This window comes from Sorangium sp. So ce145, assembly GCF_051525985.1.
In the GTDB taxonomy this organism is placed as follows: domain Bacteria; phylum Myxococcota_A; class Polyangia; order Polyangiales; family Polyangiaceae; genus Sorangium; species Sorangium cellulosum_B.
In genome coordinates, this window is the sequence record NZ_CP150315.1 from 5,280,643 (window position 1) to 5,395,985 (window position 115,343).

88 protein-coding genes, 1 tRNA gene and 1 pseudogene (2 of these 90 only partly in view) are annotated in these 115,343 nt (G+C 71.7%); 43 read left to right on the forward strand and 47 right to left on the reverse strand.

What is annotated here, in order from left to right; translation table 11 throughout:
• Both WMF34_RS19595 and WMF34_RS19600 read left to right on the forward strand, forming a co-directional pair.
• Positions 1 to 691, forward strand: the 3' portion of a protein-coding gene (locus WMF34_RS19595) for a hypothetical protein (RefSeq protein WP_437994173.1). Its footprint begins 677 nt before the window's first position; 691 of the gene's 1,368 nt are visible here — the last part of the coding sequence; its start codon lies off the left edge, out of view; it ends in the stop codon at positions 689 to 691.
• A gap of 162 nt (positions 692 to 853) precedes the next feature.
• A complete protein-coding gene (locus WMF34_RS19600; RefSeq protein WP_437994174.1) occupies positions 854 to 1,714 on the forward strand; it encodes a hypothetical protein in 861 nt (286 codons plus the stop codon).
• 132 nt (positions 1,715 to 1,846) lie between these two features.
• On the opposite strand, the gene WMF34_RS19605 is transcribed toward WMF34_RS19600, so the two are convergent.
• Positions 1,847 to 2,752 carry a hypothetical protein gene (locus tag WMF34_RS19605; protein ID WP_437994175.1) on the reverse strand — a complete coding sequence of 302 codons (906 nt, stop codon included), beginning with the start codon at positions 2,750 to 2,752 and terminating at the stop codon, positions 1,847 to 1,849.
• A 641-nt stretch (positions 2,753 to 3,393) separates the two neighbouring features.
• On the opposite strand from WMF34_RS19605, the gene WMF34_RS19610 reads away from it, so the two are divergent.
• The 3 genes from WMF34_RS19610 to WMF34_RS19620 are packed head-to-tail and all read left to right on the forward strand — an operon-like array spanning position 3,394 to position 11,551.
• The gene (locus WMF34_RS19610) at positions 3,394 to 5,085 is read left to right on the forward strand and encodes a serine/threonine protein kinase (protein ID WP_437994176.1); all 1,692 of its coding nucleotides are present in this window, start codon (positions 3,394 to 3,396) and stop codon (positions 5,083 to 5,085) included.
• An 18-nt stretch (positions 5,086 to 5,103) separates the two neighbouring features.
• Positions 5,104 to 6,912, forward strand: coding sequence for a PEGA domain-containing protein (locus WMF34_RS19615; RefSeq protein WP_437994177.1), 1,809 nt, complete (start codon positions 5,104 to 5,106; stop codon positions 6,910 to 6,912).
• 25 nt (positions 6,913 to 6,937) lie between these two features.
• Positions 6,938 to 11,551, forward strand: a complete 4,614-nt coding sequence (locus WMF34_RS19620; protein WP_437994178.1) for a Kelch repeat-containing protein — start codon at positions 6,938 to 6,940, stop codon at positions 11,549 to 11,551.
• 330 nt (positions 11,552 to 11,881) lie between these two features.
• On the opposite strand, the gene WMF34_RS19625 is transcribed toward WMF34_RS19620, so the two are convergent.
• A complete protein-coding gene (locus WMF34_RS19625; protein ID WP_437994179.1) occupies positions 11,882 to 13,333 on the reverse strand; it encodes a sigma 54-interacting transcriptional regulator in 1,452 nt (483 codons plus the stop codon).
• Positions 13,334 to 13,509: 176 nt separating this feature from the next.
• Between WMF34_RS19625 and WMF34_RS19630 the strand changes: the two genes are divergently transcribed.
• Both WMF34_RS19630 and WMF34_RS19635 read left to right on the forward strand, forming a co-directional pair.
• Positions 13,510 to 14,265: a hypothetical protein gene (locus WMF34_RS19630; protein WP_437994180.1), complete on the forward strand. Its 756-nt coding sequence runs from the start codon at positions 13,510 to 13,512 to the stop codon at positions 14,263 to 14,265.
• Positions 14,266 to 14,318: 53 nt separating this feature from the next.
• Positions 14,319 to 15,554 (forward strand): Stp1/IreP family PP2C-type Ser/Thr phosphatase, encoded by a 1,236-nt coding sequence (locus WMF34_RS19635; protein ID WP_012236425.1) that lies wholly within the window; start codon positions 14,319 to 14,321, stop codon positions 15,552 to 15,554.
• 114 nt (positions 15,555 to 15,668) lie between these two features.
• On the opposite strand, the gene WMF34_RS19640 is transcribed toward WMF34_RS19635, so the two are convergent.
• Both WMF34_RS19640 and WMF34_RS19645 read right to left on the reverse strand, forming a co-directional pair.
• Positions 15,669 to 15,998, reverse strand: a complete 330-nt coding sequence (locus WMF34_RS19640) for an FKBP-type peptidyl-prolyl cis-trans isomerase (protein ID WP_012236426.1) — start codon at positions 15,996 to 15,998, stop codon at positions 15,669 to 15,671.
• 115 nt (positions 15,999 to 16,113) lie between these two features.
• The gene (locus WMF34_RS19645; protein ID WP_437994181.1) at positions 16,114 to 17,211 is read right to left on the reverse strand and encodes a M48 family metalloprotease; all 1,098 of its coding nucleotides are present in this window, start codon (positions 17,209 to 17,211) and stop codon (positions 16,114 to 16,116) included.
• A gap of 144 nt (positions 17,212 to 17,355) precedes the next feature.
• Here WMF34_RS19645 and WMF34_RS19650 point away from each other — a divergent pair, with 144 nt between their 5' ends.
• A complete protein-coding gene (locus WMF34_RS19650) occupies positions 17,356 to 17,931 on the forward strand; it encodes a hypothetical protein (RefSeq protein WP_437994182.1) in 576 nt (191 codons plus the stop codon).
• A gap of 117 nt (positions 17,932 to 18,048) precedes the next feature.
• Here the strand turns inward: WMF34_RS19650 and WMF34_RS19655 are convergent, their stop codons facing one another.
• Positions 18,049 to 19,104, reverse strand: coding sequence for a hypothetical protein (locus WMF34_RS19655; protein WP_044965278.1), 1,056 nt, complete (start codon positions 19,102 to 19,104; stop codon positions 18,049 to 18,051).
• A gap of 179 nt (positions 19,105 to 19,283) precedes the next feature.
• Here WMF34_RS19655 and WMF34_RS19660 point away from each other — a divergent pair, with 179 nt between their 5' ends.
• From WMF34_RS19660 to WMF34_RS19675, 4 genes are all read left to right on the forward strand, one after another.
• Complete coding sequence (locus WMF34_RS19660) at positions 19,284 to 20,735, forward strand: protein kinase domain-containing protein (RefSeq protein WP_437994183.1); 1,452 nt, start codon at positions 19,284 to 19,286, stop codon at positions 20,733 to 20,735.
• A 200-nt stretch (positions 20,736 to 20,935) separates the two neighbouring features.
• The gene (gene pdhA / locus WMF34_RS19665) at positions 20,936 to 21,913 is read left to right on the forward strand and encodes a pyruvate dehydrogenase (acetyl-transferring) E1 component subunit alpha (protein ID WP_012236430.1); all 978 of its coding nucleotides are present in this window, start codon (positions 20,936 to 20,938) and stop codon (positions 21,911 to 21,913) included.
• Positions 21,910 to 22,893 (forward strand): pyruvate dehydrogenase complex E1 component subunit beta, encoded by a 984-nt coding sequence (locus tag WMF34_RS19670; RefSeq protein WP_437994184.1) that lies wholly within the window; start codon positions 21,910 to 21,912, stop codon positions 22,891 to 22,893. Before pdhA ends, WMF34_RS19670 begins: the two co-directional genes overlap by 4 nt.
• A gap of 39 nt (positions 22,894 to 22,932) precedes the next feature.
• Positions 22,933 to 24,249, forward strand: a complete 1,317-nt coding sequence (locus tag WMF34_RS19675; RefSeq protein ID WP_437994185.1) for a pyruvate dehydrogenase complex dihydrolipoamide acetyltransferase — start codon at positions 22,933 to 22,935, stop codon at positions 24,247 to 24,249.
• 1 nt (position 24,250) lies between these two features.
• On the opposite strand, the gene fxsT is transcribed toward WMF34_RS19675, so the two are convergent.
• From fxsT to WMF34_RS19690, 3 genes are all read right to left on the reverse strand, one after another.
• Positions 24,251 to 27,121: an FxSxx-COOH system tetratricopeptide repeat protein gene (gene fxsT, locus WMF34_RS19680; protein ID WP_012236433.1), complete on the reverse strand. Its 2,871-nt coding sequence runs from the start codon at positions 27,119 to 27,121 to the stop codon at positions 24,251 to 24,253.
• Between the two features lie 147 nt (positions 27,122 to 27,268).
• On the reverse strand, positions 27,269 to 28,345 hold the full coding sequence (locus WMF34_RS19685; RefSeq protein WP_437994186.1) for an ATP/GTP-binding protein: 1,077 nt from the start codon (positions 28,343 to 28,345) through the stop codon (positions 27,269 to 27,271).
• A gap of 26 nt (positions 28,346 to 28,371) precedes the next feature.
• Complete coding sequence (locus WMF34_RS19690) at positions 28,372 to 29,871, reverse strand: SIR2 family protein (RefSeq protein ID WP_437994187.1); 1,500 nt, start codon at positions 29,869 to 29,871, stop codon at positions 28,372 to 28,374.
• Between the two features lie 214 nt (positions 29,872 to 30,085).
• Here WMF34_RS19690 and WMF34_RS19695 point away from each other — a divergent pair, with 214 nt between their 5' ends.
• Together WMF34_RS19695 and WMF34_RS19700 are read left to right on the forward strand one after the other, a co-directional pair.
• The gene (locus WMF34_RS19695; RefSeq protein ID WP_437994188.1) at positions 30,086 to 31,039 is read left to right on the forward strand and encodes a formylglycine-generating enzyme family protein; all 954 of its coding nucleotides are present in this window, start codon (positions 30,086 to 30,088) and stop codon (positions 31,037 to 31,039) included.
• A 116-nt stretch (positions 31,040 to 31,155) separates the two neighbouring features.
• Positions 31,156 to 32,100, forward strand: coding sequence for a metallophosphoesterase family protein (locus WMF34_RS19700; RefSeq protein ID WP_012236437.1), 945 nt, complete (start codon positions 31,156 to 31,158; stop codon positions 32,098 to 32,100).
• Positions 32,101 to 32,276: 176 nt separating this feature from the next.
• On the opposite strand, the gene WMF34_RS19705 is transcribed toward WMF34_RS19700, so the two are convergent.
• The gene (locus WMF34_RS19705; protein WP_012236438.1) at positions 32,277 to 32,483 is read right to left on the reverse strand and encodes a cold-shock protein; all 207 of its coding nucleotides are present in this window, start codon (positions 32,481 to 32,483) and stop codon (positions 32,277 to 32,279) included.
• Positions 32,484 to 33,481: 998 nt separating this feature from the next.
• Between WMF34_RS19705 and WMF34_RS19710 the strand changes: the two genes are divergently transcribed.
• Positions 33,482 to 35,614 (forward strand): ATPase, T2SS/T4P/T4SS family, encoded by a 2,133-nt coding sequence (locus tag WMF34_RS19710; RefSeq protein ID WP_437994189.1) that lies wholly within the window; start codon positions 33,482 to 33,484, stop codon positions 35,612 to 35,614.
• 125 nt (positions 35,615 to 35,739) lie between these two features.
• The gene (gene def / locus WMF34_RS19715) at positions 35,740 to 36,252 is read left to right on the forward strand and encodes a peptide deformylase (protein WP_012236440.1); all 513 of its coding nucleotides are present in this window, start codon (positions 35,740 to 35,742) and stop codon (positions 36,250 to 36,252) included.
• A gap of 18 nt (positions 36,253 to 36,270) precedes the next feature.
• Here the strand turns inward: def and ribD are convergent, their stop codons facing one another.
• The 9 genes from ribD to WMF34_RS19760 form a co-directional block, all read right to left on the reverse strand.
• On the reverse strand, positions 36,271 to 37,416 hold the full coding sequence (ribD, locus tag WMF34_RS19720) for a bifunctional diaminohydroxyphosphoribosylaminopyrimidine deaminase/5-amino-6-(5-phosphoribosylamino)uracil reductase RibD (RefSeq protein WP_012236441.1): 1,146 nt from the start codon (positions 37,414 to 37,416) through the stop codon (positions 36,271 to 36,273).
• A 16-nt stretch (positions 37,417 to 37,432) separates the two neighbouring features.
• Positions 37,433 to 37,894, reverse strand: coding sequence for a transcriptional regulator NrdR (nrdR, locus tag WMF34_RS19725; RefSeq protein WP_012236442.1), 462 nt, complete (start codon positions 37,892 to 37,894; stop codon positions 37,433 to 37,435).
• Between the two features lie 24 nt (positions 37,895 to 37,918).
• Complete coding sequence (gene fabF / locus WMF34_RS19730; RefSeq protein WP_012236443.1) at positions 37,919 to 39,163, reverse strand: beta-ketoacyl-ACP synthase II; 1,245 nt, start codon at positions 39,161 to 39,163, stop codon at positions 37,919 to 37,921.
• 127 nt (positions 39,164 to 39,290) lie between these two features.
• On the reverse strand, positions 39,291 to 39,545 hold the full coding sequence (gene acpP / locus WMF34_RS19735) for an acyl carrier protein (RefSeq protein WP_012236444.1): 255 nt from the start codon (positions 39,543 to 39,545) through the stop codon (positions 39,291 to 39,293).
• Positions 39,546 to 39,691: 146 nt separating this feature from the next.
• A complete protein-coding gene (locus WMF34_RS19740; protein ID WP_012236445.1) occupies positions 39,692 to 40,438 on the reverse strand; it encodes a 3-oxoacyl-ACP reductase family protein in 747 nt (248 codons plus the stop codon).
• A gap of 6 nt (positions 40,439 to 40,444) precedes the next feature.
• Positions 40,445 to 41,386, reverse strand: coding sequence for an ACP S-malonyltransferase (gene fabD / locus WMF34_RS19745; protein WP_012236446.1), 942 nt, complete (start codon positions 41,384 to 41,386; stop codon positions 40,445 to 40,447).
• 159 nt (positions 41,387 to 41,545) lie between these two features.
• On the reverse strand, positions 41,546 to 42,541 hold the full coding sequence (locus WMF34_RS19750; RefSeq protein WP_012236447.1) for a beta-ketoacyl-ACP synthase III: 996 nt from the start codon (positions 42,539 to 42,541) through the stop codon (positions 41,546 to 41,548).
• A gap of 88 nt (positions 42,542 to 42,629) precedes the next feature.
• Positions 42,630 to 42,824, reverse strand: a complete 195-nt coding sequence (gene rpmF, locus WMF34_RS19755; RefSeq protein ID WP_012236448.1) for a 50S ribosomal protein L32 — start codon at positions 42,822 to 42,824, stop codon at positions 42,630 to 42,632.
• A gap of 4 nt (positions 42,825 to 42,828) precedes the next feature.
• A complete protein-coding gene (locus WMF34_RS19760) occupies positions 42,829 to 43,560 on the reverse strand; it encodes a YceD family protein (protein ID WP_437994190.1) in 732 nt (243 codons plus the stop codon).
• A gap of 106 nt (positions 43,561 to 43,666) precedes the next feature.
• Between WMF34_RS19760 and WMF34_RS19765 the strand changes: the two genes are divergently transcribed.
• From WMF34_RS19765 to asnB, 7 genes are all read left to right on the forward strand, one after another.
• Complete coding sequence (locus WMF34_RS19765) at positions 43,667 to 45,001, forward strand: hypothetical protein (RefSeq protein WP_012236450.1); 1,335 nt, start codon at positions 43,667 to 43,669, stop codon at positions 44,999 to 45,001.
• 165 nt (positions 45,002 to 45,166) lie between these two features.
• The gene (gene pyrR, locus WMF34_RS19770; protein WP_012236451.1) at positions 45,167 to 45,730 is read left to right on the forward strand and encodes a bifunctional pyr operon transcriptional regulator/uracil phosphoribosyltransferase PyrR; all 564 of its coding nucleotides are present in this window, start codon (positions 45,167 to 45,169) and stop codon (positions 45,728 to 45,730) included.
• Between the two features lie 8 nt (positions 45,731 to 45,738).
• On the forward strand, positions 45,739 to 46,704 hold the full coding sequence (locus WMF34_RS19775) for an aspartate carbamoyltransferase catalytic subunit (protein WP_012236452.1): 966 nt from the start codon (positions 45,739 to 45,741) through the stop codon (positions 46,702 to 46,704).
• 197 nt (positions 46,705 to 46,901) lie between these two features.
• A complete protein-coding gene (gene nadE, locus WMF34_RS19780; RefSeq protein WP_012236453.1) occupies positions 46,902 to 47,876 on the forward strand; it encodes an NAD(+) synthase in 975 nt (324 codons plus the stop codon).
• A 375-nt stretch (positions 47,877 to 48,251) separates the two neighbouring features.
• A complete protein-coding gene (locus tag WMF34_RS19785; protein ID WP_012236454.1) occupies positions 48,252 to 48,512 on the forward strand; it encodes an acyl carrier protein in 261 nt (86 codons plus the stop codon).
• A gap of 19 nt (positions 48,513 to 48,531) precedes the next feature.
• Positions 48,532 to 50,121 carry a class I adenylate-forming enzyme family protein gene (locus tag WMF34_RS19790; RefSeq protein ID WP_012236455.1) on the forward strand — a complete coding sequence of 530 codons (1,590 nt, stop codon included), beginning with the start codon at positions 48,532 to 48,534 and terminating at the stop codon, positions 50,119 to 50,121.
• Between the two features lies 1 nt (position 50,122).
• On the forward strand, positions 50,123 to 52,135 hold the full coding sequence (gene asnB, locus WMF34_RS19795; protein WP_012236456.1) for an asparagine synthase (glutamine-hydrolyzing): 2,013 nt from the start codon (positions 50,123 to 50,125) through the stop codon (positions 52,133 to 52,135).
• 64 nt (positions 52,136 to 52,199) lie between these two features.
• Here the strand turns inward: asnB and WMF34_RS19800 are convergent, their stop codons facing one another.
• The 11 genes from WMF34_RS19800 to WMF34_RS19850 all read right to left on the reverse strand — a co-directional run bounded on the left by WMF34_RS19800 (position 52,200) and on the right by WMF34_RS19850 (position 65,430).
• Positions 52,200 to 53,405, reverse strand: a complete 1,206-nt coding sequence (locus tag WMF34_RS19800; RefSeq protein ID WP_437994191.1) for a lipoprotein receptor — start codon at positions 53,403 to 53,405, stop codon at positions 52,200 to 52,202.
• Positions 53,405 to 54,367: a hypothetical protein gene (locus WMF34_RS19805; protein ID WP_437994192.1), complete on the reverse strand. Its 963-nt coding sequence runs from the start codon at positions 54,365 to 54,367 to the stop codon at positions 53,405 to 53,407. Before WMF34_RS19805 ends, WMF34_RS19800 begins: the two co-directional genes overlap by 1 nt.
• A gap of 63 nt (positions 54,368 to 54,430) precedes the next feature.
• Positions 54,431 to 55,996 (reverse strand): serine/threonine-protein kinase, encoded by a 1,566-nt coding sequence (locus WMF34_RS19810; protein ID WP_012236459.1) that lies wholly within the window; start codon positions 55,994 to 55,996, stop codon positions 54,431 to 54,433.
• 194 nt (positions 55,997 to 56,190) lie between these two features.
• On the reverse strand, positions 56,191 to 57,582 hold the full coding sequence (locus tag WMF34_RS19815) for a tetratricopeptide repeat protein (RefSeq protein ID WP_437994193.1): 1,392 nt from the start codon (positions 57,580 to 57,582) through the stop codon (positions 56,191 to 56,193).
• A 100-nt stretch (positions 57,583 to 57,682) separates the two neighbouring features.
• Positions 57,683 to 58,207: a hypothetical protein gene (locus WMF34_RS19820; protein WP_012236461.1), complete on the reverse strand. Its 525-nt coding sequence runs from the start codon at positions 58,205 to 58,207 to the stop codon at positions 57,683 to 57,685.
• Positions 58,208 to 58,272: 65 nt separating this feature from the next.
• Entirely contained in the window at positions 58,273 to 59,268 is a 996-nt protein-coding gene (locus WMF34_RS19825) for a hypothetical protein (protein ID WP_012236462.1), read from the reverse strand.
• A 334-nt stretch (positions 59,269 to 59,602) separates the two neighbouring features.
• Complete coding sequence (locus tag WMF34_RS19830; RefSeq protein ID WP_012236463.1) at positions 59,603 to 60,967, reverse strand: M16 family metallopeptidase; 1,365 nt, start codon at positions 60,965 to 60,967, stop codon at positions 59,603 to 59,605.
• Entirely contained in the window at positions 60,964 to 62,406 is a 1,443-nt protein-coding gene (locus WMF34_RS19835; RefSeq protein ID WP_012236464.1) for a M16 family metallopeptidase, read from the reverse strand. The genes WMF34_RS19830 and WMF34_RS19835 overlap by 4 nt, the downstream gene beginning before the upstream one ends.
• Before the next feature lie 23 nt (positions 62,407 to 62,429).
• Entirely contained in the window at positions 62,430 to 63,077 is a 648-nt protein-coding gene (locus WMF34_RS19840; protein ID WP_157906780.1) for a hypothetical protein, read from the reverse strand.
• An 80-nt stretch (positions 63,078 to 63,157) separates the two neighbouring features.
• Positions 63,158 to 64,960 (reverse strand): translation elongation factor 4, encoded by a 1,803-nt coding sequence (lepA, locus tag WMF34_RS19845; protein WP_437994194.1) that lies wholly within the window; start codon positions 64,958 to 64,960, stop codon positions 63,158 to 63,160.
• A gap of 260 nt (positions 64,961 to 65,220) precedes the next feature.
• Entirely contained in the window at positions 65,221 to 65,430 is a 210-nt protein-coding gene (locus WMF34_RS19850; RefSeq protein WP_012236467.1) for a ribbon-helix-helix domain-containing protein, read from the reverse strand.
• Positions 65,431 to 65,819: 389 nt separating this feature from the next.
• Between WMF34_RS19850 and WMF34_RS19855 the strand changes: the two genes are divergently transcribed.
• The 3 genes from WMF34_RS19855 (at position 65,820) to WMF34_RS19865 (ending at position 68,786) form a co-directional block, all read left to right on the forward strand.
• On the forward strand, positions 65,820 to 66,638 hold the full coding sequence (locus WMF34_RS19855; protein WP_437994195.1) for a hypothetical protein: 819 nt from the start codon (positions 65,820 to 65,822) through the stop codon (positions 66,636 to 66,638).
• A 1-nt stretch (position 66,639) separates the two neighbouring features.
• Positions 66,640 to 67,419, forward strand: a complete 780-nt coding sequence (locus WMF34_RS19860; protein WP_437994196.1) for a hypothetical protein — start codon at positions 66,640 to 66,642, stop codon at positions 67,417 to 67,419.
• A 227-nt stretch (positions 67,420 to 67,646) separates the two neighbouring features.
• Positions 67,647 to 68,786, forward strand: coding sequence for a pseudouridine synthase (locus WMF34_RS19865; RefSeq protein WP_437994197.1), 1,140 nt, complete (start codon positions 67,647 to 67,649; stop codon positions 68,784 to 68,786).
• Here the strand turns inward: WMF34_RS19865 and WMF34_RS19870 are convergent.
• Together WMF34_RS19870 and WMF34_RS19875 are read right to left on the reverse strand one after the other, a co-directional pair.
• Positions 68,698 to 69,861, reverse strand: coding sequence for an AAA family ATPase (locus WMF34_RS19870; protein WP_012236471.1), 1,164 nt, complete (start codon positions 69,859 to 69,861; stop codon positions 68,698 to 68,700). The genes WMF34_RS19865 and WMF34_RS19870 overlap by 89 nt on opposite strands.
• 187 nt (positions 69,862 to 70,048) lie before the next feature.
• Positions 70,049 to 70,123, reverse strand: a tRNA-Gly gene (locus tag WMF34_RS19875).
• 412 nt (positions 70,124 to 70,535) lie between these two features.
• Here WMF34_RS19875 and WMF34_RS19880 point away from each other — a divergent pair.
• Positions 70,536 to 71,765, forward strand: coding sequence for an FHA domain-containing protein (locus tag WMF34_RS19880; RefSeq protein ID WP_157907708.1), 1,230 nt, complete (start codon positions 70,536 to 70,538; stop codon positions 71,763 to 71,765).
• Between the two features lie 111 nt (positions 71,766 to 71,876).
• Here the strand turns inward: WMF34_RS19880 and amrB are convergent, their stop codons facing one another.
• Positions 71,877 to 73,145, reverse strand: coding sequence for an AmmeMemoRadiSam system protein B (amrB, locus tag WMF34_RS19885; RefSeq protein WP_012236473.1), 1,269 nt, complete (start codon positions 73,143 to 73,145; stop codon positions 71,877 to 71,879).
• Between the two features lie 300 nt (positions 73,146 to 73,445).
• On the opposite strand from amrB, the gene WMF34_RS19890 reads away from it, so the two are divergent.
• Positions 73,446 to 74,048 (forward strand): YkgJ family cysteine cluster protein, encoded by a 603-nt coding sequence (locus WMF34_RS19890; protein WP_049876297.1) that lies wholly within the window; start codon positions 73,446 to 73,448, stop codon positions 74,046 to 74,048.
• Positions 74,049 to 74,058: 10 nt separating this feature from the next.
• Here WMF34_RS19890 and WMF34_RS19895 read toward each other — a convergent pair whose 3' ends face one another.
• Positions 74,059 to 76,233 (reverse strand): RelA/SpoT family protein, encoded by a 2,175-nt coding sequence (locus WMF34_RS19895; protein ID WP_012236475.1) that lies wholly within the window; start codon positions 76,231 to 76,233, stop codon positions 74,059 to 74,061.
• 281 nt (positions 76,234 to 76,514) lie between these two features.
• On the opposite strand from WMF34_RS19895, the gene hemW reads away from it, so the two are divergent.
• The gene (gene hemW / locus WMF34_RS19900) at positions 76,515 to 77,762 is read left to right on the forward strand and encodes a radical SAM family heme chaperone HemW (protein WP_012236476.1); all 1,248 of its coding nucleotides are present in this window, start codon (positions 76,515 to 76,517) and stop codon (positions 77,760 to 77,762) included.
• A gap of 81 nt (positions 77,763 to 77,843) precedes the next feature.
• Positions 77,844 to 78,785, forward strand: coding sequence for a pyridoxal-phosphate dependent enzyme (locus tag WMF34_RS19905; protein ID WP_437994198.1), 942 nt, complete (start codon positions 77,844 to 77,846; stop codon positions 78,783 to 78,785).
• A 10-nt stretch (positions 78,786 to 78,795) separates the two neighbouring features.
• On the opposite strand, the gene WMF34_RS19910 is transcribed toward WMF34_RS19905, so the two are convergent.
• Both WMF34_RS19910 and WMF34_RS19915 read right to left on the reverse strand, forming a co-directional pair.
• Complete coding sequence (locus WMF34_RS19910) at positions 78,796 to 79,566, reverse strand: carbon-nitrogen hydrolase family protein (RefSeq protein ID WP_437994651.1); 771 nt, start codon at positions 79,564 to 79,566, stop codon at positions 78,796 to 78,798.
• A gap of 103 nt (positions 79,567 to 79,669) precedes the next feature.
• On the reverse strand, positions 79,670 to 80,116 hold the full coding sequence (locus tag WMF34_RS19915; RefSeq protein WP_012236479.1) for a response regulator: 447 nt from the start codon (positions 80,114 to 80,116) through the stop codon (positions 79,670 to 79,672).
• A 258-nt stretch (positions 80,117 to 80,374) separates the two neighbouring features.
• On the opposite strand from WMF34_RS19915, the gene WMF34_RS19920 reads away from it, so the two are divergent.
• Positions 80,375 to 84,847: a protein kinase domain-containing protein gene (locus tag WMF34_RS19920; RefSeq protein ID WP_437994199.1), complete on the forward strand. Its 4,473-nt coding sequence runs from the start codon at positions 80,375 to 80,377 to the stop codon at positions 84,845 to 84,847.
• Positions 84,848 to 84,860: 13 nt separating this feature from the next.
• Here the strand turns inward: WMF34_RS19920 and WMF34_RS19925 are convergent, their stop codons facing one another.
• Positions 84,861 to 86,234: a hypothetical protein gene (locus WMF34_RS19925; RefSeq protein WP_437994200.1), complete on the reverse strand. Its 1,374-nt coding sequence runs from the start codon at positions 86,232 to 86,234 to the stop codon at positions 84,861 to 84,863.
• A 197-nt stretch (positions 86,235 to 86,431) separates the two neighbouring features.
• The gene (locus tag WMF34_RS19930; RefSeq protein WP_437994201.1) at positions 86,432 to 89,170 is read right to left on the reverse strand and encodes a transglycosylase SLT domain-containing protein; all 2,739 of its coding nucleotides are present in this window, start codon (positions 89,168 to 89,170) and stop codon (positions 86,432 to 86,434) included.
• Positions 89,171 to 89,444: 274 nt separating this feature from the next.
• On the opposite strand from WMF34_RS19930, the gene WMF34_RS19935 reads away from it, so the two are divergent.
• The 3 genes and pseudogenes from WMF34_RS19935 to WMF34_RS19945 all read left to right on the forward strand — a co-directional run.
• Positions 89,445 to 89,927 carry a MarR family winged helix-turn-helix transcriptional regulator gene (locus tag WMF34_RS19935; RefSeq protein WP_012236483.1) on the forward strand — a complete coding sequence of 161 codons (483 nt, stop codon included), beginning with the start codon at positions 89,445 to 89,447 and terminating at the stop codon, positions 89,925 to 89,927.
• Positions 89,928 to 90,283: 356 nt separating this feature from the next.
• Entirely contained in the window at positions 90,284 to 91,450 is a 1,167-nt protein-coding gene (locus WMF34_RS19940; RefSeq protein ID WP_437994202.1) for a hypothetical protein, read from the forward strand.
• 434 nt (positions 91,451 to 91,884) lie between these two features.
• Positions 91,885 to 92,331 (forward strand): annotated as a pseudogene (locus tag WMF34_RS19945) (CDP-alcohol phosphatidyltransferase family protein); the annotation flags it as partial.
• Between the two features lie 332 nt (positions 92,332 to 92,663).
• Here the strand turns inward: WMF34_RS19945 and WMF34_RS19950 are convergent.
• The gene (locus WMF34_RS19950) at positions 92,664 to 93,377 is read right to left on the reverse strand and encodes a cob(I)yrinic acid a,c-diamide adenosyltransferase (protein ID WP_437994203.1); all 714 of its coding nucleotides are present in this window, start codon (positions 93,375 to 93,377) and stop codon (positions 92,664 to 92,666) included.
• A 97-nt stretch (positions 93,378 to 93,474) separates the two neighbouring features.
• Between WMF34_RS19950 and WMF34_RS19955 the strand changes: the two genes are divergently transcribed.
• Together WMF34_RS19955 and moeB are read left to right on the forward strand one after the other, a co-directional pair.
• Entirely contained in the window at positions 93,475 to 95,025 is a 1,551-nt protein-coding gene (locus tag WMF34_RS19955; protein WP_437994204.1) for a hypothetical protein, read from the forward strand.
• A 202-nt stretch (positions 95,026 to 95,227) separates the two neighbouring features.
• Positions 95,228 to 96,391, forward strand: coding sequence for a molybdopterin-synthase adenylyltransferase MoeB (gene moeB / locus WMF34_RS19960; RefSeq protein ID WP_012236488.1), 1,164 nt, complete (start codon positions 95,228 to 95,230; stop codon positions 96,389 to 96,391).
• A gap of 124 nt (positions 96,392 to 96,515) precedes the next feature.
• Here moeB and WMF34_RS19965 read toward each other — a convergent pair whose 3' ends face one another.
• The gene (locus WMF34_RS19965) at positions 96,516 to 96,848 is read right to left on the reverse strand and encodes a hypothetical protein (RefSeq protein ID WP_012236489.1); all 333 of its coding nucleotides are present in this window, start codon (positions 96,846 to 96,848) and stop codon (positions 96,516 to 96,518) included.
• A 183-nt stretch (positions 96,849 to 97,031) separates the two neighbouring features.
• Here WMF34_RS19965 and WMF34_RS19970 point away from each other — a divergent pair, with 183 nt between their 5' ends.
• The 4 genes from WMF34_RS19970 (at position 97,032) to WMF34_RS19985 (ending at position 100,529) form a co-directional block, all read left to right on the forward strand.
• Positions 97,032 to 97,484, forward strand: a complete 453-nt coding sequence (locus WMF34_RS19970; protein ID WP_437994205.1) for a hypothetical protein — start codon at positions 97,032 to 97,034, stop codon at positions 97,482 to 97,484.
• A 163-nt stretch (positions 97,485 to 97,647) separates the two neighbouring features.
• Positions 97,648 to 98,664 (forward strand): tetratricopeptide repeat protein, encoded by a 1,017-nt coding sequence (locus tag WMF34_RS19975; RefSeq protein WP_437994206.1) that lies wholly within the window; start codon positions 97,648 to 97,650, stop codon positions 98,662 to 98,664.
• Positions 98,665 to 98,782: 118 nt separating this feature from the next.
• The gene (locus tag WMF34_RS19980) at positions 98,783 to 98,998 is read left to right on the forward strand and encodes a hypothetical protein (protein WP_012236492.1); all 216 of its coding nucleotides are present in this window, start codon (positions 98,783 to 98,785) and stop codon (positions 98,996 to 98,998) included.
• Between the two features lie 64 nt (positions 98,999 to 99,062).
• The gene (locus WMF34_RS19985; protein ID WP_437994207.1) at positions 99,063 to 100,529 is read left to right on the forward strand and encodes a hypothetical protein; all 1,467 of its coding nucleotides are present in this window, start codon (positions 99,063 to 99,065) and stop codon (positions 100,527 to 100,529) included.
• Positions 100,530 to 100,535: 6 nt separating this feature from the next.
• Here the strand turns inward: WMF34_RS19985 and WMF34_RS19990 are convergent, their stop codons facing one another.
• The 8 genes from WMF34_RS19990 to WMF34_RS20025 all read right to left on the reverse strand — a co-directional run bounded on the left by WMF34_RS19990 (position 100,536) and on the right by WMF34_RS20025 (position 112,646).
• Entirely contained in the window at positions 100,536 to 102,362 is a 1,827-nt protein-coding gene (locus WMF34_RS19990) for an ArnT family glycosyltransferase (RefSeq protein ID WP_437994208.1), read from the reverse strand.
• A complete protein-coding gene (locus WMF34_RS19995; RefSeq protein WP_437994209.1) occupies positions 102,359 to 103,345 on the reverse strand; it encodes a hypothetical protein in 987 nt (328 codons plus the stop codon). Before WMF34_RS19995 ends, WMF34_RS19990 begins: the two co-directional genes overlap by 4 nt.
• Positions 103,346 to 103,353: 8 nt before the next feature.
• Positions 103,354 to 105,429: a hypothetical protein gene (locus tag WMF34_RS20000; protein ID WP_437994210.1), complete on the reverse strand. Its 2,076-nt coding sequence runs from the start codon at positions 105,427 to 105,429 to the stop codon at positions 103,354 to 103,356.
• 239 nt (positions 105,430 to 105,668) lie between these two features.
• The gene (locus WMF34_RS20005; protein WP_437994211.1) at positions 105,669 to 107,177 is read right to left on the reverse strand and encodes a metallophosphoesterase; all 1,509 of its coding nucleotides are present in this window, start codon (positions 107,175 to 107,177) and stop codon (positions 105,669 to 105,671) included.
• Between the two features lie 186 nt (positions 107,178 to 107,363).
• Positions 107,364 to 108,773, reverse strand: coding sequence for a serine hydrolase domain-containing protein (locus tag WMF34_RS20010; protein ID WP_437994212.1), 1,410 nt, complete (start codon positions 108,771 to 108,773; stop codon positions 107,364 to 107,366).
• Positions 108,774 to 109,060: 287 nt separating this feature from the next.
• Positions 109,061 to 110,389 (reverse strand): serine hydrolase domain-containing protein, encoded by a 1,329-nt coding sequence (locus WMF34_RS20015; RefSeq protein WP_437994213.1) that lies wholly within the window; start codon positions 110,387 to 110,389, stop codon positions 109,061 to 109,063.
• A gap of 461 nt (positions 110,390 to 110,850) precedes the next feature.
• Complete coding sequence (locus WMF34_RS20020) at positions 110,851 to 111,738, reverse strand: hypothetical protein (protein ID WP_437994214.1); 888 nt, start codon at positions 111,736 to 111,738, stop codon at positions 110,851 to 110,853.
• Between the two features lie 314 nt (positions 111,739 to 112,052).
• Positions 112,053 to 112,646, reverse strand: a complete 594-nt coding sequence (locus tag WMF34_RS20025; RefSeq protein WP_437994215.1) for a Uma2 family endonuclease — start codon at positions 112,644 to 112,646, stop codon at positions 112,053 to 112,055.
• Between the two features lie 442 nt (positions 112,647 to 113,088).
• Between WMF34_RS20025 and WMF34_RS20030 the strand changes: the two genes are divergently transcribed.
• The 3 genes from WMF34_RS20030 to WMF34_RS20040 form a co-directional block, all read left to right on the forward strand.
• Complete coding sequence (locus WMF34_RS20030; protein ID WP_437994216.1) at positions 113,089 to 113,694, forward strand: hypothetical protein; 606 nt, start codon at positions 113,089 to 113,091, stop codon at positions 113,692 to 113,694.
• Positions 113,691 to 114,809, forward strand: coding sequence for a hypothetical protein (locus tag WMF34_RS20035; RefSeq protein WP_437994217.1), 1,119 nt, complete (start codon positions 113,691 to 113,693; stop codon positions 114,807 to 114,809). Before WMF34_RS20030 ends, WMF34_RS20035 begins: the two co-directional genes overlap by 4 nt.
• 141 nt (positions 114,810 to 114,950) lie before the next feature.
• On the forward strand, positions 114,951 to 115,343 hold the 5' portion of the coding sequence (locus tag WMF34_RS20040) for a type II toxin-antitoxin system RatA family toxin (RefSeq protein WP_437994218.1). Its footprint extends 99 nt past the window's final position; only the first 393 of its 492 coding nucleotides appear in the window; the start codon lies at positions 114,951 to 114,953; its stop codon lies off the right edge, out of view.

Below are 115,343 nucleotides of genomic sequence, written 5' to 3' on the forward strand. Positions count from 1 at the left end.
CCCGGGCGCCGCGCCGCCACCGCCGGCACAGCCTCCGGCGACGAACATCGCGCCGCCGGCGCCGGGCGCGGCCGCTCCCGGCGCGACGGCTCCGGGCGCAGCCGCGCCGGGCCCCTCACCGTCACCAGCAGCGCCGACGGGCACCGGCGGCTTCAGCGTCTCGACGAGCAGCACGATGGGCTCGATGAGCCCGGCGCAGGCCTCCGGCGGACGCGAGCCGTTCTTCCACTGGTACGCTCGCAAGCCGCTCGCCTGGGCAGGGACCGGCGTCGCCGGGGTCGGCCTGGTCATGGGGATCGTCGGCTCGGCCATCACGGTGGACTCGCGCAGCAGCGCCGACGACATCGGGCAGAAGATCGAGGAGTACGTCGCGGGTCACCAGAGCGAGATCCCCGCGAACCGCAGGTCTCAGCCCTGTGGCGCGCGCGAAGACCCGTCGGGCGACCTCCCCGACTTCAGGAAGGCGTGCGGAAAGCTCCGCGAGAAGCTCGACCGCTTCGATGGCGCGGTCCCCTGGGCGATCACGGGGTGGGTCCTCTTCGGCGTCGGGGTCGTCGGCACCGCGACCTACGCCATGATCGATTGGTACCCGCAGAAGCAGCAGACCGCGGCCGACGGGCCGCGCATCACCGCGATCGCGCCGTTCGTGGCGCCAGGTCAAGCCACGCTCAGCGTCGCGGGAACCTTCTAGATCACCGATCACGTCGTTCGAGCGAGAGATGAACCGCCGAGACGCCATAAGACGCCAAGATTTTTGTGTTTTTTCTTGGCGTCCTTGGCGCGCTTTGCGGTTCAAATTCCTGCTCTTTTCTGGGGTTTCAACCCGTTTGTCGCTCTAGGTGTCCTCGCCGTCATGGAGCTGCGATTCGACCTCTGGCATCTGGCTTTCGTGAGCCTCGTCGCGGACCGGGCTCCGCCGAACTTCGAGGTCCTGTCCGAGGTGCGGCTCACGATCGAGCCTCAGCGCGCGGACCTCTTGCTCCTTCGTCGGGTCGGCGCCGAGCGGAAGGATGACCAGGCGCTCGTGCTGCGCGCGCTCTGGGCGCGGCTCGGGCGCGTGGCGATCGTGGAGTACAAGAGCCCCGTCGAGTCGTCGTTCCGGCCCGGGGATCTGGTGCGGCTCGTGACCTATGGCGGACTGTACGAGACGGCCCACCTCGACGACCTACCGGCGCCGGCGGACCTGACGCTGGTGCTGGTGGTCGCGTCGGTAACGCCGACGCTGCGCGAGGATCTGGCGCGCAAGGGCTGGACTCTGAGCCCGCTCGGCGGAGGGTATGCGCGCATCGACGGGCCGATGTACGATACGTACCTCGCCATCACGGACGAGGTGACCGAGGCGGAACGCGACGACTACCTGCGGCTCTTCAGCCATCGGTCCGCCCTGCCGGGCGAGGCAGCACGGTGGCTGAAGCAGTGGATGAGGGACACGAGGATGAAGCAGCCGGACATCGAGGAGCTCCCGGGGTACGAGGAGATGTTCCAGAAGCTGGTCGAGGCGATGCCCGTGGAAAAGCGGCTCGCCGGGCTCGCCCCCGAGCAGCGGCTCGCCGGGCTCGCCCCCGAGCAGCGGCTCGCCGGGCTCGCCCCCGAGCAGGTGATCCTCGCGCTCCCGGTGGAGGTGCTGCGCATGCTCTCCGAGGAGCATCTCCATTCGCTCCCCGCCGACGTTCAGGAGACGATCGAGAAGCGCCTCCGGGGCACCGCGCATTGACGCGCCGATCGCGAGAGCAAGGCCAGCCCTGGCGGAGCGCGACCGGTTGAGTCAGGCGCTCCTGCCAGCGTGACAGCGGGGTTGCGGTGCGTTCGCAGCGCTGGCACGCCGCGTTTTTGATCGGGAGTGGCTTCAGACCGGCGAGGGCTCGACGGGCTTGGCGTCGGTGGGCTTGGTCTCGACAGGCTTGGCGTCGGCGGGCTTGGCTTCGACGAGCGCCGGCTCGGCCGGCGCGGCGGCGCTGCCGCGGCGCTTCGGGCGGAGCCTCCGCAGCGCGTTGCGGAACGAGGTGGCGCTGAAGCGGCGCTTCGCCTCGGGGATGTCCCAGCAGGCGTTGACGCCGGCGGCGCGCGCCTCGTTCCCGAGCAGCGTGGCATACGTCACGATCGAGTTGCGGAGCACCATCGCCTCTTCCCGGTTCCGCAGGCCGAGGATGCCGAGCAGGTCGCGCCCGCTCACCTCGTCGAGCAGGGTGCCGCCTTCGCGCAGGAAGTCCTCGGTGAGGCCGACGGGCGAAAGGCGAGCCTGGTGCTGCTTGGCGAGCCGGAGCAGCATGGCGAGATCGCTGGTCTCCTCGGTGAGCGTGCCGCTCGTGTTGACGTCGGCGAACTGCTCGGCGACGTCCGGCTCGAACGCGAACGCCTGGTCGGCGAACGCCTTGAGCCGCGCGCGCCACGGCCGGCTCGCCTTGATCACCTGGTCGATGGGCCGCACCTGATACGCGCCGGTGCGCTTGCCCTCGCCGAACCAGAGGTTCGCGGTGTCGAGCAGCTGGATGGATCTGCGGAGCAGCGCGCGGCGCTCGGGGCCGTAGGCCTTGCTCGCGAGCTGCGCCTCGTACTGCACGACCGACAGGTAGAGGTCCCGGAGCTCCGTGAGGGTGGTCGAGACGGGTTGGCTCGGCTCCATGACCTCGCGGACGATGCGGTCCATCTCGGGCCGCGCGGTATCGAGGAGGGCCTGAAACTCCGCGGGGGTCGCGACCGCGCGGGTCTCCTTCAGGACGGCGTGCTGCTCTTGTGAGAGTTCGATTCTCATAACCTACCTCCAGTGGGGGTGGCGATCGGACAGGCGTAGCACGACGGCAGAGCTCGCCGCAGTGCGCGCAGGCTCTGGCGATCCGGCGAGCACGGTTGTGTCGCCGCGGAGCTGCGCCAGCGCGCCCGGGGTGTGCCCCAGCGGGCCGGGGCGCGAACCCAGCAGCCCGGGAACGCGGCCAGCGTCGCCGAGACGGCCGGGAAGCGTTTCAGCAGCGCCCGGGATCCGCACCAGCAGGTCCGAGGTGCTGTACCAGCAGCTCCGAGGGGCCGTACCAGCACGTCCGAGGTACTGCACCAGCAGGTCCGAGGACCTGCATCAGCAGCTCCGAGGAGCCGTACCAGCAGCTCCGAGGAGCCGTACCAGCAGCTCCGAGGAGCCGTACCAGCAGCTCCGAGGAGCCGCACCAGCAGCTCCGAGGAGCTGTACCAGCAGCTCCTCGGAGCCGTACCAGCGGGTGCCGGCACGCGTCCCGGGGTTGCTGGGGAACCGCCGGGAGGCGCTGGCACGGCGCCGGGAGATGCTGGCAGGTCACGGCGGTGCGCCTGGAGGTGCGCTCGTACGGTCGGGTCGATGGGGCGTCGTCGGTCCGCCGTCCCCTCGTTCCCCGGCGCTCATCCATCGCGTATGCTGCGTGGGCTTTGATCGGGGAGCTGTTCAACGGCAAGTACCGTGTGCTCCGCCTGCTCGGCCAAGGGGGGATGGGGTCGGTCTATGAGGTCGAGCTGGTCGAGACCGGCGAGCGCCTGGCGCTCAAGTGCGTCGAGAGCGAGCTGCTGAGCCGCAGCAAGACCAGCGTCGGGCGCTTCCAGCGCGAGGTTCGGGCGATGGGAGCGCTCGACACCGAGCACATCGTCCGGGTGCGCGACGCAGGGACCGATCCTGCGACGGGGGCGCCCTACATGGTGATGGAGCTCCTGGAAGGGGAAGACCTCCAGCGCCTGCTCGACAGGGTCGGCAAGCTCGAGCCCGACACCGCCCTTCGCATCGCGGCGCAGGTCTGCGTGGGTCTCCAGAAGGCCCACGAGGCGCGCATCCTCCACCGGGACATCAAGCCCGCGAACCTCTTCCTCGCGCGCCGCGCGGAGGGTGAGGTCGTGGTCAAGATCCTCGATTTCGGCATCGCCAAGATCAAGCCGGACCCGCACCAGGGCGGCCCGACCACGGGCCTCACCCGCACGGGGGGGATCCTCGGCTCGCCGCTCTACATGTCGCCCGAGCAGGCGCGGGGCGTCAGCGACATCGACTACCACACCGATCTCTGGTCGCTCGGGATGGTCCTCTACCGCGCGCTCTCGGGGAGGGTTCCGCACGAGCACATCGAGGCGTTCGGCGATCTGATCATGGCGATCTGCTCGGTGAGCCCCGAGCCGATCCAGGAGCTCGCGCCCTGGGTCGGCCCGGAGGTGGCGGCCGTGGTCCATCGCACGCTGAGGTTCGACGCCGGCGATCGCTTCCCGAGCGCAGCGGCGATGCTCGACGCGATCCGCCCGCTCCTCCCCCACGGCTCTTCGCTCCGCGAGGAGCACCTGGTCCCGATCAGCGAGGCGACGTGCGCCGTGATCGCGCCGAAGCGCCCCATATCGCTCCCACCGGGCGACGCACGCCGGCAGATGATCACGCGCCTCGCGGTGCGCGTGGGGCGCGCGGCCTCCCCGTCGGCGACGACCGTGGATGCGTCTGGGATGCTGCGAGAAACCGCCCCCGCCGGCTCCACGACGACCGCGGAGTCGACCGTCACCACGGGCACCGGCGACGCGACGGCGCGGTCGAACGGCCGGAGCGATCCTCGAGCTCGCGCGCGCCGCGTGGCCGCCGCGGCGATAGGGCTCACGGCGGCCGCCGGGGTCATCGCCTTCAGCCTCTCGAGGGCGGCCAACCACCAGGACAGCGTCTCGCCCAGCGAGGCCGCAGCGCCCTCGGTCCCCGCGATGGCGCCGGCGCCGGCCGCGCTGCCAGAGAGCACGACGCCTGTCGTCGCCGCGCCGCCCCCTGCCCTCCAGCGTGCGAGGCTTGCCGTGTCTCCAGCCGATGTATCGGTGGAAATCGACGGGGCGCCGGCGAAGGTCGACGGCGGTGAGGTGACGATCGAGGGCGCGCCCGGGAGCCGGCATCGCGTCCGGCTCTTCAAGGGCAAGGACGAGCTGCGGGGTGAGGTGATCCTGACTGAGGCCGGCGCCGCCCCGTCCAGGATGCAGCTCGACACGGCAAAACCAAGGCCTGCGGCGCCGCCGGCCGGGAAGGCGACGGTCGCGCCGAAGGCGACCGCAGCGCCCGCGCCCCCGAATGCGACAGCGACGGCGGGGTCATTGATCCCCGACACCTTCCGATAAACGGTACGCTCCCTCACCGTGCTCAGACGCCGAGCCAGAGCGATCGCGGTCCTGCTCGCTGCCTCGCTCGTATCGCCGGGGGTTGGGCTCGCTCAGCCTGAGCCGCCGGCCGGCGAGAGCGCGCCGCCCGAGGACGCGAAGGACGAAGCGAGGGCGCGCTTTTTCAAGGGCAGGCAGCTCTATCAGGAGGCGGCCTGGAGCGCCGCGCTCGCGGAGTTCCAGGCGTCGAGGACGCTTTACCCGAGCGAGAGCGCGACGCTCGGCGCCGCCGAGAGCCTGAAGCGCCTCCAGCGCTTCGACGAGGCGCTCGGTCTCTTCGAGATCGCGCTGCGCGACTTCTCGGAGACCCTGGAGGCCCCGAGGCGGGACGCGATCCAGCGCGAGGTGATCGCGCTGCGCGGGCTCGTCGGCACCGTCGAGATCGAGCAGGCCGAGCCCGGCGCGGCGATCACCGTCGACGGGCAGCAGCGGGGGGAGTTTCCGCTGCTCGCGCCGCTCCGGGTTGCGGCGGGCAGCCACGGCGTGCGCGTGTACAAGGAGGGCTTCGAGCCGTTCGAGACGCGCGTCGAGGTCGCGGGCGGGCAGACCGCGCGCGTCTCGGCGCGCCTGGTCCGGCTGAAGCAGGTGGGGACGCTCCGGGTCGTCGAGGCGCGCGGGCGGGAGCTCTCGGTGGTCGTCGACGGCGTCGAGGTCGGCAAGACCTCGGGGGCGCCGCTCTCGGTGCCGCTCGCGCCCGGCGCGCACGTGGTGCTCCTGCGCGGCGCGGGGCGCCTCGGCACCGCGCCGGTCCGCGTGAGCCTCCGGGTGGACGAGGTCGAGCAGTTGCGGCTCGAGGCGGAGGAGCTCGACGCCGCGCTGCGCATCGCGCCCGTGCCCGTGGACGCGCTCGTGTCGCTCGACGGCGTGTCGCTCGGCCGGGGTCCGTGGGAAGGGCAGGTGCGCGCGGGGAAGCACACCGTCGAGGTCACGGCCGAGGCGTTCTTGCCCGCGACGCGCGCGATCGCGCTCCCGCGCGGCGGGCGGGAGGAGCTCTTGGTGGAGCTCGAGCGCGATCCGGCGTCGCCCTTCTGGCGCAAGCCGCCGCCGCCGCCGCGCTTCCTCGTGGAGCTGGGGACGGCGATGCTGCTCGTGCCGAGCTTCGGGGGCGACGTGGCGGGCACGTGCGGCAAGGGGTGCAGCGCGGGGGTGGGCGCCGGGAGCTACGGCGTGCTCCGCGGCGGGTACCAGCTGAGCTCGGGCCTCGGGTTCGGGGCGTCGATCGGAGCGCTCTCGGTGACGCAGGCGATGCGCGGGCGGCGCACGTCGCTCAACCTCGTCGGGGACCCTGCCGTGCAGACGGCGAGTGATACGGACGCCGCGGGCGCGGGTGATACGACCGTCGCCGGCGAGGTCGACGACGTGCTCCGGCTGCGCGGCCTGTTCCTCGGCGCGTGGGTCGGCTACGCGCTCGACGCGGGCTTGCCGATCCACGTCCGGCTCGGCGCGGGCGGCGTCTTCGGGTCGATGTCCGACGCGCGGAGCGGATCGTTCGATGCGCGCACGGTGCGCGCGCCGTCGTACGCGGTGGGAACGGTCGTCGGGACACAGGCGGCGCGCTTCCTGTTCGTCACGCCGGAGGTGCGCGTCGGGTGGTCGCTCGGCGAGCATGTCGAGCTGAACGCGGGGCTGGAGGTGCCGGTGCTGTTCCCGGTGTCACGGCCGGCGTGGCGCGAGGCGGACGGGATCCACGCCCGTCGCGACGGCTATGGGTGGTTCAGCGCCGAGACGCTGGTGGGCGGTGTCGTCGTCGGCGTGGCGCCGACCGTGGGGGCGCGGTTCGATCTTTGACGCTTGCACGCTTGCGGGAGGGGTCATGCGTTTCGCGTTCTTGCCCAGGTGCGGGTTGCTTGGCGGCTGGGTGGCGCTGCTCGTGCTGGCGCTCGGGGTGCTGGCTGGATGCAGCGACAGCGATGCGGACGGGCCTTCACAGGGGCCGAGCGAGGTGCTGCGCGCGCGCTTTCCGAAGCAGGTGACGCAGGTGCTCGCGGCGGGCGCGGGGTTCGTGGCGACCGGTGAGGGGTTTGTGGCGAGGTCGCAGGCGGAAGCGCCGGGACGGTTCCGGCCCGCGGCAGAGAGGATCGAGGCGGTGTTGCCTGCGACGGGCGAAAAGGGGCTGCGCTTCCGCGGGCAGGGCGGGTTTGCGTTCGAGGTGCGCGAGATCGGCGCTGCGGGCGAGGCGGCGCTCGAAGGCAACGCGGTGACCTATGCACGAACGGGAGGTCGGTCGTACTGGACCGCGATGGCGGACGGGGGCGCGGAGGAGTGGCTGCTGCTGGAGGCAGAGCACGTCACGAGCGATGCGCCGGTCGCCGTGTGGGAGGTGGACGGGGCGGCGCTGCGGCAAGAGGGCGAGGCGGTGGCGGTGGTGGACGAGGGCGGCAGAGCGCGGATGCGGGTCACGGCGCCCGAGGCGCATGCTGGAGCGGGGAGAGCGATCGAGGCGCGGCTCGCGGCGCGGGGGCAGCGGATCGAGCTGTGGGTGCAGGCCAGCGGGGAGGCGGTGCTGGTGGATCCGGTGTGGCAGGCGACGGGGGAGATGGGCACTGCCCGCCAAGATCACACCGCAACGCTGCTGCGAAGCGGGCAGGTGCTGGTCGTGGGCGGCTCGCGCGACTCCTCCATTAATCCTCTCACGAGCACCGATCTGTACGACCCGGCGACCGGAACCTGGCAGCCCACCGGCTCGATGGGCTCCGCCCGCTATGGTCACACCACGACGCTGCTGCCGAGCGGGCAGGTGCTCGTCGTGGGCGGCTGGGACGCGAGCGCGGAGCTGTACGACCCGGTGACGGGAACGTGGCTGCCCGCCGCCTCGATGGGCTCCGCCCGCGGTGGTCACACCGCGACGCTGCTGCCGAGCGGGCAGGTGCTCGTCGCGGGCGGCTGGGACGGCGCCTCCGGCGATTTTCTCGCGAGCGCGGAGCTGTACGATCCGGCGACGGATATCTGGCAGCTCGCCGCCTCGATGGGCTCCGCCCGCTATTATCACACCGCGACGCTGCTGCCGAGCGGGCAGGTGCTCGTCGCGGGCGGCGGGAACGCCTCCAATGCTTCTCTCGCAAGCGCGGAGCTGTACGATCCGGCGACGGATATCTGGCAGCCCGCCGCCTCGATGGGCTCCGCCCGCGGTGGTCACACCGCGACGCTGCTGCCGAGCGGGCAGGTGCTCGTCGCGGGCGGCTGGGACGCCCCCAATGCTTCTCTCGCGAGCGCGGAGCTGTACGATCCGGCGACGGATATCTGGCAGCCCGCCGGCTCGATGGGCTCCGCCCGCGGTGATCACACCGCGACGCTGCTGCCGAGCGGGCAGGTGCTCGTCGCGGGCGGTGTCGACGCGAGCGCGGAGCTGTACGATCCGGTGACGGGAACGTGGCAGCCCGCCGCCTCGATGGGCACTGCCCGCGGTGGTCACACCGCGACGCTGCTGCCGAGCGGGCAGGTGCTCGTCGCGGGCGGCTGGGACGGCGCCTCCGGCGATCTTCTCGCGAGCGCGGAGCTGTACGATCCGGCGACGGGGATCTGGCAGCCCGCCGCCTCGATGGGCTCCGCCCGCCTTGGTCACACCGCGACGCTGCTGCCGAGCGGGCAGGTGCTCGTCGCGGGCGGCGTAGACCTCGCCTCCGGTGGTAATCTCGCGAGCGCGGAACTGTATGATCCGGCGACGGGGATCTGGCAGCCCGCCGCCTCGATGGGCTCCGCCCGCGCTGCTCACACCGCGACGCTGCTGCCGAACGGGCAGGTGCTCGTCGCGGGGGGCCGTGACCTCGCCTCCGGCGATTTTCTCGCGAGCGCAGAGCTGTACGTCCCATCGACGGGGACCTGGCAGCGCGCCGACTCGATGGGCTCCGTCCGCTATGGTCACACCGCAACGCTGCTGCCGAACGGGCAGGTGCTCGTCGCGGGCGGCGGGAACGCCTCCAATGCTTCTCTCGCGAGCGCGGAGCTGTACGACGTGACGACGGGAACGTGGCTGCCCGTCGACTCGATGCGCACCGCCCGCGCTGCTCACACCGCCGCGACGTTGCTGCCGAACGGCCAGGTGCTCTTCGCGGGCGGCTGGGACGGCACCTCCGACGATTTTCTCGCGAGCGCGGAGCTGTACGACGTGGCGACGGGAACGTGGCTGCCCGCCGACTCGATGGGCACCGCCCGCTATCGTCACACCGCCACGCTGCTGCCGAACGGGCAGGTGCTCTTCGCGGGCGGCTGGGCCGACCGTTCCGGTGGTATTCTCCCAAGCGCGGAGCTGTACGACGTGGCGACGGGAACGTGGCTGCCCGTCGACTCGATGGGCACCGCCCGCGCTAGTCACACCGCGACGCTGCTGCCGAACGGGCAGGTGCTCGTCGCAGGCGGCACGGACAAGACCGACAGGTCCGGCCCTTATCACGCGAGCGCGGAGTTGTACGACGTGGCGACGGAAACGTGGCTACCCGCTGGCTCGATGGGCACCGGACACGGTGACCACACCGCGACGCTGCTGCCGAGCGGGCAGGTGCTGGTCGCGGGCGGTTACAACGTCGCTCGTCGGCTCGCGAGCGTGAAGCTGTACGATCCGGCTGGGCGCTGGATGGCCGCGGCGTCGATGCGCGCCGGCCGTGTCCACGCCACCGTGACGCCGCTGCCCGACGATCGCGTGCTGGTCGCTGGGGGGCTCAGCAACGCCGGCGACGAGGCGAGCGTGGAGCAGTACGATCCAGCGAACCGAACCTGGCTCCCGGCCGCCAGGATGAACAGCGCCCGTCATGCTCACACCGCGACGCTGCTGCCAAACGACCAGGTGCTCGTCGCGGGCGGCAACGGTTCCGGCGGCCCCCTCGCGAGCGCGGAGCTGTACGACCCGGCGACGGAAACCTGGCGGCTCGCCCGCGCGATGACCCGCGCCCGCGCCTACCATGCTGCGGTCCGGCTCAACAACGAGCAGGTGCTGGTCGCCGGAGGTTGGGGGATCGGCGGCGCGCTGGGCGACGCCGAACGATACAACCCGATCACCGACCAATGGATTCCCTCCAACGGCGCCATGTCGGCGGCCCGCTGGCAGTTCACCGCGACGCTACTGCCGAACGGACAGGTGCTGGCTGCCGGAGGCTGGGGACGCGTTGGCGCTCTCAGAGACGCAGAGCTGTACGATCCGAGCACCGACCAATGGCAACCGGTTCCCTTGGGGATGAGCGACGCCCGCACCGGCCATACCGCCACACTTCTGCGGACGGGTCAGGTCCTGATCGCTGGAGGTGCGGGTAGCGATGACGTCCTTGCTCGGGCAGAGCTCTTCGATCCCACGACCAGATCCTTTTCGCCTACGGTACCGATGCGCCATGCGCGCACGGGCCATGTGGCCACGGTGCTGCCGGGCGGACGGGTGCTGGTCGCGGGCGGCGCCGACGCCGGCGGCCCGCTGACGAGCGTGGAGCTCTACGACCCGACCGCGAATGCCTGGCACGAGGCCCGCCCGTTGAGGACGCCCCGGAGCAAGCCCGCGGGGCTCGTGCTCGACGATGGCACGGTGCTCGTGGTCGGCGGCGTTGGCGCCGGCGGAATCCCGCTGGCCACCGCCGAGCTGTTCGAGCTCCTCTCCAATGGCACCCTGTGCCGCCGGGCGGCCGATTGCCAGAGCGGCGTCTGCGTCGACGGCGTCTGCTGCGACGCAGCCTGCGACGGCGGCCCCTGCGACGTCTGCGCCGTCACCACCGACATCACCCTCATCCCCACCGGCGCCCGGATCCCGGGCACCTGCGAGCCTGTCGTCGACGTCGCCTGCGACGACGGCAACGCATGCACGCAGAGCGATATTTGCCAGGGCGGCGCCTGCCAGGGCACGAACCCCGTGGCCTGCATGGCATCCGACGGCTGCCACGCGCCGGGCGAGTGCAACCCGGGGACGGGGAGCTGCTCGCCGCAGACGCCCAAAGACGAGGGCGCCACCTGCGATGACGGGAACCTCTGTACCCGGCGCGACGCCTGCCGGGTCGGGATCTGCACGGGACTCGAGGAAGTCGATTGCCCGGCACCCGATGCGTGCCACAGGCAGGGCAGCTGCGATCCGTCGACGGGGGTGTGCGACAACCCGGCGAAGGACGACGGCGCAAGCTGCGACAGCGATGGCGACCCGTGCACGCCAGACGACCACTGCGACGACGGCGTATGCGTAGCCGGCGAGCCGAAGACCTGCGCCTCGTATGCGTGCGACAAGGCCACAGGACAGTGCATGACCCGCTGCGACTCGGTCCGCGATTGCGTGGACGGCAAGGTCTGCGACCGGACGCATCGATGCGTCGATGCGCCGCCCGACCACTACCACCACGACACCAGCGGCTGCGCCCTCGCTGCTCCCGGCGCCCCTCCGCCGTTGCCCCGAACGCTGGCAGCGCTCTTCGTGCTCGCCCTCGCCGCCCTGGCTGCCCGGCGCCCGCGCGCTGTGGCGTGAAGGCGCCCGCGATCGATGAGCCCACCGACCCCGCATCTACGCCCGTAGCGCCGAGGGGAGGGTCTGCGCGGCGGCCGCGGGTGGGCGCGATCCAGCACCGACCGAGGTGCCATGAGGTCTCAGCGGGCTCCACGTCTCAGGCGCGCCTTGTGTGGCGCGCGACGAAACGTCCCAGGTGGCATGGCCCGAAGGGAGACATGCCGGGTGGTGTTTCATGCGCGAGCTCCGCGCTCCCGTCTTGGCGGATGGCGAGCGCCCACCCGCGGCCGCCGCGCAGACCCTCCCCTCGGCGCGTGCTCCCGGGAAGGCGCCCCGGCCCCGACCGCCCTCTCACCTCTCCTTCGCGACGCGAAGCAGATCCCGCATCGTCGACCGCGGAACATCCGCGAGCCGCGCCGCGGCGCTGACGTTGCCGCCGACCTCCTCGAAGGCGCGGAGCGCATCGGCGGGCGTGATCTTCCGGCGGACCGGGGGCTCGCGATCGGCGATGACCGCCGTGATGTGCTCGGGCAGCACACGGCCATGCGCGCGCAGCGCGGCCTGGATGAGCACGTTCCGCAGCTCCCGGACGTTGCCTTGCCAGCGGTGCGCCCTCAGCGCGGCGAGCGCCCCGGGGGACAGCTGGCGCCGGCCAATCTCGGAGCTCGCCAGGAGGTGCTCGGCCAGGAGCGGGATGTCGTCGGGCCGATCGCGCAGCGCAGGGAGCTGAAGACGGCACACCGCCAGGCGCTCGTAGAGATCCGCGCGGAAGCGACGCTCACTGACGAGGGTCTCCAGGGGCTCGCAGGTGGCGACGACGAGCCGCACGTTGACCTGCATCGCCCTCTCCGCGCCCAGCGGGCGGACCATCCCCTCCTCCACGACGCGCAGCAGCTTCGCCTGGACCTCCAGCGAGAGCGCCGCGATCTCGTCGAGGAAGAGCGTCCCATGGCTGGCCTCGACGAACGCCCCCTGACGCTCCCGAACCGCGCCGGTGAACGCACCCCGACGATGGCCGAACAGCTCGGACTCGGCGAGCTCCCGCAGGATCGTGGCGGCGTTCAGGACCACGAACGGCCGATCGGCCCGGGTGCTCTCCGCGTGGATCGCCCGGGCCACGAGATCCTTGCCCGTGCCCGACTCGCCGCGCAGCAGCACGGGGAGCTGCAGCGGCGCCACCCGCCGCACCGCCGCGGCGAGCTGCCGCATGGGCCGCGAGCGGCCGATGAGCCCGGGGAGCGGCGGCCCATCCTCCTCGATCACCGGGACTTTTCGGGCCGCCTCGACGCACATCGCCGTGCGACCGATCTCGAAGCAGCCGCCAGGGACGAGCATCGCCTGCCGCACGCGGACGCCACCGACACGAACGCCGTTGCGAGAGCCGAGGTCCGTCACCTCGATCGATGCGCCGCGGTGCGCGACGCGGCAGTGCCGGGCGCTCACCGCGGCATCGTCGAGCCTCACGTCCGCGGCCGGAGCGCTGCCCAGGATGAGCTCGGCCCCCGGCGCGACGGCGATGCGCACTGGAGCGCCTCCGCCGGGATGCTCGCAGCGGAGCCACACCGTGGCGAGCACGTCGCTATCGTCCACGATCTCGACGGTGACGTCCCGGGTCGAGAGGGGCTCACCGCCGCGCGCACCCGGGTCCGATCGATCGCCGGGCGCTCCGACGAGCGCTCCCGGCAGCGCCACGAGGAGCGCGGCCGGCGCCGCAGGCGGCGCGGGCGCCGCCATACCGCCGTGAGCCGAGGTGAGGGGTCTGGAAGGGCTGTCGTGGTCGCTGCGGATCTGTGCGTCGTCCATGTCCAGGAGGTTTGTCGTCGGCACGCGAGGCGCAGTTGCGTCGCCCGGGCGACATTCCTGCTCGTCGGCACGCGCCCCCCTTTGCGCTCTGGACCGCGCTGTTCTAGAGGCCGTTCGTGAGATCGCGCTCGACAAGGTGGACCGCGCCGGCGCTCGGCGTGGCGGCAGCGGGCTGGGTGCTCTCGGCCAACCAGGCCCTCGCCCAGCCCGCAGATCAGACGACGGCCGCAGCCGAGGAAGAAGAAGAGGAATCCGGGCCGGAAGCCGGGGTGAAGCGCCCCGCCGGGCCCGACGAGCGAAGCGGACACCTCCTGCTCCAGGGGCGGGCCGGGTACAGCCAGCCCTTCGGCGGCATGGCCGCTGGCCAGCCGGTCGCCGACACGGTCTCGGGCGGGTTCGCCTTCGGCGCCAACCTCGGCATCGGCTTGAGCCGCGTGACCGTCCTGGAAGCAAGCGGCTCCTACACCCTGCTCTCGGCAGCGGCAGGCTGCAGCGACTGCTCCGGCCGAAGCCTCGATCTGGGTCTGGGGTTCGTCTACCACGTCGCCCAGGGGATCGCGGTCGACCCCTGGATCAGCTACGGCGTGGGGTACCGGCGAACGGTCTTCACATGGCCGGACGCCTCGGCGGCCGGTCCAACCGGGACCGATCATGTGTTCCACGGTCTCGATGTCGCCCGCATCGCGCTGGGCGCCGACTTCTACCCGGCCCCGATCCTTGGCGTCGGCGTGTTCGCCGAGCTCGACGCCGGCACCTACCTCTCGCGCCCTGACGAGGGTTCCGACCCCACGGCCTACGGATTCTTCCAGTTCGGTGTGCGCCTCGCGCTGGATCCCCTACCCCGGGGCACGCGACCACCGGCAGCCTCGGCCGGTACGTCACCGAGGATCGCCGCTCAGGCGACCGGCTCCCAGGGAGCAGCCCGCCGCTAAAGCAGCCGGAATGTGGGCGGTCCAGAGCGAGGGGCAGGTATAATCTGCCGCGAATGGGCGAGTTCAGGACGAGCAGCCGCACCCGACCCGTCGCGGCTGCCGTGACCGACGTAGGTCGCCAGCGAAAGCACAACGAGGACAACGTCCTCGTGAAGTCCGATCTCGGCCTCTTCGTCGTGGCGGACGGCATGGGCGGGCACAACGCGGGCAACGTCGCCAGCGCGCTCGCGACCAAATCGCTCGACAACTTCTTCGAGGCGACCCGCGCCGGCAGCCTGCCAGGCCCCGTCCCGGCCGACGAACAGGAGCTCGATCCGGAAGCACGGCGCGTCGTCGCGGCGATCCGCAAGGCGAACCACGATGTGTTCGTCATATCGAACACGTACACCCAGCACCAGGGCATGGGCTCGACGGTGGTCGCCGCCTACGTGTCGTGCGAAACGGAGCAGATCCATGTCGGGCACGTCGGCGACAGCCGCTGCTACCGGATCCGACACGGCGAGATCGAGCAGCTCACGAAGGACCACTCGCTCATCAACGACGCCCTCGCGCTCAAGCCCGACCTGAGCCAGGACGAGCTGGCGAGGCTCCCGAAGAACATCATCACGCGCGCGCTCGGCATGAAGGACGCCGTGAAGGTCGACATCCGCTCGGAGCACACCCAGCCCGGCGACGTCTTCCTGCTCTGCTCGGACGGGTTGAGCGGGATGATCTCGGAGCAGCAGATGCTCGATGTGTTCGACATCACCCAGGATCCGCACGAGGCCTGCGAGCTCCTCATCGAGATGGCCAACGAGGCGGGCGGGACCGACAACATCTCGGCGCTGATCGTCCGCATCCAGCTCGACGCGCAGGACGAGCGGCAACCGAACAGCGCGGAGCTCGACGACACCCGGCCCCTCCACGTCGATGAGTTCGGCGAGACGGTTCCGCCCGCGGCGGTCCACGAGGGACAGCTCCCGGTCGACGAGGTCGATCTCGACATCGCGGCGCAGCAGGTCCACTCCATCGCGGACAGCGGCCTGCGGAGCCAGGCCCACAGCGCGCCAGGCGCGGTGGCGCGCATGGCCGCCGCGCCGTTCACGGATCGGCGCTCGCGGGCCGCCGCTGGCTCCGGTCGCTACGCCGCGGTGACGACGGCGGCGAGGCCTCCGGTGAAGGAAGCCCCGCCCTCGAAGCCCGCCAAGCGCGCGACCGAGGTGCGGGTCGCGCGGTGCGCGCACTGCAAGCACGAGCTCTTCATCGGCAACCGGTTCTGCGTCGAGTGTGGCGCCCCCATCAAGCCGTGAGCCGCACTGCTGGCGCGCTCGGGTCGGCCGCGTCGGCGTCGACCTGCGCGCCGGCGGCGTCGACCTGCGCGCCGGTCGCGAGCAGCGACCGACGCCGCGGGCCGACGCGGACGATCACTTGACCGCGAGCAGCTCGACCTCGAAGACGAGGGTCGAGTTCGGCGGGATCACGGGCGGGAAGCCGCGAGCGCCGTAGCCGAGCTCCGGCGGGATCGTCAGCTTGCGGAGGCCGCCGATCTTCATGCCGGCGACCCCCTGATCCCATCCCTTGATCACCTGCCCGGCCCCCAGCTTGAACGAGAATCCTTGGCCGCGGTCGCGCGAGCTGTCGAACTTGTCGCCGTTGGTCAGCGTGCCGACGTAGTGCACCGTCACGAGCTGGCCGTGCTTCGCCTCCGCGCCTGTGCCTTCCTTGAGGTCCTCGATCCCGAGCTCTGCTTGCATGGTCGACTCCTTTCGGCGCGATGGGAGGAGCGCTGCACGGTCGCGTCAAGCCGAAGCAGCAGACGAGCTTCCGGACGAGCGCCCGCGAGCGCAAAGACGCCCGGGTAATCGTGGCTCAGCCGCCGAAACCAGGGAACGTGAACACGGGCGCGCCTCCGGTCATCCGCCAGGTGTTGGCGGTCTGCTGGACGACGGGCTGCCGCAGCAGCGGGTGCGGGTGCGTCTGCTCGAAGGCAAACAGGATCGTGGCGGGCGTGAGCTGATCGAGCGACGCGAAGAAGCCGAGCGTGAGCATCGCGCCGCCCTCGGTCCAGCGGTACCCCTGCTGCCGCGCGCCAGCGGCGAGCAGGTTGTTCACGCCCGCCACGTCCGCCGCGATCTCGTTCGGCTGGTTGAAGATGGGGAGCGTGCGCGACAGCATCCGCCCGAGATCCGCGGGCGTGACGCCCCGGCTCCCCCCCTGCCCGTTCGCGCAGCCCGTGTGCCCGAGGTGATGGTGGCCGAGCTCGTGGCCGAGCACGAACGCGAGCTGCTCGTGGTAGAGCTGGCGCTGCCGCTCGACCTTGCGCGGGTCCGTGTGCTGCACCGGATCGATGAAGCCCGCCGGCGGCCGGACGATCGGCTGCCCAGGCCGCTGCCGCTGCGCGAGCATCCGCAGGAACTCGTCGAGCTTCCTCGTCCCGAAGATCTCGTCGGTCGCCTTGAACTGCGCGATCTGCGCCTCGACCTCGAGCAGCCCGTCGGTGATCGCCATGAACGGCATCCGCTGGTCGTCACAGCCGGCGAACGCGTTCACCTCGCCCACCGTCGGATCGGCGATGAACGGGATGCCCCTCACCTTCTGCTGCGAGGCCGCCGGCAGCGCGCCGATCAACGCGCCCATGACGACGCCGGCCTCGGACTGGAGCCAGCTGACGTTGATGTCGTTGATGGGATCGCCCAGCACCGGCAGCCCCGGCATCGTGGGCACGTTGAAGGTAGGCGCCGGCACAGGCCCGGTCTGCGCCGGCGGGTACCCGGGTTGCTGCGGGTACCCGGGTTGCTGCGGGTACCCGGGCTGCTGTGGAGGAGCACCCTGCTGGGGCGCGCCGTACGGAGGATAGGCCTGGCCGTACGACGGCTGAGACGCAGGCTGGCGCGAGCTGCCCCGCTGACAGCCTGCGACCAGTCCGAGAGCCAGAACGAGGGCGCCGATCGGTCGAAGCAGATTCATCGACGCGAGCATAGCGCACGGCGAGGGGGTCAACCTCGCCGCGCCGCACACAAGATCTCGGCGCGCGGTCGCGGTCCGCGGCGCACGCCGCGGCGCCGCGGTGAGCCGAAAGCCGGGCGCCGGGCGTCAGGCGCTGGAGGACCGATGAACAGACACCGTGCCTGGTCTGCCGCCGCCGCCACCCTGTGGATCAGCGCCGCCGCGCTCTCTGGCTGCGGCGGCGCCTCCGTCGCGCAGGCCCCGGTGGCGCCGGAGCCCGCCGGTGCGGCCTCGATGTCGCCGCACAAGGGAAGCTCGATCGAGACAGCCGATGACGCGCTCGCCGAGCTCGAGCGCGCCGAGGACGAGCTCGATCAGGCGATCGGCGCGCCCGCACAGCGCGACGAGGGCCGGGCCGTGGCGGAAGCGGCGCAGCCGGGAGCGCCGCCGCCGCCGGCGGCTTCACCGCCGAGTCCGAGCGTACCCGACAGCCGCGCCGCGCCGTCACCACGGGCGACGGCCGCCGGCGGCGAGCCCCCGGCCAAGAAGATCGAGGCCGAGCCGCCGTCCGCGCCGCCGTGCGAAACCGCGTGCCGCGCGCTCGCGTCCATGAGCCGCGCCGCGCAGCACCTCTGCGGGCTCGCCGGCGATGCGGACCAGCGGTGCGATTCCGCGCGCGCCCGGGTCAAGAGCGCGACAGACCGGGTCGAGGCGCGGTGCCCGCGCTGCGCCGAGCTCTGAGCCTCGACCAGGGACGCACCGCCGGCCGCTCCAGCTCGACATGAGCGGTGCTGCCTTCGTACACAACTGTGCCCACCTCGATACGGGCCGAGCGCGCCTTCCGCTCAGACGACGGCCTCACGGGCCCGGCGCGAGGAGCTGAAGCAGCCGCACATTTTTGTACATATCCCCGAGCGAGCCTGCCGCCGCATGGCCGGCCTTCGCGAGCAGCTCGATCTCCTCGGGGCGCACCTCCACCTGCACCGTCAGCCGGCCGGCGCCCGGCTCCACGGCGAGGGTCGCGCGCTTCGCGATCTCGGCGAGCGCCGCCCCGGGCTCCGGTCCAACGAGCGCCTTCAGCGCATCGACGTTCGCGCGCTTCTCCTCGAGGAGCTTCCGGAGCTCTTCGGCCGCCTCGGCCGACGCGGCGTCGATCGCGATGATCGCCGAGAGCCCGCCCTTCGTCGAGACGCCGACGGTGACGGCGCGCGGGCCCGTGGAGCCGGTGAGGATCGCGCGGAGGCTCGGCTTGCTCTCGGAAAGAAGGGCGACGCCCAGGAGGGGACGATCCCACCCGATGTGCGCGAGGCGCGACGTCGCCTCGTCCCGGCTCGCGAGCGACGTCCCGGCCTCCTCGGCGTCGATGCTCGCGCGGAGCTCCGGCTCGGCGCCATATAGCAGGATCGACCCGTCGCGCACGGCGATCGCGTCCTCGCCGGCGCGGAGCAGGTACTTCACGCCTTTGTACTCTGCCTGGACGTAGCTGTGCGTCGCCAGGCGCTCCGCGAGCTTCTGCTCGTTGAAACGCCCGCGCGCGACCACGAGCGACGGGGCGACGACCAGCTTGTCGACGTCGAACCCGAGATCGATGCCCGTCGCCTTCTTGATGTCGTCACGGGTGCGCTCGATGTGCAGCCGCACCGCGCCCCCCTCCGCGCCGAGCGCCTGCAGATCGATCTGGTGAGGGTCGACGATCACCACGCCGGGGACGCTGCCTTGGACATATTCGAGCAGCGACTCGTCTCTCGGGAAGGTCGCGGCGCGGAGGTGCGCCACGCCGAAGCCGAGGAGCCCCGTCTGCTGGGCGAGGACGACGATGAGCACGAGGCCGACGAGCACGATGTACTTGACCTTGCCTCGCTTCTTCGTGGCTCCGGCGACCTGGACCGGCTTCGACGCGCTCTCGGTGCTCATCTGTGCTCGCTGCGCCCTCTCTGGGATGCCGCACGCCGCCAGGCCCCTGCGGGAACCGCCTCCGCAGAACCGCGAGCGCCGCTCGTGGACCCGGGGCGCGCTGCGGCAGAGCATAACCGGAAGCGAGACGCCGGCCAGGCCTTCCGCCGGGGCCTCCGGACGGATAGAACCGACGCGACGTGCCTCGATCCTCGTCCTCCGATGGCGGCGGCGCGCTCGCACAGCCGAGCGATAGCTCCGTGCTGCCCGCCGCCCTCGGCCGCTACCACGTGCAGCGCCTCCTCGGCGAGGGCGCGATGGGACGCGTGCTGCTCGCGCACGACCCGCTGCTCGATCGCGACGTCGCGCTGAAGCACCTGCGCGACGACCTGCGCATCCCGCGCGACGTCCGCGAGCAGCTCATCGTGAGGATGCGCCACGAAGCGCGCGCCGCCGCCCGGGTGACCCACCCGAACCTCGTCACGCTCCACGACGTCGGCGAGGACCCGGACTTCGGGCTCTACCTCGTCTTCGAGTACGTCGAGGGGCCGACGCTCAAGCAGCACCTCCTCGAGCGGCCGCTCTCGGCGTCGCAGGCGGCGCGCCTCGCGTTCGAGCTCGGCGAGGCCCTGACGATCGCGCACCGGGCAGGCATCGTCCACCGCGACATCAAGCCGGAGAACATCATCCTGTCCGCGAACGGCGGCAAGATCGCCGACTTCGGCATCGCGCGGATCCCGGACTCGACGCTGACGCACCAGGGAGGGCTCATGGGGACGCCCGCGTACAGCGCGCCGGAGACGTTCCGCGTCGGCAAGTTCTCGCCCGAGAGCGATCAGTTCTCGCTCGCCGCCGTCATGTACGAGGCGATCTCCGGGAGCCGCGCGTTCCCGGGCGACGACGCGGTCTCGGTCGCCTCGAAGATCGCGACCGACGAGCCGCCGCCGATCGCGAGGGAGCTCGGCCTCCCTCCGTCGCTCGATCAGGTGCTCGCGCGCGGGCTGTCGAAGCGACCCGAGGACAGGTACCCGAGCTGCGACGAGTTCGGCGCCGCGTTCGCGAACAGCCTCGAGTGGGCCGCCTCCAGCCAGATGCCGAGGCGGATGCTCGACAGCGCCGTCACGGCGACGCCGGCGCTGCCCGCCGAGCCAGCCGCGGTGCGCGCAGATCCGCTCGACGCCGACTTCCCTCCCCGCGAGCGGAAGGCGGGGCAGATCGCCGTGGGCGCGGCCGTGGTCGTGGCCACGGCCGCGCTGCTCCTCCACACCGCGCTGCGATCTGCAGACGCGCCCGCCGAGGAGCCCGCCGTCGGAGCAGCGCCGATCGCCTCGTCGGCCGCCGCGCCGCCGCGACCGCGCCCTGTGCCGTCGACGCGGCCCGCGCGCCCGAAGCACGACCCCACCGACACCACGGCGCGCGCGACGGTCAGCGCAGAGCCCAGCGCCGCGGAGCCCAGCGCCGCGGAGCCCAGCGCCGCGGAGCCCAGCGCGAGCGCGCCAGGCAGCGCCACGACCTCGCCCGCGCCGACCGCGCTCCCCGAGGACGAGCAAGGCGCGGACGCCGGAACACCGGAGACCGACGACCTCGGCGTGCCGGAGACCACAGAGCCCGGCACGCAGGACGCCGGTGGTGCCGATGCTGCCGCGCGTTGAACGCGTGACATCGCGGATGCGTTGTCACGCGGAAAAAACTCCCGTAAAGGAGCCCGAGTAAGCACCGTCGCTGCCCTGCACGGCCGACGTCTAGCGCCTCGCTGGGTCCATCGCAGGCCCCGGAGAGGCGCCCTGGAATCACGCCGACCGCTGCGCTAGCGACTGTCTGAATTGCTGTTCTGCCCCTTGAGATCTCCGCGATGACTACCCTGACAAACGGCGACGATCTCCATCTGTCGCTCTACCGAAAGATGTTCCAGATACGCCGCTTCGAGGAAGAAGCGGCCCGCGCGTACGCGCAGAGCAAGATCGGCGGGTTCCTTCACCTGTACATCGGTCAGGAGCCCATCGCCGTCGGTGCTTCTGCGGCGCTCCGCCCCGACGACTACGTGATGACCACCTACCGCGATCACGGGCTCGCGCTCGCCCGCGGGATGAGCTCGCGCGCCGCGATGGCCGAGCTCTACGGCAAGGTCACCGGGTGCTCGAAGGGGCTCGGCGGCTCGATGCACTTCTTCGACAAAGAGCACAACATGCTCGGCGGCTACGGCATCGTCGGCGGGCACATCCCCATCGCCGTCGGGACCGCGTTCGCGTCGAAGTACCGCGGCGAGGACCGGGTCTCGATGGTGTTCTTCGGCGAGGGCGCGGTGAGCATCGGCGACTTCCACGAAGGGATGTCGCTCGCGGCGCTGTGGAAGCTGCCGATCGTGTTCGTCTGCGAGAACAACGAGTACGCGATGGGGACGCCGCTCTCCCGGACGCTCTCGGTCGAGGACGTCTCGCTGAAGGCGCTCGCCTACGGGATGGAGCGCGATCGCTTCAACTCCGAGCACGTCCTCCAGGTGCGCGATCGCCTCGCCGAGGCCGTCGCGCGGGCGCGCACGCAGTCGGAGCCGACGCTGGTCGAGATCAGGACGTACCGCTTCCGGGGCCACTCGATGAGCGATCCCGGCAAGTACCGGACGAAGGAGGAGCTCGAGGAGCGCAAGAAGAAGGACGTGCTCCTTCGCTCGCGCATCGAGCTCGAGGAGAAGGGCCACAAGGCCGCCCTCGAGGCGATCGAGAGAGAGGTGGAAGACGAGATCACCGACGCGATCCGCTTCGCCGAGGAGAGCCCCGAACCCGGGCCCGAGGTGCTCGAGCCCACAACCTATGCAGGACCTTTTGCGCGATGACCGTCCTAAGATTCCGTGAGGCGGTTCGCGCCGCCATGGTCGAGGAAATGGAGCGCGACGAGCGGGTGTACCTCGTCGGCGAGGAGGTCGGGCACTACCAGGGCGCCTACAAGGTGACCGAGGGGATGCTCGACAAGTTCGGGAGCAAGCGCGTGATCGACGCGCCCATCACCGAGAGCGGGTTCACGGGCATCTCGATCGGCGCGGCGATGGTCGGGCTCCGGCCGATCGTCGAGTACATGACGTGGAACTTCTCCGCCGTGGCGTTCGACCAGATCCTCAACAACGCGGCGAAGCTCCGGCAGATGTCCGGCGGGCAGCTCAGCATCCCGCTCGTGCTGCGGGCGCCGAACGGCTCGGCGAAGCAGGTCGGCTCGCAGCACTCGCACTCCATGGAGCACTTCTACGCGCACGTCCCCGGCCTCAAGGTCCTCGCGCCCGCGATGCCGGCGGACGCCAAGGGTCTCCTGAAGTCGGCGATCCGGGACGACAACCCGGTGCTCTTCATGGAGAGCGAGACGCTCTACGGCGTGAAGGGCGAGGTGCCCGACGACCCCGATTTCATCGTGCCGATGGGGGTCGCCTCGATCGTGCGCGAGGGGACCGACGTCTCGATCATCGCGTGGAGCCGGATGGTGCACGTCGCGCTCGAGGCGGCCGCGGAGCTTGAGAAGGAGGGCATCAGCGCGGAGATCGTGGACCTGCGATCGCTGCGCCCGCTCGACGAGGAGACGATCGTGAAGAGCGTCACGAAGACGCACCGCGCGGTCGTGGCGCACGAGGGCTGGCCGTACGGCGGCGTCGGGGCGGAGATCGCCGATCGCATCCAGCGGCTCGCGTTCGACGAGCTGGACGCGCCCGTGCTGCGCGCGACGACGCTCGACGTCCCGATGCCCTACAACGCGCGGCTGGAGCAGTACGTGATCCCGCAGGCGTCGCGGATCATCGAAAATGTTCACCGCGTTCTCTACAAAAGCTGACTGAGCGGACCCACATCCCCGATCAAGGTTGATAGACCCATGGCGAAGGTTCTGGAACTTCCGAAGCTGTCCCCGACCATGGAGGAGGGGCAGATCAGTGCCTGGCACAAGAAGGAAGGCGACGCGATCGACATCGACGATCTGCTCGCAGAGGTCGAGACCGACAAGGCGACCATGGAGTACAAGTCCTTCGATCGAGGGACGTTGCTCAAGATCCTCGTGCCTGCGGGCAGCGTGGTTCAGCTCGGCCAGCCTGTCGCGATCATCGGCACCCCGGGCGAGGACGTAAGCGCCCTCGCCGGCGGGAGCGGCGGCGCCGCCGCGGCGAAGCCGAGCGCGGCGGAGGCTCAGCCCAAGGGAGAGCGCGCCGCGCCGCCGGCCGGCGGCGACGCGCCCGTGACGAGCCCGCCGCCCGCGGCGCGCGGCGAGGCGGTCTCGCCGCCCACGCAGCCGGCCGCGCCGCAGCCGTCGTCGAACGGACGCGTCAAGGCGTCGCCTTACGTGCGGAAGCTCGGCCGGGAGCGCGGGCTCGACCTCAGCAGCGTCGCCGGCAGCGGTCCGCGCGGGCGCATCGTCGCGCGCGACCTCGAGGGGCTGAAGCCGGCGCCGGCCGCCGCGGCCAAGGCGACCGCCCCCGGCGAGCTCGCTGTGCCGGAGGTGCGGCCGCTCAGCATGATGCGCAAGGCGATCGCCCGGCGCCTCACCGAGTCCAAGCAAACGGTCCCGCACTTCTACCTCTCGATCGACGTCGACGCCGATCCGCTGAACGCGCTTCGCGAGCAGATCAACGCGGATCTCGCGGCGACCGCCGCCGAGGGGGAGAAGCCGGCCAAGGTCAGCTTCAACGATCTCCTCGTCAAGGCGTGCGCCATCGCGCTCGTGCGCGTCCCGGAGTGCAACGCGCAGTTCACCCCAGACGCCATCCTCGTTCACCAGCGCGTCGACATCTCGGTCGCGGTCGCCGTCCCCGAGGGCCTCGTCACGCCGGTGGTGCGCGACGTCGATCGCAAGCAGGTGCTCGACATCGCGGCCGAGGTGCGCGAGCTCGCCGGGCGAGCCAAGGCGAAGAAGCTGCGGCCCGAGGAGATGGCGAACGGCACGTTCTCGATCTCGAACCTCGGCATGTACGGGATCGACAACTTCGGCGCCGTCATCAACCCGCCCGAGGGAGCGATCCTCGCCGTGGGCCAGGTCCGTCGCGAGCCCGTCGTGCGCGGCGAGCAGATCGTTCCGGGCCGCCGGCTGAGCATGACGCTCTCCTGCGATCATCGCGTCGTCGACGGCGCGGTCGGCGCGACCTTCCTCAAGGTCCTGCGCCAGCTCCTGGAGCACCCGACGCAGATCCTGATCGGCTAGCTCAGGTCGCCTCGGCGCTGCTCCCCAGGGCGTCGCCGAGGCGCGCCAGGTTCCGCGAGAAGATCTGCACGGACGGGTGCGACGGCCCGAGCGCCTTCGTGGCGATCGCCACGGCGCGCTCGATCTGCTGCCATGCGCCCGACAGATCGCCGAGCGCCTGCAAGACGCGCCCGAGGTTGTTCACGATGCTCGCCACCACCGGGTGATCCGGACCGTACGTGGCTTGCGCGATGCCGAGCGCGCGCTCCAGCTGCTCGCGCGCCCCGGGCAGCTCGCCGAGCGCTTGCAGCACGCTGCCGAGGTTGTTGCAGCCGATCGCCACCGCCGGGTGGTCCGGGCCGTAGGTCGCCTCGGCGATCTTCAGCACGCGCGCGAAGTTCGCGCGCGCGCCCTCGAGATCGCCGAGGTCGCGCAGCACGCTGCCGAGGTTGTTGATGTCCCGCGCCACGTCCGGGTGATCCGGCCCGTAGGTGTCCTCGACGATCGCGAGCGCGCGCTCGAAGTCGGCGCGCGCCCCGGCCAGGTCTCCGAGATCGCGCAGCACGCGCCCGCGGTTGTTCAGCGCGAGCGCGAAGCGCGGGTGGTAGAGGCCGTAGCTGTGCTCATCGATCTTGAGCGCCTCCTCGAACTGGTCGCGCGCTCCCTTGAGGTCGCCGAGATCGTGGAGCAGCCGACCGAGGTTCGTGCGCCCGATCGCTACTGTCGGGTGGTCCGGACCGTAGGCGCGGATGTCGATCGCGAGCGCCCGCTCGAGGTGCACGCGCGCGCCCGCGAAGTCGCCGAGGTCGCGGAAGAGCGCGCCCAGGTTGTTGAGCCGTATCGCGACGCTCGGATCGTCGGGGCCGTACGTCGCCTCGTCGATGGCGAGGGCGCGCTCCAGGTGCTTGCGGGCGCCCGGCAGATCGCCCTGATCCATGAGCACGCTGCCGAGGTCGTTCACGTCGCGCGCGACGTCCGGGTGATCGGGGCCGAAGCTCGCGATGTCGATCGCCAGCGCGCGCTCCAGGTGTGCCCGCGCGCCGCCGAGATCGCCGAGGTCGTGGAGGACGCTGCCGAGGCTGCGCAGCACGGCCGCGACCTTCGGATCGTCGTGGCCGAACACCGCCTCGTGGAGCGCGAGCGCCCGCTCCAGGTACCCCTTCGCCTCCGCGAACGCGGCGCGCCCCTGCAGGTAGACGGCGAACCGAGCGAGGAGCCGTCCGCGCACCTCCCGCGCGACGTCGTGCGCTTCGGCCTGGCTCGCCGCGGCGAGCGCGTGCGGCAGCCATCGGGCGCAGAAGGGCCACGTCTCGACCTCGTCGCTGCTCTCGGGGAACGCGTGGTCGACGAGCCGGACCGCCGCCTCGGCCCACACCTTCCTGTCCTCGGGCGAGAGGCGATCGCGGACCACCGCCTGGACGAGCCGGTGCACGGAGAGCGCGCCCTCGTGCACGTCGATGAACGAGTACCGGCGGAGCGCGGCGACCGCCTCGTCGAGGCTCAGCGGATCGCTCAGCGCCTCCGCGAGCGCCGCCGGCAGGTGCGGCGCGGCGTCGGCGAGGCCCTCGCGCGGGATGTCATCGGGCGCCAGGTACGCGCACAGGCTCAAGAGGTCGACCGCGACGGGCGAGAAGCGCTGCGCCTCCTGGAACGCGAGGCCCCAGGTCGTGGCGATCGGCGTCGGGTAGTCCATCGGCATGCCGCGGAGCAGGAGCCCGCGCTGGTGATCGCCGAAGGCGGCGTGGTAGGTCGCGATGGACGATCCCGTCTCCTTGATGGTCGCCGCCGCCTGCACCAGCGCGAGGGGGAGATCCCCGAGCGTCTCGGCGAGCTTCTCCGCGGCGCGCGCGTCGCCCTGCCCGGTCCGATCGAGCAGGAACTTCACCGAGTCGGCGCGATCGAGCGCCGGCACGGTGAGCGGGGTGGCGATGCCGCGGAAGCTCGGGTTGCGCGAGGTGATGAGGATGTGCCCGGTGCGCGGGTGCGGCAGGTACGGGGCGACGTCCTGCGGGTCGTTCACGTTGTCGAAGATGAGGAGCCACTTGTCGTTGCGCGACAGCCACGACCGGGCCGCCTCGATCGCGATCCGCTGGTCGGCCTCGTTCTGCTCTGGCAGGTCGAGGGCCGCGGCGAGGCGCGCGAAGTCCTCGGCCGCCGTGGCCGGCTCCTCGGCGCGGATCCACCAGACGACGTTGTACTGGCTCGCGTACCGGTGCGCGTACTCGGCGACGAGCTGCGTCTTGCCGACGCCGCCGAGGCCGCTGATGGACTGCGTGAGCGCGGCGGGCCCCCCCGTGGTGAGCGTGCTCCGCAGCTCGCTCAGGAGCTGGTCGCGCCCGGTGAAGCCCGGGTTCCGCGGCGGCAGCTTCTTGATGTGGGGCTCCGCGTCGGGCGAGCTCGACGGCCTTCGAGCGGCCGGCCGCTGCGTCGGCGGCTCCGTCTCGCGGACGGCGCTCCGGATCCCCTTCGCGATCTCCGTGAACGCCTCGCTCTGGTTGGGGTAGCTCGTCACGGGCCGCGCGCGGCTCGGCAGCGGCTGCAGCTCGCCGAGCAGCGTCTTCTCCCAGGCGCAGGGCCGCAGGATCACGGGGATGACCCGGCACTCGCCGGCCTCGTGGCGGGCGATCGCCTCTCGCATCTCCGGAGAGAGCCACGCGTCGGTGGAGAGGAAATCCGCGCTCACGAGCAGCAGCACGACCCGCGCCTCGCGCAGCCTCGCCGCGCTCGCCTCTCGCCGCTCCCTCCCTCCGCCGAGCGCGAAGCCCTGGTAATTCCGGATGACCCCCTGCCGTTTCAGCGCGTCGAGGTGGGTCTCGATCTTGGGCCGCAGGTCTTCGTCCCTCGGAGAGTAGGAGAAGAACACATCGGCGGGGCTCGTCGCCAAGGCAACCATAGTTCCTCTCGCGGGCCTTAAAGTCTCACGACGGACCTGACGCGCAACGAGAATACGCGGTCGGAAAAGACCCAGGAAGAGACGGTAGTTGACGCTCCAGGCGGATACATGCGGGTCGAACCTCCATCGTCTCGTGGGGGGCTTGCCTTACCCCGACTCCGGCTCCGTCCTACCTTCGCGCTCCTCTTCCGTGCTCGGGGAGATCCGGCCGGAAGCCTGAACGATGCGGCGCGCCGCTTCCATCCATCGCCGCCGATCGTCCCGCCGCAGCTGGTTGCGCACGACGATCTTCACGAGGCGGTGGACGCTGAGCGCGTGCGGCCGCACCTCGATCAGCGAGTGCAGCCGCAGCATCGCGATGGCGTCGTCGAGCGCGAGCGGGTCGTATTCGCTGAGCGACCGCCGAGGGATCGCGTCCATCGGCAGGAAGGAGCACAAGCTGAGGAGCTCCGCCGCTGCCTGGTGGCTGAACACGGCCGCGAGCGAGCTCTCCCAGGCGGTCGCGACCGTCACAGGGAAGCTGACGGGGCGCTCCAGGAGCGCGGCCGGCCGCTGCCGGAAGAGGGCGAGGTACTCCGCGAGCGGGCGCCCGGTCTCCTCGATGTAAGCGCCGGCCTGCGCCAGGGCGAGCGGCAGATCCCCGAGCTCCTCTGCGAGCGCGTCGGCCGACTCCGCGTCGGTCTCGCCCGTGCGCTGGAGCAGGAAGCGCACCGACTCGGCGCGCTCGATGCCGCGGACGTTCACCGTCGTGAGACCGCGCCAGATAGGGTTCTGCGACGTCGTGAGGATGTGGCCGCCGTGGGAGACGCTCGGGATGTAGGGCTCGACCTCGCTCGGGTCGCGCACGCCATCGAAGAGGAGCAGCCAGCGACCGCGGCGCCCGAGCTTGCTGCGCACCACGCCGACCGCGCGAGCGGGATCCAGCTGCTCGTGGTCGGGCAGCCTCATCTCCGCCGCGAGCGTGACGAAGGAGGCGTCCATCGTCGCCTGGCTCTGACCGTCGATCAGGAAGACGGTGTCGTAAGCGCCGGCGTTGCGGTACGCGTACTCGATCGCGAGCTTGGTCTTGCCGGTGCCGCCGAGCCCGCAGAGCGGCGCCACGCCGCGCCTGGCGAGCGCGGCGCCGATCTCGGCGAGCAGAGCGTCGCGCGCGGCCAGGTTCCGGCTGGTCGACGCGGGGACGCTCCAGATCCCGGGCGGCGGTGGCACCTCTGAATGGCTCACCGGCTGGGCGCCGGCGCTCGGTGAGCTCAGGAGGGGTTTTGGGTGAGCTGCTCGACCTGCTTTCGGATGCCCTTTGCGATGTCGGTGAACGCCTCGCTCTGGTTGACCCAGCTCGTCACCGGGCGCCCGCCCCGCGGCAAGCTGGCCAGCCTGCCGAAGGGCGCGCCCTCCCAGTCGCAAGCGTCGAGGATGACGGGGATGACGCGCGCCTCACCCCGTTCGTGGCGCTCGATCGCCTTCTGCATCTCGACGTCGTAGCAGAAGTCCGACGCGAGGAAGTCCGCGCTGATGAGCAGCAGGATGACCTTCGCGGTCTCGAGGTGCTCGGCCAGCGCCGTGTCGCGCTCCTCGCCAGCGCCGATCTCGCCGTCGTGCCAGCCGCGGATGACGCCCTTCCGCTTGAGGATGGCGAGGTGCGTCTCGAGCTTGTCGCGCAGCTCGCGGTTGCTCTCCGAGTACGAGAAGAACACCTCGATCGGGCTCGCCGGGGGCTCGGAGACGCGCTCGCGCCGCGAGGCTTCGAGCGCCCCCGTCATCGTGAACGTGTCGTCGTACGCGGCCGAGTCCGGCGGGAGGTCGTACGGCGCGCCGAGGGGCGACGACGAGGGCGGGAGCTCGAGATCGGGGATCGGGGGCGGAAGGATCGAGCGGCCGCGCGACGTGATCGCGCGCGGCCGGGGCGCGCACGTGCGGTCGAGGATCGCGAGCACCCGGTCGTGGCTGCCGTCGGGGGTGTCGTAAGGCAGGAGCAGGAACCCCATGTCCGCGAGCGTCTTGCGGCGGAGCGGCGTCAAGCTCGAGCCCGGGGCGATGACGAAGCGGGGCGGCGGCGAGGCGCCCGAGAGCGCGTGGATGTCCGCCAGCATCTCGTCGAAGTTCCCGTCGGCGCGTCCGAAGCCGATGAAGAGCACGGGGCACCGCGAGAGCACGGTCGTGAGCGACTTGCGCACGTCGGGCGGCGCGATCGACGCGAGGAAGCGCTCGCGCGCGAACACCCAGCTGTGCGGCTCCTTCAGCGTGCCGTGCAGTTTGAGGATGAACCGCCGCCGCCACGCGACCTCGTCGGTGACGCGCCACATGGTGTCCCACTCGAAGCCGAAGGCGCGCTCGAGCAGGTGGTTCAGGTTCGTGGTGAGCACGGCGCGCAGCTTGTCTCGCAGCGCGGCGATCGCGATCGCGATCCGCGGCGGCTCGAGCCCCTCGTCGTCGAGCGCATCCTCGACGAACGCGTTGAACTCCGCTGGGCCGAGCGCCTGCTCCGCCGCGCCCAGCGCCTCGCTGTAGCGCTGCGAGCGCGCGAGGGCCGCGACCTCGGCGATCGCGACCTCGTCGCTGGTCTGCTCGCGCACCCTCTCGACGAGCAGGTCGACGAGCTGACGCCACGTCGGCAGCCCGGCCGCGGCCGAGATGCCTCCCCCGACGAAGAGCACGAGCTCTCCGCTCTCGAGCGCCTCATGCAGCGCTTCGATCACCGCGGCGTCGACCTCCGCGCTCACCGTGTTCGCGTTGTCCATAAGGGTTGACATCGAGCCCCTCGAGTCTATCGCTCCTCGGCGCGCAGCGCACTTTTGCGGCGCGTCGCGCGGCGCGCCGCAAAAGTGCGCCGCGCGGCGCAGGGTCGAACGCTCGACCAGGTGTCCCGCTGCGGTCATGACGTCCGAGACGACTGACCCGCCGCATCGAGCGAAGCCGGAAGAGGCGGAAACAGTCCGCGAGGCTGGAGCATGCTACGTCTCCGACATGCGTCCGGCGGCCCTCTTCACGCTGGCCACGGTGGCCTCGCTCGTCGCGTTCTCCCTGGCCGGCGTGGCCGCTCCACCATCCCGCGCGCGGCGCGCCCCGCGCCTCCCGGCGCGCGCGGAGGCCGCGCTCTCGGCGTCTGCCGCGGGCGAGCGCGCGAGCGTCGTCGCGCTGCGCGCGCCCGGTCCGCCCGCCGTCCTCGTGCGCGCGGGGAGCTTCACGATGGGATCGAGCGAGGTCGAGATCGCGCACGCGGTGACGCTCTGCAAGCTCGAGCCGGCCGGTGAGCTGTGCGTCGACGAGACCGAGGCGAGCTTCGCAAACGAGCTCGTGCCCCACGAGGTGTACCTGTCGGATTTCTGGATCGACCGAACCGAGGTGACTGTCGCGAGCTACCGCCGGTGCGTCTCGGCCGGCGTCTGCGCCGAACCTCCGTATGCCTCCGGCGGGCAGCGGTTCGATCGGCCCGACGTGCCGGTGGTGCTCGTCTCGTGGAGCGACGCGGAGCGCTACTGCGTCTGGGCCGGCGGTCGCCTGCCGACCGAGGCCGAATGGGAGCGGGCGGCGCGGGGCGTGGCCGGGCGCCGCTACCCCTGGGGCCATGTCTACAACCCATTCCACGCGAACCACGGGAGGCTGTCGTTCGACGAGCTCGACGACAGCGACGGCTTCCTCGAGCTCGCGCCCGTCGGCTCGCTCGTGGCCGGCCGCACCCCCGACGGCATCGACGACCTCGCCGGCAATGTCGAGGAGTGGGTCGCTGACTACTACCATCCCGAGTATCCAAGCGGCAGCGCGAAGAACCCGCGGGGGCCCGACATGGGGGAGGAGCGCGTGCTGCGCGGCGGCAGCTACATCCTGGGTCGGCCCTGGCTGCGTGGCGCCGCGCGGGGGCACGACTCGCCGACCAGCCGCCGCGCGTGGCGCGGCTTCCGCTGCGCGCGCGACGCCTGAGCCGCGGCGGGCGACGCGCGTGCCGAGGCGCGCGCGACGAGCGCGGCGGTCGGCCGCCGCGCGGGCCGAGGCGCGCGGCGGTTGGCCGCCGCGCCGGAAGAGCCCATACTGCGCCCGTGAGGATCGCGCACCTCTCTGACCTGCACCTCCTCTCCCTCGAGGGGGCCTTCCCGTTCCGGCTCCTGAACAAGCGTCTCACGGGCTACCTCAACCTCCGCTTCCGGCGCCACGCCATCCACAAGCCGCACGCGGTGCACGCAGCGGCGCGGGAGATACGGCGGCTCGGCGTGGACCACGTCGTCATCACCGGCGATGTCTCGAACCTCGCGCTCGAACGAGAGTTCGTCCTGGTCCGCGACTTCTTGCAGAGCGGTCTCGGTCTTCCGCCCGAACGGGTGAGCATCGTCCCGGGGAACCACGACGCGTACACGAAGGGCGCGCACCGCTCGCAGCGCTTCTCTCGGTACTTCGCGCCGTACCTGCGCTCCGACCTCGTCCTCGACGCGCCTGGGAAGAGCGACGACGGTGGGGCCACCCGCGACGGCGGAGACTCGGCGTTCCCCTTCGTGCACCTGCGCGGGCCCGTCGCGATCATCGGCCTCTCGACCGCCTGGCCGCGTCCCCCGCTGGTGGCGTCGGGGCGGCTCGGCCCGGTCCAGCTGCGCGCGCTCGAGCGAGCGCTAGAACACCCGGAGGTGCGGCGGCGAACGCCGGTCGTGCTCCAGCACCACCCCTTCCATAACCCGGCGAGCCGGGCGAAGACCTTGCTGGAAGGCCTGGGTGACGCCGCGGCAGAGGGGCGGCTGCTGCGGCAGGTGCGCCGCGGCTTGCTGCTGCATGGGCACCTGCACCGGCGCATTCACCGCAAGCTGCACACCGAGCGGGGTCACATCGACGCCGTGGGCGCCACCAGCGCTTCGCTCCTTCACGACAGCGACGAACGGATGGCCGGGTTCAATGTCTACGAGATCGACGACGCGGGGACGATCGGGGGCATCACGTCGCACCGCTTCGTCCCGGGTCAAGATGCGTTCCGCGAGGTCCCGGTCCCCGAACGATGAGCCCGCCGCGCGCTCGGCGCTCCGCCGAGCGCCCCACCGGAGCCGCGCGCAATCCATCCGCCGCACGCAGGCCCGTCCAGGCGGGCGCGCGATGTTCGGGGCTCGGCAATGCCGTGACTCGAGCGCAGCGGGGGCGCTGCGCGGGCAGTCCGGTGGGGCTCTGGTCAGGAGGAAAGTCAGGCGGTGGCGCGGATCACGTTGACCGCCTGCAGACCTTTGGGACCTTCTTTGATCTCAAATTCAACGGTCTCGTCCTCGAACAGACGGCGGCGCCCCTCCCCGTTGATCTGCGAATAGTGAACGAAGACGTCGGGGCCAGTCTCTTGCTTGATGAAGCCCCAACCCTTCTCGTCGTTGAACCACTTAACCTTGCCAACTGCCATATTTCCTCCACTTCAGAGCTCGTCGATACCCGAGGCGCGCAGGCTGGCAGTCGGGAGGTGACCACGGCTGCGGTCCCTGATTCCGATGCGGGCTTGGCTGCATGCAGCAAACCCCCCTCGTAGACAGATCCAGCTTGCGCAGGGCGGCTGCCCAGCCGCTGGTTGATGTGCGTGCGCGGCGACTTCGACGATTCTCCCCGGTCCGAGCGGGCGCCAACGTAAACGGCTCGATGCGCCAAGGTCAAGCAGCGATGATGGTTCGGCGGGCGCTTGCGCGAGGCAGTACCGCTTCACCGGCAGTCTCCGGTTGCAGCAGCCGCCGATGGGAATTTCGCGTCGTACAGCGGATCCTGACGGCGAGTCCACGAGCACGCGCGGTGACGGCGCGCCGTGGGGTGCGAAGCAGAATTCGCGCAGCCGTCAAGATTTGCGCTTTTATCGAAGAACCTTGTCCTTCGGCGCGCGCAGCGCGTCGTGGTCCGTGAGGGCTTCGCCATGTCACGCAGCGAGCCTCGCACGTCGGGCAGCAATCTCCTGGCCTCCGCCGCAATGGCGCGGCGCTTCGGGCGCGCTCCTCGTGCTGCGCGCGTCGTGGGAGCGAGCGACGCAGCGCGCTCCGGGCGCTTTCCGAGCGGAGGCCAGCCGCTTGCGGCGCTTTTGCCGAGAACATCGATCGAGCGTCGCGGCGGAGCAGGCGACCTGCTCGAAGGACATCACGGCACCGGGCGGCGCCGGCTCAGCCTGTTCGCCGGTGTTCCCCCTGCGCGCGCTGGCGCGACAGCTCGGCGGATCGATCCCCGGACCGGCATCGCGCGCTCGACCTGCGCCGCGCCCCGTGCGCTCAGGAGGCGCAGGCGGCAGAGTCCCGGGCTCGAGCCCGCTCGCCGCCCGGGAGCAGGAATCGAAGGCATCTCGTTGACATGTCTGTTCGAGCTTGCTCGTATGGCGTGGCGAGGGCATCGGGTCTCACCTCCGCCCTGGCCCCGCGAGGCGACGAGATGTTCTCGGTGATCATCAGCGAGAAAGGGGGCGCGGAGCGCCGCGAAACCTTCGACCGGACAGAGATCAACGTCGGCCGCGTGCAGGGCAACGACCTGATGCTGCCGAAGGGCAACGTGTCGAAGCGACACGCTCGGCTGCTCTTCCGCGACGGGCGCTTCATCGTCACCGATCTCAAGAGCACGAACGGCACGTACGTCAACGGCCGGAAGATCGCTCAGGCGACGATCGTTCGCGAAGGCGACAAGATCTACATCGGCGACTTCGTGCTGCGGATCGAGACGGCGGCGGCCGGGACGGCCCCTCCGGACAGCACGGCGCCTCCGCGCGCGCCGGAAGAGATGCCCGGCGAGCCGGGACCTCTGCCCGATCGCGGGCCGCCGCCGTCCGCCGAGAAAGGGCTGCACCGGTCGGCGCCGTTGCCGCTGATCAACGAGAGGGGCGAGCCGTCGCGCACCAGCCAGGGCGTGATCAGCCACTTCCCCCTCGAGAACGATCCGGACGAGTCGGTCGACGCGGCCGCGGCCATCCCCGTCCCCGGTCCGCCGCGCATCCCCTCGCCTCGTCCGCCCCTCACGCCGGGCTCGCAGGGCGGTGCGTCCGTCCCGCCGCTGCCTGCGCACCCGGCGATGACCACCGCACCGCCGGCGCGCGACGCCCGCCCCGTCAACGCCGCCCCCCCGCCCCCACAGGCGCCGCGCCCGTACGCGACCGCGACCCCGCTGCCTGCACAGAGCACAACGAGCACCGCCGCGGTGTCGCCGCAGGGCGCCTCGAACGTCGCCGTCCATCCGAGCGTGGTCCCCATCCCGAGCCGGCGCGCCATCCCGCCCGTCTCGGATCGGGTCGACCGGGGACAGGGCGACTCGGCGCATGCCGTGGCGCACCGCCGGGCGCTCGGGCGCCTCATGGATCGGCTCGCCGACGTGGTCGACCTCACGCCGCTCGACAGCGGCGCGCCGCCGGACGGCGCGCTCGCCCAGCGCATCGCGCAGGCGAGCGCCGCGGGCGCGGAGGCGCTGCGCGCGGCGGGCGAGCTCCCTCCCGAGGTCGACGTCGAGGCGCTCGTGGCCGACGCGCAGCGGGAGCTCCTCTCGCTCGGCCCGCTCGACCGCTTGCTCGAAGACGCCGAGGTGAGCGAGATCCAGGTGTTCCGCTACGACCACGTGATCGCGATGCACGGGCGCAGGCGCGTCATCGCGGAGGTCGGGTTCAGCAGCGAGCGCGCGGTCGGCCGGGCCATCCGCCGGCTCTGCATGGCGGCCGGCCAGCCGATCGAGGCGGGCGCGAGCTTCGTCGAGCGGACCCTGCCGAAGGGGCGCCGCCTGTTCGCGGTGCTGCCGCCGGCCGCGACCTCCACCCTGGTGATCCGGAAGCCGCAGCGCCCCGACGTCACGCTGGACGACCTGGTGCGCAACGGGACGATCTCGCGCGCGATGGCCGGGCTGCTGGCCCAGTGCGTGCTCGGTCGCGGCAACCTCCTCGTCACAGGGACGCGAGACGCCGGGACGGGCTGGCTGCTCGGCGCGCTCGCTGCCGCCGCGCAGCCCGACGACCGGTTCGTGGTGCTCCAGGAGGAGGACGAGCTCGCCCTCGATCATCCGAACACGCTGTCCATCGCGCTCGGGGCCACGACGGACGAACGCACCCGGGCCGTGCGGGCGGCCGTACGCATCCGGCCGGAGCGGGTCGTGGTGAGCTCGTTCTCGGGCCACGTCGCGGCCGAAATCGTGGACGCCATCGGCGGCGGCATGGACGGCGTGCTCGCGGCCTCCCGCGCGCCGACGCTGCGGCAGGCAGTGACGAGGCTCCCCGCCGATATCGCCGCGACCCGCCCCGGGATCACGCCGGAGACGGCGCGCGAGTGGCTCGCCTCGTCCTTCGACCTCGCGATCGAGATCGCGCTGCTCCGCGACGGTCGCCACCGGGTGCTCCGCATCGCGGAGCTCGCGGTGGAGGGCGGGCAGATCGCCATTCGCGACGTATTCACCTTCGTGGTCGAGCGGACGGCCGCCGGCGGCGCGCTCGAGGGGACGTTTCACCCCTCCGGGCTGGTGCCGGACATCGTGGAAGATCTTCAGTCCCGCGGGCTCAGCGTCGATACGTCGACCTCGTTCCGGCGAAATCGCTAGCGGCTGGCCGCGCGAAGGCTGGCCAGCGTGGCCAGCGCGAAGCATGCGGAGCCCCGCGCAACACGCGAGATGAGAGCGTCTTGACGGGCGCCAGCTAGGAACGGAGGTTATGATGCCCAGTAGCCATGGCCATCCGCACCATCCTCCACTATCCCGACCCGCGCCTGCGCCAGAAGGCACAGCCGGTCGGGGAGATCTCGCCCGAAATCACGAAGCTTATCGACGACATGGCCGAGACCATGTACGCGGCGCCCGGCGTCGGCCTCGCGGCCACGCAGATCGGGGAGCCACACCGCGTCTTCCTCGTTGACATCGCCGCGGACGACGAGCCGAGCAACCTCCTCGTGTTCATCAACCCGGAGATCGTGCGGCAAGAGGGGCAGCTGACCGGCCCCGAAGGGTGCCTCTCGTTCCCTGGCATCAGCGAGGACATCAAGCGGGCCGAGCGCGTCACCGTCCGCGCCCGCGGGCGCGACGGCGCGACGTTCGAGATCGCGGCCGACGGCCTGCTCGCCGTGGCCATCCAGCATGAGCTCGATCACCTCGACGGCGTGCTGATGATCGACCGGATGGGCACGCTCAAGAAGCGCATCGTCCAGCGGAAGATGCAGAAGCGCGGCGCAGAAGCCGCGAGCTGACCCGCCCGGGCGCGACGATCAGCTGCGCGCCGGGAAGGCGAGAGGGCCGCTGACGTACGCGTCGCGGCCGCAGAGCTCCCAACGTGGATCGACGATCCGGGGCGCGTCGCCTGGCGTGTCCGGGCCCGCCCAGTCGACCGCGCCCGGCCGGCCGCGGGGGCCGAGCAGGATCGGGGCGACGAAGGCGTGCAGCTCGTCGGGCAGGCGCGACGCGAGCAGGCTGCCGGCGAGCTCGGCGCCTCCTTCGACCAGGATGGAGACGATCCCCTGCGAGGCGCAGAGGCGCATCGCGGCGGTCACGTCGACCCGGCCCTCGGCCGAGGTCGGGGCGCGCAGGACGACGCAGCCAGCGTCGACGAGCACCTGCTCCGCCTCCTCGGGCGCGTCGGCGCCCGTGAGCACCCAGGTCGGCACCTCCCGCGCCGTCTGCGCGAGGCGCGTGTGGAGCGGCAGCCTGAGCCGCGTGTCGAAGACGAGCCGGATGGGGCTCCGGCCCCCGGGCGCGAGCGCAGACTCGCGCAGGGTGAGCCGAGGGTCGTCGGCGAGCGCCGTGCCGATCCCGATCGCCACCGCGTCGTGCCGCGAGCGGAGCTCCTGGACCTTGGCGCGCGCCTCGGGGCCGGTGACCCACTTCGAGGCGCCCGTGCGGGTCGCGATGCGGCCGTCCAGCGACAGGGCGAGCTTGAGCGCGATGTGGGGGATGCCCGTCGTGATGAACTTGGTCCAGGGCGCGATCAGCGCGCGAGCCTCGGCGCCGGCGACGCCGACGTCCACGGCGAGCCCGGCGTCGCTGAGCCGCTGCGCCCCGCCGCCGACCACCGAGGGGTTCGGATCGGGCGCGCCGACGACGACGCGCTTGATGCCGGCGCTCAGAACCGCGTCCACGCAGGGCGGCGTGCGCCCCTCGTGGTTGCAGGGCTCCAGCGTCACGTAGAGCGTCCCTCCGCGCGCCGCGTCGCCGGCGGCCGCGAGCGCCAGCCCCTCGGCGTGCTCCTCGCCAGCGCGCGCGTGGTGCGCGACGGCGACGACCTCCCCCGCGGCGTTCAGCACCACCGCGCCGACCGGGGGGTTCGGCGACGGCATCGCCTTGTGCGCCTCCTCGATGGCGAGGCGCATCATCGCGGCGTCGAGCTCGGGATCGGGGCTGGGGGGCTTCGCAGACATCGAAGTGCCGGATCTACTAGGGCGCCTTGGCCTTCACAAGCTTGCCAAGCTCGACCATGAACTGGTCAATGTCCCGAAAGGAACGATAAACGCTTGCGAACCGGACATAGGCGACCTCATCGAGGGTACGCAGGTGGTTCATCACCCGCTCGCCCAGCTCGGTCGACAAGATCTCCCGCCGCTCGGACTCCTGCGCCTCGCGCTCGATCGCGTCGGCGATGGCCTCGATCTGGTCGGTGGACACGGGCCGCTTGTTGCATGCGATCCGGAGCCCTCGCACGAGCTTCTGCCGGTCGAACGACTCGCGCCGACCGTCCTTCTTGACGACCGTCGGCAGGATGTCCTCGACGCGCTCGTACGTCGTGAACCGGCGCTCGCACGAGGCGCACTCGCGCCGCCGCCGGATCACCTCACCCGCGCCGCCAGCGCGGGAGTCGATGACCCGGTCCTCGAGATGGCCGCAAAATGGGCACTTCATCGAGCCATCCAGCGCGGCGCGCGATCAGCCGTCGAACTGGGAGAACACGAGCGACACGTTGGTGCCACCGAAGCCGAAGGAGTTCGACATCACGTGCTTCAGGCGGCGCTCGCGAGAGGTGAACGGGACGTAATCGAGGGTGCACTCGGGGTCGGGATCGTCCAGGTTGAGCGTCGGCGGCACCGCGCCGTGGCGAAGTGCGAGGGCGCAGACCGCCGCCTCGACCCCACCTGCGCCCCCGAGCAGGTGGCCCATCGCGGATTTCGTCGAGCTCACCCAGAGGCGCTTCGACGCCGCGTGATCGCCGAAGGTCTTGAGGATCGCCCGGGTCTCCTCGATGTCCCCCTGAGGGGTCGAGGTGCCGTGAGCGTTGATGTAGTCGATCGCGTCCGGCGCGAGCTTGGCGTCGTCGAGCGCCATCTTCATCGCTCGCTGCGCCCCGGCGCCGTCGGGCGCCGGCTTCGTGATGTGGTATGCGTCGCACGAGGCGCCGTACCCGACGACCTCTGCGTAGATCTTCGCGCCGCGCTTCTTCGCGTGGGAGAGCGACTCGAGCAGCAGCGACCCGGCGCCCTCGGCGCAGACGAAGCCGTCGCGCCCCTTGTCCCAGGGGCGGCTCGCCCGCTGCGGCTCGTCGTTGCGCCTCGAGAGGGCGAACATCGCGCAGAAGCCGCCGATGCCGAGGCCGGTGATCGTCGCCTCCGCGCCGCCCGTGAGCATGATGTGCGAGCGACCTCGGCGGATCCACTCGAACGCCTCACCGAGCGAGTGCGCGCTCGACGAGCACGCGCTCGTGTTGCAGTAGCTCGCGCCCCGCAGGTCGAGCGCCAGCGCCACCTGCCCTGCGGCGAGGTTGGCGATGACCGTCGGGATGAAGTAAGGGCTGACCTTCTGAGGCCCCTTCTCGTGCAGCGTGATCGAGTGCTGGAACAGGTACTCGAGGCCGCCGAGGCCGACACCGATGAACGTGCCGCACTGATCGCGGTCCTCGTCGGTGAGCTCGATCCCCGCGTCCTGCATGCACATCTGCGATGCGGCGACGGAGAGCTGGGCGAAGCGGCCCATCTCCTTCACCTTCTTCTTGGGGATGTACTCCTCGGGTACGAAGCCCTTCACCTCGCCGGCAAAGCGCGTAGGGAACGTGCTCGCGTCGAAGAGGGTGATGGGTGCGATACCAGACTGACCAGCCAGCAAAGATTGCCAGGTGGCCTGGGTGCCGAGGCCATTGGGCGTGACGAGCCCGATACCGGTGATGACAACGCGTTCCATGGCTCTTCTTGCCCTAGCGCCACCACAGAGGTGAGAGCGCGTGCATCGGCGAAGAGCAGAGCCTTCGCTGGCTCACGCGCCAACCCACCTCCATGGTGACGCCGCGTCCGGTAGGGCGGTGGGGACGCTACTTCTTGTCCTTGGCATTCCTTTCGATGTAGTCAATCGCATCCTGGACAGTCCGGATCTTCTCCGTGTCCTCGTCCGGAATGTCGATCTCGAACGCCTCCTCGAACGCGAGGACAAGCTCCACCAGGCCCAGCGAATCGGCGCCCAGATCGTCGATGAAACTCGCCTCAGGCTTGATGTCCTTCTCGTCGACGTCGAGCTGTTCCTTGATGATCCGCTTTACTTCGGCCGTGATGTCGCGACCTTCAGCCATGGTATTCCTCCCGGGAAAACGGAACCCCTACTAGCCCATCGCCATCAGCGTTGCACCATCGAATTACCTGCGACCGCTTTTTTCGTGTGCGCCTGGTTTGCCGCTGTGCGTGACGCCTGGCAGCCTGGGTCCTCAAGCCAGCGCTCTCACACGTACATCCCACCGTTGACGCGCAGCGTCTCGCCCGTAACGTAGCTCGCCTCGTCGGAGCATAGGAATGCGATCGCCGCGGCGACCTCCTCTGCTCGGCCCGTGCGCCCGAGCGGGACCATCTTCGTCAGCCCCTCTTTCATCTCCGCGCTGATCGTCGTCGTCATGTCGGTGTCGATGAACCCGGGCGCCACGGCGTTGACCGTGATGCCGCGCCCCGCGTACTCGCGGGCGAGCGACTTCGTCACGCCGAGCAGGGCCGCCTTCGTCGCGGCGTACGCCGCCTGGCCGACGTTGCCCATCTCCGCCACGACGCTGGAGAGGAAGACGATGCGGCCCGTGCGCGCGCGCATCATGACCTTGGTCGCCGCGCGCGCGGACGCGATCGAGCCCTTCACGTTCACCGCGAAGAGGCGATCGAGGTCTTCCTCCTTGATCCGCAGGAGCAGGCCGTCGATCGCGATCCCCGCGTTCGCGACGAGGATGTCCAGCCGGCCAAGGCGCTTCGCCGCCTCGGCGATGGCGGCCTCGGTCGCCGGCAGGTCCGCGACGTCGAACCCGAGCGCCTCGGCCTTCCCGCCGCGCGCGGTGATCGCGTCGACGACCGCGCGCGCCTCGGCCTCTCCGCGCACGTAGTTGACGATCACGTGCGCGCCCTGCGCCGCGAGCGCCTCCGACGCGGCACGCCCGATCCCCCGCGATCCACCCGTGACGATCGCAACTTTGCCCGTAAGGTCGAACATCGATGCCTATGCCTCCGAAAGGAACGCGCTCACGCGCTCAATCCCCGCCATGTCGCTCACGCTGAGCACCTTGATCTGCTTCGTGATCCGCTTCACCAGCCCGGCCAGCACCTTGCCAGGGCCGATCTCGAGGGCGTGCGTCACGCCATCCTCTGCCATGCGCTCGATCGTCCGCATCCACTGCACGGTGCCATCGATCTGGCGCAGGAGGAGCGACCGCACCCGCTCCGGATCGGCGTTCGGCGTGGCGTCGACGTTCGCGATCACGGGGAAGGCGAGCGGCATCAGCTGCGTGCGCTCCAGCTCGGGACGCAAGCGTTCGGCCGCAGGCCGCATCAGCGCGCAGTGGAAGGGAGCGCTCACCTTGAGCGGGATGGCCTTGCCGCCGCGGGCGACGGCGAGCTCGCCCGCGCGCGCGACCGCGCCGGCGTGCCCGGCGATCACGATCTGCCCCGGCCCGTTGTAGTTCGCCGGCGCGACCACCTCGCCCCGCGCCGCCTCGGCGCAGATCGCGAGCACCACCTCCTGGTCGAGCGCGATGAGCGCTGCCATGGCCCCCTCGCCCGCCGGTACGGCCTCCTGCATGGCGCTGCCCCGGATCCGGCAGAGCCTCACCGCATCCTCGATCTCGAGCGCGCCGGCAGCGACCAGCGCGCTGTACTCGCCGAGCGAGTGGCCGGCCGCGTACAGCGGCGGCTCGAGGTTGGGCAGGTGCTCGATGAGGGCCGCGGCCACGGCGCAGCTCGTCGCGACGATGGCGGGCTGGGTGTTGCTCGTCTGCGTCAGCGCCTCCATCGGCCCCTCGAAGCAAAGCCGCGAGATGGGCTCGCCGAGCGCCGCGTCCGCCCGCGCGAACGCGCCGCGCGCGGCCGCCGAGACCTCCGCGAGGGCCTTGCCCATCCCCACCTCTTGCGCCCCTTGCCCTGGAAACAGCCAAGCGATTTTCACGTTTGCCCTCAATTCCAAGCCAGGGAGGCGGACGTCGTCCGTCCCCCGAACCACGTCATGCGGCCAGCGCGCGCGAGACTACCTCAGGCCGGATCGCCCGGCGAGCTCAAGCGAACGCGCAGACCTCGACCCCGACGCAGGCACACGCGCATGGCCGGCTCACATCCGGATGACGGACGCGCCCCAGGAGATGCCAGCGCCGAGCGCGCAGAACAGGACGTTTTGCCCGGACTTGATGCGCCCGTCGCGCACCGCCTCGTCGAGGGCGATGGGGATCGACGCGCTCGACGTGTTGCCGTACTCCTCGATGTTGAGCACGAACCTCTCCAGAGGGAGGCTGAGCCGCGCGGCGACCTGGCTGATGATCCGCAGGTTCGCCTGATGGGCGACGACCCAGTCCAGGTCGCCGGCCGCCATTCCCGCCGTGTCGAGCGCGATCAGCGAGGCGCTGGAGAGGTTCTTCACGGCGACCTTGAAGATGTCCTGCCCCACCATGTGGACCTTGTTGCGGCTCTGCTCGATGCCCTCGGGCGTCAGCGGCTCGGCCGTGCCGCCGCCCGGGATGACCAGCGAGTTCGCGAGCGTGCCGTCGCTGAAGATCCGCGTCGAGATGATGCCCCTGCCGTCGCCCGACGCAGGCCCGAGCACGACCGCGCCAGCGCCGTCGCCGAACAGGACGCACGTCGTGCGATCCTTCCAGTTCAGGATGCGCGAGAGCAGCTCGACGCCGATCACGAGGACGTGCCGGGCCACACCGTTCGCGATGAACTGATCGGCGATCGTGAGGCCGTAGACGAAGCCGGCGCAGGCCGCCGAGATGTCGAACGCGGGGATCTCCTGAGCGCCGAGCTTCTGCTGCACGTACACGGCGCAGGAGGGCATCGGGGTGTCGCCGCTGATCGTCCCGACGATGATCATGTCGAGGTCAGCCGCAGAGAGCCCGGCGGCGTCCAGCGCAGAGCGGCCGGCCGCGGCGGCCAGGTCGCTCGTGAGCTCTCCCTCGGCAGCGATATGACGTCGACGAATCCCCGTCCGCTCGCTGATCCAGCTGTCGGAGGTGTCGACGATCTTCTCTAGATCGGTGTTGTGCACGACTCGGGCGGGCGCGTAGCTGCCCGTCCCGAGGATGCGGCTCCTCGGCTGCGGGGAGCTCATGCGATGGCCCCTCGCGCGTCCGCGCGAGCCGGCGCCGCGCCCAGGTGCGCGGGCGCAGCGTTCGCGCGCGCCGGCGCACCCGCGCCCGTCATGAGGCCGCGGTCGCCTTGGTCGCCTTCGCCTTGCGCCCGTTGTAGTGCCCGCAGGCGCCACAGGCGCGGTGCGGGAGCCGGGCTTCCCCGCAGTTCTCGCAAGAGACGAGCTGGACGGGGGTCACCTTGTCGTGGTTGGCGCGCCGCATGTCGCGCTTGCTGGGGGTGGTTTTCCTCTTGGGGACGGCCACGGAACTACTCCTTCTTGGTCTTCTTCTTCGGTGTCCCGGCCTTGGCCGGGGGGGTCGATGCAGGTTGGGCGCGCCTGTCAGAGCCGCTGGGCTTCTGTCCAAGCTTCTCTCGGAGCGCGCTGAGCGGCGCGAGCCGCGGGTCGAGGCCTGGAGCGGCCTCATCCTCCTCCGCCGCCCCGCGGACGAGGGTCGAGGAGCCGCCTTCGCGGTCCTCTCGGGACGCGGCAGGACCGATACCCGGGCAAGCCTCCGAGCACAAGGGGAAGTTCGGCATCTCGAGGAGAATGGCCTCGCGGATGAACGGATCGAGCTCGACCGTCTCGCCGTCGTACGTGTCGACGTCGGCCTCGTCCGCCGTGAACTCGTACTCGGCCTCCTTGACCTTGCTGGCCCCAGGCTTCGCCGCGCCGTTTCGGGCAGCGTCGTCCCGCCGGTGGCCGTGGCCATGGCCGTCCGCCTTCGGAGCAGGACGCAAGAGGAGCGAGAGCTCGGCGTCGATGTCCAGCGCGGCAGGCGCAAGGCACCGCGCGCAGGGCGTGGCGACGGGCGCCTTGACGCGGCCGCGCACGACGATCTCGTTCCCCGTCCGCGAGAGGCGGGCCGAGAGGTGACCTGGAGCGCGCCCGGTGACGTCGGCGTCGGCGAGCGCCGCGTTCATCCAGTCGAGCGGCACCGGCATGTCCAGCGAAATGCCGGAGATGTCGATGTCATTGGCAGAGACGGCAAACTGGGACATGGGTTCCGGGCCAGTGAAAGCGGAGCGTTTAGCGCGGGGTGCGTTGGCTCGCAAGAACGACCCGCGGCCGCCGTCACATCAGGCTGCATGGTAGCGTCGCCCGCGCATGGACCGTAGCGCCACGTCCGAGGCCCGCGCCGCGGGCGCCGCCGATCGGCGGCCGGAACCTTCAGGGGACGCGCGCCGCGCAGGCCGCCGCGCGGCGGTCGCGATCGCCCTCTACGCGCTCGTGACGCTCGTGTACGCCGCGAGCTCCTCCCGCGAGATCTTCGCGGCCCACACGCCCTACAACCACTACGCGCTGCTCGCGGAGGCGTGGCTCCACGGCCGCCTCGATCTCGGCGGACCGCCGCCGGCGCACGCGGGCGGCAATGACTTCGCCGTGTTCGGCGACCGCACCTACGTCAGCTTTCCCCCCTTCCCCGCGGTCCTCATCGCGCCGCTCGTCAAGCTCGCCGGCAGCGCAGAGCGCGTGCGCGACGGGCAGTTCTTCCTGGCCTTCGCCGGCGTCGGGCCCGCTGTCCTCTTCCTCGCGCTGGAGAAGCTCTCGGCCTCGCGCCGCAGCCGCCGCACGCAGGCCGAGAACGTCGCGCTCTCGCTGCTCTTCGCGCTCGGGAGCGTCTACTGGTTCAGCGCGGTGCAAGGGACGGTGTGGTTCGCGGCGCACGTCGTCGGCGTCGCGCTGGCGTGCGTCTATCTCTACTGCGCGCTCGAAGCCGCCCACCCGCTCGCGGCGGGCCTCGCCCTGGGCCTCGGCTTCGCGACCCGCACGCCGCTCGGCTTCGCCCTGCCGCTGTTCTTGTTCGAGGCGCTCCGCGTGGACCGCTCGGACCCGCGCGCCCTCCTGCGCCGGCTCGCCCTGTTCGCCGCGCCGGCGGCGCTCGTGCTCTCAGCGCTGCTCTGGCACAACCACGCGCGCTTCGGCGACGCGGCCGAGTTCGGCCACCGGTACCTGCACATCGCGTGGCGCGCGCGGATCGAGAAATGGGGGCTCTTCTCGTACCACTACCTGCCGCGCAACCTCGCGGTGGTGCTCACCGGCCTGCCGTACACCCACGTGCAGGGCGCCCCCTTCCAGATCAACGCTCACGGGCTCGCGCTCTGGGTGACCACGCCGATCTACGCGTGGGCCCTCTGGCCCCGACGCACGCCGCCCCCGTTCTGGGCGCTCGCCGCCGCGGCGACCGCGGTCGCGCTGCCGAGCCTCCTCTACCAGAACACCGGCTGGCTCCAGTTCGGCTACCGCTTCTCCAACGATTTCGCCCCGTTTCTCTTCGCGATGATCGCCGTCTCCGGCCGCCGCTTCGGCGTGCCGTTCTATGCCCTCGGCGCGGCCGCGATCGCCGTCAACGGGTTCGGCGCGCTCACGTTCCAGCGCGCGGGCTTCGAGCGGTTCTACTTCGTCGAGCGCACCCAGCGGGTCCTGCACCAGCCCGACTGAGGCCGCAGGCGCCTCCGCGCCGCTGCCGTGACGCCGCGCCGAGGGCGCTCCTCCTCCTCAGCACAGCCGAAGGGGGTGCGCGCCCTCGGGCGCGCGGGCGATCCGGCGGGCGGCGCACGCGGGCCTTGGGTGCAGGGCGCTCGCCGTGCTAGCCCTCGCCGCGCCATGGAAGCTCTGCTCGACCCGGCCGCCATCGGGCGCGGCCTGCGGCGCATCGCGCTCCAGATCGCCGAGCGCGGCCGCGGCGTGGAAGATCTGGCGCTCATCGGGATCCGGCGGGGCGGTGAGCCGCTGGCCAAGCGGCTGGCCGCGCTGCTCCTCGAGATCGAGGGGCACGCGCCGCCGGTCGGCGCCGTCGACATCACGCTCTACCGCGACGACGCCGCGACCGCCCTGCCGAACCCGCGCATCGGCCCCAGTCACATCTCCTTCCCCGTCGACGGCCGGCGCATCGTGCTGATCGACGACGTCATCTACACCGGTCGCACCATCCGCGCGGCGCTCGACGCGGTGCTCGACTACGGGCGACCGCAGCGGATCGAGCTCGTCGCGCTCGTCGATCGCGGCGGCAGGGAGTTGCCGATTCACCCCGATTACATCGTCCGCGCGGTCGAGCTCGCCCCCGGGCAGCGCATCGACGTCGTGGAGCGCGCGGGCGAGCTCTGGGCTCTCGTCACCGCCGCCGGCACAAAGCTCTCGGAGCCCCCCCCGCCACCGGAAGGAACGTAAGCCAGCGCATGAGGAGGATCTACCCGCACCGACACCTGCTCGGCATCGAGGGTCTCTCGCGTCCCGAGATCGTGGCCCTCCTGGACGCCGCCGAGTCGCTCTTCGACGTCTCCCGGCGGAGCGTGCGCAAGGTGCCCACGCTCCGCGGCAAGACGGTCGTGAACCTCTTCTACGAGCCGTCGACGCGCACGCGGACGTCGTTCGAGCTCGCGGGAAAGCGGCTCAGCGCCGACGTCATCAACATCAGCGTCTCCACCTCGAGCGCGGTCAAGGGGGAATCGCTGCTCGACACGGTGCAGAACCTCCAGGCGATGCAGCCGGACGTGCTGGTCATCCGGCACGCCGCGTCGGGCGCGCCGCACCACGTCGCCGCGCACACGCGCGCCGCGGTCGTCAACGCGGGGGACGGCACGCACGAGCACCCGACGCAGGCGCTGCTCGACGCGTTCACGATCCGGCGCGCCAAGGGCCGACTCGAAGGGCTGGAGGTCGCCATCTGCGGCGACATCGTCCACAGCCGCGTAGCCCGCTCGAACGCGCACCTGCTCACGACGATGGGCGCGCGGGTCCGCTTCGCCGGCCCGCGCACGCTCCTGCCGATCGCGGGCGAGTCGCTCGGCGCGACGGTCTACGATCGGATCGAGCCTGCCCTCGAAGGGGCCGACGTGGTGATGATGCTGCGCGTGCAGCGCGAGCGGCTGAGCGGCAGCTTCCTGCCCAGCACGCGCGAGTACAGCCGCACGTTCGGGCTGAACCCGGCCCGGCTCGCGCTCGCCAAGCCGGACGCGATCGTGATGCACCCGGGGCCGATGAACCGCGGCGTGGAGATCGATCCGCGCGTCGCGGACGGCGCACAGAGCGTGATCCTCGACCAGGTCGAGGCCGGCGTCGCGGTCAGGATGGCCGTGCTCTGGATCCTGGCCGCGGAGGCCAACGAGTTCTCCGCGACGGGCGAGCCACGCCCCGCGCCCTGACGATCGCCCCGGCCCTCCGGGCGCGGCGGCGCAGCCGGGGCAGACGGACGCCCTGGCCCATGAACCCACGGAATCATGAAAGACGCGGCCCCCGCGCGCGGCTCCCCCTGGCATACGCCCGCTGGCAGCGAACAGGGTTCCCTGTCGCGCCCCGTTTTAATAGTCTGGTCCATCTTTTTGAAAGGGTGGAGCCAACCATGTTTTCGCGAGACGTCCTCAGGATCGATGCCCCGGCGGTAGCGCAAGAGATCGAGCAGGCCATCCGGGATCAGGTGTTCGGTACGCTGCGGCGGCGCGGGGCCGTGGTCGGGATCTCGGGCGGGATCGACAGCTCCGTCGTCTCGACGCTGTGCGTCCGCGCGCTCGGCAAGGACAAGGTGCTGGGCATCTTCATGCCCGAACGCGACACCTCCGATGACGCGCTCCGCCTCGGAAAGCTGCTCGCCGAGGGGCTCGGCATCGAGGCGGTCATCGAGAACATCAAGCCCGCCTTGACCGGCCTCCGCTGCTACGAGCGGCAGGACGAGGCGATCCGGATGGTCTACCCGGACTACAACGAGAGCTGGAAGTTCAAGATCACGCTCCCCTCGATCCTCGAGAGCGACAGGCTGAACGTCTCGCAGCTGACGGCGCAGCCGCCCGGCGAGGAGCCGCGCGTGAAGCGGATGCCCCTGAACGCGTACCTGCAGCTCGTCGCCGCGACGAACTTCAAGCAGCGCATCCGCAAGATGATGGAGTACTACCACGCGGACAGGCTCAATTACGCCGTCGCCGGCACGCCGAACCTGCTCGAGTACGATCAGGGCTTCTTCGTCAAGCAAGGCGACGGCGCCGCGGATTTCAAGCCGATCGCGCACCTGTACAAGAGCCAGGTCTACGCGCTCGCCGAGTACATCGGCGTCCCTGCCGACATCCGCAGGCGCGCGCCGACGACGGACACGTTCTCGATGCCGCAGGGGCAGGACGAGTTCTACTTCGCGCTCCCCTACGACAAGATGGACCTCTGCCTGTACGCCTACAACAACAACGTTCCGGCCGCGGACGCGGCGTCGGCCGTCGGCATCACGCCGCAGCAGGTCGAGCGCGTGTTCAAGGACATCGAAGCGAAGCGCCGGGTAGCGCAGTACCTCCACGCGCAGCCGCTGCTCGTCCGCGATCAGGGCCACGCCTGACGAGCCGCGCCGTCGGACCGCGCTCGCCGCTGTCAACGGCATTCTCCGCTTGGGACGCCGTTCCCCGGTCGTGAAACCCGCCGGAAACAGCGCGGAACCTCGCTGACATTCACTCACGTTGACGACGGAGGCGGGCGGGCTCGCGGCGAGATCGTCAGTCGCCAATCTCACCTCCGCGGCGCGCCCTGGCGGCGGCTTTCGGACGCGGACGGCACCGGGACCACCGCACGCGAACGAGCGCGGACACGTTAGTGAACGCGAGCGTGAACGATGAGCCGCGACCGCGTCCTGCGCGCGATCCGCGCGCTGGCCGTCGCTCCGCGGAGTGTTCTCGACAGGAAAGCCGGGGGGGTGATAGACGTGGAGACTACCTCCATGAGCACTTCCAGCATCGAATCGACGATTCGCAACTTCCTGGTCACCTCGTTCGGATACCGGGGCGCTACCGCCGATCTCGGGTCCGAGGTCGCTTTGCTCGATCAAGGGATCCTGGACTCGACCGCCGTCCTCGAGATCGTTCAGTTCCTCGAGCAGGATCTCGGCATCCAGGTCGCCGACGAGGAGATGGTGCCGGAGAATTTCGGCTCGATCGCCAGGCTCGTCACCTACGTGAGCGGGAAGAAGAGCAGCAACTAGCCCGAACCCCGGGGGGCGCATGAGCACGCAGCACACCGCTCGTCGCGATCCGCGCTCGGATCGCTTCCTCATCGATTCCGCGCTGCGATCGTTCGCCGCCTCTCGCCCCGACCACGTCGCGCTGGTCTGCGAGGGACGGCGGATCACGTACCGGGAGCTGGACGCGCTGGCCGATCGCTGCGCCGCCCTGTTCCGCGAGGCGGGCGTGCAGCGCGGCGATCGCGTCATGGTCGCGCTCGACAACGGCGTGGACGCGGTCGTCGCTTACTACGGAGCGCTCCGGGCCGACGGCGTGCCGTCGCTGCTCGGCACCGCGATGCGACCGCGGCGCCTCGGCCAGGTGATGGAGCTCGCGGGCCCCCGCGTGCTCGTGGCGGCGCGCGGCATGCGCGAGAGCCTCGCCGCCGTGGCCGAGCTCCCGCCCGGCGCCAGGCCAGCGGCGACGTTCCTGAGCGGCGCCGCCCCCCCGGCCGCGGCCGGGCCCCCGCCCGACGGGCGCGACTTCCAGGAGGCCCTGGCCGGCGCGCCCGGCGAGCCCCCTGCGCGCCGCGCGATCGAGCTCGATCTGGCGACGCTCTGCTGGACGAGCGGCAGCACGGGCGAGTCGAAGGGGGTCATGCTGACGCACCAGAACCTCCGCAACAGCACCGCGGCCATCGGCGCGTACCTCGAGCACACGGCGGACGACGTGATCCTCTGCGTGCTGCCGCTGTCGCACACCTACGGGCTCTTCCAGCTGCTCGTGACCCACGCGTTCGGCGGGACCGTCGTGCTCGAGAAGGGCTTCTCCATGCCGTGGCCCATCGTCCAGCGGATGGCCGAGGAGCGGGCGACCGGTTTCGCGGGCGTGCCGACGATCTTCGCGTCGATGCTCTCGCTCAAGAACTTCGCGAAGGCCGATCTCTCGGCGCTCCGGTACATGACGAACGCCGCGTACGGGCTCCCGGCGCCGCAGCTCCTGCGCCTCCGCGAGCTCCTGCCCAACGTCTCGTTCTTCGCGATGTACGGCCAGACCGAGTGCACGCGCGTCTGCTACCTGCCGCCCTCCCTGGCGCTCGAGCGGCCGTCGTCCGTGGGCATCGCGATGCCGAACGAGGAGCTCTGGATCGAGCGAGAGGACGGCACGCACGCGGAGCCGGGCGAGGTGGGCGAGCTCGTCGTGCGCGGGCCGAACGTGATGCGCGGCTACTGGAGGAACCCCGACGCGACCGCGCGCGCGCTCCGGCCGGGGCCCCTCCCGGGGGAAGTCGTGCTCCACACCGGCGACCTCTTCAAGATGGACGAGGACCGGTACCTCTACTTCGTCGCGCGCAAGGACGACATCATCAAGACCCGCGGCGAGAAGGTGAGCCCCCTCGAGGTCGAGTCGGTGATCTGCAAGGTCCCGGGCGTCGTCGAGGCGGCGGTCGTCGGCGTGCCGGATCAGGTGCTCGGGGTCGCGGTGAAGGCCGCCGTGGTGAAGGCCCCTGACGCCGCGGTGACCGCCGACGACGTCCGCAAGAAGGTGCGGTCCGAGCTCGACGAGGTCGCCGTGCCCAAGTTCGTCGAGTTCATGGATTCGCTCCCCAAGACGGCGAGCGGCAAAGTCAAGAAGAGCGAGCTCACCTGATATGTGCGGTATCGCCGGCCTCATCAACCTACGCACCGACGCGCCGAACCCCGACCGCGAGCTGGCCCTCAAGATGGCGCGGGCGCTCCGCCACCGCGGCCCTGACGGCTTCGGCATCTACCGCGATCGCCACGTCGCGCTGGCCCACTCGCGCCTGTCGATCATCGACCTCGACGGCGGCTGGCAGCCGATGGCCAACGCCGAGGAGACGCTCTGGGTCTGCTTCAACGGCGAGATCTTCAACTACATCGAGCTCCGCGAGGAGCTCACGGCGAAGGGCCATCACTTCCGGACCAAGAGCGACACCGAGGCGCTGATCCACGCCTACGCCGAGTACGGCGAGGCCATGGTCGATCGGCTGAACGGCCAGTGGGCGTTCGTCATCTGGGACGTCCAGCGGAGGCGCGCGTTCTTCTCGCGCGACCGCGTCGGCATCAACCCGCTCTTCTGGACGGTCCACCGCGGCGTCCTCCGGTTCGCCAGCGAGGTGAAGTCGCTCTTCCAGGACCCCACCATCCCCCGCGCGATCTCCCGCGAGGGCCTCGACGAGGCGCTGACGTTCTGGGCGCCGATCGCCCCGCTCACGCCGTACGAGGGCATCCAGCAGATCCCGCCGGGCGCGGTGGCGACGCTCGACCTCGATCGCGACGTGGCGCCGCGCGTCTCGGTCCGCTTCCGCCCCGAGTTCCCCGTCGGGCGCGCGCCCGGCGGCGACGAGGCGGGGCTCGTGTCCGGCGTGCGCGAGGCGGTCCGCGGCGGCTCGACGATCCGCCTGCGCGCCGACGTCCCCGTCGGCAGCTACCTGAGCGGCGGGCTCGACTCCACGATCGTCGCGGCGCTCATCGCCTCGAACCGCGAGGTGCCGCTGCGCACGTTCTCGGTCGAGTTCGCCGAGCGCGAGTTCGACGAGGCCGAGTACCAGCGCGCCGCCGTGGCGCACCTCGGCACGTCGCACGCGTCGATCCAGTGCGGTGACGCCGACATCGCCGGCGTCTTCCCGGAGGTCGTCTACCACGCCGAGGCCCCGCTCCTGCGCACCGCCCCGGCGCCGCTGTTCATCCTGGCGCGCCTCGTCCGGCAGAGCGGCTACCGCGTGGTGCTGACGGGCGAGGGCGCCGACGAGTTCTTCGCCGGCTACGACATCTTCCGCGAGGACCGGGTGCGCCGCTTCTGGGCGCGCCACCCGGACAGCAAGCTCAGGCCGCAGCTCCTCCTCCGGCTCTACCCCTACCTCCAGCGGTCGCCGGTCGCGCAGGTCGAGATGGCCAAGGCCTTCTTCGGGCGGAACCTCGCGCAGACGGACGACCCGTTCTACTCCCACCGCCCGCGCTGGGACGCCACGAGCCGCATCAAGCTGATGCTCGATCCCGCGATGCGCGAGGGCATCGGCGACACCGCCGCGGCCGATCGCCTGAGGGAGCAGCTGCCGCGCGACTTCATGCGCTGGACGCCGCTCGCGCGCGCGCAGTACCTGGAGATCACGACGCTGCTCTCCGGCTACCTGCTCTCCTCCCAGGGCGAGCGCATGATGATGGCGAACTCGGTCGAGGGGCGCTTCCCGTTCCTCGATCCCAACGTGATGGACGTGGCGGACGCGCTGCCGGACGCGCTCAAGCTCCGCACCCTCGACGAGAAGCACGTGCTGAAGCGCGCGATGGGCGATCTCCTGCCGCCCGGCGTCCTCGAGCGGAAGAAGCAGCCGTACCGCGCGCCCGTGGTGCAGCCTTTCTTCGGGAGCGGGACGCCGGACTATGTCGAGGCGTGCCTGTCGCCGGACGCCATCAAGGACGCCGGCATCTGGCAGGCGCAGCCCGTCGCGGCGCTCGTCGCGAAGTGCCGCAAGACCGGCGGCAAGTCGATGAGCAACACCGACGACATGGCGTTCTGCGCGATCCTCTCCACGCAGCTCATGGCGCGCGACATCATCCAGGGCGCGCGCGTCGTCTCGGCCGCCGACGACACGTCAGGCCGGCTGGGCGTCGACGTCGATCGGGTGCGCGACGCCGCGGGCTGAGCGGGCGCGCGCGGCCCCGCGCTGAGCGGCGGCGTGACGCCGCGGGGCGCATGCGGGCCGCCCCTCAGCGGGGGAGCTTGCGTATCGTGCCGCTGCCCTCGTCGGCCCAGTACACGAACCCGCCGGCGAGCGCGATCCCGCGCGGGGTGCCGCCCTCGTACAGCGGCCGAGCCCTGCCGGTGCCGTCCTTGTGCTTCCGCATCACGCGGGGCGATCCCTGATCGGTCCAGTAGACGAACCCATCGAGCCCATCCACGGCGATGCAGTCGGGGGACGCATGCGCCACGTCATCGTCCTCGGTGGCCGTCCAGACAGCCTCCGCGTCCTCCGAACCGTCCTTTGGCGCCCTCATCACGGCAGACAGCTCGCTGGCGTGATCCCCGCGCGGGCTGTTGGTCCAGTAGACGTGGTCGTCGTCCACGGCGATCGCGTACGGAAACGGCTGCTCCTGGGCCAATCGCCGCGTCTCGCCGGTCGCACGGTGCGTCCGGTTCACCGAGCCGCGCAGGCTCCGATCGACCCAGTACACGTGCTCCGGGTCGATCGCGATGAGGTGCGGCGACACGTTGTTGTCCTCGTGGAACCGTTCGTCCACCTCCGCGTCGGGCATCGTGATCTGGCCGATGAGGCTCCCGTCGCCCGGCGTGCCGATGCCAGCCGCGCGCTGCGCCCAGAACACCGCATTGTCGTCCGCAGCCACGCCGAGGGTCGCGAAATCCGAGTTGAAGAGGACCTCTGGCTCGCGTGCTCCGTCGCGGTCCACCATCAAGACGTCCTTGTCGTTGAGGTTGGACCAGAAGACGCCGTGCTTGTTGACGGAGATCCCGTACGGAGCGTTCTGGCCGACGGCGAGCGTCGTGACGGCTCCGCCGGCGATCGACACTTTTTGCACGCTGCCGTCCGTGCCTTCGCCGGCGGTCCAGTAGACCTCGCGCTGGTAGACGGTGAGGAGGTTCGCGTTCGGAGCCTCGATGCTGGGAAACCCGCGCGCGATCTCCGTGACCCCGCTGCAGCCGGTCGCGCGGCATGTCCCGCCGTCCAGGCACACCGCGCCGCAAGCGCCGCAGTTCTGGGGGTCGTCGAGCAGGTTCACCTCGCAGTCGTCGGGGTTGCCGTCGCAGTCCGCCGTGCCGGTCGCGCACGCATCGGATCCACCGGCCGAGCTCGCGCCGGCTTCGCTCACCGTGAAGTCCCCGAGCACGCTGGTGCATGCCGCGGCGGTCATGAGGGCAACGCAGACCATCGAGCCGATTCCGAACGCCTGGCGCATCAGAAGCTCCCCTTCGCTCCCGCGGAGCCGAGCCCGATCACGGGCGTGATCGATATCCCGGCGCGCTGCGGCGATCTCGGCGCTGTGAGCAGCAAAAACGCCCCCGCGCCGACGCCCGCCGCGCCGATCGCGAACCCGATCGTCGAGAGGGTGCCCATCGCGCGGTAGCTGTCGATCTCGCCCTTGAGCGACGGGTCGCACCGGCCGCCGGGGCAGCGCTCCGAGAGATCGCCGTGCTTGCCGAGCGCGAGCACGCCGCCGACGGCGCCGGCCGCGAGCCCGGCGCCGCCGAGCCCGAGCGCGGCGATCGCCAGCACCGTGCGGCTGCTGCCGCCGGAACCGGGAGCAGGAGCGCCCTGGTCTGGCAGCGGCGCCGCCGGTGGACGCGGCTTGACCGCAGGCGGCGGCGCCACCGGCTTGAGCTGGAGCGCGACGGTCTCGCTGGCGCCCTCGGCGAGCGTCACCTTCACCTCGATCGGAGCGAACCCCGCGGCCGACGCCCGGACGACGTGGTCGCCTGGATCGACCGGCCTCCGGACCCCGAGCGCGGCGCGCGGCACCGGCGCGTCGTCGATCGTGACGGCGGCGGTGTCCGGCCCGCTCACCGAGATGAGCACCTGCGGGATACGGGGCGCGAGCGCGTCGAGCTCGCGTTGAGCGGCCGCGATCGCCTCGAAGAACTGCTCGGGCGCCTTCTCCGGCACCCCCTCGCGGAGGATGCGGCTGTACGACTCCTGGGCCGCGATCCACTGGCCCACGCCGACCTGGGCTCGGGCCACGCCGAGCAGCAGGGTCGGCGCGTGGATGATGGCGTCGGCGCGGCTGAACCGATCGAGCGCGGCCGCGAAGTCCTTTCGCTCGAGGGCCTCCTGCCCTTCCACGGCGAGCGAGCGCGCGGTCGCGCGATCGGCGTCCGAGACCTGAGCCAGCGCGGCGGGCGTGAAGGTCAGGGCGAGCAGCAAGGAAGCGATCCCTAGTCGACGAGCCATACGAAGGAGGTCCGTGCGAAGTGCTGCAGGTGAACGTCAGATGCCGAAATCCGTCGGCTTCGGCTTGCGGCGGGCGCTCCCCGGCGGCGCGGGGGAACGCGGCTTCGCCTGAGCGGGCTGAGCCGATGGCACGCGCGGGCCGCTCGCCGGCGTGGCCGAGACCGGGGATGCCGGCGCAGACGCCGCGGGTGCCGTGGCAGAGGCCACAGCTGTCGAAGCCACAGAGGGGGGCGGCTCCGGCGCCTGCGCGGACGCGGTGGCCGGCGCCACGACGTCGGGCCCCCGCGGCGCATCGGACACCGAAGCCGCGGGAGCCGGCTGCGCGAGCGGCTGCCCCGTCGCGTCAGGGCTCCCGCCGCGCAGGACGAAGAACGCGACGGCCACGAGGACGACCGCTCCGGCCGCCGTGGCGGCGAGCGCGCGTCCGACGGCAGGCCGCCGGCCTGGGGGAGATACCACCGAGACCAGCGCGCTGGTGGTCTGCGACCGCATCTGGCGGCCGGACATCGCGGACGCGCCCACCGCTGCTCCTGGCGAGGCCACCGTCGCGCCGGGCCCAGCCGAGGTCCGCGCGGCCTCGCCGTCCGCCGAGGCGATCAGCGTGACCGCGTCGCCGAACGAAGGCGCCGCGCTGTCGGGCCCCGCGTCGGGGAGCGCCGCGCTCTCCCTCGATCGTGGCGCGAACCCGAGCTCCACCGAGATGCGCTCGCCGGACACGCGGAACGGGCCGACGATGCTCGTCCTGGGCTCGAAGCTCTCGCTCGCGATGTCGAGCGCGAGCGCGAGCGCGTCGCAGAACTCCTTCGCGCTCTGGAACCGCGCGTCCGGCTCGCGCGACGCCGCGCGGGCCCACCAGGCGTCGAAGCCAGGCGGCACGGGGGCGAACTGCGACGGCACGGGCAGCGGCTTGACCATGATCTTGAGGAGCAGATCGCCGAACGCCTCGCTGTTGAACGGGAGCTTGCCGGTGAGGCACTCGAACACGACGACGGCGAGCGACCAGAGATCCGAGCGGTGATCGAGGCTCTTGGTGCCTTGCGCCTGCTCCGGGCTCATGTACGCGGGCGTCCCGAGCAGCGAGCCGGTCTTCGTGGTGGAGGTGACCTGCGGCGTGCTGTCCTTCGCGATGCCGAAATCGAGCACCTTGGCGATCTCCCTGTCGTCGTCCCGGACGAGGAAGATGTTGGCCGGCTTGAGATCGCGATGGACCAGGCCGCTCGCGTGAGCCTTGGTGAGGGCGCGCGCCACCTGCGCCGTGATCGCCATGGTGTCGTGCGGGTCGAGCCGCCCCACGCGCTGGATGCGGGTGTCGAGGTCCTCCCCCTCGAGGTACTCCATCGCGATGTACGGCGTCCCCTGCCAGACGCCGTGGTCGAGGATCTGCACGACGTGCGGGCTGCGGATCTGCGCGGCGACCTTCGCCTCACGCTCGAACCGGTGCCGCACCTCCTTGGAGACGCCCTGCGCGTTCATGAACTTGATCGCGCACGGGATGTCGAGGCCGAGGTGCTGGGCGAGCCACACCGAGCCCATCCCGCCCTGCCTGAGCGGACGCACCAGGCGAAAGCGATCGGCAACGGTGTTCCCCGCGGCGGGTGTCACGCAGCCTCCCAGACCTTCTGGAATAACACAGGTCGTCGTCCAGGGTCACGTTCGCGGCATGCAAAAGTGAACTGGGACCGACAGCGCGAAATGGCGCAGAAGCCCCGCCATCCCCCGCGCCTTGCGTTGGCACCGTGTGCGCCGTGTGCGTTGTTTGCGTCGTTTGAGTCGGTTACGACGCTTCGCGGCGGAAGCTAACGAGAACCCGAGCTCGCGGCGGCGGGCTCCTGCAGAGGCCGCCGCTCGGCGGGCCGGCGAGGAAGTGCCGCGCCGTCGGCCTTGTCGGTCGTGAACGTCTTGTCGAGCGGCGTGCCCGTCGTCCGCGCGAGCTGGCTGCCCCGCGGATCGTCCGGGAACGCATCGAGGAACTTGCGGACGTGGTGGCGCGACTCCTCGGCGATGCCCGCACGGAACGTCAGGAGCGCGAGGTTGTAGCGCGCATCGGCGCTCCTGGGCTCGGCCTTCAGGGCGGCGAGGTAGCCTTGACGTGCGCCGTTGTAGTCGCCGCGCTTGTCGGCGATGAGCGCGAGGTTGTAGAGCACCTCGGCGTCCGAGGGATCCTGCTCGGCGAGGGGCGTGAGGCGCGCCTTCGCCCCGTCGAGATCTCCGGCCAGGATCGCGAGCGCTCCCGCGAGGAGCTGCGCCTTCCGGCCGGCGCCGGCGTCGATCGCGCGATCCGCCTCGGCCCTGGCCTCGGCCAGGCGACCCGCGCGCTCGAGCGCGAACGCGAGCGCATAGCGGAGCCGCGACGGGTCGCCGCCCTCCTCCAGCGCGGCCCGCGCCTCGGCCTCGGCACGCTCGGGGCGGCCGGCGACGGCGAGCGCCTCGGCCAGGACCGCGCGCGTGCCGCTCTGCTCCGGGCACCGCTCGCGCGCGGACTCCGCGTCGCGGAGGGCGGCGCCAGCGTTGCGGGCGTGCAGCCTCGCCTCGGCGCGCAGCGCGAGGCAGGCGCACGTGGCCGGCGCGGCGGGCGCGGCGGCGGCGGGGTGCATCCTCAGGCAGCGCGCCGCGACGCCGTCGAGCTCGTCGAGCTTGCGCCGCTCGCGGAGCGGCCTCGTGAGCTCGTCGATCGCGCGCAGGTGTGCGCCGTCGCGGCGCAGCGCTGCCCACCACATCCTCTCGCGCGATCCGAGCAGGGGCGCTGCCCCGTTCAGCTGGACGACGCCGAGGCCGATCACGACGATCGCGGCCCCCATGCGCCGGTGCTTGAAGCTCGATCCGAGCCAGCGCTCCGCGGCGGCGGCGGCGAGGGTCGCGAGCGCCGCCCACAGGGGAACGGCGACGAACACGACCCCCTGCGCGAGCGGCGCGCGAGGCCCGCGGTAGTAGAGCGTGGCCGCGAGCGCCGCGGCGAGCGCGATCCACAGCAGCGCCGCGCCGTTCCTGGCGAGCCGTGTATCGAGCCGCGCGGCGAACCACGCCGACAGGCCGAGCGCCGCGGCGAGCGCGGCCGCCGAGAGCGATCCCGAGAGGGCGAGCGCGCCGGCCGGGAGCGGCTCAGGCGAGAGCCACGTGGGCGCGATCGCCAGGACCACGAGGTGCAGCGCGCGGCAGAGGTACAGGGCGAGCTCAGCAAGCCAAGCCACGGCGTGACCTTAGCCCACCGCCCATCGCGGACCAAACGACGGAGAGGCATCGCTGCAGCGCGGCCGCCGCGGTGAGGGCGCGCTCACAGCCACGGCGCGCTCACGGCAGGGTCATCTCGACCTCGACGGAGACCCGCGTTCCGGGCGGCGACACGACGAGCCCGAGCGGCATCATCCGGAGGCATTGCGCCGCGTCGGGGCGATCCATCCCTCGCACTTCGCTGATGCCACGGGCGATCTCGTCCCCGGACGCATCGAAGGTCATGTTGAAGATGTACCTGGCGCGCGCTGGAGCCGGGTTCTTCTTGAGCGAGGGCTCCCAGCACTGCTTCACGAAGAGCGACCGGCGCGCTTCGAGCTCCCTGGCGGCATCCCCCTCGACACGCTTGTAGAGATCGCTCGTCAGAGGCGAGGCCTCTGCCGACGCGGGGTGAGGCACATGCAGCGGAGGGGCGGGCGCGCCCGCGCTCGCAGGCAGCGCGCCCGCGCGTGCTGTCGAGGCCTCCACGCTGGCCGACGGAGGCGCAGGTGGCGGCGGCGGACGCTGCAGCCCGAGGTAGAGCCCTGCTGCGATGAAGAGGCTGCCGAGCAGGATCGCCGCGGGGGTCATCAGCTCCTTCTGCATGGTGGCGATCGGAGGGCGGGCGCCGCGCGCCTCGCGGCGCGCGAGGTGGGCCGCCAAGCCCGACCTTACTGCATCGAGACGACAGCGGAGGTGTACGAATAGTCGTTGTTGGTCCAGAAGGGGCTATCGGACTTCCCGCAGAGGCCGACGTTGTACTGGCCCGGGGGCGGCGACAGCGCTGCGCTCAGCCCCATGGTGACGCGGGTGTGCGCCGGGACCTGGACCGCATAGACGCCCGTCCCTTCTGGGCTGAGCTCCCCGAGAGGCGAGAGCTGCTGAGAGCAGATCCAGAGGTGGAGCTGGTCCGCCGGGGTCGACGCGGCGCCGAGCGCCTTGTTGGAGACGACGACGACGCGCTGCCCCGAGGCGGTCACGCTCACGGTCGCGGGCGCAGCCAGGAACTGCAGCGATTTCTGAGGGGCGGCACCCGCGCCGGAAACGTAGGTGCTCGAGAGGACACCAGGAGGCCCCTGCGGCCCCTCCGCCCCCGGCGCCCCCGGGGGCCCGGCAGCGCCAGGCGGCCCGGCCGGACCGCTCGGCCCGGCCGGTCCGGCCGCGCCGGGAGGGCCCGCGGGCCCCGGCGCGCCCTGCAGGCCGATCGGATCGCCGACCCACACGCCGCTGCTGTCGATGACGAGGCGACCGCCGATGGAGATCGAGTTCGGCGTGATGTCCCCCGCGACGTTGCTGGCCTGGAGCGCATACGGAACGCTCGCGATCTTGGCGCGGGGCACCATCTCGGGGTCGTCCCCCACGGTGATCCCCAGGTAGCGCGCCGCGCCGTCGAAGACCGGCTTGTCGACGGGCGCGAGCTCGCCGAGGTCGACAGAGAAATAACCCTGGTCGAACGTGATGGTGTGGAGCTCGCTCCAGACGGGCACGGGCGCGTCGGGCGCGTCGTAGAACGCGAACACCACGTCGAGCGTGTCGTCGATGGGCTGGCCCACCGAATCGAAGAGGCGACCCTGGTGGGTGATCGTGACGGGGACCGCCGCGGCAGCGGGCCCGGACAGCGCGGTCACCGCCGCAAGGACCGGCGCGTGGATGGTTCGTGCCTTCATCGCGAGCTCCCCTCGTTCGCCCTCGCGAGCCGGCGCAAGGCGCGCCGTGGCAGGCACCGCGCGGCGCGCGCTGAGCGATCGCGGCCGGAGGGGCCGGTGATCCCGGAGCGGGCCGCGAGCCCTGCCACGATCTCGCGAAGGAGCAGCGCCTTGGATGCCAGCGGCCGACGCGCGGTTCCGATCGCGCGCCCGGTCGTCCGACGCCGCTCGGACAGGGCGCCGGCGTCACCAGCGCCGAGGCCTCGCCGCCGCGGACCGAGATCGCCCGAGACGGCGCGCGCCCGGCTCTCGCGGCCTGCGCGCCGCGACGTGATCGCCCTCGGCGCGGTGCCGGCTACTCGAGATCGTACGGCTCGACCTTCACCTCGGCCAGCCTCGGGACGGCCGCGGCGATCGCCTCGCCGATCTCCTCGTGCGTGCCGACGACGCCGATCACGAGATCGTCCTCGGAGATCCGGCGCCGCACGGCGGCGTTCGCCTCCTCGAGCGTGACGTCCTCGATCCGCTTCAGGTAGGTCTCGTGGTACCCCTCCGGCAGATCGTACAGGAGCTCGTCGAGCTTCTGGTGCACGCGCTTCCTCGCGGTGTCGATCTCGAACGCGTGAGAGCGGACGAGGTAGCGCTTCACGAATGTGAGCTCGTCCTCGGTGATCCCATCGCGCCGCAGCGCCTCGAGCAGCCCGAGCTGCAGGGAGAGACAGGCGGCGGCGTCCTGCGCCGCGGGCGCGGTCCACATGGTGAACGCGTCGCGGTGCCGATCGAAGCCCGCGCGCGACGAGGCGCCGTAGGACCAGCCACGCTTCGCGCGTACCTCCTGCATCAGCCGCGACGAGAAGGTGCCTCCGAAGGCGGTGTTCGCGACCAGGAGCGCCATGTGATCGGGGTCGTGGGCGTCGGTGCCGAGCCCGCCGATGACCATCTGCGTCTGCGTCCGCTCGGGTTTGTCGACGAACACGAGGCAACGCCCCGGCCTCGCCCCGGGATCCGCCACCGGATCGGGGATCGCCTCGCCCTCGGGCAGGCCGGACAGGAGGCGCTCGGCGACCCCGTGCGCCTCGCCGGGCTCGATGTCGCCCGAGATGGCGACGATCGCGTTGCGCCGGGTGTAGTGCCGCGCATAGAACGCGGCGACGTCGTCGCGCGTGATCTCCCGGAGCGTCGGGATGGTGCCCGCGATGCGGCGGCCGTAGGGGTGCCCGGCGAACAGGGTCCGCCGGAAGGCGCGGCTGCAGAGCGAGCGATCGCTGTCGCGCGCCTCGATGAGCTCGGCCTCGGCCTCGCGCAGGAGCCGCGCGAGCTCCGGCGGCGAGAACGTCGGGCGCGCGAGGAGCGTTGCCCCGAGCTCGACGAGCCGATCGAGCGAGCGCTTGATCACCTCGAAATGCACCGTCGTCGCGCTCGTCGCCACGTCGGTGCCGAACTCCCCGCCGAGCGCGTCGATCGTCTCCTCGATCTCGTTCGCGCTGTAGCCCTCCGCGCCGCGGCGGAGCATGCGCGCCGTGATGCGCGCGAGCCCCTCGCGCCCGGCCGGATCGAGCGCCGAGCCGGAGCGGAACGCGACCACGATGCTGACGATGGGGAGCGCGTGGCTCGTCTCCACGAGCACCGCGCCGTCGCGGGGCGCCACGCGACCGCCCGCCGCTCCCCTGCCCTGCCCCTCGGCGCCCCAGGCGAGGCCGCTCTTCACGCTCTGGCTCACGATGCCTCCTCGCTCTCCGCGTCCGTCCCGTCCTCGTCGTCCTCGTCGCTCGTCCCGTCCGGGATCACGTGGATCACCGTGCGCGCCGAGCTCACCAGGTAGCGCCGCGCCACGCGCAGCAGATCCCCCACGGTCGCCCGCCGGTAGGCGGCGAGCCGCTCGAACAGGGCCGCAGGATCGCCGAGCACGGTCTCGTAGAAGCCGATCTGCTCTGCTTTGCCGGCGACGGTCTCGAGCCCTTGCAGGACCGAGAGCTCGATGCGCGCCTTCGCCCGATCGAGCTCCGCCTCGGTAACGGGGGCGCGACGCACCGCCTCCAGGAGCGGCTCGAGGGCCGCGAGCAGCGCCTCGCCCGTGTGCTCGCCGCGAGCCGAGAGGTAGATGTCATAGAGCGAAGGATCGCGGAACGAGCCCACCCAGCCCCGGACCTCGCTCGCGATCTCCTGCTCCTGAACGAGCGCGCGGTGCACGCGCGACGACCGCCCGGAGAAGAGGATCTCGTTCAGCAGGGCGAGGGGCGCGTGGTCGAAATCCCCGAGCGCCGGCGCGCGATAGCCGATCGCGACCTTGTGCGTGGCGGTCGGCTTCACCACCTCGGCGCGGCGCTCCGCGATCTGCGGCGGCTCGGGGCACACCTCCTCGACCGGGATCTTCGAGGGCTCCTGAGCGCCGTAGTGGTCCTGCACCCCGCGCAGCGCCTCGTCGAGCGCGACGTCGCCGACGATGACCAGCGCCGCGTTGTTGGGGGCGTAGTACGTCCGGTAGAACTCGACGCAGTCCTCGGTCGTGAAGCCCTTGATGTCCTCCATCCAGCCGATGGTCGGCCACCCGTAGGCGTGCTTGGTGAACGCCTCCTTGTAGAGCAGCTCGCTCACCGCCCCGTCGACGTCGTCGTCGACCCGCTGCCTCCGCTCGTTGGCGACGACCTCCTTCTCGCTCGACACCTGCGGATCGCGGAGGACGAGCCGCGCCATGCGCTCCGCCTCGAGGCGGAGGGTGAGCGCGAGCGCGTCCTTCGGCAGGTTCGTGTGGTAGTAGGTCCAGTCGAGGAACGTCGCCGCGTTCGTCTCGGCGCCGGCCTCCTCGAGCATCCGGTCGAACGCGCCGTGGGCGACGCTCTCCGTCTCGCCGAACATGAGGTGCTCGAAGAGGTGGGCGATGCCGGTCTTGCCCACGCGCTCGTGGCGCGAGCCGACGCCGAACCAGGTCTGCAGGCAGACCACGGGCGCCGAGGGGTCGACGAGCACGAGCACCTTGAGCCCGTTCCCGAGGGCGAAGCGCTCGACGCGCATCGTGGGACCGAACGCGACGGTGGCGTCGTGGCGCAGCCGGGCGAGCGGCGGGCGTTCGCGGTTCAGCTCGACGAGCATCTCGGCGAGCGGACCCGTTCGAGGGAGGGCGGCGGCGCCGGGGACCGAGTAGGCAAGCGTCTCCTGCATGGCAGGCGCAGCCCATACCACGCTCAGCGCCGCGGCGCTGCGTGGCACAGGACGTCGCTCGGATCCCGCGTCGACTGGTGGCACTCCCACCGGTCGTCGTGGCAGGAGACGACGAGGATCCCCGCGTCGAACGCCTCCTTCAGGGAGGAGCCTGCCCGCTGCGCGAGCAGGTTGGACGGGGTGCGCTCGGTGCACCCCTTGCCCATGTCGACCTCGATCTTCCTGTTCCCCTTGGTCGCCTTGACGGGGTTCGGCGGGGTCTTGCCCTTGTCGGCGGTGCGCACCGCTGCGGCGAGCTTCGGCAGGATGCCCTCGAGGTAGGGCTTGTCGACGAGCGGGTCGGTCGACCGCGGCGACACCATGGCGAGCGTGTACTGGATCGCCATCATCTGCTGCTCCGCCGGCGCGCTCGGCTGGATCGGCCCGCTCGACCCGATCGGGATCGGCCGCGGCGGCATGTCCCGCTTCGCGGCCTCCGTGGCCGCGGGGGCCGCCGCGGCGCTCGGGGCCGGCGCCGCGCTGTCCGCGCCCGGCGGCGCGGATGCTGAGGCGGAGGCGGACGCTTGAGGCGCCGTGGCGCGCTGATCGTCGCACGCGAGGACGGCGAGGCCGAGGGCGAGGGCAGGGAGCGCCGCGCGGAGCTCGCGCGGCCGGACGGGGGCGGGCTGCATGGGCGGCTTATACGAGCGCGCGCCGCGCGCCGCCACGCTCGCGTGGCCGCGCGGCGCGCGGTGACCAGCGCCCGCGCCCGTCAGTCGATCTTCAGGATGGCGAGGAACGCCTCCTGCGGGATCTCGACGCTCCCGACCATCTTCATCCGCTTCTTGCCCTCCTTCTGCTTCTCGAGGAGCTTGCGCTTGCGGCTGATGTCGCCGCCATAACACTTGGCGGTCACGTCCTTGCGCATCGCCTTCACCGTCGTCCGCGCGATGACCTTCGACCCGATCGCCGCCTGGATCGCGACCTCGTACTGCTGGCGCGGCACGATGTCCTTGAGCTTCACCGCGAGGTCCCGGCCCCGGGCGTACGCCTTGTCCCGGTGCACGATGACGCTGAGGGCGTCGAGCGGGTCGCCGTTCACCAGCATGTCCAGCTTGATGAGATCGTCGGCGCGGTACCCGACGAGCTCGTAGTCCATCGACGCGTAGCCGCGCGACACGCTCTTCAGCTTGTCATGGAAGTCGAAGAGCACCTCGCTGAGGGGCATGTCGTAGGTGATGATCACGCGGTCGGACGAGGCGTACTGGATCGACTTCTGCTCCCCGCGCCGCTCCTGGCACAGGGCGAGCACCGCGCCGACGTAGGTCGACGGCACGTGGACGGTCATCCGGAAGATCGGCTCCTCGATGCGATCGGTGAGGTTCGGCGGCGGGAGCTTCGCGGGGTTCTCGATCGACTTCATCGAGCCGTCGTTCAGGTAGCAGTGGTAGACGACGCTCGGCGCGGTCGTGATGAGGTCGAGGTTGTACTCGCGCTCCAGCCGCTCCTGGATGATCTCCATGTGGAGCAGGCCGAGGAAGCCGCACCGGAAGCCGAACCCGAGCGCCTCGGAGGTGTCGGGCTCGAAGACGAACGCGGCGTCGTTCATGTGGAGCTTCGACAGGGCGTCGCGGAGGTCCTCGTACTGGGCCGAGTCCGTCGGGAAGATCCCGGCGAAGACCATCGGCTTGACCTCCTTGAAGCCGGGAAGCGGCGTCGTCGCGGGGTGGACCGCGTCGGTCACCGTGTCGCCGATCTTCGTGTCGACGACGCTCTTGATGTTGCCGACGAGGAAGCCGACCTCCCCTGGTCCGAGCTCGGTGATGGCGGTCGCGTGGGGCGTGAACACGCCCATCTCCGTGACCTCGTAGTCGCGGCCGGTCGCCAGGAAGCGGACCTTCTGGCCCTTCCTGATGATGCCGTCGACGACGCGCACCATGACAACCGCGCCGCGGTAGCTGTCGTACCAGCTGTCGAAGATGAGGGCGCGGGGCGCCGCGTTCGGGTCGCCCTTCGGCGCCGGGATGCGCTCGACCACCGCCTCGAGGATCTCCGCGATGCCGATCCCCGTCTTGGCGCTGGCGGGGATTGCGCCGGAGCAGTCGAGGCCGATGACGTCCTCGATCTCGCGGGTCGTCCGCTCGATGTCGGCCGAGGGGAGGTCGATCTTGTTGAGGACCGGGAGGATCGCGAGGTTGTTGTCCAGGGCGAGGAAGACGTTCGCGAGGGTCTGCGCCTCGACGCCCTGGGTGGCATCGACGACGAGCAGCGCGCCCTCGCACGCCTGGAGGCTGCGCGAGACCTCGTAGTTGAAGTCGACGTGCCCGGGCGTATCGATGAGGTGCAGCCGGTACGTCTGTCCGTCCTTCGCCGTGTAATCCAGGCGAACGGTCTGGGCCTTGATCGTGATCCCCCGCTCGCGCTCGATGTCCATCTTGTCGAGGAACTGCTCCTTCTGCTCGCGGGCGGTGAGCGCCCCGGTCGCGTCGAGGATGCGGTCGGCGAGCGTGGACTTGCCGTGGTCGATGTGGGCGATGATCGAGAAGTTGCGGATGAGCTTGGAATCAACGGGCATAGCGAGCTTCAGGACGCGGCGACCTGACCAGCGTTAGCGGCCGCTGCGCGCGGCCTCGACCGAGATGCGAGGGAGCGGACGGGAACGTCCGGGCCCCTCAGGGGGGAGCGAGCCGCGGCGCGCGGCTCTACGAGCGCCGCGGGAATATGGAGGAACGCGGCGAGCCTGCTCCTAGCGCGACCCGCGCCGCGAAGCTATCCACCCCGAGCGACCGGCGCCCAGGCGTCCGGCACCCCGGGCCCTGCGGCCCCCGGCGCCGGTCATTTCTTCGGGATCGGCGGCGCGGCGACCGGCGGGCTCTCCAGGGACATCTGCCCTGGCAGCACGTGCTCGTAGTGCTTGAGGACCATATCTATCCCTTCGCGGATGTAGACCGCGATCGGGACCTTGGTGCGTTCGTGCAGGATCTTCAGCCGCTCGGCCTGCTCGGGCGTGATGTAGATGGTCGTCGAGACTTTCTTCCGCGACATGTCACGCCCGGGAGGGTAACCCGCCAGTCTCGAAGGGTACGACTGACAAGACGTTACCCTAGATGCCGGTACGTATGATGTCAATCGGAATGGCGCCACCCCCCTCGCCGGGGTTCGGGGATCGGCCGGGCTGAGCCGCGGGTCGCGTCCGTCGCGTCCGTCGCGTCTGTCGCGTCTGTCGCGTCCGTCGCGTCCGTCGCGTCCGTCGCCTTCAGTGGGGCTTCTTGATGTGCGCGCGGGCCGCGGTCTAGACTGCGGCTCGAAGCTGGTCCGCGTCGGGACGGCTCGCCCGGCGCGTCGAGCTTCTGTCCCGAGGGTTCCGGGCTAGCCGGAGGAATCTCTTGATGACGCGATTCCCGCTCACGTGGCGGTCGTCCAGGTGTTCGTTTGTGGCCCTGATCACCATTTCGGTCACCTCCTGCGCGTCCTCGACGCCGGAACCCTCGAGCGCGAAGGGCTCCACCAGCGAGCGGGACACGGCGGTCGCCCACGAGCCCTGCGACAAGGACTCCGCCTCTGCGGAGAAGGTCGATGTGAACGGCGACGGGATACCCGACATCATCCACGTGAAGCAAGACGGCCGGGAGGTCTGTCGGGTCGTCGACCTGAACCTGGACGGCGCGATCGACGCCTTCATCTACTACGACGCCAAGGGGGTGGAACGGCGGCGTGAATCGGACTTCGACCGCGACGGGCGAGCGGACGAGATCGCTCACTACGAGCGCGGCGTCGTCGTGTTGAAGGAGCGCGAGACCAACTTCGACGACAAGCTCGACACCTGGGACTACTACGAGGGTCCGCGCCTCGTGCGCCGCGAGCGCGACTCCGATGGCGATGGGATCGTCGACCAGTGGTGGCAGTTCAACAACCCGAACGACGCGAAGTGCGCGGTCGTGGCGAGCGATCAGAACGCCGACGGCAAGGCCGATCCCGGGAGCGTGGTGGATCTCTGCGCCGAGTCGTACGGCGCGCCGAAAGCGCCCCTGCCCCCGCCGGGCGGCGCGGCGCCCACGGAGGGAGGGGCGGGCGCAGGGCAGCCTGCGGCGGCCGGGGCGCCTGGCGCCGCGCCCACAGCTGCCCCCGCCGCGGGCGCGGCTGCATCGGCGACCGCCGCGCCCACCGCTGCCCCCGCGGGCGCGGCTGCATCGGCGACCGCCGCGCCCGCGGGCTCCGCGCCCGGCCAGCCGGCCGCCAAGAAGGGACCGTGACATGAGGAGACAAGCGCTCATCGCGCTGGCCACGCTCAGCCTGCTCGGCGCGGCGTGCGGCTCGGATCCAGGGTTCGAAGGCGCGAAGGCGCCGAGGGTCGAGGCGGCTCGCAACGCCGACGGCAGCATCGACGATCGCTCGATGTGCGACTGGAAGGGCAAAGAAGATCGCGAGACGAGCGAGACCGCCGGGCCAGGCGCGATCCAGCCCAACGTGAGGCGCGTCTGGCAGATCGTGGGCACCGGCGACGACCGCCAGAGGGCGCTCGTCTGCCGCGAGATCGACACCAACTTCGACGGGGTGAAGGACGTCGTCCGCAAGTACAACGACAAGGGCGAGAGCCTTCACGAGGAGTCCGACTCGAACTACGACGGCCGGATCGACACATGGCTCACGTTCGCCGGCGGAAGGCTGGCCGAGGTGAAGGTCGACACCGATCGCGACGGCAACCCCGACGAGTGGAAGTACTACAGCGGCGGCAAGCTCGCGCGCATCAAGCGCGACACGAACCGCGACGGCAAGCCGGACGTCTGGGAGATCTACCGCATGGGGCGGCTCGAGCGGATGGGCGTGGACATCGACGGCGACGAGCGGGTCGATCGGTGGGACCACGACAACGAGCTGAAGCGCCGCCTCGAGGACGACGAGCGCAAGAAGGAAGAGGAGGCCACCGCTGCAGCCGCCAAGAAGGCGGCGGAAGATCAAGCGGCCGCGGACAAGGCAAACGAGGCCGTGGACGACAGCGGGAGCGCGGCGCCCTCCAGCGACAAGAAGAAATAGAGCGCGCCTCCCTTCGAGCCGAGGCGCGGTCGACCTCGCCCCCTGCCCAGACGGCGCAAGCGCGCACCGGTGCTCCTGCCGCCGCGGGCGTTCGCCAGGGCAGGCGCGCCGGCGTCGGCCTCGGATCCCAGCAGCGTACCGCCCAGGTCGGTCGACGCGGCGCGAGGAGCGTGCTTATCAGTGCCGTCGGCCGACACCATCGCGTCGGCGTAGGTCCCGAGCACACCATGGAAGAACGTCTGCAGAAGATCATCGCGCGCGCCGGCGTCGCCTCGCGCCGCGCATCGGAGGAGCTCATCCTCGCCGGGCGGGTGCGCGTGAACGGGCGCGTCGTGACCGAGCTCGGCTTGAAGGCCGACCGGCAAAAGGACCGCATCGAGGTCGACGGCAAGCGCCTCGTCTCCGAGGCGCCGGTCTATGTCGCGCTGCACAAGCCGCGGAACGTCGTCTCGACGCTGCGCGATCCCGAGGGGCGCCCGACGGTCGCCGACCACGTGCGCGGCACGGGCGCGCGGCTCTACCCCGTGGGTCGGCTCGACTTCGCGACGAGCGGCATCCTCCTCATGACGAACGACGGCGACTTCGCCAACGCGCTGCTCCATCCGCGCGGCGGCGTGCCGAAGACCTACGTCCTGAAGGTCCAGGGCGTCATGAGCGACGACGATCTCACGCCGTGGCGCGAGGGGATCCGCCTCGAGGATGGCGTCACGCTGCCGGCCGAGGCGCGGCTGCTCCGCCACGAGGGCGACAAGACATGGCTCGAGGTGACCCTCCGCGAGGGCCGCAACCAGCAGATCCGGCGCATGGGCGAGGCGACCGGCTGGCCCGTGATGCGCCTGGCCCGGACGACGTTCGCCGGCGTGAGCTCGGAAGGCCTCAGGCCGGGAGAGTGGCGCGCCTTGACGGTGGATGAGCTCCTCCACATCCGCGAGGCGTTCGGCGTGCCCAAGCGGATCCGCGGCGCGGTGATGGGCGCGTCGTCGGGTCCAGTCGACCACCGCCGCACGGCCAGCTCGGCCCGGTCAGGCGCGAAGGCGTCACCTCGGCCTACCCAGGAAGCCGCTGGTGCTGCCGCGCGCAGCCGGGGACCGGCGCAGCCGAGGGTCCGCTCCAGAGCCAACGCCGACGCCCCGAGCGCACCTGGTCAGGGCCCGGCCGGGCGGATGGCTCGCTCCAGGACCGACGCCGCCCCGAGCACGCCTGCCCGGAGCCCGGCTGGAAGGACGGCTCGCTCCAGGACGGACGTCGCCGCGCCGGCGACGCCCGGACCGGGCGCCGCTAGATCTGCGCGAAGCGTCCGCTCCGAAACGAAGCCTCGAGCAGCTGAGACACGCGCGCCTCGAGCTCGCGGGCGCGAGCGTCGTTGATGCCGGCGAGCGCCTGTTTGATCTCGCCGAGCGCCTTCAGCTGACTGAACAGCTGGACGTCTCCGAGCGAGGCGCCGCCCGTGAGGATCTGCCGGATCCGATCGATCTCCGCGGCGAGCGCCTCCACGCCGACGCCGAGCGCGCCGACGCGGCGGCGGTCCGGGTGCTCCCGAAAGAAGGCCTCGAGCACCGGCTGCACGATTCCCTCGAGGATCGCCGCCTGATCCTGGTTGTTCCAGATGTGCTTGAGCACGAAGAAGTCGCTCGCGTCGGTCGTCTGGCGGCCATCGAGGTAAGCGCTCGCCGCGAAGAGCTTGAGCATCTTCACGACACGACGATCCGAGAGCGATATCCCTTCGGCGCGGATCTGGAACACCAGCCCCTTGTAAGCCGACAGGAACGCATCGCCGAAGTTCATCCGCGCGCCGAACCCTCGGCCGAGCTCGGCGAGCTCGCGCGCCGCGACGAGCGGGCGAAGCGGCTCGCCGGCCATGTGCCGGATCTCCTGCTGGATGCCGCGCTGGAGCAGCTCGCTGAAGTGGTAGGCGTCGAGGTTGTCGGACTGCACCCGCAGGAGGAAGCGGTCGAAGATCGCGGTCAGCGTCTCGTCGCCGGGGACCTCGTTCGAAGCGGCGAAGACGCTGATGAGCGGGCAGCGGAGCACCTGGCCGCCGCTCGCGAACTTGCGCTCGTTCAGCAGCGTGAGCAGCGCGTTCAGGATGGCGCTGTTCGACTTGAAGACCTCGTCGAGGAAGACGATCTCCGCCTCGGGCAGCATCCCCGAGGTGTTCCGGCGGTAGACGCCCTCGCGAAAAGCACCGATGTCGACCGGGCCGAAGATCTCGTTCGGCTCGGTGAAGCGCGTGAGCAGGTACTCGAAGTACCGGGCCTGCATCAGCTCGGCGAGCGTGCGGATGAGCGCGCTCTTCGCGGTCCCCGGCGGGCCGAGGAGCACGCAGTGCTCGCCCGCGACGACCGCGATCATGAGCAGGCGGATGATCTCGTCCTTGCCTAGGAACTGCCGCTCGAGGCTATGGGCAAGCAGGCGCAGGCGCTCGTGGAGCGGAGCGGACATGAGGCGAATCCTCGTATCACAGGCCCGCCGCCTGGCGCACCGTTCGGCGCATCGCCCCGTGCGTTCCCACGACGCCAGCGCGCCGAGCGGTTGAGCAAAACGTTGAGCAAAACGTTGAACAAAACACAGAGGCCGGTGGGTCACACCGGCCTCGCAGGGTCTGCTCGCTGCCGCAGAGCCTATGTCGTGGAGCGGGAGACGGGATTTGAACCCGCGACGTCAACCTTGGCAAGGTTGCACTCTACCACTGAGTTACTCCCGCAGATGTCAATCACTTAATTCAAGAAACCACTTCTAAAGGCGTTTGTCGGAAAAATCCTGATTCGCGCCGGGTCATCACCGGAGGTTCGCTCCGTCGATGCGTGGCGGATGAGTACCAATCGGCGTGGTGGGAGTCAAGCTCTCAACAACAAAACCTCAAAACTTCCGTCGCCGGCAGGTTGCACGGCCGCTCTGGTCGAGTATTGTGTGGCCATTGCGAGCGAGGGGGCTCGCCAAGCAGCACCGCGAACGGTGCCGCTCACAAAAGCCTTCGCGTTCGCGACAGCGGCACCGTGTGGGGGGCTCTTACATCATAAGGGTGCCCGCCACTCGGCGCGCTCTTGGTTGGCCTGGGTCGACCAGGCAGGTCCTTTGGACTTGGGGGGAGCATGAACGAACAGACTGCTTTGCGAGTGGACGTTGCGGAGACAACGGCGCCGGTCCTCCAGAAAGAGTACCGGTCCGGAGTCCACGCCAAGCGACAGGATGACGACGGCGGGTGGGGGCTCGTCCTGATCGGGCTCGACGCTCCGCCGCGGATCGTGAGCCTCATGGACGGCGCCGTGATCGGCAGCGCCGCGCGCGACGGGCGCATCGAGGGCCAGGGGATCGCGCCGGAGCACGCGAAGATCAGCGTCCGTTCGGACGGTTGCTACATCGAGGACATGGACACCCACGACGGCACGTGGGTGAACGGCGTCCGCGCCCGGCGCATCGGCGTGATGCACGGCGACGTGGTGCGCCTCGGGCATCAGCTCGGGGTCTTCGTCGAGCGGCACCTCGCGCTGTACGACGGCGCGCCGTCTCGGCTCGGGCCGCTGGTGTTCGGCTCGAAGCAGCGCAAGGACTGGATCGACCCGGTGATGAAGCTCGTGCAGTCGGGCTCCAGCGTCTGCATCGAGGGCGCGCCCGGGGTCGGGAAGCGGACGCTGGCTCGCCTCGCCGCAGCGGTGCGCGAGGGCCTGGGTGAGACGCTGGTCATCGACGGCAGCGCCGAGACGAAGCCGGCCATTCCGCCGGGCGCGCGACCGATGACATGGCTCGTCCTCGACGCCGATCGCCTGCCGCGCCCGCAGCAGCTGGAGATCGCGCACTCGGTCGGCCGCTCGAACGGCGTCAGCATCATCGCGACGACCGGACAGCCGCTCGACCGTGCCGCCGGCGACGGGCGCGTGGCGCCGTGGTTCGCTTCGCTCTTCTCCGGCAAGCGGATCACGATCCCGACGCTCGAGATGCGGCGCGAGGACGTGCCGCTCATCGTGCGCGACATCGCGGAGCGCAACGCGATCGGCCTCGACCGCTTCACCCCGCAGCTCCTGGAGGCGCTCGTCCGCGCCGGCTGGCCGGGCGGCGTCCCGCAGCTCGAGTCCGCCATCGTGACCGCAGCCCAGGCTGCGCCGGACGGTCCGCTCTCCGTCACGCCGATCGCGGGATCGCTCGCGCGCGGCCCGCGGGTGAAGCCGAACCTCCCGCCCGCGACGGATCCTTCGCTCGCGCGCGCCCGCCTCGAGGACGCCCTCGCCCGGGCCAACGGCTCCGTCGCGTCGGCTGCGCGTGCCCTGGGCATGTCGCGGCAGGCGATCTACCGCGAGGCCGACCGGCTCGGCCTCGACATCGCGCGCCGCAGGGTCCCGCGCGGCTGAGTGACGCCCGTTTCATGCCCGGGAGCCTCGCGTCGCGCCAGCGCGGGGGCTCTCGGCGCGCTCGATGACGAAGCGCCAGCGCGCGCCAGGCGGACGTAGAGGCGTGGTTCTTCAACCGTAAAATCCGAGAGACGTGTGGCTGACGATCGATCCCTCCTCGGGGTCGACGCACTGCTCGTAGTGCAGCATCTCGCCGCGCGACGACGGCGGGAGCGCGCGGAGCAACGTGTAGATGGGGCCGAGGCCGCAGACGCGACGGCTGGCGAGGTCCCGAGCGACGTCGACGAAGAAGCCCGGCGCGTCGATCGACGTCGCGCGCTCGATCGACGCGAGATCGCGGTCGCGCAGCGCCGTCCGCTGCCGCTCGTCCAGGGGCGCGGGATCACCGAAGCGCGGGCCGACGTGGGCGAGGTCCGCTCCTGCGATGACGAGGACGCGACCGGGGCGCTTCGCCAGGGCGTCGCGGAGCGCCCTCAGGAACGACTCGGCGCCATCGTCTTGCGCGGGGTCGCGACGCCGCGCCTGACACTCCGAGAGGCCGCAGAGGATGGGTACGATCGACGCCGCGCGGCCGCCAAGGAGGTGCCGCACGAACACGGCTTGAAACTCGATCGAGTGCTCGTTCTTGTGCAGGTACTGGTCCTCGCGCACGTCGAAGCGGCTCGCGGCCGCGAGCTCCGCGATCATCTCTCGATCCGGCTCGAGAGGACCGAGCGGCGTCGCGAACGTCTTCTCGCAGACGGCGTACGGACGGCGCATCGCGGCGTGCGACGTCCCGAGCAGAACGAAGGTGTCGACCTGCTCGAGCCCTGGGCCCGCCAGCGCCTGCTCCAGCGCGGCGTAGGCATGCCCGTAGCCCGCCGCGGCGCGCCAGAGATCCATGTGCGGCGCGCAGAGCCCGACCATGCGCGCTGGCGCGCCTTGCGACGCTGCGGCGCGCGTCGCTCCGCCCTGCGGCCGCGCGACCTGGAGGCACTTTCGCTCGATGAAGTCGGCGAGCTTCCGTCGATCGCCGTGGTACGCGCCGCCCGCGTGCGCGGCCATCCGGATCGGCGCCGCGTCGAACGATTGCACGACGCTCCGCCGGCGCGCGTGGAATCGCGGGCTGTCGAGCATCCACGCGCGTTCCAGCTCGTCGGCCAGCTGCGACACGTGGGCGGCGTCCACGTGCTGGCCCGTCGACCGGGCGACGTCACGCGCGATCTCGTCGATCGGCCGCCTCCCGTCGAAGCGCGCGAGCACGGCAGCGCTCGCGGCGGGAACGACGACCGGAGACGGCGCGATGCCCTCGGTGTCGCGCAGCATCAACGCGCGGCCATGGCGCTCATCCTGGATGACGACGATCTCGAGGGCTCGAAGCTTCGGGCGCAGCACCGGCATCCAGCGCGAGAATAGCGCGTGCGCGCCCGCCGCCCAGCGCGCGGCCTCGCGCGCATCCGGGAACAGCGCCGACGCCCCCGCAGTCGCAGCGGCAGCTCGCTCCAGAACGGACGGCGCTGGTGCCCTGCGTCAGAGCGCCCGTCAGGATGGCGGATTGCTGCTTCGCAGCGGCGCCGCGTGGCACTAGGGTCGCGGCTCGAAGCTCCGCCCTGCTCCGCCCCCCTCCCCACCCTTCCCCTTGCATCGCGGCCGCTTCGGGCTGGCAGTACGTCGGATCATCACGAGAGCGCCTCCGAACGCATGCGTCGAACCACGCCCCTCGATCCACCCGTCCGTGAAGCCGATCTGCTCACCGAGCTCTCGGCCGTGTACCGCGAGGCGGAAGAGGTCTTCAGCGGCTGGACGTGCGAGGCCTCGACCGAGTGCTGTCGGTTCGGCATCACGGGCCGCGAACCGTACGTGACGTCCGTCGAGCTCGCTGCCGTCCGGCGCGCGATCGCGGCGCGCGGGGGCCGCCGGGCGCTCGAGGGGATCGTGCGAGCGGGCGGGGCGGCAGCGCCCGAGCCGGGCATATCCGCCAGCGGCCCGAGCCGGCGACGCGCGCTGCCGCAGGCGTCGGAGCGGCGGTGCCCGATGCTCACCGACGCCGGCCGCTGCGCCATCTACGCCGCGAGGCCGCTCGGATGCCGCACGTTCTTTTGTGATCGCGCCTCCGCTGGATCCCCGGTCCGCCACCACGATGTGACCCGGCTCGTCCGCAAGGTGCAGGAGATCGCCGCGCGACACGAGCCGGGCGGCGACCTCGGCCGTCCGCTCACCCGCGCCCTGTCGGAGGCCGGACCGAGCGCCGCGGGCGCGCCGCCCAGGACGAGCAGCGCGGCGCGCGCTCGCCGCGGCCGCTGAGGCGCGCCGCTCAGGTCCGCTCGACGGCCATCACGCCGGGGATCCGCTGCAGCCGCCGGATCACGCTCTTCAGCTGCGCGAGGTCGGAGCACAGGAACGTGAACGTGTTCATCGCCCGACCGTCGTCGCCCGCGCGACAGGTCGCCTCGCTGATGTTGATGCCCTGCTCGTGGAACGTGTGGCCGACCGTCGCGAGGATGCCCGGCCGGTTCGCCGTCATCACCTTGATCTGCACGGGGCGGTTGATCTTCGCGCGCGAATCCCAGGAGATCTCCACGCGGCGCTCCGGGTCCGTGTCGAACGCCTTGGCGCAGTTGCGGCGGTGGACGGTGATGCCGCGGCCGCGCGTGATGAAGCCGACGATCTCGTCGCCTGGGAGCGGGTTACAGCACTTCGTGTAGCGGACGAGGACGTCGTCGATGCCGTTCAGCCGGATGCCGTGGCTGTCGCGCCCGGTGACCTTGCGGACGAGCGACTCGATGCGCCCCTCCTTGATCGACTCGGGCGGCGGGGTCGGCGTGCCCTTCTCGTTCTCCTTGGGCGTGGGCGCGAGGAACTCGCACACCGCGCGGACGCTCACCTTGCCATAGCCGACCGCGATGAAGAGCTCGTCGGCCGAGGTGACCCCGAAGCGATCCATGACCTTTCGCAGCTCGCCCTCGTGCTTCGTGAGGCGACTCAGGCTCATGCTGCGCTGGTGCATCTCCTTCTCGAGGAGCTCACGACCGAGCTTGAGCGACTTCTCCCTCTGCTCCGTGCGCAGGAAGTTGCGGATCTTCGAGCGCGCGCGGCTGGTCGAGACGTAATCGAGCCAGTCCTTCGAGGGGTGCTGGCTCGGGTTCGTCATCACCTCCACCACGTCGCCGTTCCGGAGCTTCGATCGGAGCGGGACGATGGCGCCGTTGACCCGCGCCCCCGAGCAGTGCTCGCCGACCTGCGTGTGGATCGCGTACGCGAAATCGATGGGCGTCGAGCCGCGGGGGAAGACGCGCACGTCGCCCTTCGGCGTGAAGACGTACACCTCGTCCTGGAACAGATCGACCTTGACGCTCTCCAGGAACTCGGCCGGATCCTTGAGCTCCTTCTGGAACTCCATCAGCTGGCGGAGCCAGCCGAACCGCGCGGCGTCCTTCGGGTCGATGCCGCCGGAGTTGTTCTCCTTGTACTTCCAGTGCGCCGCGATGCCCTGCTCCGCGACGCGGTGCATCTCGTGGGTGCGGATCTGGATCTCGATCCGCTCGCGCCCGGGTCCGATCACCGTCGTGTGCAGCGACTGGTACATGTTCGGCTTGGGCAGCGCGACGTAGTCCTTGAAGCGGCCGGGGACCGGGGTCCACTGCGAGTGGATCACGCCGAGCGTCGCGTAGCAGTCGGCCACCGACTCGACGAGGACGCGGAACGCGATGACGTCATAGACCTGATCGAAATCGCACTGCTGCGCCTGCATCTTGCGCCAGATCGAGTAGAGGTGCTTCGCTCGGCCGGTGACGTCGACCGCGAAGCCCTGCTCCGCGAGCTTGCCCGCGAGCACCTTCGAGACCTCGTGGATGTACTTGTCCCGCTCCTTCGCGGTCGTCTTGACCTTCTGCGAGAGGTCCGACCAGGCTTCCGGCTCGATGTACCTGAACGACAGGTCCTCGAGCTCGCTCTTGAAGCGCGCGATGCCGAGGCGGTTCGCGAGCGGCGCGTAGATCTCCATCGTCTCCCGAGCGATCCGGTCCTGCGCCTCGGGCTTCATGAACTCGAGCGTCCGCATGTTGTCGAGGCGGTCGCACAGCTTCACGAGGAGCACGCGGATGTCCCGCGCCATCGCCACCAGCATCTTCCGGAAGTTCTCGGCTTGCCGATCTTCCTTGGAAGCGAAGTTGATCTTCGAGAGCTTCGTCACGCCGTCGACGAGGAACGCCACCTCCTGGCCGAAGCTGTTCTCGATGTCGGTGGTCGTCGCGAGCGTGTCCTCGACGACATCGTGCAAGAGCCCGGCGCAGACGCTCGCCGTGTCCAGCTTGAGCTCGGTGATGATCGCGGCGACGCTCGCCGGGTGGGAAAAGTAAGGGTCGCCGCTTTTGCGGGTCTGCCCCTTGTGAGCATCAGAGCTGTAGGCGTAGGCCCGGGCGATGAGATCGACGTCTGCTGCCGGCTGATAGGTCCGGACGCGATCGACAAGCTCCGTCAACGTCAGCATGAAGAGTTCGGTGGGCGCAATGCGCCCCCTCCCTTTCGCACGCTAACACCGCGATCTAGACCCCGCAATTGTGTCACCATGCGCGGCGCGCGCGCGTGTGCAGAGCAAGGTGCCCAGGCGCGTTGCCCGGCGCAGGGCACGCGCGCTCCGCCGCGCGTCCTCGTCGTCATCCACGCCATCCGCGTCATCCACGCCATCCACGCCATCCTCGTCCTCACCTCGGTTCATCTCGGAGTTTCCGCTTCGCCCGCTTGCGTCGGGTCGAATGTTGTCGCGGATTCATGAAAACCATGGAGCCGATCACCGTCTACGTCCACTTCCCCTGGTGCCTCAAGAAGTGTCCCTACTGCGACTTCGTGTCTTTCGCGAAGGCGCGGGAGGCCATCGACCACCGCGGCTATGCCGACGCCGTGCTGGCCGAGCTCCGGAAGCGGGAGGAGGTGCTGGGCGAGCGCGAGCTCCGGAGCATCTTCTTCGGCGGCGGGACGCCGTCCCTGTGGGAGCCGGACGAGATGGGCAGGGTGCTGTCGGCCGTCACCGCGGCCGCCGGCCGGCGCTCGCCGGACCTCGAGGTGACCGTGGAGTGCAACCCGACCTCGCTCGATGAGCAGCGGGCCCGAGCGTTTCGAGCGATCGGAGTGAACCGGCTCAGCGTCGGAGTTCAGGGCCTCGACGTCGAGCGCCTCCGGTTCCTCGGGCGCCTGCACGACCCCGACGGCGGGCTCGGCGCGCTCTCGGCGGCGCTCCGGTCCGGGATGCCGCGCGTGAGCGGCGATCTCATCTACGGTGTCGCGGTCGGAACGGTCGAGGCCGCGCGGGAGCAACGCCCCGAGCAGGCCGCCGCCGAGGCGCGCGCCGTGGCCTCGACGGGGGTGACGCATATCTCGGCGTACAGCCTGACGGTCGAGCCCGGCACCTCGTTCGGAGAGCTCGCGCGGCGCGGTCGCCTGCCGCTCGCCGGCGACGATGGCGTTGCGGACACGTTCTTCGCCATCGACGAGGCCCTGGAGGCCGAGGGGCTCGCCCATTACGAGGTGTCGAACTACGCGAGGCCAGGCGACGAGGCGCGCCACAACCTGGGTTACTGGCAAGGCATCGACTACATAGGGCTCGGGTGCGCCGCCTACGGGACGGTGTCGCGCCCGGATCCGCGCTGGGGCCTGCGCTCGGCCGGCGCGGAGGGCCATGACGGAGAAGCGTCCGCGGTCCGGTACCGGAACATCGTGAGTCCGGAACGGTACATGGCGGCGATGGCCGAGGGCGGCGAGGCGATCGCCGTGGAGAGCGAGGAGCGGCTCGCCCCGGAGACGCGGCTGTCCGAGCGGATCATGCTCGGGCTGCGGCTGCGCGAGGGGCTCGATCTCGAGGCCGCCGCGGCGGCGCTCGGGGTGCCGGCGTGGCCGCCCTCGCGGCGGCGGGCCGCGGAGCGGCTCGAGCGCGCCGGCCGCCTGGAGGTGGCCGGCGGGCGGGTCCGCGTCCCGCGAGCCGCCTGGGTCTTCGCCGACGGCATCGCGGCCGACCTGTTCTGAAGCAGCGCCGCGAGGGCGTCACGTGGGCGCGCGGCGCCCGCGGTGGACGCCGGGCCGGGACCGCGCTCCGATGAGCGCCCCATGACCCGTTTGCCGACCGTCGAGGACATCCGCGGCGCCGCCATGCGCATCGCGCCCCACGCCCACGTGACGCCCGTCATGACCAGCCGGACGATCGACGGCATCGCCGGGGCGCGCGTCTTCTTCAAGTGCGAGAACCTGCAGCGGGTCGGGGCGTTCAAATTCCGCGGCGCGTGCAACGCGGTCCTGTCCCTCTCGGACGAGGAGGCGCGGCGCGGCGTCGCGACCCACTCCTCGGGCAACCACGCCGCCGCGCTCGCGCTCGCGGCCCGCATCCGAGGCGTCGCCGCGTACATCGTGATGCCCGAGAACGCGCCCGCGGTGAAGCGCGCCGCCGTGGAGGGCTACGGCGCCCGGGTCGTGAGCTGCGCCCCCACCCTCCGGTCGCGCGAGGAGACGGTCGCCCGCGTGATCTCCGAGACGGGCGCGATCTTCGTCCCTCCTTACAACGACCCGCGCATCATCGCCGGCCAAGGCACGGCCGCGCTGGAGCTCGCGGCCCAGGTGGACGATCTCGACGCCGTGATCGCGCCCGTGGGCGGCGGCGGGCTGCTCTCCGGGACCGCCATCGCCACCAGCTCGCTGTCGCGCGCGCGCACGATCGGCGCCGAGCCCGAGGCCGCGGACGACGCGGCACGATCGATGCGCGAAGGCAGGATCGTCCCCTCGAACGACCCGGTCACGATCGCCGACGGCCTCCGCACTTCGCTCGGCGAGCTCACCTTCGCGGTCCTGCGCGAGCGCGGGGTCGAGATCGTCACCGTGAGCGAAGAGGACATCGTCAAGGCGATGCGCGTGGTCTGGGAGCGGATGAAGCTCGTCATCGAGCCGAGCGCGGCCGTCCCGGTGGCGGCGGTCCTGCGGCGCTTGGTCCAAGGGACGCGGATCGGCGTCATCGTGAGCGGAGGCAACGTCGATTTGACCCGGCTCCCGTTCACCTGAGCGCGCACGCTCACGTGCCGCGCCGCTCTCGCGCGAAGCGCAAGGTGGCGCGTACAGCGCTCGGCCCCGGGCCGGGCGGCGCCGCTGCGACCGACCGCCCTCGCGCGTCGAGGATGCGCGAGCCGCCCTGGCCGTCGAGCGCAGGGCGGGAGGGCCCCCAGTTGGCGTTCACGATCGCGATGCGATGGCGCCGGGCGAGCACGGGCAGGAGATCGGCGCGCATGTCCCCTTCCCCGGGCGAGTCGACCCACGCCGTGGGGAAGAGCAGCAGATCGGCCTCATCGAGCGCGTCGCCCGCGTCTTCGGAGACGAAGTGAACATCGAAGCAGATCGCGACGGTGAGCTTGATGCCGCGGAGCTCGAGGACCGGCGTCCCGAGATCCCCCGGCGCCGCCCAGCGCTCCGGGAACCACGGATGACGCTTGCGGTAGTGGCCCACGCGCCGTCCGTCGCCGTCGAAGACGAGCAAGCTGTTGTAAAAGCGGCCCCCGCTCGCCTCGACGAGGGGGCCGGCCAGCGCGATCCCGTGCCTTCGCGCGAGCTCGGCGAGCCGCTCCGCCGACTCCCCGTCGATCGGCTCCGCGAAGCGGCGCAGATCGCTGTCGCCCCGCGGCGAGACATAGCCCGTGAGGATGAGCTCGGGCAGCAGCACCAGGTCTGCCCCCGCAAGCGCTGGCGAGCCGATGAGACGGTCGATCTCGGCAAGCGCGCCCCCTCGGTCGCCGAAGCGCTGCGGCAGCTCGAGCGCGACCACGTCGAGGGAGCGATCGCTCAAGGACACCACCGGACGCCCCCGCACCGCGAGCACGCTCGCGCGCCTCCCGCCGGCGATCCGGTCGCATCGCGCCGGAGAGCGCACGGCGAAGCCACGGGGCGCCTCCGGCTCAGCGGTGGTTCCGCGCGACCTGGAGCTGGTGGAGGCTCACCGCCAGGTCGACCTGGCGGCGAAGATCCGAGGCGATCCAGGGCTTCGTGATGATCCGGAAGGCCGCGCTCTCCCGGGAGATCTTCTGGATCTGCTCGACGTCCGTCGGGGCGCAGACCAGCACCGGGACGTAGCTCAGCCCCTGCCGGCGCAGCTCGCGCAGCAGCGCGAGCCCGCTGAAATGAGGCATCCGGTAGTCGGCGACGACGACGGCTGGCGGCTCCTTCACCGCGGCCGCCAGCGCGCGGCGAGGGTCCCCGAAGGTGCGTACCTGGTAGCCGGAGCGGAGCGCCCGATCCATGAGGTCCAGGTTGAGCTCCTCATCGTCGACGGCGTAGAGGAGGGCTCCTTGGCCCCGACCACTCGAAGGTGGCGGCATGCTGCCGGAGTGCGGGGCATTGCCCATCAAGCGCGAGGGTATCAGACCTCGTTCTCCTGCACCACGCGCTCAAGCCGAGGCGATCTGGTTGCCTGCATCACGCCCAGCGAAGGGCAGCCAGGCGCGCGACACAGCGGGAAGGCCGGCAGAGGTCGGCGCCGCTTCGCCCCGGCGCCCTGTCTCGCGTCGCTTCAGCGGGCCTCGAGGCGGCGCGAGCGATCAACCTGGACCGGCAGCGGCGTTCACGATCCACTCCGGGGGCGTTCGGCGGTAAGAGATCAGGAGATGCCCGCTCGCGATGGATTGCTCGAGGTCGGCGCGCTCGTGGACGGCCGGTATCAGGTGCTCGGGCACCTCGGGAGCGGCGGCCACAGCGTCGTCTACGATGCGCGCCAGATCGTGACCACCCAGCGCGTGGCGCTCAAGCTGCTTCGGCCCGAGGTGCTGCGGCGCTCGCGCGAGTCGAGCTCCCAGGAAGCGCGCTTCGAGCGGGAGATGCAGGTCATCGCCCAGCTGAGCCACCCGAACATCGTTCGCCTGCTCGACGCCGGGCGCCTGCCCGAGGGCGAGCTCTACCTGGCGCTCGAGTACGTCGACGGCGAGACGCTGACCGCGCGCTGCCAGCGCACGAGGGGGGTCGAGCCGAACGAGGCGAAGCGGCTGATGCTGCAGGTGCTCGACGCCATCGGCTTCGCCCACGAGCGCGGCGTCGTTCACCGCGACCTCAAGCCGCACAACATCATGGTCGCCGGGTCGGGCAAGCGGACGCACGCCAAGGTGCTGGATTTCGGCATCGCCGCGCTCATCGGCGAGGCCCGCTCCACCGACTACCGCGCGCTCACCCCCACCGGGGAGTTCAACGGGACGCCGGCCTACATGGCCCCGGAGCAGCTCGTGCAGTCCACCCCGACCACAGCGGCGGACATCTATGCATGGGGGCTCACCTTTCTCGAGTGCCTGATCGGCGCGCCCGTGATGCACGAGGCGACGATCGCCGAGGTCATCTTCCGCCAGCTGAGCCCCGAACCGGTGCCGATCCCCCGCGCCCTCCGCGGCCACCCCCTCGGCGCGCTGCTCGAGCGAGCGACCGCCAAGTCGCCAGCGCACCGCTTCCGGTCCGCCCGCGATGCCTACGAGCTGCTGGAGGAGTGCGACGTGTCGGGGATCCCGTGGCCGCTGCCGCCCGATCCTGGACCCACCGCCTCGCTGAAGGAGCGCGGCGGCGCGCTGGAGCAGCGGGCGATCGCGACGCGACCGGCGCGGCGGGTCGAGGCCGAGCTGGAGACCCAGCCCGTGCCCTCCTCCGGGCAGAGCGAGGCCGAGCAGGAGACCCAGCCCGTGCCCTCCGAGCAGATCGCGTCGCTGCCGGGCACGGTGCGCAAATCCCCCGAGCAGCAGCGGCAGGACGAGCGGCTCGGCGCCGCGCCGACGCTCGCGATCCCAGGCCGCAACGTCGCGCCCGCCGCGGCGCCGGCGAGGCCGATCCGCAACGCGTCGATCCACCTCGGCGCCTCGGGGGGCCCGCCGACGGCGCCGGCGACGAGCTTCACGTCCCGCCCCAGCGTCGCGCCCGGGACGCGGCCGATGTCCACCACCGGCCGCGGCGAGCGCCGCCAGCTCACCGTGCTGGTCTGCGGGCTCGCCGGCGCCGAGCGCATCGCGGACACGGTCGACAGCGAGGCGTTCCACGAGCTCGTCCAGATGTATCAGGCGGTGTGCGCCCAGGTGATCGGGGCGCAAGAGGGGGTCTTCCTCCGCTCCCCAGGCGAGGAGACGATCGCGTATTTCGGCCACCCCGTCGCGAGGGAGGACGACGCCCTCCGCGCCGTGCAGGCGGCGCTCGATCTGGTCGAGCACATGTCCCGCCTGAACGCGCGCGAGCTCGTGTCCATGCCGCTGTCCGTGCAGGTCGGCGTGCACACCGGGATCGTCGTCGTGGCGGACAGCGACACCGCGCCATCGCTCGCGGGCCCGACCTTGAACGCCGCGACGCAGCTGAAGGCCCACGCGGAGCCGGGCACGGTGCTCGTGAGCCGCGCGACGCTGAAGCTCGTCGAGGGCTATTACCACGTGGACGCGCTCGGCGAGATCAGCCCGAAGGAGGCGCGCCAGCCGATCGAGGTCTTCGCGGTGCACGGGCGCACGACCGCGCGGGACCGGCTGGACGCGAGGATGCAGCACGGGCTCACGCCGCTCGTCGGGAGAGACAGCGAGCTCGACGAGATCGCGGCCCGGTGGACGCGGGCCGCGGGGGGCGCGGGGCAGGTCGTCCTGATGACGGGCGAGGCGGGGATCGGCAAGTCGCGGAGCGTGCGCGCGTTCCGCGATCGGCTGGCCGGGACGCCGCACCTGTGGCTCGAGGCGCGCTGCTCGCCGCAGCTCCAGAACAGCGCCTTCTATCCGGTGATCGAGCTGCTCAACGCGCTGCTCGCGGGCGACCGCGAGCGCGCGAGCACGCTGAGCGGCGCCGCGCCGTCGACGGAGCGCGGCGCAGGGCTCGAGCCGCGCGAAGACCGGCTCGCGCGGCTGGAGAAGCTGCTCGCCGACGCGGAGGCGGGGCCGCTCGCCGTGCCGCTGCTCGCCGCGCTGCTGTCGATCCCGACCGAGGGACGCCACCCCATGCCGGCGCTCACCCCGCAGCGCCAGCGGCAGGAGACCATCTCGTCGCTCCTGCAGCTCTTCCTCGGGCTCGCCGATCGGCAGCCGCTCGTGCTGACGGCCGAGGATCTGCACTGGGCCGACCCGTCGACCCTGGAGCTGCTCGGCCGGCTCATCGACGAGGGGCGGCCGTCTCCGCTGCTGCTGCTCCTGACCGCGCGCCCGACGTTCGCGCCGCCGTGGCCGGTGCGGTCGCACTTCACCCAGCTCTACCTCGCCCCGCTCAGCGCCGAGCGGATGCGGGCGCTCGTCCAGCAGCTCGCCGGCGCGTACGCGACGGGCGGCGCGCCGGGCACGAAGGCGTCGCTGCCAGACGAGGTGATCCGGACGCTCGCGGAGCGCAGCGATGGCGTCCCGCTGTTCGCCGAGGAGCTCACGCGCATGGTGGTCGAGTCGGCCGCCGCGCAGGCCGCCGCCGGGGAGTCGACCGGCGCGCCGAGCGCCGCGCGCCAGGGGGTGGACGCGCTCGAGATCCCGACCACCCTCCAGCACTCGCTGATGTCGCGCCTCGATCGCCTGGGCCCTGCCAAGGAGGTCGCGCAGCTCTGCGCGGTGTTCGGCCGATCGTTCGCCTACGAGGCGCTCGAGCTGTGCGCGGCCGGCAGCGCGGGCGCGGAGCCGCTGCTCATGGCGTCGAGCCCCGAGGCGCTGCGCGAGGCGCTCGCGCAGCTCGTCGACGCCGAGCTGCTCTTCCAGCGGGGGCGCCCCCCGCGCTCGACGTACACGTTCAAGCACGCGCTGGTGCAGGACGCCGCCTACCAGTCGCTGCTCCGCAGCACCCGGCAGGTGTACCACGCGCGCATCGCCGCCGTCCTCGCCGAGCGCACCACGAATACGCCGCCCGAGCTGCTCGCGCGGCACTACACCGAGGCCGCGCTGATCGGCCCCGCCGTCGCCGCGTGGCAGCGCGCGGGCGAGGCCTCGCTGTTCTCGTCCGCGCACGCCGAGGCGATCAGCCAGCTCAGCCGCGGGCTCGAGCTCCTCAAGCAGCTCCCGGAGACGCGCGAGCGAATGCGCGACGAGATCACGCTGCAGACCACGCTCGGCGTCCCACTGATGATCACGCGCGGCTACGCCGCCCCGGAGGTCGAGGCGACGTACGCGCGCGCGCACGCGCTCTGCCGCGAGGCGGGCTCCTCGCCGCAGCTCTTCCCCGCGCTGTGGGGGCTCTGGATCTTCTTCCACGTCCGCGGCGACTACGCGCTGGCGGAGCAGCACGGCGAGCAGCTGCTCGCGCTCGCCGACAGCACGGGTGACGCCGGCATCACGCTGGGCGCCCACCAGGCGCTCGGCGCGACGCGCTTCCTCCGAGGGCACCTCCGCGAGGCCCGCGAGCACTTCAACAAGGTGCTCGCGCTCTACGATCCCGCGCGCCACCTCCCGCTCGCCTTCCTCTTCGGCCAGGACGCCGCGGCGTTCTCCCTGTCTCACCTCGCCTGGATCGCGTTCCACCTCGGCGAGCCGGAGCGCGCCAGGGCCTCGGTCGACGAGGCGATCGCGCTGTGCGAGGAGCTGAACCAGCCCGTGAGCCGCGGCTTCGTCGAGCACTTCGCGGCCGTGCTGTGCTGCCTGCTCGGCGATCTCGCGGGCGCGGAGGCGCACGCGCACGCGCTCAGCAAGCTCTCCGAGGAGGTGGGCATGCCCCACTGGGCGGCGCTCAGCCAGATCGACCTCGGCTGGGCGACGGCGGCGCGCGCGGCCGAAGGGCCGGCCGGCGAGGCGGCGCGCGCGCGGTATGCCGAGGGCGCCGCGCGCATCCGCGCAGGCCTGGCGATGCTGACCGGCGTCGGCAGCCGCGTGTCGCTCACCTACTGGCGGTCGGCGCTCATCGAGGCGGAGCTCGGCGCGGGCAACGTCGACGAGGCGAGCGCGCTGCTCGCCGACACGCTGGCCTTCGTCGAGAAGAGCGACGAACGCTACTTCGAGCCAGAGCTCTACCGTCTCGAGGGCGAGATCGCCCTCGTGCGCGGCGCGCCGTCGGCCGCGGAGGCGCGGGATCGGGCCGAGGCGGCCTTCCGGCGCGGGCGCGAGATCGCGGAGGGTCAGGGCGCGCTCGGCCTTCTGGCGCAGCTCTCCGAGCGCCGCGCGGCCCGCCCCTGAGCCGAGGGCGGCGCTAGAGCTCGCCGTGGCTGGGCATCGGCACCCGCCAGGCGACGATCTCGGCGTGCTGCTCGCGGCTGAAGGGCCGCTCGAGGAGCCGCGCGCAGGACTGCCGTGAGCGGAACAGCTCGAGGATGTAGCCCATGCGCTCGGGCAGCGACGCCCAGTCCTCCGCGCCGCAGCCGTGCGTCGTCTGGTCGTGCGCGTCGTACTCGCTCAGGAGGTCGAAGAGCTCGCGATCCTCGATGGTCGCCAGCTCCGCGCAGTGGAGCGGCAAGCCGGGCGGCGCGGGCAGGTCGTGGCCGAGATCGAGGAGCTCGTCCGGCAGGCGCATGGTCATCATTTCCTTCGTGGCCAGCAGGCGCCAGACCGACTGCACCTTCTCGGCCTGCTCGCGGATCACGGATCTGAGCGCCTCGGGCAGGTGCCGTCCAGAAACGCCGATCGCGTCGCGCAGGCAGCGGACGGGCGCGTTGAGCGCCCTCGCGATGTACGGCTGGAGCCGCACCTGCTCGTGCAGCCCGACGAGCGCGTTGGCGAGGAGGACCAGCTCCGCTTTCCTGTCCTTCTCCTCCGTGAGCATCGCCTCGTGGTAGCGCGCCACGGCGCTGCGGAGCAGCCCCTGTCCCCCCTCCCGGGACTGCCCTGTCTGCAGCCCGTCGAGCAGCGCCGCGAGCTGCGCGTCGCCGGGCCGCGGGCACTCTCGATAGAGGTGGATCATGCGGACGAACAGGGGTCCGAGCTCCTCGAAGACCTTGAGATTGCCGAGGGCGATGTCCGAGCTCAGCTCGCGCAAGATCCGCTCTGGGATCTCCATCAGATCGAGTCCATGACCCCACCAGGGCGTGAGCAGGTTGACGCCGCTGGCGAGCGGCGAGCGCCCGGGCTCGCCCTTGCCGCGCCCCGTCGCGATGCCGGCGCGCTGCGAGATCACCTCCCGCTCGTCCTCGTCCGAGAGGATCAGCTGCCGGAGCACCGCCGGCACCTCCTCGTTGCGGATGAACCGCCCCGCGGTCTTCGAGGCCCACGTGGCGAAGGTGCACCAGTGGGCGTTGCGTCCGCCGAGCAGCTTCACGAGCTCGGCGGAGATCTCGTAGTAGCACTGGGTGATGAGCAGGTTGCGCAGCACCGGCTGCCGCTCCAGCGCGATGACCGCGGGCACGTGGTCGAGCAGCGAAGGCAGCTCGGACGCCTCCGAGAACCGCACGCCGGAGTGCGTCCTCGCGGTGGTCCGCGTCGCGCGCTCCACGATGCCGCTCCGCGTCCCCCGGAGCGCCTGCGCCTCCGCGGGCGACGCGAGGGAGGACCGATAGACACCATCCTGGAAATGGCCGGAGTGCTCGCTCGCCGGTACCGCAGCCATCAGCGGCTTCACAGGGGTCGTCATTCTCCCGTGCTATCTCCGATCACTACCAGCTGTCCATACCTGTCCATAAGTTCATGATGAAAAAGGCCGGCTGGCACGCGGGGTGCTGAACATGTGACGCCGGTTACACGCCGGCCTGTTCAGCGGCGTTTGGCCACGTTCGGGCACGCTCGGTCACGCTTGGGCACGCTCGGCCGATTGAGCACGCGCCAGCGGCGTCACGGCTGCTGCGGCGGAGCGAGCGGCGGGAGCGTCGAGGGGGCCGCGGTCGCCACGGCGCTTCCGCCGCGCGGCCAGGTCGTGACGCTCACCCGACGCTCTCGGCCGAAGGTCCGCGCGACCACGGCGCGCACGTCGGCCGGCTCGACCTCCTCGAGCGCGCGGAGCAGCCTCGGCAGGCTGGCCGGATCGAGCGCAGCCCGCAGCCGCAGATCGGTGATCGGCCGAGGAGACGCCGGCGGCGGCGCGACCGTCGCGCGCCGGGTGAGCTCTCTCTCGAGATCCAGCTTGAGCAAGGCCTTCGCGAGGGCCAGCTCCTTCCAGGTGGGCCCGGACGTCGCGAGCGACGCGAGCTCGGCGTCGAGGCGCTGCTCCAGCTCGGCGGCGCTGCGCGACGGCGCGGGCGTGAGCTCCACCGCCGCGACGCTCGCCTGCGCGCCGAGCGACAGGCGCCCCGTCACCTCCGACGCGAGCTGCCCCTCGGCCACGAGGGCCTTCGCGAGCCGCGCGACGCGCGGGCTGACGAGGATCTCCATCGCCACCCGGAGCGGCGCCTCGTCCGCGCCTCCCTCCGGCGGCGCGATCCAGCCGTAGAGCAGCCGCGGCGCCGGCACCGCGTCCTCGATGACGATCCGCTCCTCGCGCGGATGCGGACCGATGGGCCGCTCCGGCTCCTCGACGGCGCGCTGGAGCGAGCGCGCGAGCGCCTGCTCGACCGCCGCGCGGGAGACGTCGCCCGAGAGCGCGATCGTCGCCTGGGCCGCGGCGCGCTCGCGCCGGAGCGACTCGGTGAGCAGGAGATCGCTCGCCGCGCCTGCGTCGCCGCGCGCCCCTATCAAGGTGCCCTCCAGCGGGTGGCCGGCGGGGAACAGCGCGTCCCCGAGCGCCAGCCACGAGGGGCCGTACGGCGCCCGCTCGAGCGCGCGCCGCGAGGCCGCGCTGGCCTGCCGCCTGAGCTCGGCCACGCGCGCGTCGCTCGCCTCGCCGAGCAGCATCCTGAGCCGCGCGGCGACGAGGTCGACGCCGACGTCGAGATCCCGCGGAGGCACGGTGATCGCGACGCGCGCCTCGCTGGCGAGCGCGGGCCCCGCCGCGCCGGCGTCGCCCGCGGACCGCGCCGGGACGGCGACGGCCGCGCTGATCGAGACGAGCGGCGCCGCGGGGTCTTCCCGGAAGTCGACCGCGATGCCGTTCGGGAGGCGGAAGCGCTGCACCTGCTCCTGGCCGAGGCCCGCGAGGAGCCCGATCTGCTTCTCGATCGCCGCCTCGCGCCCCTTGAGGGCGCGGCGCGCGCTCGGGCCTCCGACGTCGTCGAAGGGCGACGACGGGACGAGGCGCCCGCTCCGGATGCCGAGCGGGTCGTCCTCGAAGGCAGGGCGAAAGCCGACGCCGCCGCCGATCATCACGATCGGGAGCCTCGCATCGAGCGCCTCCGGGTTGCCGAGGAGCGGCATGGGCGCCGGCGCCTGGCCGGGCGGGGTGAAGAGGGGGAGCCGGTTCCGACCGAGCGACACGGGGCGGGGCGGCAGCGACGCGCCGTCCAGCGCGAGCTCGCCGATCGCGGCGCGCCGCGGCAGCCCGGCGCTCGCGCCGTCGCCCTCGTCCTCGTCGAGCTCCTCGTGGTCGAGGTAGGCGGGGAAGAGGGCCATGGCGCGCGCGACGCGATCGGCGGGCAGCGAGATCAGGTGGTCGACACGGCCGGGCGGGACACGGTCGCGCAGGAGCTCGGGGTTGTGCTCGCGCAGCACGGCCGTCGAGATGCCCGCGGCGCGCGCGATCGTGCGGAGCCGCGTCCCCGGCGGCACCGCGACCTCGCCGAGGTCGAGCGGCGGGAGCGGCGCGACGTCGGGCAGGTCCAGCCCGAAGCGGCCGCGGTTCGCCGCGACGATCGCGAAGGCGACGATCTGCGGCACGTAGTCCGCGGTCTCCTTGGGGATGGCGCCGGCCTGCGAGAGCTCCGCGAGCCCGACGGGTCCGCGGGCCTCGGGATCGCGCGCCGCCGCGACCTTCGACAGCGCGCGGAGGACGCCCTCGTGGCCGAGGTTGTACGCCGCCAGCGCGAGGTCCCAGCGGCCGAAGCGCTCGTACAGGTCGCGCAGGTGCGCGGTCGCGGCGTCCGTGGCCCGCGTGATGCCCATGCGGGCGTCGATCCACTCGGACTGCTCCAGGCCGTAGGCCTCGCCCGTCCTCGGCATGAACTGCCAGAGCCCCGCCGCGCCGGCCGGCGAGACCGCCCGCGGGTCGAAGCCGCTCTCGATCGCCGCGACCCAGAGCAGATCCTCCGGGAGGCCCGCCTCGCGGAGCGAGCGCTCGATGATCTCGCGGTACGCGCCGGCGCGCCGGAAGCGCCGCTGGAAGAGGGCGCGTCCCTCGTCGGACTGGGCGAAGAAGCGGACGAACCGCATCGTGCGGCGCGTGAGGGGCACGTCGAGGTCCGGCATCGCCAGCGTCGCCAGCACCGCCCCGTCGGGGTCCTCGAGATCCTCGTCCGCCGCGGGCTGGAACTCGTGCACGAGGAGCGCCGTGAGGGCGGGCGGCGCGTCGCCCGCGGGCGGAGGGCATGCGTCGGCCGCCGCCGCGAGGGCGGGCGCGCGATCGAGCAGGCTGGGATCACGGAAGGCGCGGTACGCCGCCGAGAAGGACGCGCGCACCGATGGCGCCTGACCGACGGCCGCGCCCGAGAGGCAGAGCAGCGCGCCGAGCCCGGTCCACAGAGCGGCTCGCCGTGCCCAGCTCATCGACGTGGATCTTGCTCCGAAACCGCCCGCCAGCGCTACGGCAAAGCGCGGACTCAACGGCGGCGCCGTGGGTTGCTCGACATCGCCACGCTCCCCGGTGCGCCCCGGCGCGCCCGCGGCGATCCGGGGCTTCCCGCGATGTTCCCGCGGTGTTCCCGCACGGATTCCCCGGCGTTCTGCGCCGGCGCCGCGCCCCGCGCCTGCCCGGGGCCGACGGCCCTCGCTGCGACCAGCACTAGCCGCCCGCGTCCGGGCGAGCTAGCAAGCATCGGCGATGCGCTCGTCTCCTGCCGGCCCCCCTTCAGAGAAGAGCTCTCGGCTGGGCGAGGTGCTCGACTTCATGAAGCTCCTGTGGGCCGTCGATCACGGCCTGCAGTCGACGTCGAAGCGCATGGAGGCGAAGATGGGCGTGACGGGCCCGCAGCGCCTCGTCATCCGCATCGTCGGGCGCTACCCGGGGATCTCCGCCGGGCAGCTCGCCGAGATCATGCAGCTGCACCCGAGCACCCTCACGGGGGTGCTGAAGCGGCTGCAAGAGCGCGGGATCATCGAGCGCCGGGTCGACCCGAAGGACGCGCGCCGCGCGCTCCTGGGCCTCACCGCGCGCGGACGCGAGCTCGACAGCCTCCGCACCGGCACGGTGGAGGCGGCCGTGCGACAGGCGCTGAAGTCGGTGCCGCGACGCAAGCTCGACGCCGCGCAGGACGTGCTCGCGGCCGTCGCCGAGGCGCTGCAGCCGCAGCAGGGCGACGGGTAGCGCCGCCGGTCGGATCCGCGCGCGCGGCGCGCGATCCAGTCAGGGCAGCGCCGATCGGAGAATGCCTGCAGGCGCGCACGGCGCTGGAGCCGCGACGCGCCGAGCGAACGGCGCTTCGCGGCCCGAAGCTCGGCGCACGCTGCGTGATCTGCGTGAAGCGCAGGGCTGGGCCGCGACCCGCGGCCCCTCCGGACATCGAACAGAGAAACGGCGGTCGTCCTGCACGGCGATCCGCGCCTCGCCGTCTCCGAGACGGAGGACGTCGCCGCGCCGGACCCGTGAATCGAGGCACTCGGCGCGATCTCCGCGCGGCGCGCGCCGCGCCGAGCGCCTCCCATCACCACGACGGGGGAACCATGAGGCACTGGGTTCTTGGCTCGATCAGCGCGGCGATCATCGCGGCGTCATGGGGCTGCGGCTCCGGAGAACGAGGCGGGCAAGCAGAGACGGGAGGCGGCGGGCACGCGGCGGGAGGCGGCGGGCACGCGGCGGGAGGCGGAGGGACCGGGAGCCATGCCGCGGCCTGCACGATCGCGGCCGAGGGCCTGAAGGTGAGCAGCGGCCGCGGGATCACGCCCTCGATCGCGTGGACCGGGGCGGGCTTCGCCATCGCCTGGCAGGAGCGCGCGGCCGACGAGGGCGACATCCACCTCGCCATGGTCGACGCGGAGGGCAACAAGCTGCGGGAGGAGGTGATCGATGACGGGCCGGGCGTCTCCAGCCACCCGAGCGTCCACCGCGACGAGCAGGGCCTGCTCGTCCTCTGGCAGGATCAGGACGGCGCGGGCAGCGTCGTGCGCGGCCGCCGCGCGACGCTGGAAGGCGTCGCCGAGGGCGCGGCCTTCGATCTGGCCAGGAGCGGAGCGGCCGAGTCCTGGCCCACCGCGGCGGCGAGCCAGGACGGGACGCTCGTCGCGTGGATGGACGCGGGCGGGTCGCGGCTCGGCCACCTCGACGGCGGCGCGCTGAGCAGCTCGACGCCGCTGGATCAGGCGCAATTCCCGGCCGTCGCCTCGGACGGCGAGAAGACCGCGGTGGTCTGGACCCGGGGCGACGCGCTCGACTTCGCCAGGCCGGGCCAGGAGAGCGCTCCGCTCGATCCGATCGCGCACCAGGGCGTCACGGCAAAGCTGCCGCGCGTCGTGCTCGGCGGGGACGACGCCTTTCTCGTCTGGGAGGACACCCGCAGCGGCACGGAGCAGATCCGCGCGCTCCGGATCTCCGCGCAGGACGAGGTGTCGCCCGAGGCCATCGTCTCGCACGGCGAAGACAGCGCCAACTGGCCGGCGCTCGCGTGGACAGGGCGCGGCCTCGCCGTCGCGTACTACCAGTTCCGCGACGGTCCCCCGGGGGTCTTCGTCACGCTGCTGGGCCGGGACCTCGAGCCCATGGGCGACGAGATCGAGGCGAGCGGCGGCGCGACCGCCCGGTACCCGGCGCTGGCCTGGACAGGCCAGGAGCTCGGTATCGCCTACACGGAGCAAGACCAGGGCATCCGGCTCTCGCGCGCCAGTTGCCCCTAGAACACCGATCACGTTGATCGAGCGAGAAGTGAACCGCCAAGGCGCCATAAGACGCCAAGATTTTTGTGATTCTCTTGGCGTCCTTGGCGCCTTGGCGGTTCGAATTCTGCTCTCTTCTGGCGGTTTCAACCCGTTTGTCGCTCTAGCTCCGCCCGCCCACGCGGCGCGATCCGCCGCGACCGTTCACCGCATCCCGCCCGCACGGGCGGCGCGCGGGGGCGCGACCAGGCCGCCCGCGACGGCGCGAGGTCGTCGCTCGCAGCAGCGCAGCCCGATCGCCCGCGGCGATGCGCCCGCGTCGCCGCCGCGGCCCCGGATCGAACCCTGCAACCGCCCTCGGCGTGGCCGTCCTCCCCTGCGCCGTTGCGATCCTAATCTGCACAGCCGTGCTCGGCGCCTACGCCGTGCGCGTCGCGCGCCGCGGCCGACCCGCGATGCCGCGGCTCGGCGCCTCTCCTGGGAGCGCGCTGCTCCCCAGGCCGGTGGTCGAGGCCTTCTACTGGTCGTTCCACGCCCCCGCACGCGCGCTCGTGCGCCTCGGCGTCTCGCCGGACGCGCTCACCTACCTCTCGCTCGGCCTGTCGCTCGCCTGCGCGCCGCTGCTCGCGGCCGGCCGCTTCCGGTCCGGCGCCGCGCTGCTCATCGCCGGCGCCGTCCTCGACGCGCTCGACGGCATGGTGGCGCGCGAAGGCGGCAAGGCGTCGCGCGCCGGCGCGGTGCTCGACTCGTGCCTCGACCGCCTGTCCGACGCCGCGCCGCTCATCGGCCTCGCCGTCTTCTACCGAGAGCACCCCGCGGCGCTCGCGATCCCGCTCGTCGCGATGGTCGCCTCGTCGCTCGTGAGCTACGCGCGCGCCAAGGCCGACGCTTACCAGATCTCGCTGCCCGACGGGCTGATGCGCCGGCACGAGCGGCTCGCCTACCTCGTCGCGGCGCTCGTCTTCGGCCCGGCCGTGCCGACCACGCGGCTGACAGGCGCCCTCCCCTTCCCGATCACGATCGCCTGTCTCGCCCTCGTGGCAGGCGTCGGCCTCGCCGCGGGCCTGCGGCTCGTGCAGCGCACGCGCACCGCCCTCGCGGCGGCCGACGCGGCGGCGCGCGTGCGCTGCACGAGCCGAGGACGACCGCGCGCTCCGGTGGAGAGCACCCGCGCCTGCTGCGCGGCGGAAAGGCCACGAGCGCGCCGCTGTGATGCCGGCCAGGACGGCGCGGCTCAGGCGGGCGGCGCCTTGCCGCCGCTCGCCGAGGCGTCGGGCTCCCAGAGGAGCTCCGGCGTGCCGAGGAGCGCGGCCGCCCAGCGGCTCCAGACGAAGAGCGCGTCGCTCAGGCGGTTCAGGTAGCGGACCGCGTGCGGATCGGCGTGGCCGGCCTGGGCCAGGCGCACGCAGCAGCGCTCCGCCCGGCGGCACACCGTCCGCGCCACGTGGAGATCCGTGTTGAGCCGCGAGCCGCCGGGGAGGACGAACGAGCGCAGCGGCGGCAGATCGGCCTGGCAGCGGTCCATCTCGGCCTCGAGGAGATCGATCTCGGCCTGCGTCACGCGCGGCTGCTTCGGGTGGACGTCCTCCGGGAGCGTCGCGAGGATCGACCCGAGGTTGAAGAGCTCGTGCTGGACGCGGAGCAGCGTGCGCCCGAGCTCCACGAGGCGCTGGGCGCCCTCGCTCGGCGCCCCCGGGAGCAGCTTGATCAACGTCTGCCGCGCGGCGCCGACGAGCGCGTTGAGCTCGTCGACGGTGCCGTAGGTCTCGATCCGCGCGTCGTCCTTCGGGACGAGCTGCCCGCCGACGAGCCGGGTCAGCCCGCCGTCCCCCTGCCGCGTGTAGACACGGTTGATCGTGATCTTCGGCGCCTTGAAGACGCGGGCGCCGCCGCTCTCCCCGCCGTCCGGCGTCTGGGCACCCGTCCCGCGCGTATCGTCGTCGCTCACGGGGAGCTCACGTAAGGCGTCAGCGCACGAGGGTCAAGAAACGCCGCCGGAGGCGATGTTGACGATCCTCCGGGGGAAGTGGAACAGTCCTGTCCCTATGCGCTCAGCAGGGCTGCTGCTCCGTCATCCCGTCTCCATCGCCCTCGTCCTCGCCGCGATCCCCGTCGCGGCCGGCTGCGCCGCCGAGCCGGCCGCGCGACCGGCGCCGAAGCCCGCCGTCACGGCGGAGATGGCGCGCATCGCGGAGAGCCAGCGCCGCGTCGACGAGGCGAGCCGCGCGCTGTCCGACAAGCGGTACGCCGACGCCCGCGGGCTGCTCGACAAGGCGAGCGGGCTCGGCGTCGACTCGCACCGGTACCAGATCGGCGAGCTGCGCGAGAAGGTCGACAGGCGCGAGGCGAAGGTCTGGGCCGACGACGCCGCCGAGCTGCTCGACCAGAAGGAGTGCGAGGCCGCGTTCCACAAGCTGTCGGCGCGGATCGACGAGCTGAAGAGCGAGGCGTTCACCCACGAGGTCCGGCGGCTCGTGGCGTCGCAGGCCGCGGCGTGCGCGAGCAGGAAGGTCGACGACGCGACCATCGCCGGCAAGCTCGCGGAGGCGCGCGCGTTCCTCGCGGCCCCGCCGACGAGGGCGGTCCTCGGCGACGCCGCCACGGACCGGCTCACCGCGGAGCTCGACGCCACCATCGCCGAGGTCCTCTATGCGCAGGTCGAGGCGGACGTCTCGGCCGGACGCTGGGCGAGCGTGGTCGAGAAGATCGACGCCGCCGTGAAGCGTGGAGACACCTCCGAAGAGCAAGGGCGCGCGATCCTCGGGCGGGTCCGCGCGGCCGCGGCGCCACGGCTGGCCGAGCTCGCCGGCAGGGCGCTCGGCACCCAGGACGCGGCAGCCACGCTCGAGCAGCTCGACGCCACCGTCGCGCTCCTGCGCTGGGAAGCGCCCGCGCCCGACGCGGCCGAGCTGCCAGGGAGCGGCGCGCTGCCCGAGCTGCTCGCGCGGAAGCGCGCCGCCCTCGCGGCGTGGGTCGAGGCGCGGAAGGTCCGGATGAAGCCCATGAAGAAGCCGGAGAAGCGCTGGTCTCACGGCACCGTCGCCGTCTCGCCCGCGTCGGACAGCGACGGCGAGCCGACGCGCAGCCTCCTGCCCTCGACGCCCGTGTGGGTCATCGGCCAGACCAAGGATCGCGCGCTGGTGACCGAGGTCGACCCCGGCACGGCCGTGGTCACGGCGGCGTTCGACGTCGCGATCGGGTGGGTGCCGCTGCCGCGCCTCGCCCAGGAGCCGACCGTCGACTGGCTACCGCCGAACGACCAGCTGAAGGGCGAGCGCGTGTGGGGCCCGCTCCGGGAGAAGCAGCCGACGCTCGAGCTCGGCGTGGTGAGCGACGTCCAGGGAGCCGACATCACCGTCCGGCGGCTCGCCGACGACGCCGAGATCAAGCTGCCGCGCAAGCAGCTCCGCAGCGGGCGCCTCGCCCCGGGCACCAAGGTGCTCGCGCTCTGCAAGTCGGAGAACGAGCCGGCGACGATCATCGACGTGCCGCCCGCAGGCCGCGTCGCGCGCATCGAGTGCGAGGGGGGCATGCAGAAGGAGGAGCCCCTCGCCTCGCTCCGATCGCGGCCCGATCTCCTGCCCCGCAGCCGCTAGCGCCGCCCTGGCGGAGCCCAGCCCTCCGGCCGCCGCCGCGCGGCTGGCTGCGCCGCGCCGGCAGACCGAGCCGACCCGCCTCGCCCCCGCCGACAGGCGCGGCGCCCGCTCTGCCCGCGCAGCCACAATTCTCGACCGCCGGCCGTCCGTCGTTGACTCGTAGCGCCGGGCACCTAAGTCTCTCCATCCCTGAGGAGCCACGATGCCTACGACCTATAGCGACCTCATCTCCGACGTCCGCAAGTCCATCCGCGAGCTCTCGCTGACTGAGCTCAAGCGCCGCCTCGACGACAAGGTCCCGATGGTGCTCCTGGATGTGCGTGAGAAGGAGGAGTACCGCGCCGGCTTCATCCCGGGCGCGATCTCGATCCCGCGAGGCTTTCTGGAGATCCAAGTCGAGCAGCGGCTGCCGGACAAGTCGGCCCACATCGTGGCCTATTGCGCCGGCGGCACGCGCTCGGCGCTCGCCGCGAAGACGCTCCAGGAGCTCGGCTACACCAACGTGGAGAGCGCCAACCCGGGCTTCTCCCGCTGGAAGGACATGGCCTACCCGGTCGAGATGCCGCCCAGCCTCACGGACGCGCAGCGGGATCGGTACTCCCGGCACCTGCTCCTGCCCGAGGTCGGCGAGGCGGGGCAGGCCAAGCTGCTCGCCTCCAAGGTGCTCCTGCTGGGCGCCGGCGGCCTCGGCAGCCCGGCGGCCCTCTACCTGGCCGCCGCCGGCGTGGGGACGATCGGCCTCGTCGACGCCGACGTCGTCGACAACTCGAACCTCCAGCGGCAGATCCTCCACGCGACCTCGCGCGTCGGCAAGCCCAAGGTCGACAGCGCCGAAATCGCGATCCGCGACCTGAACCCCGACGTGAAGGTCGTGAAGTTCCAGGAGCGCGTCGACAGCGGCAACGTCGACCGTATCTTCGAGCAGTTCGACATCATCGTCGACGGGTGCGACAATTTCCCGACGCGCTACCTCGTGAACGACGCCTCGGTCTTCAAGAAGAAGCCGGTCGTGCACGGCTCGATCTTCCGCTTCGAGGGCCAGGTGACGACGTTCATGCCGGGCGTCGGCCCCTGCTACCGGTGCCTCTACCCCGAGCCGCCGCCCCCCCACCTCGCGCCGAGCTGCCAGGAGGCGGGCGTGCTCGGGATCCTGCCGGGGACCGTCGGCATGATCCAGGCGACCGAGGCGGTCAAGCTGATCCTCGGCAAGGGGACGCCGCTCATCGGCCGGCTCCTCACCTACGACTCGCTGCGGATGAAGTTCGGCGAGCTCAAGCTGCGCCGCGACAAGAACTGCCCCGTGTGCGGCGAGTCGCCGACCATCACGAGCTACATCGACTACGAAGGCTTCTGCACGCTCGGCTGAGCGGACACGCCGCGCGCGGCGCGCTCGACGACGAGCGCCCGCGCGGCGGGGCGCGCGCGACGGCGACCAGGATCACGTCCACGACGACGAGCGCCCGCGCCGCGCGGCCGGGCGCTCCGCTGTGTCACGAGGGGTACTGGAGCACCGTGGCCTTCTCGGGCCGCTCGATCGCCTCCACGCGGCTCGTCACGATCTGCCGCTCCATCCCGTCCTGATCCATCTGGGTGAAATAGATGGGGCTGCCGACGCGCGCGTTCTGCGGCTCCGGGATCACGACGCCGTTCGGGTTGATCCGAACCGCGCCCTGGAGCTTCAGGTGCAGCGCGAGGTGGGCTGGCCTGAACTTGCGCGCGGCCCGATCGCGGACCGCGACGCAGATGTCGTCGCGGACGTGATACTCCGTGTTGCGGGTGATGAAGACCCGGTGCTTGCGGCGCTCCGTGCCGGTGTAGTCCATGCTCGCTCCTTCGCGCCCTTCGGCGCGGCACGCATCGTGGCAAGGCGCGCCGCGCGTGGCCAAATTCGTCGCTGCCGCGCGGCCCCCGGCGTCCCGCACGAAATCAGGTGCCGCAGCAACTTTGTGCGAATCTCCGCGCGCTTTTGGGACGCAGCGCGCGGCGGTGCCACGATCGCGATCGCCATGTCGCGCAGCGAGCGTCTACCCGGTCCCGGTCTGGCGAAGGTCCAGCGTCCACCGCTCCTCCAGCGGAGGCACATCGAGCTCGTGACCTGCTCGACGGGGCGCCTCCACGCGCTGTTCGACGGCGCCGACGTGCTGAGCGAGGGCAGCACCCGCCACGAGGGGGGCGCGCTCGTCTACTACGGGTCGACCAGCCTGCACGTCGCGCTGCCGCCGGACGCGCCGCTGGCGGCGCTGCTCGATCGGGCGCTCGCGCTCGACCCTCACCTCAGGTTGCGGGCGCTCCGCGTGGCGCACCGAGAAGCCGCCGCGCGCGCGGGGGGCCCGCTCGGGCCGATGCAGGCCGAGATCCGCTGCGGCTTGGCGCCGCGCGCCGCGGCGGTCTCGTTCGCGCTGACCGTGGACGTCACGGCGCGCGTGCTGATAACGACGGACAGGACGGCGCGCGCGTGATGGCGATGCAAGGACCTTCCCGACGAGACCGCGACCGCGGGCCGTGCCCCCTTGACGCGCGTGTCCACGTGGAGAACGGGAGCACTCCGGCGCGAGGCGGGGTACGCTCCCCACGACGCGCTCTGCCTCCGCCGATCCTCGGCGCGGAGCCGGTGACGCTGCGATGAGCAAGAAGGACCGTTCCGCCTCCGGAAATTCCGACAAGGTGATCCACGTCGTGTTCGGCCCTGGTGGCGGGCGGGTGTCGCAGCCCCCGCCCGCGCCGAGGGCGGGCGCGATGGAGGCGCCGCCCCCTGCGCCGGGCGCCCGCGAGCCGGTCACCGACATGTTCACCGGCACCGAGGTCGCGCGGCTGCTCGGCATCTCGCCCGGGCGACTGCGCTCGCTCGATCGCGCCGGCATCGCGGCGCCGAGCGGCCGGCGGCGGGGGCGGCGCGCGTACACCTTCTCGGACCTGATCGCGCTGCGCGCCGCGCGCGACCTGATCGCCCGCAAGGTGCGCCTGCGCGACGTCGCGCGGGCGATCGACAACATCCGGACCGCGCTCCCCAAGGTGACGCGCCCCCTCGCCGAGCTCCGCGTCGCCTTCGACGGCAAGGCGGTCGTGGTCCGGGGCGCGTCGGGCGCGTTCGAGCCGCTCACGGGGCAGATGGTGCTCGACTTCGAGGTGAAGGAGCTGCGCGACGACGTCGTGCGGGTGCTCCGCCCGAAGGTGGGCCGGGACCGCGCGCGCACGGCCTACGAGCTCTACATGCAGGCCAGCCAGCTCGATGAGGATCCGGCGACGATGGACGAGGCCGAGGCGCTCTACCGTCGCGCGCTCGAGATCGACCCGTGGCTGGCCATCGCCTACACGAACCTCGGCAACATCTGCTTCCGGCGCAACGCCGAGGAGCAGGCGGAGGCGCTCTACATGAAGGCGCTCGATCTCGACGCGTCCCAGCCGGAGGCGCAGTACAACCTCGGCTACGTGATGCTCGAGCGCGGCCAGGCGGCCGACGCCATCCGCTATTTCCAGGGCGCGATCGCGAGCGATCCGCGCTTCGCGGACGCCTACTACAACCTCGCGATGGCCTACGAGCAGATCGGCGATCCGACGAAGGCGCGCCCGTGCTGGCGCAGGTACCTCGAGATCGAGCCGACCGGCACGTGGGCCGAGATCGCGCGCAGGCACCTCTGAGGCGGGCGCCGCGGGCGTCGCCGACGCGCCCGCGACGTGGCAGGTCTTGGCGGTCGGAACCAGCGAGTGAGCGCGAGAGGTTGTTAGAGCGCGCTCCCATTCAGGAGAGGTGAACGAGATGAGCGACGTGGGATCGGCCCGGCGGGCCAAGGACGAGCTCAAGGCCAAGATCAGCGGCGAGCCGTGGTGTGTCGGCATCGGGGTCGAGCGGGAGGACGGGGTCGGCTTCATCGTCCGCGTCAGCATCCGGTCCGGAGGAGCCGACGCGGCGCGCGCGGTCATCCCGGCGCGCATCGGCGGCGTGCTGATCAAGGTGATCGAGAACGACCCCTGAGCACGGCCGATCCGCGGTCTTCAAATATCGCCAGGCCGCGCAAACCGTGTAAGCTGCGCGCCTCGTGAACGAGCGCAATCTCTCCCGCCGACTTTCCACGAGCATCGTTGATGCGTTGAAGGCGCACGGGCACATCCTCGTGGCCAGGGGCGGCGCGACGGCGCTCGCGCGCGAGCTGGAGGACAAGATGGCCGCGGACATCGCGGCCATCACGCCTCGGCTCGAGCCGTGGGCCCTCGTCGACGGAGAGCCCACGACGACGTTCGGCACCGACGAGATCGACGACCAGGTCGAGGAGCTCGTGGCGAACCTCACGAGCACGTTGATGGAGTCCGAGCACGTCGAGGACATCTTCACCGAGGACAACGTGATCAAGCGGGACGTCTTCCGCGTGATGCGCGACGCGCTGCTCGGGCCGCGGCCCGAGCTCGGCCTCGAGGACGACGGCCCTGTGCACGTGCGCCTGGACACGCTCGGGTACGTCGCCTCGACGGTCGGCAAGCGCGCGCCGGCGCAGGTGCTGCGCGAGTCGCTGACGCGCGCGGCCCAGAGCGCCGGCGGCAAGCTCACGGGCTACGATCCCGAGCTCCGCGAGGCGACCTTCTCGCTCGAGAGCAGCGACCCCGACGCGCGGCTCGAGATCGAGGAGGCGGTGGCCGACGAGCTCTCCGATCTCGTCGAGGCGAAGGTGGTGACGCTCCCGATGCTGGAGCGCCGCTTCGAGCTGCAGCGCAAGATCGAGGCCGGGGCGCGCGGCGGTCTGCGCCAGCGGATCGACTCCATCGCCTCGAGGATGCTGCGCGAAGGCGGCTGTGCCGCGTCGTGGGAGCTCGCGGGCGATCGGGTCCTCAAGCTCAAGCTCACGCCGCTGTCCGAGCAGGATGCGCTCGAGGTCGACAGCCACATGACCGACTTCAAGCGTGAGATCGCGGTGGTGCTCGGCGACCCGCTCGACGAGCTCGACGTCGCCCAGAAGCCGGCCGCCGCTCCCCTCCGCAACGACGCCCCGCCGTCGCGACGCCGCGAGCCCGCTCCCGTGGCGGTGGAGGAAGAGAGCGAAGACCTCGACGACGAGGGCGAGGACGAGGACGAGGACGAAGACCTCGACGACGAGGAGGAAGAAGACCTCGACGAAGAGGAAGAAGACCTCGACGAGGAGGAAGAAGACCTCGACGACGACGAGGAAGAAGCCCTCGACGACGACGAGGACCTCGACGAGGAGGAGGCGCCCTCCAAGAAGGCCGCTCCGCGTGAGAAGCCCCGCAAGCCGGCCGAGCCGGCGACGGAGCAGCCCGCGGCGAGCAAGGCCAGGGCCGTGGCGGTCCGAGGCGCGAAGAAGGAGCCGGCGAAGAAGCCGGCGGCCGCGACCAAGAAGGCGAGCGCGCCGGCGGAGAAGGCGGCGACCGGGAAGGCCGCGGCGCCGGCCTCCGTGAAGAAGGCGGCGAAGGCGCCTGCCAAGAAGGCGGCGAAGGCGCCCGCCAAGAAGGCGGCGAAGGCGCCCGCCAAGAAGGCGGCGGCGAAGAAGCGCTGATCGCGCTCAGCGGGCGCGGTTGCGGTAGACGAGGATCACCGGCACGCCATCGGGTCCGGCGATGTGATCCGGGCTCGTGGTCCCGAACGCGACCCACGCCTGGTACGCCTGCCCCAGCATGTGCTTCTCGTGGTGGTAGAGGGCGAAGTCCGCGCCCGCGACCGCCCCCACGCCGCGGATGTCCTCGCGCAGGCGCCCGTCGCGCAGCAACATCTCCCACGCCGGGCCCGCGGTGTCGTGGATGTACACCGTCCCTCGGGGTGGGACGTGCTCGTTGAGGTACGCGACGACCGCGCCCGTGGTGTACCCCCAGAAGGTGCGGTTCAGCCCGAGGTTCGCCGCGCCGGGCGCGCCGCCGACCAGCGGCGTGTAGCTCGAGAGCGCCCACGGGTGCGCGTGCAGCGTCTCGGCGATGGGCGCCGCGACCACCGCCGCCCCGAGCAGCGCCGGGACCAGCGGGCCGCGCGCGAGCGCGGCCGCGCGCGCGGCGACGCCGGCGCGCGCGCGCCGGGAAAGCAGCAGCGCGCGTAGACCGGCGCGCGCGCGCCGCACGGCGGCGGAGAACGCGGCGCCGGCGAACAGGGCGATGAACGGGTAGGCCGTCATCCAGTGCTTCGTGCCGCCGAAGATCGGCGTGCTCGTGGAGAGCCAGGCGCCGTACACCGCGGCGATGGCGAGGAACCAGAGGAGCGCCGTGCCGCCAGGGTCGTCCGCGGGCGGACGGAGCCGCGCGGCGAGCGCCCGCTCCGCGGCGAGCGCGAGCCTCCCGCCTTCCGGGGCGAGCCGCGCCGCCGCGCACGCGAGCGGAACCAGGAGGCGCTCGCGCGCTGCCGCGCAGAGCCCCGCGGCGAAGAGGACCAGCGTCACGACGGGCACCGTCGCCGCCGTCATCACGGGCGCGTAGGCCCTCGGCATCGGAGGCGTCCAGTAGTTCCGGCCGAGGAACTCCATGTTGTAGTACTCGTGGTTCAGGTGAAACGACGCGTACTCGCGGAGGCGCGGGAGCGTGTCGCGCCAGATCCACGGCCAGAGCGCGTAGAAGACGAGCGGGCCGATCGTCGCCATCGCAGCGAGCGCGGCGAGCGCTCGCCGGGCGCCTCCGGGCCGCGCAGGCGACGCCGCGGCGGCGGCCGCGGGCGCCGCCCTCGCCGCGCTCGCGCGCAGGGCGATCCGGTCCCTGAGCGCCATGCCGGCGGCGTGCGAGACGCAGACGATCGGCAGGAACCAGGAGTTGTGCTTCGTGTCGAGCGCGAGGCCGAAGGCGACCCCGGTGAGCACGGGCCACAGCGCGCCGCCGTCCCGCAGCGAGCGCCAGTAGGCGTAGGCGCACAGGGCCCAGACGGTCACGATCGGCGCGTCGAAGCACGCGAGGTGCGCCTGGTAGAAGTACCGCGGCAGCATCGCGAAGAGCACGGCCGCGGACGCGCCGGCGAGCCGATCGCGCGCCTGTGTGCCCCAGAGGTACACGAGCGCCACCCCCACGCCCGACAGGACCATCGCGGGGAACCGGTAGCTCGTGCCCTCCATGGCGAAGAGCCCGAGCCGCTTCTGCAGGACGAGGTTGGAGAGCGCGAAGAGCGACTTGATGAGGCCGGGGTGCTCGTGGTTCACCGACCAGGCGGCGTCGATGCTCCGCGGATCGAGCGCCGCGCGCGGCGCGTCGAGGAGCGCCTGGAACCACGCTCCGTAGCGGTCCGCGGCGAAGAAGTAGAAGCCCTCGTCGCGCGCGTAGCCGAGATCCCCCGCGGTCGCGAGCAGCAGGGCGACGTACGCCGCCGCGAACGCGAGCGCGATCAGGCCGTCGGCGGGCGCGAGGGGCGCCGGGCGCTTCATCGGGTGTCCGCCTCGAAGCAGTAGTGGCGGTGCGTGAAGTCGGCGGATCTCACGGCGAACTCCACCTCGGCCTCGGCCGCGCCCGCGTGGGCGCCGAGCGGGAACTCGAACGCCGCCCACCCGTCGCCGTCGGCGTGCGTCGCCTCGCCCACGGCCTCGCCGTTCACGCGCACGGACAGCGTGACCGGCGCGCCCCGCCGCTCCCGCTCGATGATCCAGTACATGCCCGCGTGCCCTCGGATCACCGAGCCGAGCGGGACGCCGCGGAAGCGCGTGACGATCTCGCCGTCCCTCGGCGGGTGGGACCAGATGCACCGGCGGGGGCGGAACTCCTCGTCCGCGATCACCGTGACGCCCACGTTGAAGAACGGGCCGCCGGGGCACTCGAAGCGCTCGGCGGGGAACGTCGGGTTCCCGCCGAGCCCGCCGGCGGCGATCCGCGCGCGCGGGTTCCAGCGGCACGCGGCCGGAGGATCCGTGACGCGCACGTCGGCCGACGCCGGCGCGACGTTGTCGACGAAGTCGTAGGCGACGCGCGCGGGCGACGGGTTCACGAGGCGCCGGAGCACGAAGGGGCCGCGCTCCTGCCGCGCCTCCTCGCGGAAGCCCGCGAGCTCCTCGGCGCGCTGGCCGAGGACGCTGATCTCGACCGCGGCCGCGTAGCGGCTCTCGTCGGGCCGGGCGGCGTCGCGCAAAGGCATCAGCGCGTCCCCGAGCGCGCGGCGCGCCGCCGGATCGGCCCATCCGGGCGCGACGACCACGAGATCCCCGGGCTGCTTCATCGCCGCGAGGGGCGCCTCCACCTCGCGCCAGGCGTCGAAATCCGGAGCTCTTTCGCTGAAGTAGACGTGCGCCACCAGCTCTCCGAGGCCGAGCGCCGGCAGGCCGAGGAGGGCAAGCAGGCCGAGGGCGCGGCGCCGGCCGTGCGCGCTCGTCGCCTCGTCCGCGGGCGAGGCGGTCTCGCGGGGTTGTGCCGGGATCACGGAGAACCCTACGGCTCGATCGCGTAGACGACGCTGCCGAGCGGCATGCGCTGCATGCGCTCCTCGATCACGCCGCGGAGCGCCTTCCAGGCGCCGGCCTTCTCGACGTACGTCTCGCGGAGGCGCAGCGCGCCGGCCTTGTCGCCGCGCGCCTTGATCCCGAGCACCGTCCTCGCGAGCGCCTCCGCCGCGGCGGGCAGCTTGTCCGACTGGATCGAGAAGCACCCCTTGTCCGCGCCGTTCGCCGCGGTCTCGCCGCGGTGGAAGGCGATCGCTCCTGCGTCGAGCAGGCTGCCGAGCTGGATCGCGGCGAGGTGACCATACGGCCGCGGCTCGCCCCCCGCGGTGTACATGCCCTGCCCCACCTGCCCGAGCGCCCAGATCACGTCCCTCACCTCGGACATGCGGGCGAGCGCCGGGTCGAGGACGCCCTTCTGCGCGAGCCAGCCGGTGAAGAAGAGCGCGCCGGTCTGGGCCTTGAGCTCCTCGAGCATCGAGGCGAGCGGCCCGCCGAAGAGCTCGTCGTCGGTCTTGCCCTGCACCTTGTAGCCCTGCGCCGGGCCCAGGTTGTGGGCCGCCTCGTGCAGCACCGTCCCGAGCGCCGCCACGGGGCGCTCGAGGGAGACGCTCTCCATCGTGGTCTTGCAGAGGAGCGACGCGGCGGCCTCCCGGAGCGCGGCGCGGCTGTCGTCGTCCTGCAGGAGGTTCACCATGACCACGGTGCGGCCGCGGCCTTCGGTCGCGACCGGCCCCCAGTTCGGCAGGCTCTGCCCCGACGTCCCGCCGGTCGCGGCGCGCGACTCGCCGGCGTTCAAGAGGACGTCGATGAAGTCGGGCAGGTGGAAAGCGACCCTGCGCGCCCTGTACGGCGCGCCCGCGAGGCCCGCGAAGGCCGCCTCCATGTCGGACTTCACCGGATCGAGCTTCTTCTGCCAGGTCAGCGACTCCTGGTTGATCCGCGCGAAGCTCACGTGGAAGCCCGCCTTGCGGCTGCACGGCTCCCAGTAGGTCTCGTCCGGCCCCACGCGCAGGTACCACGCCGAGTTCTCGGCGTTCATCTTCGCCCACGGCTCGTCCGCGAGCTCCCAGCGGTTGTCGAGGAACGCCTGCGACGCCGCGAGCAGGTAGGCCTTGAACGCCGCCTCGCTCGGGCTCTGGATCGCCTCGGCCGCCGCCTTGAGCTCCCGGCTCACCGCTTCCATCTCGGGCTTGTAGGCCTCGCTGTAAGGCACGGCCTTGAGGGCGCCGCGCTCCTCGACCACCACGGTGAAGGGAGAGAGGAGCGCCTTCTGATCCGGGCGCGCCTCGAGCGCGGCGCAGAACTTCTTGTCCTGCTGGAGGCGCGCCGGATAGACGCCGGTGACGCGGGGCGGCTTGCTCGGCAGCGCGCTGCAGCTCGGATCGTCGCGCGTCCTGGGTTGCTGGCACCAGGGCCCCTGGTTGCGCCAGAACAGCGCCCGGCTGGCGGGGTCGTCGGCCGGGATCTGGTCGGCCATGCCGGCGGAGCCGAGCTGCTTCGCGTGGATCTGCTCGATGAGCTCGGCCACCTTGAGCAGGTGGCCGACGATGGCGCGATCCTCGGCCGGCGCGCCGCGGAAGTCGGCCCGGAGGAGCGAGGGGCGGCCGGCCGCGAGCTCCGCGAGGACGGCATCGCGGCGGCGCACCTCGGCCTCGTCGAGGCCAGCGCGGAGGTGGCCCTCGGCCTTGACCTTGGTCATCGCGGCATAGGCCGACGTGAACGCCGGGGTGAAGGCCCCGGAGGCCACCCAGGCCGGCGCCGGGGCGTGATACCAGAGGGCGGAGACCTCGTCGGGGTCGACGGCGCCCGAGCCGTTGCGGTCGGCGATCCAGAACAGCGGGAGATCGAGCTCCACGGCGATGCGGTTGAGCTCGAGGCGGGGGATCTGATCGAAGCGCGGGGCCTGGGGCGCGGCCTGGGTGGGCGCGGGCGCGGGTGGCGCGGCCGGCGGCGGCTCGGCCGGCAGAGGGGGGTGCGGAGCCGAGCAGGCGGCGCCCGCGGCGAGGGCGGCGAGCCCGGCGAGCGGGGCGCGGCGGGACGGCGGGATCGAAAGGGAGATCTTCATGGCTGGAGCTCCGAGGGGCCCTTGACCTGCGAGGCGCGCGGGGCGGCCGGGAGGCCAGCGAGAGCGAGGAGGCGCGCCGCGAGAGCGCCCGGCGCCCTGGTCGCGCCGCGAGAACGCCTCCCCGCGCGATCGGCCGCCGGACTGCCAGACGCGCAGGAGCGTAGATCAAGGACGCCCGGAGAGGGGGTGTTTCTACGCGCGGGTAGGAAGGAGCGTTGTCCGGCGGCGCGGGAGCGGCCTCATGCGGAGGGACGGACGGCCGCCGCCCTGGGCAGCCGCTGCCCGAAGACGCCTGCCAGGAGCTCCCCTGCCCCGTAGTAACAGAGATAGCCGGCCAGCACGAACTTGAGAGGCACCGCCGACGCGGGCAAGAACAGCAGGACGAGGCCGGTGAGCGTCGAGCCAACACCCACGACGAAGAGCCACCTCGACTCCACCATTCCCTTGAGCACGATCGACGCCGCGACGCGCAGCGCGCCGGAGATGAACGCAAAGAACCCCACGAGGACCACGAACATCTCGACCACGTCACCGCGACGGAGCACGACGAGGCCCAAAAGGAGGCTCGCCACGCCGCGCACGCGGGAGAGGAGACGCCGGATGGGCGGCTCCCGAAGCGCACCGACGAGCGACAGGGCGCCATCGGCGAGCGCGTAGGCGGCGAAGGCCAGGACGAGCAGGCGCCACCCCGCGGAGGACCCCTGACCGACGGAGATCATCAGCGCGCCGGCGCCCACGGAGAGCGCGAGGGCGCCTTGCGCGATGAGGATCCATCGGGAGCGCTCCGGGCGCGTCGGCTTCGGAAAGATCGTCCTCGCGGCGGCGAGGGCCGCGGCGACCGGGCTCTTCTTCGCCGCACGTGCGCGTTCGGGCTCCGCGTCCGGGAGCACGAGGGGCATCGCGCGCTCGACGGCGCGACCGTCTTTCCACTCCAGATAGCGGACATGTCCGTCCGGAGAGATGCGAAGGAACGAGTTGAGAGGCCCGGCCCATGAACCGCTGTTGAAGTACCAGTCACCGATGGAGCCTGCCTTGTGGGTGTGCCCGAGGACGGCCACGTCGTATGCGCCCGTGTCGAGCTCCGCGCGGACCCCGACCACGTGCTCGCCGAGCCGGTCCGGGTTCTGTGCCGGCGTCAATGCCCCGCTGGGGGACGGGTCCCTCTCCGTCACGCGCTGGCTCATCGTCGCCACGGTGCGTTTCCAGATCGTCAGTATCGAGTCGCCGAATTTCTCGAGGACGTCCTCCACGCTCTCGCCGCCCTTGAGGTGAGGAGAGCCGTTCTCGTCCTCGGCGACGCCGGCGAGGATGGAGAACATGCGGCCGAAGCCAGGCTCGTCCCCGGCGTTGAACGGATCGGTCTCGTGCCCGTGGCAGAAGCGGAACCGCTTGCCGCCGAGCTCCCGGGTGAACGGCGCGCGCATGCACGCGAAGAAGGGGTGATTGAGGAGGTCCGTCTCGATGAAGTGCACGAGATCGACGTCGTGGTTGCCGGGCACGTAGACGAGCCTCAGCGCGGCGAGCTGGTCGAGGAGCGCCCGCCGCTTCACGAACAGGAGGCTGAGGTTCATCTGCCAGAGCTCGAAGAGGTCGCCGAGGATGAAGAGCTCGCCCCCCTCGCTGCCCACGTGGTCGAGGAATGCACGCAGCTGCGACGCCTTTTTGCCTGCCTCGAAGTTGTCGCGCGCGCCGCCGTCACCGATGTGCAGATCGCTGATGACGAAGATATCCCTGGCTGCGCCATCCATTGCCCTGCTCCAGGGTGGAGCGATCCCGCCGTGAGCGGCGGCCGCGTCCCCCACCCCGCGCGCGTCGCAAGCCGCGTGCCGCGACGATGCGCGGGAGGGCGAGCGCCGGGCGAGCGGACGGCTCGGCCGGCATCGACCCGCCCGCCGGCTCGCCGCAGCTCGGAGCGCGCGAGCGCCCCCGGGCGGTCACTCGCACAGGGCGGTGTCGACGAGGCCGAGGACGTCCATGTACGCCTGCTCGGCGCCCTCTTCGCCGTACACGAAGTACGGCAGCACCGTGATCGCGACCGTGACGGCGCGGCCGTCCTCGGTGACGCCGCCGCGGGTGTGGAAGCCGGGGATGTCGCCGCCGTGGCCCCAGACGAGGCCGCCGCAGCTCAGCGGGGTGCTGACCACGCCGAGCCCGTACCGGGCGCCGGGCCACATCGCGGGGGCGTCGACCGTGGCGCGGAGCTCCTCGAGCTGCGCGGGCTCGACGAGCTCGCCGCCGAAGAGGGCGGTGTAGAAGCGGTTGAGATCGCTCGGGGTCGCGATCACCTGACCGGCGGCCCATCCCCATCCCGGGTCGAGCTCGGTGATGTCTTGCAGCGGCTCGCCGGGCACGTCCGTGTGATAGCCCTTTGGATGGCACCCGCGGATGCGCTGGTCGCCGACGCCCGGGAGGTAGGTGTTGCGCAGCCCGATGCGCTCGATGATCCGGCGCGTGATCTCCTCGTTCAGAGGGCGGCCGGTGACCTTCTCGACGATCATGCCGGCGAGGACGTAGTTGGTGTTGCTGTACGCCCATTCGCTGCCGGGGGCCTTCCCTGGCTGCGCCAGCGCCATGTCGAGCAGCGCGTGGGGATCGACGTAGGTGTGCTGGATCTTGAAGACGCCCTCGGCCAGGAGCACATCGTCGTAGTCGGGCAGCCCGCTCGTGTGCTGCAGCAGCTGCCGCACCGTGATCTCGCGTCCGTCGATGCCGTCGCCGCGCACGAGGCCCGGCAGGTAGGTCTCGATCGGCGCGTCGAGGTCGACATCGCCCTCGCCGACGAGCTGGAGGACGACCACCGCGGTGAACGTCTTGCTGTTGCTGCCGATGCGCACTTGCCCGTCGACAGGCACCTTCGCCTCGGTCTCGAGGTCGCCGACACCGGCGGTGTAGTGACGGGTCTGCCCGTCGCGATCACCGACGGCGACCAGGACGGCGGGGAACTCGAGGTCGCCCACCAGATGATCGGCGCCTTGCTGCACCGGATCGTCGGGATCGGTGTTGGCGCCGCTCGTGGAACCCTCGGTGCACTCGCCCGACGGATCACCTCCCCCGCCGCTGCCGGCGTCCTCGCCGCCGCTGCCGGCGTCCTCGCCGCCGCTGCCGGCGTCCTCGCCGCCGCTGCCGGCGTTCTGGCCGCCGCTGCCGGCGTCCTGGCCGCCGCTGCCGGCGTCCTGGCCGCCGCTGCCGGCGTCCTCGCCGCCACTGCCGGCATCTCCGCCCACGCCGGCACCGCCGCCGGTGTTCTCCGGCGTCCCACCGGCGTCGGAGCAGCCTGCGAGCAGGGCTGAGGACCCGAGCAGCGCCGAGACGAGGACCATCGAGAAGACGCTTCGCAGGCTCACCTCTGCTGCGCTGGCAGCCCGGGTTCTCGGAGAAGTGAAATGACGGTGCAGAGATCTCATGATCGGCTCCTGGTCGCATGTGGGTGCCCTCGGTTCACCGCCGTGAGCCGGCGGCTTGCGCCGCCGGGCATCGCCGCGTTCATCGGAGAGCGCCGCTCGTTTTCGTAACGCTGTTCCCGGACTCGTGAGGTTCGTTCATGCCTCCTACGAGTCTGTCGTAAGAACTCATCCTCTGGATCGTGCCGACGCGGCGGTCGTGACCACCGGCGCGGGGGCGCGCCCGGGGCTCACTCGCACAGCGCGGCTTCGGCGAGCGCGAGAACGTTGGCGTACGCGGCGTAGGCCTCCTCGAGGGTGTGGACGCTCGGCACGGCGGAGGGCAGCGCCGTGACGGCGACGGTGACGGCGCGGCCGTCCTCGGTGACGCCGCCGCTGGTCTCGTAGCCGAAGATGTCGCCGCCGTGGCCCCAGAGGACGCCGCCGCAGCTCAGCGGGCTGCTGCTCAGGCCGAGCCCGTACCGGTAGCCGGGCCACATGCTGGAAGCGTCGACGGTCGCGCGCATCTCCTCGAGCTGCGCCGCGTCGAGGAGCTCGCCGCCGAGCAGGGCGGTGAAGAAGCGGTTCACGTCGCTCGGCGTGGAGACGATGTTTCCGGCGGCCCCCGCCTGGGACGAGTCGAGCTCCGTGACGTCGCGCAGCGGCTCACCGAGCGCCGCGTGATAGCCCTTTGGGTGGCACCCCCGGATGCCCTGCTCGCCGACGTCGGGGATATAGGTGCTGCGCAGGCCGATGCGCTCGATGACCCGCCGGGTGATCTCCTCGGCCAGAGGGCGGCCGGTGACCTTCTCGACGATCAAGCCGGCGACGATGTAGTTGGTGTTGCTGTACGCCCATTCGGCGCCAGGGGCCTTCCCCGGCTGCGCCAGCGCCAGGTCGAGCAAGGCGCGGGGCTGGAAGTAGGTGTGCAGGGCCTCGAAGACGTCGTCGCCCAGGGCCAGCGCGACGTAATCGGGCAGCCCGCTCGTGTGCTGCAGCAGCTGCCGCACCGTGATCTCGCGGCCGTCGATGCCGTCGCCGCGGACGAGATCCGGCAGGTACGTCTCGATCGGCGCGTCGAGGTCGACCTTGCCCTCGCCGACGAGCTGCAGGACGACCACCGCGGTGAAGGGCTTGCTGTTGCTGCCGATACGCACCTGCCCGTCGACAGGCACGCTCGCACCGGTCTCCAGATCGCCGACACCGGCGGTGTAATGACGGGTCTGCCCGTCGCGATCGCGGACCGCGACCAGGACGGCGGGGAACTTGTCGTCGCGCACCAGGCGGTCCGCGCCTTGCTGCACGACGTCTTCGGGATCGGTGTTGGCATGGAGGGTGGGATCGCCGATGCACTCGCCTGACGGGTTTCCTCCGCCTCCGCCTCCGCCGCTGCCGGCGTCTTCGCCGCCACCGCTGCTCTCGTCTCCGCCTGCACCGCTCTCGGCGCCACTGCCGCCCACGCCGCTCGCGGCGTCCGTCGTCGCCGGCGCCCCGCTGCCGCCGGAGCAGCCCGCGAGCAGGGCTGAAGACCCGAGCAACGCCGAGACGAGGACCGTCGAGAGCACGCTTCGCAGGTGCATCGATGCTGCGCGGGCGATCGACGTTGTCGGGGAAGCAAAGCGATGGTGTGGAAAGTTCATGATCGGCTCCTGGTCGTGTGCCGGCTCCCTCGAATCACCGTCGCGGACCGGCGGCTCACGCCCCCGGGCATCGCCACGTTGCTCGAAGAGCGCCGCTCGATTTCGGAGCTCTGTTCCCGGCCTCGTGAGGTTCGTTCACGTCCGGAGACGAAAATTCTCTTCAGGACGCGGCCGATGGTGGGTGATGAACGTTTCAGCGCTCTCCGCGCCGTCGCACATCACCGCGGCAGGTTCCCCATCGACCTCGCCGCAGCGCAAGGACGGGTGGTCTTCTTCCGCCACGCTGACCGCGGCGCGCTCAACTCCCGTTCGTGAGGGGGGCTTTCAGGACCCCTTTGGTGTTCCGCGCCGCGCCGCACGCGCGCTTTCGGCCGCGCGCGGCGCGGTAGGCTGCGCGCCGTTCACGGCGACGCCGCGACGGCGGGTTGAGAGACGGCGCCGTGGTTGCCGTCCTCGCCCACATCCTCGCCGCCGCCAGATTCTGCCTCGACCTCTTCGCTCACGTCGTCGACAGCGGTGCTCGACACGCGCGACAGGAGCTTCGGGGTCACCTCCTCGAACGCGTCGCCATGGAAGTAATACCCGATCTTCCGGAGGTCGGCGTAGCGACGGACCAGGAGCGTCCAGAGCCGGTCGCGCATCGTCTCTGCCTCGCCGCGCTGCTTTGCCGCGGGCCGGCGGGCCCCCTCGGGGGTGAGGGTGTCGAGCAGCCACTCGCTCGCTTCCCGCAGCTGGTCGAGCTCCTCCTGGCTGAACGGGTGCTTTCCGCGGAGCGCGACCGCGTGCTCCTCGTAGAGGTGGGCCAGCGCCATCCCGTCGCTGGCGAGATCGTACTTGCCGCTGCCGGCGCGGATCTCGGCCACGACGTCCTTCGGCAGGAGCCCCCGTTTTGCCAGGGTCTCGGCGAGCGTGAGCATCGGCTCCCGCAGCTCGATCACGACCTTCAGCTTGGCCTCGATCTCACCGGAGCTGGCCGGCTTCGCCGTGACGCGCGTGGCGGCGAAGACCAGGGCCCGGCCGAGGTCCGGCAGCGCGAGCACGTCGTCGAGCGGCAGCTCGGGCAGCGCCTTCCGGATCCGCGCGGGATCCGCGCAGGCGGCCTGGACGCCGCGCTTCACGTTGGCGAAGGCGATCCGCACATCCGCCCGACAGACCTCGACGTCGCGGTCCGGGAGCGCCATGGCCTGCGGGGCAAAGCGCTTGTAACAGGCGTGGTAGGTTGTCTTTGCCGTGGGAGCCGCCGTGGGCGCCTTCCCGGTGTGTGCTTGTTGGGTCTTGGCTTTGGCCATCTTGGGAACCTACGTCCAGGCGAGCGCGACGGTAGGTCACAGCGCCGCCGGATGTGTGCTCGGAGGAGCGCAGGATCTCGACGTGACGGCGATGGGGCTGCGGAGTGAGGCGCCCCCCGTGACCACGGAGCCCGGGGCGGGTGTGTATGGGGTCACGTAGTGTCATTTCGTAGGCCGATCTGTAAACGACGGGATACACCTAGTGTCATTTCGCAGACCGATCTGTAAACGGCGGGACACACGTAGTGTCACCCGGCAGGCCCTCCGGCCTACGATCGGACATGCGTAGCGGCGCCCGGTACGACGCTGCCGAGTCACCCCTCTGCCGCCGTCGCGACCTGGGCGAACGGGTCTCGGTAAATCTCGTCGACCGACAGAGCGCACCCGACCGCCTCCAGATGCGCGCCCTCTCCGGCGCGAGCCTCCCGGAGCGTCCACGAGTCGTCCTCGTTGCGGTGAAACACCTCGATGCGCTGCTCGTACCGCGTGACAAGCACGTACTCCCGGAGCGAGGGGATCCGCCGGTAGTGCGCGAACTTCTGCCCACGGTCGTAGGCCTCCGAGCTCTCGGACAGGACCTCGACCAGGACGATCGGGTTGAGCGCTGCGTCGTTGTCCGCGAGATCGCGCTCGAGCCTCCCGCAGACGACGCTGACGTCAGGGTACGTGGAGAGCCCGGTCGCCTGGACCCGGATGCGTAGATCGGCGGAGTAGACCGCGCAGGGCCGCCCGCGGAGCTGCGCCCGGAGCTCGGCGCCGACGCTCGCGCACAGGCGCGCATGCTCCGGCGTTCCGCCGATCATCGCGAAGATCTGGCCGTTCCGGAACTCATGCTTCGTCGGGCTCGCCGGCTCCTGCTCGAGATATTCGGCGTACGTCCAGATACGCTTGCGCGCCGGCTCGTTCATGGTCGAGGCGAGTATGCCACGCGGGCTCCTCCACGAGCCAACGGAGCTGTGAGCCTCCTCTTAGGACAGGTCGTCGCCCCCCCCCGCCCGCCCACGTCGGCTGCGCGGCCCGCAGCGCCTGCTGCTCCTCCTGATGATCCCGGTACGCCTCGATCACGGTGTAAGCCGCCGCGGCCGCCGCCAACGCGCGGCCCTGGGGCAGGGCGCGGCGACCGGGGGCGGCGCGGCGTAAGGGCCGGCCGGCGCCTGGACGGCTCGCACACGCAGCCCGCCAGGGCGCGGTCCACGAGCACGAAGGCGGACGTCCCCATCCCGAGCGAGTAACAGGAGCTGGCACAGTGGGTCGGCCCGCGCTCCGCGGATTCGAGCTCAAATCCCCGCGAGCTCGGGGGCTTCACGGGCCGTCCTGCCCGAGGGCGTGCCGCCGTGTTACCCTGTCGCCGTGTCTGATACGGCCGGTACCGAGATCGAGCGGTCTACCTACGCCCTGGAGACCCTCTACGAGCATCAGGATCATGATTTCGTCATCGACACGGTCCCGCACGTGATCGCCTGGCTGGCTGGCCGCGGCGAGCCGCAGGATCAGCAGCCGTTCCTGTTCCAGATGGGTGTCGTCCGCCCGAGCGGCGCCGAGCCCAGGTCCATGGAGCTCATGCTCGGTTGGAGCACGGAAGCGCTGGAGAGGCGTGACATCGATCTGCTCTCCAAGATCGCGCGGCTACGCTCGGGCCGCACCGTGGATCGCGAGCGCATCACGGAGAACGCGGCCTATGGGCTCGCGCTCGTCGCCATCTCGGCGCTGATGCCAGGAAGGCGGGTGATTACCATGTGCAAAGGGGAGGCGCCGGACTTTGTGCTCGACGCGACCCCAGGGGCGCTCCGCGGCGTCGAGGTCGCAGGGCGGTCGTCAGGCGGCCTTTCGGCGCTCCGTGCGGTCCGCGTGGAGAAGAGCGCCCGGTTGAATGCCAGAAACGACATCTCCGAGGTCCACCTCTCGCTCTGGTGCGCGGTCCCGCGCGTTAGCGAGCTTTACCAGGTGAAGCCATGAAAATGCACGATGGGTACCTCGCCTTGCTGGCCTCCGGGGGTAAGCGGAAGCTCAGGGCCAACTCGCTGCTGGCCTATGGAGACGAAGAGAGCCGCTTCGAGGCAGCCGTGCTGTTTCACGAGGCGGCCGACATCGAGAGACGCGCGCTCTCGCTCCTGGAGGATGTCGAGCCCGAGACCCGCCTGAGGGCAGCGGTCGAACGGTGCGCATGCCTGGTCATGGGCTTCGACGTCGTGGAGGCAGCGCGCGCCTTCCGCGAGGTGGAGGAGGCCAGCGCGGCCGTGCCTCAGGAGACCGCAGACGCGCACCGGGATCGGCTCGATCGTCTGTACTTCGCCGCGCGGAAGGATCTCACGGAAGTCCTGAAGCGAGCGCCCGTACTGACCTCATCCCGGTTCCGATGGGAGGAGATCGCCGAAACGGACCGGCCGCGCGCGCGCGCCGAGCTCGATACGCTCCTTCAACGCTTCCCCGGCGAGTCGACGTTTCATCTCGTCGATGCCAGGGCAGCGCTCGACGAGCGCCGCTTCGACGATCTCGGCCGGGCCGTGCGACGGGCACACCGGCTGTGCCCGGACAACCCGCTCCTCCGGGCTTACCTGCTCCTCGTGACCGCCCAGTCCATCGCCTACCCCGGCTCCGCAACGACGCGCGAGGAGGCCGAGGCCGAGCTGGACAGGACCTATCAGGAGCTGAACCGCGAGGCCGCGGACGGCGTCGTCTATCTAGGCTTCATGACGGCGTCCCTGGCTGCGTTCCTGGCCGCATTCTACGCGGGTGAGGATGCCGCCGAGGTTCACGGCGAGCGAGCTCGCTGGGCCGCGGAGATCGGAGCGCAGCGGCGCTCGATCATCTCCGAGGACATCGGCAAGCACATCGAGGCGGCAAGGCCCCTCATCGAGCTCCTGACAACACAGCCGCAGATGCTGACAGCCATCATCGAGAGCACCCTCCGCGAAGCCCTCCTGAACAGCGACATCGGCCGAGCGTCGGGCGAAAGCCTTCGGCAGCCGAAGGCGGCCAGCCTGATCCAAGGGGTCATCTCACAGGCCTCGCGGTGGCTGACGCCGAGCGCAGAGCTCGCGGAGCTCTCGGAGCTCGCGCTCGCGGCCTAGGCGCGCCGCCGCACGCGCGAGCTCCCCCTCAGGGCCGCGCAGCTCACCTCGGCCGCACGGCCCGCCGCCGGACCGGCCATCGCGACGGACCCTCGCTATCGCTCTCCTCATCGCGATCCCCGCGCCCCTATCCTCGGCGCCATGCCCACGATCCAGAGCACCGCCGAGATCGACGCCGCCTCGGACGAGCTCTTCGCGCTGTCCCAGGACTACGATCTCCGGCTCGAGTGGGACCCGTTCCTCCGCGAGATGCGCTACCGCGACGGCGCGACCGAGCCCGCCGTCGGCGTGCGGGTGTGGGTGCGGGCGAAGAACGGGCTGTCCATGGAGGCGCGTTACATCACCCTGAACCCGCCGGAGCAGGTGGCCATCACCATGGTCGAGGGGCCGCGGATCTTCCGCCAGTTCTCGGGCGCATGGCTCTTCAAGGCGCTGTCGCCGCAGCGGACCCGCGTCACCTTCCGCTACAACTTCACCGCGCGCCCGCAGGCCCTCGCCCCGGTGCTGGAGCCGGTGATGGAGGCCGTGCTGAGG

Bases quoted from the DNA above. Each gene is read 5' to 3' on its own strand.
- WMF34_RS19600 (WP_437994174.1), top strand. From the start codon at position 854: ATGGAGCTGCGATTCGACCTCTGGCATCTGGCTTTCGTGAGCCTCGTC.
- WMF34_RS19605 (WP_437994175.1), bottom strand. From the start codon at position 2,752: ATGAGAATCGAACTCTCACAAGAGCAGCACGCCGTCCTGAAGGAGACC.
- WMF34_RS19620 (WP_437994178.1), top strand. From the start codon at position 6,938: ATGCGTTTCGCGTTCTTGCCCAGGTGCGGGTTGCTTGGCGGCTGGGTG.
- WMF34_RS19625 (WP_437994179.1), bottom strand. From the start codon at position 13,333: ATGGACGACGCACAGATCCGCAGCGACCACGACAGCCCTTCCAGACCC.
- WMF34_RS19635 (WP_012236425.1), top strand. From the start codon at position 14,319: ATGGGCGAGTTCAGGACGAGCAGCCGCACCCGACCCGTCGCGGCTGCC.
- WMF34_RS19640 (WP_012236426.1), bottom strand. From the start codon at position 15,998: ATGCAAGCAGAGCTCGGGATCGAGGACCTCAAGGAAGGCACAGGCGCG.
- WMF34_RS19645 (WP_437994181.1), bottom strand. From the start codon at position 17,211: ATGAATCTGCTTCGACCGATCGGCGCCCTCGTTCTGGCTCTCGGACTG.
- WMF34_RS19650 (WP_437994182.1), top strand. From the start codon at position 17,356: ATGAACAGACACCGTGCCTGGTCTGCCGCCGCCGCCACCCTGTGGATC.
- WMF34_RS19655 (WP_044965278.1), bottom strand. From the start codon at position 19,104: ATGAGCACCGAGAGCGCGTCGAAGCCGGTCCAGGTCGCCGGAGCCACG.
- pdhA (WP_012236430.1), top strand. From the start codon at position 20,936: ATGACTACCCTGACAAACGGCGACGATCTCCATCTGTCGCTCTACCGA.
- WMF34_RS19670 (WP_437994184.1), top strand. From the start codon at position 21,910: ATGACCGTCCTAAGATTCCGTGAGGCGGTTCGCGCCGCCATGGTCGAG.
- WMF34_RS19675 (WP_437994185.1), top strand. From the start codon at position 22,933: ATGGCGAAGGTTCTGGAACTTCCGAAGCTGTCCCCGACCATGGAGGAG.
- fxsT (WP_012236433.1), bottom strand. From the start codon at position 27,121: ATGGTTGCCTTGGCGACGAGCCCCGCCGATGTGTTCTTCTCCTACTCT.
- WMF34_RS19690 (WP_437994187.1), bottom strand. From the start codon at position 29,871: ATGTCAACCCTTATGGACAACGCGAACACGGTGAGCGCGGAGGTCGAC.
- WMF34_RS19695 (WP_437994188.1), top strand. From the start codon at position 30,086: ATGCGTCCGGCGGCCCTCTTCACGCTGGCCACGGTGGCCTCGCTCGTC.
- WMF34_RS19705 (WP_012236438.1), bottom strand. From the start codon at position 32,483: ATGGCAGTTGGCAAGGTTAAGTGGTTCAACGACGAGAAGGGTTGGGGC.
- WMF34_RS19710 (WP_437994189.1), top strand. From the start codon at position 33,482: ATGTTCTCGGTGATCATCAGCGAGAAAGGGGGCGCGGAGCGCCGCGAA.
- def (WP_012236440.1), top strand. From the start codon at position 35,740: ATGGCCATCCGCACCATCCTCCACTATCCCGACCCGCGCCTGCGCCAG.
- ribD (WP_012236441.1), bottom strand. From the start codon at position 37,416: ATGTCTGCGAAGCCCCCCAGCCCCGATCCCGAGCTCGACGCCGCGATG.
- nrdR (WP_012236442.1), bottom strand. From the start codon at position 37,894: ATGAAGTGCCCATTTTGCGGCCATCTCGAGGACCGGGTCATCGACTCC.
- fabF (WP_012236443.1), bottom strand. From the start codon at position 39,163: ATGGAACGCGTTGTCATCACCGGTATCGGGCTCGTCACGCCCAATGGC.
- acpP (WP_012236444.1), bottom strand. From the start codon at position 39,545: ATGGCTGAAGGTCGCGACATCACGGCCGAAGTAAAGCGGATCATCAAG.
- WMF34_RS19740 (WP_012236445.1), bottom strand. From the start codon at position 40,438: ATGTTCGACCTTACGGGCAAAGTTGCGATCGTCACGGGTGGATCGCGG.
- WMF34_RS19750 (WP_012236447.1), bottom strand. From the start codon at position 42,541: ATGAGCTCCCCGCAGCCGAGGAGCCGCATCCTCGGGACGGGCAGCTAC.
- WMF34_RS19760 (WP_437994190.1), bottom strand. From the start codon at position 43,560: ATGTCCCAGTTTGCCGTCTCTGCCAATGACATCGACATCTCCGGCATT.
- WMF34_RS19765 (WP_012236450.1), top strand. From the start codon at position 43,667: ATGGACCGTAGCGCCACGTCCGAGGCCCGCGCCGCGGGCGCCGCCGAT.
- pyrR (WP_012236451.1), top strand. From the start codon at position 45,167: ATGGAAGCTCTGCTCGACCCGGCCGCCATCGGGCGCGGCCTGCGGCGC.
- WMF34_RS19775 (WP_012236452.1), top strand. From the start codon at position 45,739: ATGAGGAGGATCTACCCGCACCGACACCTGCTCGGCATCGAGGGTCTC.
- nadE (WP_012236453.1), top strand. From the start codon at position 46,902: ATGTTTTCGCGAGACGTCCTCAGGATCGATGCCCCGGCGGTAGCGCAA.
- WMF34_RS19785 (WP_012236454.1), top strand. From the start codon at position 48,252: ATGAGCACTTCCAGCATCGAATCGACGATTCGCAACTTCCTGGTCACC.
- WMF34_RS19790 (WP_012236455.1), top strand. From the start codon at position 48,532: ATGAGCACGCAGCACACCGCTCGTCGCGATCCGCGCTCGGATCGCTTC.
- asnB (WP_012236456.1), top strand. From the start codon at position 50,123: ATGTGCGGTATCGCCGGCCTCATCAACCTACGCACCGACGCGCCGAAC.
- WMF34_RS19800 (WP_437994191.1), bottom strand. From the start codon at position 53,405: ATGCGCCAGGCGTTCGGAATCGGCTCGATGGTCTGCGTTGCCCTCATG.
- WMF34_RS19820 (WP_012236461.1), bottom strand. From the start codon at position 58,207: ATGCAGAAGGAGCTGATGACCCCCGCGGCGATCCTGCTCGGCAGCCTC.
- WMF34_RS19825 (WP_012236462.1), bottom strand. From the start codon at position 59,268: ATGAAGGCACGAACCATCCACGCGCCGGTCCTTGCGGCGGTGACCGCG.
- WMF34_RS19835 (WP_012236464.1), bottom strand. From the start codon at position 62,406: ATGCAGGAGACGCTTGCCTACTCGGTCCCCGGCGCCGCCGCCCTCCCT.
- WMF34_RS19840 (WP_157906780.1), bottom strand. From the start codon at position 63,077: ATGCAGCCCGCCCCCGTCCGGCCGCGCGAGCTCCGCGCGGCGCTCCCT.
- lepA (WP_437994194.1), bottom strand. From the start codon at position 64,960: ATGCCCGTTGATTCCAAGCTCATCCGCAACTTCTCGATCATCGCCCAC.
- WMF34_RS19850 (WP_012236467.1), bottom strand. From the start codon at position 65,430: ATGTCGCGGAAGAAAGTCTCGACGACCATCTACATCACGCCCGAGCAG.
- WMF34_RS19860 (WP_437994196.1), top strand. From the start codon at position 66,640: ATGAGGAGACAAGCGCTCATCGCGCTGGCCACGCTCAGCCTGCTCGGC.
- WMF34_RS19865 (WP_437994197.1), top strand. From the start codon at position 67,647: ATGGAAGAACGTCTGCAGAAGATCATCGCGCGCGCCGGCGTCGCCTCG.
- WMF34_RS19870 (WP_012236471.1), bottom strand. From the start codon at position 69,861: ATGTCCGCTCCGCTCCACGAGCGCCTGCGCCTGCTTGCCCATAGCCTC.
- amrB (WP_012236473.1), bottom strand. From the start codon at position 73,145: ATGCCGGTGCTGCGCCCGAAGCTTCGAGCCCTCGAGATCGTCGTCATC.
- WMF34_RS19890 (WP_049876297.1), top strand. From the start codon at position 73,446: ATGCGTCGAACCACGCCCCTCGATCCACCCGTCCGTGAAGCCGATCTG.
- WMF34_RS19895 (WP_012236475.1), bottom strand. From the start codon at position 76,233: ATGCTGACGTTGACGGAGCTTGTCGATCGCGTCCGGACCTATCAGCCG.
- hemW (WP_012236476.1), top strand. From the start codon at position 76,515: ATGAAAACCATGGAGCCGATCACCGTCTACGTCCACTTCCCCTGGTGC.
- WMF34_RS19905 (WP_437994198.1), top strand. From the start codon at position 77,844: ATGACCCGTTTGCCGACCGTCGAGGACATCCGCGGCGCCGCCATGCGC.
- WMF34_RS19915 (WP_012236479.1), bottom strand. From the start codon at position 80,116: ATGGGCAATGCCCCGCACTCCGGCAGCATGCCGCCACCTTCGAGTGGT.
- WMF34_RS19920 (WP_437994199.1), top strand. From the start codon at position 80,375: ATGCCCGCTCGCGATGGATTGCTCGAGGTCGGCGCGCTCGTGGACGGC.
- WMF34_RS19925 (WP_437994200.1), bottom strand. From the start codon at position 86,234: ATGACGACCCCTGTGAAGCCGCTGATGGCTGCGGTACCGGCGAGCGAG.
- WMF34_RS19930 (WP_437994201.1), bottom strand. From the start codon at position 89,170: ATGAGCTGGGCACGGCGAGCCGCTCTGTGGACCGGGCTCGGCGCGCTG.
- WMF34_RS19935 (WP_012236483.1), top strand. From the start codon at position 89,445: ATGCGCTCGTCTCCTGCCGGCCCCCCTTCAGAGAAGAGCTCTCGGCTG.
- WMF34_RS19940 (WP_437994202.1), top strand. From the start codon at position 90,284: ATGAGGCACTGGGTTCTTGGCTCGATCAGCGCGGCGATCATCGCGGCG.
- WMF34_RS19955 (WP_437994204.1), top strand. From the start codon at position 93,475: ATGCGCTCAGCAGGGCTGCTGCTCCGTCATCCCGTCTCCATCGCCCTC.
- moeB (WP_012236488.1), top strand. From the start codon at position 95,228: ATGCCTACGACCTATAGCGACCTCATCTCCGACGTCCGCAAGTCCATC.
- WMF34_RS19965 (WP_012236489.1), bottom strand. From the start codon at position 96,848: ATGGACTACACCGGCACGGAGCGCCGCAAGCACCGGGTCTTCATCACC.
- WMF34_RS19970 (WP_437994205.1), top strand. From the start codon at position 97,032: ATGTCGCGCAGCGAGCGTCTACCCGGTCCCGGTCTGGCGAAGGTCCAG.
- WMF34_RS19975 (WP_437994206.1), top strand. From the start codon at position 97,648: ATGAGCAAGAAGGACCGTTCCGCCTCCGGAAATTCCGACAAGGTGATC.
- WMF34_RS19980 (WP_012236492.1), top strand. From the start codon at position 98,783: ATGAGCGACGTGGGATCGGCCCGGCGGGCCAAGGACGAGCTCAAGGCC.
- WMF34_RS19990 (WP_437994208.1), bottom strand. From the start codon at position 102,362: ATGAAGCGCCCGGCGCCCCTCGCGCCCGCCGACGGCCTGATCGCGCTC.
- WMF34_RS20000 (WP_437994210.1), bottom strand. From the start codon at position 105,429: ATGAAGATCTCCCTTTCGATCCCGCCGTCCCGCCGCGCCCCGCTCGCC.
- WMF34_RS20005 (WP_437994211.1), bottom strand. From the start codon at position 107,177: ATGGATGGCGCAGCCAGGGATATCTTCGTCATCAGCGATCTGCACATC.
- WMF34_RS20015 (WP_437994213.1), bottom strand. From the start codon at position 110,389: ATGCACCTGCGAAGCGTGCTCTCGACGGTCCTCGTCTCGGCGTTGCTC.
- WMF34_RS20020 (WP_437994214.1), bottom strand. From the start codon at position 111,738: ATGGCCAAAGCCAAGACCCAACAAGCACACACCGGGAAGGCGCCCACG.
- WMF34_RS20025 (WP_437994215.1), bottom strand. From the start codon at position 112,646: ATGAACGAGCCGGCGCGCAAGCGTATCTGGACGTACGCCGAATATCTC.
- WMF34_RS20035 (WP_437994217.1), top strand. From the start codon at position 113,691: ATGAAAATGCACGATGGGTACCTCGCCTTGCTGGCCTCCGGGGGTAAG.